This is a genomic window from Streptosporangium sp. NPDC002544 (assembly GCF_040295965.1).
In the GTDB taxonomy this organism is placed as follows: Bacteria; Actinomycetota; Actinomycetes; order Streptosporangiales; family Streptosporangiaceae; genus Streptosporangium.
On sequence record NZ_JBEOWJ010000007.1, the window covers coordinates 171,311 to 285,755 of the forward strand.

104 protein-coding genes and 4 pseudogenes (1 of these 108 only partly in view) are annotated in these 114,445 nt (G+C 67.2%); 60 read left to right on the forward strand and 48 right to left on the reverse strand.

Annotated elements, in window-relative coordinates; genetic code table 11:
* Nucleotides 1–262 precede the first annotated feature (262 nt).
* Both ABT061_RS12845 and ABT061_RS12850 read left to right on the forward strand, forming a co-directional pair.
* On the forward strand, nt 263–1,075 hold the full coding sequence (locus ABT061_RS12845) for an alpha/beta fold hydrolase (RefSeq protein WP_350915835.1): 813 nt from the start codon (nt 263–265) through the stop codon (nt 1,073–1,075).
* Complete coding sequence (locus ABT061_RS12850; RefSeq protein ID WP_350915837.1) at nt 1,060–1,509, forward strand: GbsR/MarR family transcriptional regulator; 450 nt, start codon at nt 1,060–1,062, stop codon at nt 1,507–1,509. The genes ABT061_RS12845 and ABT061_RS12850 overlap by 16 nt, the downstream gene beginning before the upstream one ends.
* A 456-nt stretch (nt 1,510–1,965) precedes the next feature.
* Here ABT061_RS12850 and ABT061_RS12855 read toward each other — a convergent pair whose 3' ends face one another.
* From ABT061_RS12855 to ABT061_RS12865, 3 genes are all read right to left on the reverse strand, one after another.
* Nucleotides 1,966–2,823 carry an ABC transporter permease gene (locus ABT061_RS12855; protein WP_350915839.1) on the reverse strand — a complete coding sequence of 286 codons (858 nt, stop codon included), beginning with the start codon at nt 2,821–2,823 and terminating at the stop codon, nt 1,966–1,968.
* Between the two features lie 10 nt (nt 2,824–2,833).
* Complete coding sequence (locus ABT061_RS12860) at nt 2,834–3,667, reverse strand: ABC transporter ATP-binding protein (protein ID WP_350915841.1); 834 nt, start codon at nt 3,665–3,667, stop codon at nt 2,834–2,836.
* An 85-nt stretch (nt 3,668–3,752) separates the two neighbouring features.
* A complete protein-coding gene (locus tag ABT061_RS12865; protein ID WP_350915843.1) occupies nt 3,753–4,814 on the reverse strand; it encodes an ABC transporter substrate-binding protein in 1,062 nt (353 codons plus the stop codon).
* A gap of 299 nt (nt 4,815–5,113) precedes the next feature.
* Between ABT061_RS12865 and ABT061_RS12870 the strand changes: the two genes are divergently transcribed.
* Entirely contained in the window at nt 5,114–6,442 is a 1,329-nt protein-coding gene (locus ABT061_RS12870; protein WP_350915845.1) for a UDP-glucose dehydrogenase family protein, read from the forward strand.
* A 243-nt stretch (nt 6,443–6,685) separates the two neighbouring features.
* Here the strand turns inward: ABT061_RS12870 and ABT061_RS12875 are convergent, their stop codons facing one another.
* Complete coding sequence (locus ABT061_RS12875; RefSeq protein WP_350915847.1) at nt 6,686–7,228, reverse strand: GNAT family N-acetyltransferase; 543 nt, start codon at nt 7,226–7,228, stop codon at nt 6,686–6,688.
* A gap of 89 nt (nt 7,229–7,317) precedes the next feature.
* Here ABT061_RS12875 and ABT061_RS12880 point away from each other — a divergent pair, with 89 nt between their 5' ends.
* The 4 genes from ABT061_RS12880 (at nt 7,318) to ABT061_RS12895 (ending at nt 10,335) form a co-directional block, all read left to right on the forward strand.
* Nucleotides 7,318–7,776, forward strand: a complete 459-nt coding sequence (locus tag ABT061_RS12880; RefSeq protein ID WP_350915849.1) for a MarR family transcriptional regulator — start codon at nt 7,318–7,320, stop codon at nt 7,774–7,776.
* 315 nt (nt 7,777–8,091) lie between these two features.
* On the forward strand, nt 8,092–8,847 hold the full coding sequence (locus ABT061_RS12885; protein ID WP_350915851.1) for an SDR family oxidoreductase: 756 nt from the start codon (nt 8,092–8,094) through the stop codon (nt 8,845–8,847).
* 203 nt (nt 8,848–9,050) lie between these two features.
* Nucleotides 9,051–9,986: an RNA polymerase sigma-70 factor gene (locus ABT061_RS12890; RefSeq protein WP_350915853.1), complete on the forward strand. Its 936-nt coding sequence runs from the start codon at nt 9,051–9,053 to the stop codon at nt 9,984–9,986.
* 7 nt (nt 9,987–9,993) lie between these two features.
* Nucleotides 9,994–10,335, forward strand: coding sequence for a sigma-70 family RNA polymerase sigma factor family protein (locus tag ABT061_RS12895; RefSeq protein WP_350915854.1), 342 nt, complete (start codon nt 9,994–9,996; stop codon nt 10,333–10,335).
* A gap of 445 nt (nt 10,336–10,780) precedes the next feature.
* On the opposite strand, the gene ABT061_RS12900 is transcribed toward ABT061_RS12895, so the two are convergent.
* The 3 genes from ABT061_RS12900 to ABT061_RS12910 form a co-directional block, all read right to left on the reverse strand.
* On the reverse strand, nt 10,781–11,923 hold the full coding sequence (locus ABT061_RS12900) for an FAD-dependent oxidoreductase (RefSeq protein WP_350915856.1): 1,143 nt from the start codon (nt 11,921–11,923) through the stop codon (nt 10,781–10,783).
* 49 nt (nt 11,924–11,972) lie between these two features.
* Nucleotides 11,973–12,665, reverse strand: coding sequence for a TetR/AcrR family transcriptional regulator (locus tag ABT061_RS12905; RefSeq protein WP_350915858.1), 693 nt, complete (start codon nt 12,663–12,665; stop codon nt 11,973–11,975).
* 553 nt (nt 12,666–13,218) lie between these two features.
* On the reverse strand, nt 13,219–13,638 hold the full coding sequence (locus ABT061_RS12910; protein WP_350915860.1) for a VOC family protein: 420 nt from the start codon (nt 13,636–13,638) through the stop codon (nt 13,219–13,221).
* 302 nt (nt 13,639–13,940) lie between these two features.
* Here ABT061_RS12910 and ABT061_RS12915 point away from each other — a divergent pair, with 302 nt between their 5' ends.
* The gene (locus tag ABT061_RS12915; protein WP_350915862.1) at nt 13,941–14,822 is read left to right on the forward strand and encodes a phosphotransferase; all 882 of its coding nucleotides are present in this window, start codon (nt 13,941–13,943) and stop codon (nt 14,820–14,822) included.
* 100 nt (nt 14,823–14,922) lie between these two features.
* Here ABT061_RS12915 and ABT061_RS12920 read toward each other — a convergent pair whose 3' ends face one another.
* Complete coding sequence (locus ABT061_RS12920; protein ID WP_350915863.1) at nt 14,923–15,210, reverse strand: hypothetical protein; 288 nt, start codon at nt 15,208–15,210, stop codon at nt 14,923–14,925.
* A 104-nt stretch (nt 15,211–15,314) separates the two neighbouring features.
* Between ABT061_RS12920 and ABT061_RS12925 the strand changes: the two genes are divergently transcribed.
* Nucleotides 15,315–15,575: a hypothetical protein gene (locus ABT061_RS12925; protein WP_350915865.1), complete on the forward strand. Its 261-nt coding sequence runs from the start codon at nt 15,315–15,317 to the stop codon at nt 15,573–15,575.
* 12 nt (nt 15,576–15,587) lie between these two features.
* On the opposite strand, the gene ABT061_RS12930 is transcribed toward ABT061_RS12925, so the two are convergent.
* Both ABT061_RS12930 and ABT061_RS48365 read right to left on the reverse strand, forming a co-directional pair.
* On the reverse strand, nt 15,588–15,992 hold the full coding sequence (locus ABT061_RS12930; RefSeq protein WP_350915866.1) for a DUF4189 domain-containing protein: 405 nt from the start codon (nt 15,990–15,992) through the stop codon (nt 15,588–15,590).
* Between the two features lie 44 nt (nt 15,993–16,036).
* Nucleotides 16,037–16,693 (reverse strand): DDE-type integrase/transposase/recombinase, encoded by a 657-nt coding sequence (locus ABT061_RS48365; protein ID WP_502991436.1) that lies wholly within the window; start codon nt 16,691–16,693, stop codon nt 16,037–16,039.
* A gap of 16 nt (nt 16,694–16,709) precedes the next feature.
* Here ABT061_RS48365 and ABT061_RS12940 point away from each other — a divergent pair, with 16 nt between their 5' ends.
* Nucleotides 16,710–17,780 carry a hypothetical protein gene (locus tag ABT061_RS12940; RefSeq protein WP_350915868.1) on the forward strand — a complete coding sequence of 357 codons (1,071 nt, stop codon included), beginning with the start codon at nt 16,710–16,712 and terminating at the stop codon, nt 17,778–17,780.
* A 22-nt stretch (nt 17,781–17,802) separates the two neighbouring features.
* Here ABT061_RS12940 and ABT061_RS12945 read toward each other — a convergent pair.
* Together ABT061_RS12945 and ABT061_RS48370 are read right to left on the reverse strand one after the other, a co-directional pair.
* Nucleotides 17,803–18,204: pseudogene (locus tag ABT061_RS12945) on the reverse strand (transposase); the annotation flags it as partial.
* 40 nt (nt 18,205–18,244) lie between these two features.
* Nucleotides 18,245–18,358, reverse strand: a pseudogene (locus ABT061_RS48370) (hypothetical protein); the annotation flags it as partial.
* Between the two features lie 235 nt (nt 18,359–18,593).
* Here ABT061_RS48370 and ABT061_RS12950 point away from each other — a divergent pair.
* From ABT061_RS12950 to ABT061_RS12980, 7 genes are all read left to right on the forward strand, one after another.
* The gene (locus tag ABT061_RS12950; protein WP_350915870.1) at nt 18,594–19,511 is read left to right on the forward strand and encodes a TIGR03619 family F420-dependent LLM class oxidoreductase; all 918 of its coding nucleotides are present in this window, start codon (nt 18,594–18,596) and stop codon (nt 19,509–19,511) included.
* A 757-nt stretch (nt 19,512–20,268) separates the two neighbouring features.
* The gene (locus tag ABT061_RS12955; protein ID WP_350915872.1) at nt 20,269–20,607 is read left to right on the forward strand and encodes an ArsR/SmtB family transcription factor; all 339 of its coding nucleotides are present in this window, start codon (nt 20,269–20,271) and stop codon (nt 20,605–20,607) included.
* The gene (locus ABT061_RS12960; RefSeq protein WP_350915874.1) at nt 20,604–21,080 is read left to right on the forward strand and encodes an SRPBCC domain-containing protein; all 477 of its coding nucleotides are present in this window, start codon (nt 20,604–20,606) and stop codon (nt 21,078–21,080) included. The genes ABT061_RS12955 and ABT061_RS12960 overlap by 4 nt, the downstream gene beginning before the upstream one ends.
* Entirely contained in the window at nt 21,077–21,703 is a 627-nt protein-coding gene (locus ABT061_RS12965) for a dihydrofolate reductase family protein (protein WP_350915876.1), read from the forward strand. The genes ABT061_RS12960 and ABT061_RS12965 overlap by 4 nt, the downstream gene beginning before the upstream one ends.
* A gap of 485 nt (nt 21,704–22,188) precedes the next feature.
* The gene (locus ABT061_RS12970) at nt 22,189–22,794 is read left to right on the forward strand and encodes a response regulator transcription factor (protein WP_350915878.1); all 606 of its coding nucleotides are present in this window, start codon (nt 22,189–22,191) and stop codon (nt 22,792–22,794) included.
* The gene (locus ABT061_RS12975) at nt 22,785–24,602 is read left to right on the forward strand and encodes a sensor histidine kinase (RefSeq protein ID WP_350915880.1); all 1,818 of its coding nucleotides are present in this window, start codon (nt 22,785–22,787) and stop codon (nt 24,600–24,602) included. The genes ABT061_RS12970 and ABT061_RS12975 overlap by 10 nt, the downstream gene beginning before the upstream one ends.
* 76 nt (nt 24,603–24,678) lie before the next feature.
* Complete coding sequence (locus ABT061_RS12980; RefSeq protein WP_350915881.1) at nt 24,679–26,118, forward strand: multicopper oxidase family protein; 1,440 nt, start codon at nt 24,679–24,681, stop codon at nt 26,116–26,118.
* Nucleotides 26,119–26,271: 153 nt separating this feature from the next.
* On the opposite strand, the gene ABT061_RS12985 is transcribed toward ABT061_RS12980, so the two are convergent.
* Nucleotides 26,272–26,583: a winged helix-turn-helix transcriptional regulator gene (locus tag ABT061_RS12985; protein WP_502991437.1), complete on the reverse strand. Its 312-nt coding sequence runs from the start codon at nt 26,581–26,583 to the stop codon at nt 26,272–26,274.
* Between the two features lie 88 nt (nt 26,584–26,671).
* Here ABT061_RS12985 and ABT061_RS12990 point away from each other — a divergent pair, with 88 nt between their 5' ends.
* Both ABT061_RS12990 and ABT061_RS12995 read left to right on the forward strand, forming a co-directional pair.
* Nucleotides 26,672–27,559, forward strand: coding sequence for an NAD(P)-dependent oxidoreductase (locus ABT061_RS12990; protein WP_350915885.1), 888 nt, complete (start codon nt 26,672–26,674; stop codon nt 27,557–27,559).
* A 225-nt stretch (nt 27,560–27,784) separates the two neighbouring features.
* Nucleotides 27,785–27,937 (forward strand): annotated as a pseudogene (locus ABT061_RS12995) (cytochrome P450); the annotation flags it as partial.
* Between the two features lie 88 nt (nt 27,938–28,025).
* On the opposite strand, the gene ABT061_RS13000 reads toward ABT061_RS12995, so the two are convergent.
* The gene (locus ABT061_RS13000; protein ID WP_350915887.1) at nt 28,026–29,495 is read right to left on the reverse strand and encodes an MFS transporter; all 1,470 of its coding nucleotides are present in this window, start codon (nt 29,493–29,495) and stop codon (nt 28,026–28,028) included.
* Nucleotides 29,496–29,961: 466 nt separating this feature from the next.
* On the opposite strand from ABT061_RS13000, the gene ABT061_RS13005 reads away from it, so the two are divergent.
* Nucleotides 29,962–30,768, forward strand: a complete 807-nt coding sequence (locus ABT061_RS13005) for an NmrA family NAD(P)-binding protein (RefSeq protein ID WP_350915889.1) — start codon at nt 29,962–29,964, stop codon at nt 30,766–30,768.
* 272 nt (nt 30,769–31,040) lie between these two features.
* On the opposite strand, the gene ABT061_RS48375 is transcribed toward ABT061_RS13005, so the two are convergent.
* Nucleotides 31,041–31,460 (reverse strand): ATP-binding protein, encoded by a 420-nt coding sequence (locus ABT061_RS48375; RefSeq protein WP_502991440.1) that lies wholly within the window; start codon nt 31,458–31,460, stop codon nt 31,041–31,043.
* 365 nt (nt 31,461–31,825) lie between these two features.
* A complete protein-coding gene (locus ABT061_RS13015; protein WP_350915892.1) occupies nt 31,826–32,710 on the reverse strand; it encodes an AraC family transcriptional regulator in 885 nt (294 codons plus the stop codon).
* Nucleotides 32,711–32,787: 77 nt separating this feature from the next.
* Between ABT061_RS13015 and ABT061_RS13020 the strand changes: the two genes are divergently transcribed.
* The 3 genes from ABT061_RS13020 to ABT061_RS13030 are packed head-to-tail and all read left to right on the forward strand — an operon-like array spanning nt 32,788 to nt 37,153.
* A complete protein-coding gene (locus tag ABT061_RS13020; RefSeq protein ID WP_350915894.1) occupies nt 32,788–33,624 on the forward strand; it encodes an alpha/beta fold hydrolase in 837 nt (278 codons plus the stop codon).
* Nucleotides 33,621–35,441 carry an ABC transporter ATP-binding protein gene (locus ABT061_RS13025; RefSeq protein WP_350915896.1) on the forward strand — a complete coding sequence of 607 codons (1,821 nt, stop codon included), beginning with the start codon at nt 33,621–33,623 and terminating at the stop codon, nt 35,439–35,441. Before ABT061_RS13020 ends, ABT061_RS13025 begins: the two co-directional genes overlap by 4 nt.
* On the forward strand, nt 35,438–37,153 hold the full coding sequence (locus ABT061_RS13030; protein WP_350915898.1) for an ABC transporter ATP-binding protein: 1,716 nt from the start codon (nt 35,438–35,440) through the stop codon (nt 37,151–37,153). The genes ABT061_RS13025 and ABT061_RS13030 overlap by 4 nt, the downstream gene beginning before the upstream one ends.
* 447 nt (nt 37,154–37,600) lie before the next feature.
* On the opposite strand, the gene ABT061_RS13035 is transcribed toward ABT061_RS13030, so the two are convergent.
* Together ABT061_RS13035 and ABT061_RS13040 are read right to left on the reverse strand one after the other, a co-directional pair.
* Nucleotides 37,601–38,155 carry an ATP-binding protein gene (locus tag ABT061_RS13035; protein ID WP_350915900.1) on the reverse strand — a complete coding sequence of 185 codons (555 nt, stop codon included), beginning with the start codon at nt 38,153–38,155 and terminating at the stop codon, nt 37,601–37,603.
* Nucleotides 38,112–38,492 carry a hypothetical protein gene (locus ABT061_RS13040; protein ID WP_350915902.1) on the reverse strand — a complete coding sequence of 127 codons (381 nt, stop codon included), beginning with the start codon at nt 38,490–38,492 and terminating at the stop codon, nt 38,112–38,114. The genes ABT061_RS13035 and ABT061_RS13040 overlap by 44 nt, the downstream gene beginning before the upstream one ends.
* A gap of 772 nt (nt 38,493–39,264) precedes the next feature.
* Here ABT061_RS13040 and ABT061_RS13045 point away from each other — a divergent pair.
* Both ABT061_RS13045 and ABT061_RS13050 read left to right on the forward strand, forming a co-directional pair.
* Nucleotides 39,265–40,542 carry an NsdA family TPR-like regulatory protein gene (locus ABT061_RS13045; RefSeq protein ID WP_350915904.1) on the forward strand — a complete coding sequence of 426 codons (1,278 nt, stop codon included), beginning with the start codon at nt 39,265–39,267 and terminating at the stop codon, nt 40,540–40,542.
* Complete coding sequence (locus ABT061_RS13050; RefSeq protein WP_350915906.1) at nt 40,539–42,314, forward strand: S9 family peptidase; 1,776 nt, start codon at nt 40,539–40,541, stop codon at nt 42,312–42,314. The genes ABT061_RS13045 and ABT061_RS13050 overlap by 4 nt, the downstream gene beginning before the upstream one ends.
* Nucleotides 42,315–42,495: 181 nt before the next feature.
* Here ABT061_RS13050 and ABT061_RS13055 read toward each other — a convergent pair.
* The 6 genes from ABT061_RS13055 to ABT061_RS13080 form a co-directional block, all read right to left on the reverse strand.
* Nucleotides 42,496–43,643, reverse strand: a protein-coding gene (locus tag ABT061_RS13055; RefSeq protein WP_350916157.1) for an IS3 family transposase whose coding sequence is annotated in 2 segments (ribosomal slippage) — nt 42,496–43,430 and nt 43,430–43,643 — 1,149 coding nt in all. Because the reading frame shifts where the segments join, the coding sequence is not laid out codon by codon here.
* Nucleotides 43,644–43,961: 318 nt separating this feature from the next.
* Complete coding sequence (locus tag ABT061_RS13060; protein WP_350915908.1) at nt 43,962–45,026, reverse strand: DNA cytosine methyltransferase; 1,065 nt, start codon at nt 45,024–45,026, stop codon at nt 43,962–43,964.
* 10 nt (nt 45,027–45,036) lie between these two features.
* Complete coding sequence (locus ABT061_RS13065; RefSeq protein ID WP_350915910.1) at nt 45,037–46,014, reverse strand: DNA cytosine methyltransferase; 978 nt, start codon at nt 46,012–46,014, stop codon at nt 45,037–45,039.
* 70 nt (nt 46,015–46,084) lie between these two features.
* Nucleotides 46,085–46,912: a DUF6339 family protein gene (locus ABT061_RS13070; RefSeq protein WP_350915912.1), complete on the reverse strand. Its 828-nt coding sequence runs from the start codon at nt 46,910–46,912 to the stop codon at nt 46,085–46,087.
* On the reverse strand, nt 46,909–47,841 hold the full coding sequence (locus tag ABT061_RS13075) for a hypothetical protein (protein ID WP_350915914.1): 933 nt from the start codon (nt 47,839–47,841) through the stop codon (nt 46,909–46,911). The genes ABT061_RS13070 and ABT061_RS13075 overlap by 4 nt, the downstream gene beginning before the upstream one ends.
* Complete coding sequence (locus ABT061_RS13080) at nt 47,838–49,919, reverse strand: helix-turn-helix domain-containing protein (RefSeq protein ID WP_350915916.1); 2,082 nt, start codon at nt 49,917–49,919, stop codon at nt 47,838–47,840. Before ABT061_RS13080 ends, ABT061_RS13075 begins: the two co-directional genes overlap by 4 nt.
* A 439-nt stretch (nt 49,920–50,358) precedes the next feature.
* On the opposite strand from ABT061_RS13080, the gene ABT061_RS13085 reads away from it, so the two are divergent.
* The 5 genes from ABT061_RS13085 to ABT061_RS13105 are packed head-to-tail and all read left to right on the forward strand — an operon-like array spanning nt 50,359 to nt 64,094.
* Nucleotides 50,359–55,050 (forward strand): DEAD/DEAH box helicase, encoded by a 4,692-nt coding sequence (locus ABT061_RS13085; RefSeq protein WP_350915918.1) that lies wholly within the window; start codon nt 50,359–50,361, stop codon nt 55,048–55,050.
* On the forward strand, nt 55,047–56,918 hold the full coding sequence (locus ABT061_RS13090) for a UvrD-helicase domain-containing protein (RefSeq protein WP_350915919.1): 1,872 nt from the start codon (nt 55,047–55,049) through the stop codon (nt 56,916–56,918). The genes ABT061_RS13085 and ABT061_RS13090 overlap by 4 nt, the downstream gene beginning before the upstream one ends.
* Nucleotides 56,902–60,102, forward strand: coding sequence for a helicase-related protein (locus ABT061_RS13095; RefSeq protein WP_350915921.1), 3,201 nt, complete (start codon nt 56,902–56,904; stop codon nt 60,100–60,102). The genes ABT061_RS13090 and ABT061_RS13095 overlap by 17 nt, the downstream gene beginning before the upstream one ends.
* Nucleotides 60,103–60,104: 2 nt before the next feature.
* Entirely contained in the window at nt 60,105–61,967 is a 1,863-nt protein-coding gene (drmB, locus tag ABT061_RS13100) for a DrmB family protein (RefSeq protein WP_350915923.1), read from the forward strand.
* Nucleotides 61,968–62,012: 45 nt separating this feature from the next.
* Nucleotides 62,013–64,094: a UvrD-helicase domain-containing protein gene (locus ABT061_RS13105; RefSeq protein ID WP_350915925.1), complete on the forward strand. Its 2,082-nt coding sequence runs from the start codon at nt 62,013–62,015 to the stop codon at nt 64,092–64,094.
* Here ABT061_RS13105 and ABT061_RS13110 read toward each other — a convergent pair.
* Complete coding sequence (locus tag ABT061_RS13110; RefSeq protein ID WP_350915927.1) at nt 64,075–66,030, reverse strand: DNA translocase FtsK; 1,956 nt, start codon at nt 66,028–66,030, stop codon at nt 64,075–64,077. The two genes, ABT061_RS13105 and ABT061_RS13110, sit on opposite strands and share 20 nt — an antisense overlap.
* A 349-nt stretch (nt 66,031–66,379) precedes the next feature.
* Here ABT061_RS13110 and ABT061_RS13115 point away from each other — a divergent pair, with 349 nt between their 5' ends.
* From ABT061_RS13115 to ABT061_RS13130, 4 genes are all read left to right on the forward strand, one after another.
* Nucleotides 66,380–66,811: a very short patch repair endonuclease gene (locus ABT061_RS13115; RefSeq protein WP_350915929.1), complete on the forward strand. Its 432-nt coding sequence runs from the start codon at nt 66,380–66,382 to the stop codon at nt 66,809–66,811.
* 433 nt (nt 66,812–67,244) lie between these two features.
* Nucleotides 67,245–67,709 carry a Scr1 family TA system antitoxin-like transcriptional regulator gene (locus tag ABT061_RS13120; protein ID WP_350915931.1) on the forward strand — a complete coding sequence of 155 codons (465 nt, stop codon included), beginning with the start codon at nt 67,245–67,247 and terminating at the stop codon, nt 67,707–67,709.
* Nucleotides 67,710–67,804: 95 nt separating this feature from the next.
* Nucleotides 67,805–68,263, forward strand: coding sequence for a glycine-rich domain-containing protein (locus ABT061_RS13125; protein ID WP_350915933.1), 459 nt, complete (start codon nt 67,805–67,807; stop codon nt 68,261–68,263).
* Nucleotides 68,264–68,265: 2 nt separating this feature from the next.
* Nucleotides 68,266–69,141, forward strand: a complete 876-nt coding sequence (locus tag ABT061_RS13130; RefSeq protein WP_350915935.1) for a phosphotransferase family protein — start codon at nt 68,266–68,268, stop codon at nt 69,139–69,141.
* A gap of 149 nt (nt 69,142–69,290) precedes the next feature.
* Here the strand turns inward: ABT061_RS13130 and ABT061_RS13135 are convergent, their stop codons facing one another.
* Genes ABT061_RS13135 through ABT061_RS13145 form a run of 3 tightly spaced genes read right to left on the reverse strand, consistent with a single transcriptional unit; the run spans nt 69,291 to nt 70,213 of the window.
* Nucleotides 69,291–69,527 (reverse strand): pyridoxine 5'-phosphate oxidase C-terminal domain-containing protein, encoded by a 237-nt coding sequence (locus ABT061_RS13135; RefSeq protein WP_350915937.1) that lies wholly within the window; start codon nt 69,525–69,527, stop codon nt 69,291–69,293.
* Nucleotides 69,497–69,655: an NAD-dependent epimerase/dehydratase family protein gene (locus ABT061_RS13140; RefSeq protein ID WP_350915939.1), complete on the reverse strand. Its 159-nt coding sequence runs from the start codon at nt 69,653–69,655 to the stop codon at nt 69,497–69,499. Before ABT061_RS13140 ends, ABT061_RS13135 begins: the two co-directional genes overlap by 31 nt.
* Nucleotides 69,656–69,685: 30 nt before the next feature.
* A complete protein-coding gene (locus ABT061_RS13145) occupies nt 69,686–70,213 on the reverse strand; it encodes a YetF domain-containing protein (RefSeq protein ID WP_350915941.1) in 528 nt (175 codons plus the stop codon).
* Nucleotides 70,214–70,847: 634 nt separating this feature from the next.
* Between ABT061_RS13145 and ABT061_RS13150 the strand changes: the two genes are divergently transcribed.
* Nucleotides 70,848–72,263 carry a dihydrolipoyl dehydrogenase family protein gene (locus ABT061_RS13150; RefSeq protein ID WP_350915943.1) on the forward strand — a complete coding sequence of 472 codons (1,416 nt, stop codon included), beginning with the start codon at nt 70,848–70,850 and terminating at the stop codon, nt 72,261–72,263.
* Nucleotides 72,264–72,313: 50 nt separating this feature from the next.
* On the opposite strand, the gene ABT061_RS13155 is transcribed toward ABT061_RS13150, so the two are convergent.
* Both ABT061_RS13155 and ABT061_RS13160 read right to left on the reverse strand, forming a co-directional pair.
* Nucleotides 72,314–72,496 carry a sigma factor-like helix-turn-helix DNA-binding protein gene (locus tag ABT061_RS13155; protein ID WP_350915945.1) on the reverse strand — a complete coding sequence of 61 codons (183 nt, stop codon included), beginning with the start codon at nt 72,494–72,496 and terminating at the stop codon, nt 72,314–72,316.
* A gap of 324 nt (nt 72,497–72,820) precedes the next feature.
* Nucleotides 72,821–74,308, reverse strand: coding sequence for a ketol-acid reductoisomerase (locus tag ABT061_RS13160; protein WP_350915947.1), 1,488 nt, complete (start codon nt 74,306–74,308; stop codon nt 72,821–72,823).
* An 89-nt stretch (nt 74,309–74,397) separates the two neighbouring features.
* On the opposite strand from ABT061_RS13160, the gene ilvY reads away from it, so the two are divergent.
* Complete coding sequence (gene ilvY / locus ABT061_RS13165; protein WP_350915949.1) at nt 74,398–75,270, forward strand: HTH-type transcriptional activator IlvY; 873 nt, start codon at nt 74,398–74,400, stop codon at nt 75,268–75,270.
* Between the two features lie 229 nt (nt 75,271–75,499).
* Here ilvY and ABT061_RS13170 read toward each other — a convergent pair whose 3' ends face one another.
* Both ABT061_RS13170 and ABT061_RS13175 read right to left on the reverse strand, forming a co-directional pair.
* On the reverse strand, nt 75,500–76,459 hold the full coding sequence (locus ABT061_RS13170; RefSeq protein WP_350915951.1) for a hypothetical protein: 960 nt from the start codon (nt 76,457–76,459) through the stop codon (nt 75,500–75,502).
* The gene (locus ABT061_RS13175; protein ID WP_350915953.1) at nt 76,456–77,016 is read right to left on the reverse strand and encodes an RNA polymerase sigma factor; all 561 of its coding nucleotides are present in this window, start codon (nt 77,014–77,016) and stop codon (nt 76,456–76,458) included. Before ABT061_RS13175 ends, ABT061_RS13170 begins: the two co-directional genes overlap by 4 nt.
* Nucleotides 77,017–77,207: 191 nt before the next feature.
* Here ABT061_RS13175 and ABT061_RS13180 point away from each other — a divergent pair, with 191 nt between their 5' ends.
* Nucleotides 77,208–77,552, forward strand: a complete 345-nt coding sequence (locus tag ABT061_RS13180) for a hypothetical protein (protein WP_350915955.1) — start codon at nt 77,208–77,210, stop codon at nt 77,550–77,552.
* Here ABT061_RS13180 and ABT061_RS13185 read toward each other — a convergent pair.
* Nucleotides 77,544–77,984, reverse strand: a complete 441-nt coding sequence (locus ABT061_RS13185; protein ID WP_350915957.1) for a hypothetical protein — start codon at nt 77,982–77,984, stop codon at nt 77,544–77,546. The genes ABT061_RS13180 and ABT061_RS13185 overlap by 9 nt on opposite strands.
* Before the next feature lie 299 nt (nt 77,985–78,283).
* On the opposite strand from ABT061_RS13185, the gene ABT061_RS13190 reads away from it, so the two are divergent.
* From ABT061_RS13190 to ABT061_RS13225, 8 genes are all read left to right on the forward strand, one after another.
* The gene (locus ABT061_RS13190) at nt 78,284–79,051 is read left to right on the forward strand and encodes a MerR family transcriptional regulator (protein ID WP_350915958.1); all 768 of its coding nucleotides are present in this window, start codon (nt 78,284–78,286) and stop codon (nt 79,049–79,051) included.
* A 506-nt stretch (nt 79,052–79,557) separates the two neighbouring features.
* Nucleotides 79,558–79,755, forward strand: a complete 198-nt coding sequence (locus ABT061_RS13195) for a hypothetical protein (protein ID WP_350915960.1) — start codon at nt 79,558–79,560, stop codon at nt 79,753–79,755.
* A gap of 5 nt (nt 79,756–79,760) precedes the next feature.
* Nucleotides 79,761–80,291 carry a DUF6879 family protein gene (locus ABT061_RS13200; RefSeq protein WP_350915962.1) on the forward strand — a complete coding sequence of 177 codons (531 nt, stop codon included), beginning with the start codon at nt 79,761–79,763 and terminating at the stop codon, nt 80,289–80,291.
* Nucleotides 80,281–81,132: a helix-turn-helix domain-containing protein gene (locus ABT061_RS13205; protein WP_350915964.1), complete on the forward strand. Its 852-nt coding sequence runs from the start codon at nt 80,281–80,283 to the stop codon at nt 81,130–81,132. Before ABT061_RS13200 ends, ABT061_RS13205 begins: the two co-directional genes overlap by 11 nt.
* A 174-nt stretch (nt 81,133–81,306) precedes the next feature.
* The gene (gene tgmA, locus ABT061_RS13210) at nt 81,307–81,579 is read left to right on the forward strand and encodes a putative ATP-grasp-modified RiPP (protein ID WP_350915966.1); all 273 of its coding nucleotides are present in this window, start codon (nt 81,307–81,309) and stop codon (nt 81,577–81,579) included.
* An 11-nt stretch (nt 81,580–81,590) separates the two neighbouring features.
* Nucleotides 81,591–82,526, forward strand: coding sequence for an ATP-grasp ribosomal peptide maturase (gene tgmB, locus ABT061_RS13215; RefSeq protein ID WP_350915968.1), 936 nt, complete (start codon nt 81,591–81,593; stop codon nt 82,524–82,526).
* Complete coding sequence (tgmC, locus tag ABT061_RS13220; RefSeq protein WP_350915970.1) at nt 82,523–83,683, forward strand: ATP-grasp peptide maturase system methyltransferase; 1,161 nt, start codon at nt 82,523–82,525, stop codon at nt 83,681–83,683. The genes tgmB and tgmC overlap by 4 nt, the downstream gene beginning before the upstream one ends.
* Before the next feature lie 27 nt (nt 83,684–83,710).
* Nucleotides 83,711–84,121, forward strand: a complete 411-nt coding sequence (locus tag ABT061_RS13225) for a phosphotransferase (RefSeq protein WP_350915972.1) — start codon at nt 83,711–83,713, stop codon at nt 84,119–84,121.
* A 175-nt stretch (nt 84,122–84,296) separates the two neighbouring features.
* Here the strand turns inward: ABT061_RS13225 and ABT061_RS13230 are convergent, their stop codons facing one another.
* Nucleotides 84,297–85,025 carry a hypothetical protein gene (locus ABT061_RS13230; RefSeq protein ID WP_350915974.1) on the reverse strand — a complete coding sequence of 243 codons (729 nt, stop codon included), beginning with the start codon at nt 85,023–85,025 and terminating at the stop codon, nt 84,297–84,299.
* A gap of 563 nt (nt 85,026–85,588) precedes the next feature.
* Here ABT061_RS13230 and ABT061_RS13235 point away from each other — a divergent pair.
* On the forward strand, nt 85,589–86,179 hold the full coding sequence (locus ABT061_RS13235; RefSeq protein ID WP_350915976.1) for a hypothetical protein: 591 nt from the start codon (nt 85,589–85,591) through the stop codon (nt 86,177–86,179).
* A gap of 359 nt (nt 86,180–86,538) precedes the next feature.
* Complete coding sequence (locus ABT061_RS13240; protein WP_350915978.1) at nt 86,539–86,862, forward strand: hypothetical protein; 324 nt, start codon at nt 86,539–86,541, stop codon at nt 86,860–86,862.
* Nucleotides 86,863–86,982: 120 nt separating this feature from the next.
* Here the strand turns inward: ABT061_RS13240 and ABT061_RS13245 are convergent, their stop codons facing one another.
* Nucleotides 86,983–87,642: a hypothetical protein gene (locus ABT061_RS13245; RefSeq protein ID WP_350915980.1), complete on the reverse strand. Its 660-nt coding sequence runs from the start codon at nt 87,640–87,642 to the stop codon at nt 86,983–86,985.
* A gap of 611 nt (nt 87,643–88,253) precedes the next feature.
* The gene (locus ABT061_RS13250; RefSeq protein WP_350915982.1) at nt 88,254–88,628 is read right to left on the reverse strand and encodes a nitroreductase family deazaflavin-dependent oxidoreductase; all 375 of its coding nucleotides are present in this window, start codon (nt 88,626–88,628) and stop codon (nt 88,254–88,256) included.
* A 217-nt stretch (nt 88,629–88,845) separates the two neighbouring features.
* On the opposite strand from ABT061_RS13250, the gene ABT061_RS13255 reads away from it, so the two are divergent.
* A complete protein-coding gene (locus ABT061_RS13255; RefSeq protein WP_350915984.1) occupies nt 88,846–89,460 on the forward strand; it encodes a TetR/AcrR family transcriptional regulator in 615 nt (204 codons plus the stop codon).
* Between the two features lie 308 nt (nt 89,461–89,768).
* Here ABT061_RS13255 and ABT061_RS13260 read toward each other — a convergent pair whose 3' ends face one another.
* On the reverse strand, nt 89,769–90,473 hold the full coding sequence (locus ABT061_RS13260) for a DUF4386 domain-containing protein (protein ID WP_350915986.1): 705 nt from the start codon (nt 90,471–90,473) through the stop codon (nt 89,769–89,771).
* A gap of 164 nt (nt 90,474–90,637) precedes the next feature.
* On the opposite strand from ABT061_RS13260, the gene ABT061_RS13265 reads away from it, so the two are divergent.
* Nucleotides 90,638–90,859, forward strand: coding sequence for a TetR/AcrR family transcriptional regulator (locus ABT061_RS13265; protein ID WP_350915987.1), 222 nt, complete (start codon nt 90,638–90,640; stop codon nt 90,857–90,859).
* Between the two features lie 281 nt (nt 90,860–91,140).
* On the opposite strand, the gene ABT061_RS13270 is transcribed toward ABT061_RS13265, so the two are convergent.
* Both ABT061_RS13270 and ABT061_RS13280 read right to left on the reverse strand, forming a co-directional pair.
* Nucleotides 91,141–91,824, reverse strand: a complete 684-nt coding sequence (locus ABT061_RS13270; protein WP_350915989.1) for a hypothetical protein — start codon at nt 91,822–91,824, stop codon at nt 91,141–91,143.
* 913 nt (nt 91,825–92,737) lie between these two features.
* Nucleotides 92,738–93,556 carry a sugar nucleotide-binding protein gene (locus ABT061_RS13280; RefSeq protein ID WP_350915991.1) on the reverse strand — a complete coding sequence of 273 codons (819 nt, stop codon included), beginning with the start codon at nt 93,554–93,556 and terminating at the stop codon, nt 92,738–92,740.
* Nucleotides 93,557–93,761: 205 nt separating this feature from the next.
* Between ABT061_RS13280 and ABT061_RS48380 the strand changes: the two are divergent.
* Together ABT061_RS48380 and ABT061_RS13285 are read left to right on the forward strand one after the other, a co-directional pair.
* A pseudogene (locus tag ABT061_RS48380) lies at nt 93,762–93,895 on the forward strand (IS30 family transposase); the annotation flags it as partial.
* 248 nt (nt 93,896–94,143) lie between these two features.
* Nucleotides 94,144–94,590 carry an ADP-ribosylglycohydrolase family protein gene (locus ABT061_RS13285; protein ID WP_350915993.1) on the forward strand — a complete coding sequence of 149 codons (447 nt, stop codon included), beginning with the start codon at nt 94,144–94,146 and terminating at the stop codon, nt 94,588–94,590.
* 124 nt (nt 94,591–94,714) lie between these two features.
* Here the strand turns inward: ABT061_RS13285 and ABT061_RS13290 are convergent, their stop codons facing one another.
* A complete protein-coding gene (locus tag ABT061_RS13290) occupies nt 94,715–95,374 on the reverse strand; it encodes a class I SAM-dependent methyltransferase (RefSeq protein WP_350915995.1) in 660 nt (219 codons plus the stop codon).
* 217 nt (nt 95,375–95,591) lie between these two features.
* On the opposite strand from ABT061_RS13290, the gene ABT061_RS13295 reads away from it, so the two are divergent.
* From ABT061_RS13295 to ABT061_RS13305, 3 genes are all read left to right on the forward strand, one after another.
* Nucleotides 95,592–95,762: a hypothetical protein gene (locus ABT061_RS13295; RefSeq protein WP_350915997.1), complete on the forward strand. Its 171-nt coding sequence runs from the start codon at nt 95,592–95,594 to the stop codon at nt 95,760–95,762.
* 74 nt (nt 95,763–95,836) lie between these two features.
* On the forward strand, nt 95,837–96,538 hold the full coding sequence (locus ABT061_RS13300) for a dihydrofolate reductase family protein (protein WP_350915998.1): 702 nt from the start codon (nt 95,837–95,839) through the stop codon (nt 96,536–96,538).
* A 302-nt stretch (nt 96,539–96,840) separates the two neighbouring features.
* Entirely contained in the window at nt 96,841–97,569 is a 729-nt protein-coding gene (locus ABT061_RS13305) for a DUF8817 family protein (RefSeq protein WP_350915999.1), read from the forward strand.
* 237 nt (nt 97,570–97,806) lie between these two features.
* Here the strand turns inward: ABT061_RS13305 and ABT061_RS13310 are convergent, their stop codons facing one another.
* A complete protein-coding gene (locus ABT061_RS13310) occupies nt 97,807–98,301 on the reverse strand; it encodes a cupin domain-containing protein (protein ID WP_350916000.1) in 495 nt (164 codons plus the stop codon).
* Nucleotides 98,302–98,611: 310 nt separating this feature from the next.
* On the opposite strand from ABT061_RS13310, the gene ABT061_RS13315 reads away from it, so the two are divergent.
* The gene (locus tag ABT061_RS13315; protein WP_350916002.1) at nt 98,612–99,484 is read left to right on the forward strand and encodes a TIGR03619 family F420-dependent LLM class oxidoreductase; all 873 of its coding nucleotides are present in this window, start codon (nt 98,612–98,614) and stop codon (nt 99,482–99,484) included.
* Between the two features lie 48 nt (nt 99,485–99,532).
* On the opposite strand, the gene ABT061_RS13320 is transcribed toward ABT061_RS13315, so the two are convergent.
* The gene (locus ABT061_RS13320) at nt 99,533–100,201 is read right to left on the reverse strand and encodes a hypothetical protein (protein ID WP_350916004.1); all 669 of its coding nucleotides are present in this window, start codon (nt 100,199–100,201) and stop codon (nt 99,533–99,535) included.
* A 33-nt stretch (nt 100,202–100,234) separates the two neighbouring features.
* Nucleotides 100,235–101,068 carry a hypothetical protein gene (locus ABT061_RS13325; protein WP_350916006.1) on the reverse strand — a complete coding sequence of 278 codons (834 nt, stop codon included), beginning with the start codon at nt 101,066–101,068 and terminating at the stop codon, nt 100,235–100,237.
* A 240-nt stretch (nt 101,069–101,308) separates the two neighbouring features.
* On the opposite strand from ABT061_RS13325, the gene ABT061_RS13330 reads away from it, so the two are divergent.
* The gene (locus tag ABT061_RS13330) at nt 101,309–101,683 is read left to right on the forward strand and encodes a hypothetical protein (protein WP_350916007.1); all 375 of its coding nucleotides are present in this window, start codon (nt 101,309–101,311) and stop codon (nt 101,681–101,683) included.
* Nucleotides 101,684–102,750: 1,067 nt separating this feature from the next.
* Here the strand turns inward: ABT061_RS13330 and ABT061_RS13335 are convergent.
* From ABT061_RS13335 to ABT061_RS13345, 3 genes are all read right to left on the reverse strand, one after another.
* Nucleotides 102,751–103,176 carry a hypothetical protein gene (locus tag ABT061_RS13335; RefSeq protein ID WP_350916009.1) on the reverse strand — a complete coding sequence of 142 codons (426 nt, stop codon included), beginning with the start codon at nt 103,174–103,176 and terminating at the stop codon, nt 102,751–102,753.
* 451 nt (nt 103,177–103,627) lie between these two features.
* Entirely contained in the window at nt 103,628–104,419 is a 792-nt protein-coding gene (locus ABT061_RS13340) for a neutral zinc metallopeptidase (RefSeq protein WP_350916011.1), read from the reverse strand.
* 149 nt (nt 104,420–104,568) lie between these two features.
* Complete coding sequence (locus ABT061_RS13345; RefSeq protein ID WP_350916013.1) at nt 104,569–105,339, reverse strand: CAP domain-containing protein; 771 nt, start codon at nt 105,337–105,339, stop codon at nt 104,569–104,571.
* Between the two features lie 296 nt (nt 105,340–105,635).
* Between ABT061_RS13345 and nadE the strand changes: the two genes are divergently transcribed.
* Together nadE and ABT061_RS13355 are read left to right on the forward strand one after the other, a co-directional pair.
* Complete coding sequence (gene nadE, locus ABT061_RS13350) at nt 105,636–106,478, forward strand: NAD(+) synthase (RefSeq protein ID WP_350916015.1); 843 nt, start codon at nt 105,636–105,638, stop codon at nt 106,476–106,478.
* On the forward strand, nt 106,475–107,386 hold the full coding sequence (locus ABT061_RS13355) for an endonuclease/exonuclease/phosphatase family protein (protein WP_350916017.1): 912 nt from the start codon (nt 106,475–106,477) through the stop codon (nt 107,384–107,386). Before nadE ends, ABT061_RS13355 begins: the two co-directional genes overlap by 4 nt.
* Before the next feature lie 86 nt (nt 107,387–107,472).
* On the opposite strand, the gene ABT061_RS13360 is transcribed toward ABT061_RS13355, so the two are convergent.
* Both ABT061_RS13360 and ABT061_RS13365 read right to left on the reverse strand, forming a co-directional pair.
* A complete protein-coding gene (locus ABT061_RS13360) occupies nt 107,473–107,880 on the reverse strand; it encodes a DUF3592 domain-containing protein (RefSeq protein WP_350916018.1) in 408 nt (135 codons plus the stop codon).
* A gap of 182 nt (nt 107,881–108,062) precedes the next feature.
* A complete protein-coding gene (locus ABT061_RS13365) occupies nt 108,063–109,025 on the reverse strand; it encodes a helix-turn-helix transcriptional regulator (protein ID WP_350916020.1) in 963 nt (320 codons plus the stop codon).
* Nucleotides 109,026–109,087: 62 nt separating this feature from the next.
* Between ABT061_RS13365 and ABT061_RS13370 the strand changes: the two genes are divergently transcribed.
* Nucleotides 109,088–110,236 carry an epoxide hydrolase family protein gene (locus tag ABT061_RS13370; protein ID WP_350916022.1) on the forward strand — a complete coding sequence of 383 codons (1,149 nt, stop codon included), beginning with the start codon at nt 109,088–109,090 and terminating at the stop codon, nt 110,234–110,236.
* Between the two features lie 126 nt (nt 110,237–110,362).
* Nucleotides 110,363–114,445 carry the 5' portion of an nSTAND1 domain-containing NTPase gene (locus tag ABT061_RS13375; RefSeq protein ID WP_350916024.1) on the forward strand. The gene runs 69 nt beyond the window's last position, so 4,083 of the gene's 4,152 nt are visible here — the first part of the coding sequence; it begins with the start codon at nt 110,363–110,365; its stop codon lies beyond the right edge, outside the window.

Below are 114,445 nucleotides of genomic sequence, written 5' to 3' on the forward strand. Positions count from 1 at the left end.
GTCGTCTCGCCGGACCCTGGGCATCGCCCGGTGCCGCTCCGGGACCGGCTGACCATAGGCGGTCTTGGGTTCCGGCGATCCCAAGACCGCATAACCTCCCATCGCCTCACATTCCCAGCGGTTGATCCCAAGTGGCCAACCCGCACCAGGTCCGGCCGCCTCCACGTTCGGACCCTCGTTGATCTCCTGGTTACTTGTGGGGCCGGTGACAGCGGCCCGAGCGGTGGCGGTGTTCACCAGATATATTCGCTATATTTAGTAAATGGTGAATATGTCGTCGACGCTCTCGCTGCGGGGATGTGCCCTGCACTACGCCGACAGCGGTGGCGACGGTGTGCCGCTGGTGTTCTCGCACGGAGCCGGGGCCGATCACGCGATGTTCGACGCCCAGAGCGAGCGGCTGCGCGCCCGGGGATACCGGGTCGTCACCTGGGACATGCGCGGCCACGGCCGCTCCCGCCCGACCGGCGTTCCGTTCACCGCCGAGCAGGCGATCGCGGATCTGTGCGCGCTCATCGAGCACCTCGCGCTCGACCGGCCGGTGCTCGTGGGACAGTCCCTCGGCGGCAATCTCGGCCAGGCGATCGTCCGGCGCTGTCCGGACCTCGCCCGGGCGCTGATCGTCATCGGCTCGACGTGGAACACCGGGCCGCTGTCCCGGACGGAGCGCCTGCTGCTGAAGCTGGCCGCGCCGAGCCTGGCGATGATTCCGGCCGGGCGCCTTCCCGGTGTGATGGCCGACGCCTCCGCGGTGACGGAAAGCGCGCGGGCGGATGTGCGGCGGGCGTTCTCCCTGCTGTCGAAGCGGGAGTTCGTCCAGGTGTGGCGGGCGGCCGTCGAGCTCCTCGACGCCGACCCCGGCTACCGTACGCCGGTACCGCTGTGCCTGATCCGCGGCGAGCGAGACCGCACCGGCAACATCGCCTCGGCCATGCCCAGGTGGGCCGCGGCGGAAGGCGTCCAGGAGGTGGTCATCCCCGGCGCGGGACACATCGCCAACCAGGACGACCCGCACGCGGTGAACGCGGCGATCGAGGCGTTCCTGGATACGATCTCGGAGTGGGCACAGCGGTGAGTGAGAGCAGGCGTAGCGCGTTCATCACCTCGGTGGGCGACCTGCTGGCCTCATGGAACCTCCCGCACGCGACCGGCCGGGTCTACGGGCTGCTGCTGATGACCGAGGAGCCGATCTCTCTCGACGCGATCGCCGCCGAACTCGACCTGAGCAAGGGCGCGGTGAGCACCGCGGTGCGGCAGCTGAACTCCTGGGGACTCGCCAAGGTGATCCCGCAGTCCGGCAGCCGCAGGCTCCTGGTGGAGGCCACCGGAGGGATCGAGTCACTGCTGGAGGCCAGCCACGCGCGGGCCAGAACCCTGATCGCAGCCCTGCGCGACGGCGAGGCCCTGCTGAGTCCGGGCCCCGCACAGGAGCGGCTCCAGGACGTGATCGGGCTGTTCGCCGGCTATGTCGACGTCGGCAGCCAGTTGCTCGACAGACACCGCCGCTAGGCCCTGTCCTGCGGATCTTTTGCCTACCGCGGTCGGTCAGGCGGCGCCTCGCCGCGTTGTCGTCGGTCACCGCAGCACGCTGCGGCTCCCTCCTCCGCCTTGCGAGACACCACCTGACCGATCCTCGCCACGGCAAGATCCGCAGGACAGGACCTAGCCGTCTTGCCTGCCTGGCCGGTGGGCCGCCTCGGGTGGTCAACGCCGCACCGGCGGAATCGGCGTGCCGAACGACCGGGTCAGGTTCGCCGACGTCAACGGCGAAGGCCGGGCCGGCCACCTGGTGGTCGCCGGGAACCCGGCGATGAACGCCTGACCGAACAGGGCCGGGGGTGATCTCGGGCGGGTGCGGGAGCCCGGTAGAGATTCATGGACACCGCACCGGGCACGCCCGGCCTCCGGTGCGAGCCGCTCCGCGGGCACGGGGCCCGCGGAGCGGCGGCACGTTCCACGTTCGCGTCAGCCGACGCGCTGGTCGAGCCCCCAGCGACGCCGCAGAGCGTTGTCGGCCGCGCCGAAACACATGTCCACGACGATGCCGATGATCAAAATCACGATCATCGTCGCGAGGAGGCCGGGTGCGTCGGAGAGCTCCCGGGCGTTGTCGAGCTGTTCGCCGATCGACGCCTGGTGGGCGATGATCACGAGAAGCTCGCCCGCCATCAGGGACCGCCACGCGAACGCCCAGCCCTGCTTGAGCCCCGACAGGAACGACGGCAGCGACGCGGGCAGGATGACGTGCCGGTAGAGCGCCAGGCGTCGCAGGCCGAGGATGTGCCCGGCACGGAGCAGGATCGGCGGGGTGTAGTCCACGCCGGCGATGAGCCCGTTGGCGATCGACGGCGCCGCCCCGAGGACGACCACGAACATGATCGCGCTCTCGCTGAGTTTGAAGAACAGGATCGCCAGCGGGAACCACGCGATGGAGGGCATGGTCTGCAGGCCCGTGATCAGGGAGCCGAGCGCCGCCCGCAGGGGCCGGACCCGTGACACGGCCGCGCCGACCACGAGCCCGACCAGCACCGCGATCGCGAACCCGGTGATCGCGCGGCGCATCGTCACGCCCAGGGCCTCGTAGAACTCGGCCTCACCGAGGCGGTTCCACAGATCCTCAAGGACGGTCACCGGGCCGGGAAGGACGTACTCCGGGCGCCACCCGCTGAGCACGACCAGCTCCCAGACGGCGAGGACGAGGACGATCGCCGAGATCATCGGCCAGCTTCTGGCCCAGACCCTTGAGGCCAGGCTCTGCCGTTCCCGGTTGGACAGCTCCAGCGCGTCCAGACCGGCGATGTGCTGGGAAAGATCAGTAGTCATTGGGCACCCGCTACTTCTCGATCCCGGCGCCGACGGGCGGCTGCGCCGCCGGCTTGGCGTGGCGCAGCACCTCCTGGCGCAGCCTGTCGGTGATGGTGGAGGCCAGTTCGGCCACTTCACCGGAGTCGGTACGGCGCGGCCGCGACAGCGTCACCGGGAAGTCCTCGATCACCTTGCCGGGCCTGCTGCTCAGCAGGACGACCCGGTCGCCGAGCCGTACGGCCTCGCGCACGTTGTGGGTGACGAACAGGACGGACAGCTCCCGCTCCCGCCAGATCCGCTCCAGCTCGTCGTGGAGCAGGTCACGGGTCATCGCGTCGAGGGCGCCGAAGGGCTCGTCCATGAGGAGCACGTCGGCGTCCTGGGCGAGGGCCCTGGCGAGCGCGACCCGCTGGCGCATGCCACCGGACAGCTCGTGCGGGCGCTTGTCGCCGAAGCCACCGAGATGGACGATCTCCAGGAACTCCATCGCCCGCGCGCGGCGCTCCTTCTTCGTGGTGTTCTTACCCGAGCTCGTCACCCGGAGCGCCAGCTCGATGTTCCCCGAGACGGTGAGCCAGGGGAACAGGGCCGGCTCCTGGAACATCATCGCGATGCGGGCGTCCCTGGTGTCGATCTCTCCGGCGGTGGGGCGGTCCAGGCCGGCGACGAGGTTGAGCAACGTGCTCTTGCCGCAGCCGGACGCGCCCAGCAGACAGACGAATTCGCCCCTGTCCACCGAGAGCGTGACCTGGTCCAGGGCCAGGAGCTCCCTGCCGTACACCTTGGAAACCGCGTCCAGCCGGACCGCGGGCTCGTGCCCGTCGGTCCGGCCGGGGCGCAGCTCCTGTATCGGAGCTGTCACTTCGCCTCCCTGACCAGCGGCTCGCCGGCCCGTGACCGGAGGCGCCGCTTCGACTCTGCTGTTCTGTGCCGCCTGCTCGGGTCGATCACTTGTCGCTCACCGCAGGCTGGCTCTTGGCCGCCAGGACCTCGTTGAGGATGGTGAGGTCGTAGATGCCGTTCAGGTCCACCGGGTCGAGCAGGCCGACCTTCTGGGCGTGGTCGGCGCTGCCGACGAGGGAGGACGCGATCGGGTCGTTGGTGAAGGTGATGTTGCCGAAGGCGCTGTCCAGGACCGCCGGCGCGACGGGCTTGCCGGTCAGCTCCTTCAGCTCCGCGTTGACCGCCTCCTTGGCGCCCGTCGGGTCCGACTGGATGAAGGCGTTGGACTCGACGTGCGCCTCGATCAGCTTCTTCACCAGGTCGGGGTGGTCCTTGAGGAACTGCTGCCGCACGATCAGGTGCGTGATCACGAACTGCTTGTTCGGCCAGAGGTCGGCCTCGGTGAGCAGGATCTTGCCCTTGCTCTCCTGGACCAGGCGGCTCGCGAAGGGCTCGGGCACCCAGGCGCCGTCGATGTCGCCGGTGGCGAAGGTCTGCAGGGTCTGGGCGTTCTCCTGGGGGAGGATCGACACCTCGCCGCCGCCCTTGGTGTCGGTCTCGATTCCCTTCTCCTTGAGCCAGTAGCGCAGCGCGACGTCCTGGGTGTTGCCGAGCTGAGGCGTGGCGATCTTCTTGCCCTTGAGGTCCTCGACGCCGTTGATCTCGGGCTTGACCACGAGGAACACGCCGCCGGACGCCGCACCTGCGACGATCTTGATGGCTTCGCCCTTGGACTTCGACCAGGCGTTGATGGCCGGGTTCGGCCCGATGTAGGTCGCGTCGATGGCGTCGGAGAAGATCGCCTCGGTCGCGGCCGGTCCGGCGTTGAAGGTGGAGACCTTCAGCGTCGCGTCGCTGCCGAGTGCCTTGGCGAAAAAGCCCTTCTGTACCCCGACCAGGGCCGTGGAGTGCGTGATGTTCGGGAAGAAACCGAGACGGACCTCGGTCGTCGTCTTCGCCGTGTCGCCGCCGGAGGACCCCCCGCCTCCTCCGCAGGCCGCCGCGAGGGCTGTCACCGTGACCGCGGCCAGTGCCACTGCCATCCCCCGGAGCCTGCGAACCCTCATTGACTACTCCTTAATTCCTACTTAATAAGTCGGTTAAGTGCATAAAATGGCAAATGGAGCCTCCTGTCAAGCGGCGGTGACCGCATGGGTGCGAGTCGTTACCAGTTCGTGTTTCTCGGTGCGACGCCGCCGACGGGACCGTACGGCCGGCCCGCACACATTCAGCGGCAAAGAGCCGTGTCGATCCCTGGACTTGAGGGGTGAATGCCGCCGAGCCGACACCTCGGCACCCCGACACGCGATAACTTCTTGGAACGCATCCCGCATGCGCCCGAGGAAGCCAACGGACAGGACCCAAGATGCGCGTTTCCGTGATCGGATGCGGTCACCTCGGTGCTCCGCACGCCGTCGCGATGGCCGAGATCGGCCATGAGGTGATCGGTGTCGAGTCGGATCCCGACAGGTGCCGAGCCCTGGGCAACGGCATCGCCCCCTTTTTCGAGGAGGGCTTCGAGGACCTCCTGGTCCGGCACACCTCCTCCGGCCGGCTCCGCTTCACCACCGACCTGGGGGAGGCCGCGGACTTCGCCGACCTGCACTTCATCACGGTCGGCACCCCGCTGCGCGAAGACGGCCATGGCTACGACATGACCCAGGTGATCGACGCGATGCGGTCGCTGGTCCCGCTGCTGAGCAGGCCGGCCACGATCGTCGGCAAGAGCACGGTGATGGTCGGCACCGTCGAACGGCTCCAGAAGATCATCGACGCTGACGCGCGGGTCTCCGGTGTGGAGCTGGTCTGGAATCCGGAGTTCCTGCGCGAGGGTCATGCCGTGCGGGACTCCCTGTTCCCCGACCGGGTCGTGGTCGGCCTGACCTCCCGGCAGGCCCGCGAGGCGGTCGAGGAGGTGTACGCGCCGATCCTCGACCACGGGGTGGGGTTGATCCTCACGGACCCGCCCACGGCAGAGGTGATCAAGTCGGCCGCGAACGCGTTCCTGACCACCAAGATCTCGTTCATCAACGCGATAGCCGAGGTGTGCGAGTTCGTCGGAGCGGACGTGAACACGGTCGCCCACGCGATCGGCGTCGACAAGCGGATCGGGCACGACGGGATGCGGCCGGGCATCGGCTACGGCGGCGGGTGCCTGCCCAAGGACGTGGCGGCCTTCACGCACCGCGTCGGCGAGCTGGGCGCGCGGAACGCGCATGGATTCCTGACGGCCGTCGAATCGATCAACGCCGACCGGGTCCCGGCGGCGGTCAGGCTGATCGAGAGGGCGCACGGCGGTTCGATCGACGGCCGTACCATCGCGTTCCTCGGCACGGCGTTCAAGGCCGGGACCAGCGATGTACGCGACTCGCCCGCCCTGCGCCTGGCCGGGAGGCTGGCCGAACGCGGCGCGACACCGGTCATCTACGACCCCGCGGCCATCGCCGCCACTCGCGAGCTGCACCCCGAATTCAGCTACGCCGACACCGCCGAGCAGGCCATCACGGACGCCGATCTCGTCGTGCTCGCCACCGAGTGGCCGGAGTTCACCGCCGACCCCAAGCTCCCCGCGGACACCGCCGACCTGGTACGTCACCGGGTGCTGGTGGACGTGCGCAACGCGGTCGAGCCGGGCCCGTGGCTCGCCGCCGGATGGGAGGTCTGGCAGCTCGGCCGCCGGCCCCAGCGTCCGTAGGCGCGGTGGCCGAGTGAAAGCGGACGTGGAAGGGCGGGAGGCGGCGGTGCCGGGCTGCCGGTGTCCCCGGATGGTGGTGGCCGACTCCCTTCGCCACCCTCGTCGCGCCGAAAGCCCCGTTCGACCCGGTACGGCTGCTGGGGGGACGACCTCACCGAGGAGACCCTGCTCAGGCTCGACCGACGTCCAGGAACGTGCGGCCGATGGCATGTCAGGCCGGTTCCGGGCCTCGTTCTGACGCGTTCAGCCGGCGACGCTCAGGTAGCGGACGCGTACGGCGTTGCGGATGGCCTTCCCGTCCTGCTCGTCGGTGTACTCGGCGACCTTGACGTAGCCGTGGTCGTCGTAGATGCGTCCCAGCTCGGGGCTGCCCGCCCAGTGGTCCAGAGCCAGTGCGGGAGCGCTGTGCGCCCTGGCGAGACGCGCGGCTTCCTCCAGCAGGGCCGAACCGACGCCGCGGCCGTCGGGGCCGCGGTCGGTCATCACGGTGTGGATGAACATCGATCCGTCGGGCACCACGGCGGCGGGGATCCGTGGCGGAATCATGGGCGCGGCGGCCAGCATTCCGACGCACCGGCCGTCCCGCTCGACCAGGGTGATGACGCCCTGGCGCGTCCAGTCGGAGACTCGGTCGGGAAAGCCCGGGATTCGGGAGAACGGTACCGTTCCCCATTGCTCCGGGCGGCCCTGGGTGATGAGCCATGCGTGGACGGAGTCCATCAGGGACAGCAGGGCTGGAACGTCATCGGTCGTCGCCGACCGCGGCTGGACGGAAGGACGTGGCATCGGGGTCTCCCGGAGGGTTAGACTTCACGCGACCCAATTAATTCAACTTTCTAAGGGTTAGATTGTCAAAGCAAAATAAGGTCCATGCCGTGACCAGGGCAGTTCAGGAGCTCCAGGACGCCACCGATCTCATTGACGAGCTGGCGGCCCGGCGCCTCGGCGTCAACCGCACCGACCTGAGGTGCCTGAGCCGGTTGACCGCCCGCGGCCCGCTCACCGCAAGCGAGCTGGCGGCCGCCGCCGGTCTCACCGGGGGTGCCGCCACCACCGCGATCGACCGGCTGGAGCGGGCCGGCCTGGCCACGCGGATCCGCGACGCGGCGGACCGGCGCCGGGTCCTGGTGAACCTGACCGAACAGGGGCAGAGAGCCGTGCGGGAGGTCTGGGGGCCGATCGTGACCGAGGCGCAGACCGAACTCCTCCGGTTCAGCACCGCCGAACTCGACACCATCGAGACGTTCCTGCGCCGGGCGCTGCACAACCAGGTCCGGCACGCCGACCGCCTGCGCCGGCCGGTCGAACCGCCGGACTGCGGGGTCATCGCGTGAGAATCGTCTTGCCGGTGATGGTGCGCTGTTTGCCGCCGCTGGATCGCTCGTAGGCGAACGGTGCTTCCAAACCCCGCCACATCACCACTGATGTGGCGGAAAGCGATCGCGTTCCTACTCGTCCAGTAGGTAGTCGGCTTGCTGACGGCAAGTCCGCCTTACCGAAAGACAGACAGCGTCTCGGTTTGTCACGCCTCGGCGCCGGGGATCCGCAACCCGAGGAATCTCGCCTGAGCTGTCACAGGCCGGAGGGCTGTCCTGTCTTAGCTGGCGATCGGATGGCGACGGACGCCCCGGCGGACAGGAAGGTTTGTCATGAAGATCGCGGTAATCGGCGGTACCGGTCTGATCGGGTCGAAGCTCGTGACGAAGCTCGGCGAGCACGGCCACGAGGCGGTGGCGGCAGCACCGAGCACCGGCGTCAACACCCTTACCGGCGAAGGGCTCGCCGAGGCCCTGACCGGCGCGCAGGTGGTGATCGACGTGTCGAACTCCCCGTCCTTCGAGGACACCGCGGTACTGAAGTTCTTCGAGACCTCCACCCGCAACCTGCTCGCCGCGGAGGCGGCGGCAGGCGTCGGCCACCACGTCGCGCTGTCGGTGGTGGGGACCGAGCGGCTGCCCGAGAGTGGCTACTTCCGGGCGAAGATCGCTCAGGAGAAGCTGATCGAGAACTCGTCGATCCCGTACTCGATCGTGCACGCGACGCAGTTCTTCGAGTTCGTCCGGAGCATCGCCGACGCGGCCACCGACGGCGGTACGGTCCGGATGGCACCCGTGCTCTTCCAGCCCATCGCGGGCGACGAGGTCGCCCAGGCGGTCGGCAGGATCTCGGTGGGGTCGCCGGTGAACGGGAGGGTCGAGGTCGCCGGGCCCGAGCGGTTCCGGATGGACGAGTTCTTCCGGGACGCCCTGGCGGCCTGGGACGATCCGCGTGAGGTGGTCACCGACTCGCACGCGCGCTACTTCGGAGCCGAGCTGGGCGAGGGGACCCTGGTGCCGGCCGGTGACGCGATTCTCGGCGAGACACGGTACGGCGACTGGCCGGGCCGGACCACGGCCGGGAGGTAGCGCCCCCCCCGCCGGGCATCGCGACGTCGTCGCGGTCGCCGAGGGCGCGGACCGTCAGCCGCCCCTGGCCGCTCCGCCGGATGAGATCTCCCGGGGTTGTCACAAACCACCCGCCTGTCCTGTCATAGCTGCTCGGCGAGCGGTTTGAAGGCGGCCAGAGTGCGGGACACGGGCGAGACAGGGGGATGACGGTGGCGGATACCGTGTCGGCGAACGAATCCGGTGGGCCGGAAGATCTTGAACAGGCCGCAGTGATCTTCGCGGGCCTGCGGCCGCGCCTGTTCGGGATCGCGTACCGGATGCTGGGCAGCGTCACCGAAGCCGAGGACCTGGTGCAGGACGTCTGGCTGCGCTGGCAGACCTGTGATCGCAGTACGGTGGCCAACCCGGCCGCGTTCCTGGCGACGGCGACCACGCGGCTGGCCATCAACGTCGCCCAGTCCGCGCGGGTCCGCCGCGAGACCTACATCGGCCCGTGGCTTCCCGAACCCGTCGACACCAGTGCGGATCCGCACCTCGGCGCCGAGCGGGGCGAGGCCCTGGGGTTCGCGGTCCTGCTTCTCCTGGAGAGGCTCTCGCCCAACGAACGCGCGGCATACGTGCTGCGGGAGGCGTTCGACTACCCGTACCGGGAGATCGCCGACATCATCCAGCTCAGCGAGGCGGCGGTCCGTCAGCTGGTCAGCAGGGCCCGCAAGCACGTGGTCGCCGAGCGTCGCGCGCCGGTGACCGGAGCCGAGCAACGGAGGCTGCTGACAGCCTTCGTCGCCGCCGCCCGCTCCGGTGACCTGGCCGCGCTGGAGGAACTCTTCGCGGCGGACGTGACCAGTCACTCCGACGGCGGTGGCGTCGTCCGGGCCTCTCGCATCCCCGTGGTGGGCGCGTTCCGGGTGGCGAAGTACGTCAGGGCGTTCGCGGACCGGTTCTGGGACGGGGTCGAGGTGGAGTGGGCGAGCGCGAACGGGCAGGCGTCCGCTCTACTGTGCCGCGACGGCGAAGTGTTCGCGGTGCTCACGGTCAACGCCTCTGCCCAGGGCATCGACCAGGTGCTGTGGATGATGAACCCGGCCAAGATCACCGCAGTGTCCGCGTCCCCCTCATCGGCACAGATCCGCCCGGGCCATGCTCGACAGGCATGATCATGTCGTGCGCCGGTTAGCGGCGGCGTGTGACACGGGAGACACCGCGGCGCTGGAGGCGGTCCTGGCCGCTGACGTGATGGTCGTGAGCGATGGCGGCGGCAAGGTGCGGGCCGCGTCGCGCCCGATCCACGGTGTGAACGAGGTCGCCCGGCTCGTCGCGGCCCTGTTGACCGGTCAACCCGGCACCATGCTGACCGCCGAGTCCGTCAACGGCCGTACCGGCCTGGTACTGCGCCTGGCCGGTCAGGCCATGGCGGTGGTCAGCGTGAGCGTCACCGGAACCGAGGTCACCGCTGTGTGGATCGTGCTGAACCCGGACAAGCTGCGGAGCTGGCACCGCCCATGACCAGCGCCCCCAACTGGACCGGACGGCCCAGGGCGACCATGTCGCTCTCGTCCACGCCCATACCGAGAGGCTGCTTTGACTCGCTCGGCGACAACGCTGCCACCGATGCGGGGCCGAATCCCTCCAGGTAGCGCTGGACCAATGTCTGCAGGTACTCGTCAGAGGTGTCTTTCCCCCAGACGTCGGCGGCGTCCTCGCTGCGACGTACGACGGCCGGGAACCGAGAACGACCACGGCCCGCCTATGGGGGCGTGCAGCAGCGGTGCGAACGACCGCAACGCCCACTGGCGGGTGGCATGGGTTCGTCGATCTGCGGCAGGTCGCCTGCGGCGAGGTCGGTCACGGAGGCGAGAGCGTCCGGCTGTTCGGTGTCATCCCAGGTGTGAAGGGATGGGATGCGGGATGGCCCTCCGCCTGTGATGAGGTCAGCGTCGGCGCTCGGGGTTCATCGCGCTGCGAAGGAGGTGAACATGTCGACGAGCGGCTGCGGTGCCCGGTCGTTGAAGACGGTCTCCAGACTCTGCGCGGACTCCCGGGCGGACTTCTCACTTCGCTCGAAGAGGGTTGCCTCATAGGCGGACAGCGCGGCCTCGGTGTTCCCCGGGTGGGCGGCGAGCGCCTGTCCCAGATCGGCACCGTCGATCAAGGCGAGGTTGGCGCCTTCACCGGCGAAGGGGGACATCAGGTGTGCGGCGTCGCCGAGCAGCGTGACGCCGGGGACGCGCTCCCAGCGGTGTCCGACGGGCAGCGCGTGGATGAGGCGGGGGATCAGCTCGCCGTCGGCGTCGGCGATCAGGTTGCGCAGGCCGGGGGCCCAGTCCGTGAAGTGGTCCGACAGCGCGGCCTTGGCGGCGTCGGTATCGGTGAAGTCGATCGTGGACAGCCAGTCCTCGGCAGCGCGCAGCGCGGCGTAGACGTGCAGGTTGCCGTCGGTCCCGCGGTGGGCGAGGAATCCCCTGTCGTCGCCGAGTGCGAAGAACATCCCGCCCCCGATCAGCTCGGCGTACTGCGGATGGCGGGTGTCGGCGTCGAGGAGGTTCAGCTCGACGAAGGAGATCCCGGTGTAGGCGGGGACGGCGTCGGAGAGCAGCGGCCGGATACGGGACCAGGCGCCGTCCGCGCCGACGAGCAGGTCGGTGGTGAAGGTGGTGCCGTCGGCGAGAGTCACCTCATGCCGTCCGGAGCCGAGCGGCCGGGCGCCGGTGACCTTGCTGTCCCAGCGGACGGTGCCCTCGGGAAGCGAATCGAGCAGGAGGTCGCGCAGGTCACCCCGGTCGATTTCGGGGCGGCCGCCCTCGCCGTCATCCGTCTCCTCCAGCAGGACATGGGCGTGCTTGTCGAGGACCCGCAGGGCTTCGCCGCCGGGGTGGACCCTGGCCCGGAACCGCTCGTGCAGTTCAGCGGCGTGCAGGGCCGCCTGGCCGGAGTCCTCGTGGATGTCGAGCATGCGGCCCTGGGCGCGCGCGTGCCGGTCGGCGTCCAGCTCGAAGACGGCGGACTCGATCCCATTCACGTGCAGGACACGGGCCAGGGGCAGGCCACTGAGTCCGGCGCCGATGACGGCTACGGGATGGTGCGTCGTGCTCATAACGGTGCCTTCGCTTTCTGAGTCGGTAGTGCACGGACACTGCGCCGGTTCAGTCCGTGGTCCGTGGGGTGGTGCGCGTGCCGTTGATGACGGCCCCGAAGATCCAGGCCAGGCGCTGCCGGGGGGTGCCGGAGACGAGGTCGGCGCCGAGTGCGGCGATGCGTGGATGCGTCTGGGCGGAGACCTCCCCCAGCGCGGCGATGAGCCCGTTGTGTTCATCCTCGGCATCGATGGCGCCGTCACGGGCGGACTGCTCGGCGGCGGTGGCGGTGGCCACCTGCAAGAGCACGTCCACCCCCCACGCGGCCTGCGCGTCGGGTACCTCGCCCTCGTGCAGCAGGGCGAGGATCGTCTCGACCAGCGTCAGGTAGTTCGGGCCGGAGGGGCGGGCGACCAGGGCGGAGTGGGCGAGGCTGGGGTGGTCGAACAGGACCCGTGTGTAGGAGAGGAGCACCTTCGCCAGCCGGTCGCGCCAATCGCCTTCGCTGCCTGCCGGGGTCAGGTCGACCGCACCGAGCAACTCTTCCAGGATCGCGGCGTGCAGTTCGGCCGTGTTGGCGACGTACACGTACAGCGAGGCGGGGCCGGTATCGAGTTCCTGGGCCAGTCGACGCATGGTGACGCGCTGCAGTCCCTCGGCTCTCATGAGGCGGACCGCGGTGGCGACGATGCCGTCGTAGGTGAGGGCGGGCTTGGCGGGCCGCTCCCGGCGGCTTCGGGGGGCAGGGGTCCGTGGGGTCATGACCGCATCGTAACGAACATGTTCGCTACGAACAAGTTCGTTCGCATCCGAGGGGCTCCCCGCCGGGCCGTGGGCGAACGGGGCGGGGCCTTCCGGGAGTCAAGAAGCCGTCCGTTCGTAACGAACGGGTTCGACAGGATGGCCGGGTGCCGTCGGCCGTGGTCGTGCAGGGTCTTGGCTCACTTCGCGGCAGATGCCGCGGGCTTGCCGCGCAGCGGTACCTCCTTGATGAACACGGCGGCGTCTGCTGCGTGCCGTGGGCGACCGCGTGCAGGTAGGCGTCCTTGGCCGATGCGGACATGCCCGAAAGGTTCACATCGGCGAGCGTGCCTTCGCCCGGACCGCCACCACCGGGTGCGTAGTGCTGGGTGGCCCATGCGAACAGGGAGCCGAAGACCGCCACACCCGGCATCGCAGCGGAAGCTCACCCTCGGTGAACAGCACGCGAACCGGCAAGGCGAGGTCTTCGTCTGGGATAAGAGCGGTCAGCGGGCCGCCGGGGTGGTGGCCGCATGTGCTCGGCCGGAGCCGTGGGGCGGTTGAGTGTGTCGTGTCAGGTTCGAGGTGATGTTTCAGGGGCGACGAGTTCGACCTCGAATCCGTCGGCGTCCTCCAGGTAGGCGGCGTAGTGCCGCTCGCCGCCGGCATGGGGATGGCGTTCCGGGAACAGCAGGGTCCAGCCGTGCCGCGGTGCCCGCTCGACCAGGGCGTCGACCATGGCCCGGCTCTCGACGTGGAAGGCGAGATGGTTCAGGCCGGGGCGGCGCCGGTCGTGTTCGTCCGCGCTGAGAGCGGGCGACTGCTCAAGGACCAGATAGGTGGAGCCGAGCCGCCAGCTACGCCCGTCGGCCCAGTTCTGGAAGAGGGTGTAGCCCAGCTCGCCCAGCAGCCACCCCCAGCCGGCGACGGCCCGTGGCAGGTCTGGCACCCAGAGCTCGACATGGTGCAGCGTTCCGGTGGTCGCCTTGCTCATCCCGCGATCCCCTTCCGTGCGTCCGACCAGGATGCCGCACTCGAACCGGGCTCCGGCCCGACTACCGTTCGGCACCGGGAAGCTACGATGAAAGGCGTGACCCGGCAGGAGATGGGACGGCGAGCTACCGGCGCCGAGCCGCGATAGAAGAGGCGACACCGCCTCACCGTGCTCGGCCTCGCCCGTCCACCGGTCACCCATCTCACGCCCAGGGCCTCTCCTTGTCACCAGACACCTCCCATGACCCGTTTCCGCCGGGACGTACAGCCGTACGTCCGTCCTGGGATCGGACCCCCACCCGGTTGCGCTCTTTCCTGGCCGCGCACCTCGGCGTGCCCGTTGTCGCCGCTCAGGTTCAGGGGGGCGGTTTCACCCCTGGCATCGCGGTGCGCCTCGACCTCGGCGGGGAGTGGGTGTTCGTCAAGGCCATCCCCGTCGGGCACCCGCTGGCCGCCAAGTACCGGACCGAGGCGGCGACCGCCGTGCGGCTTCCGCGACAGGTGCCGGCGCCGAGGCTGCGCTGGCACGGTGACCAGGCAGGCTGGGTAGTCCTGATCTTCGACGATGTCGCGGGGACCCACCCTGATCTTTCCCCTGGCTCGCCCGACATCGGCATCACGGTCGCCGCGCTGTCGGCGATGACCGAGATCCTCACTCCCACTCCTGCGGGTGATCTGCCATCGACCTCCGCCACCCGCGGGCGGTGGTTGCGCGGCTGGGCGGAGCTGTCCCAGTCGCTTCCCGATGACCTCGGAGACTGGGAGCGCCGTCATCTCCCCGTACTGGCCGACCTGGAGTCCCGATGGTTGGGCGGCGCGGACGGCAGCACACTGGTGCACGGCGACATCCGCCCTGACAACCTGCTCATCACCTCAGCGGGGACCGTGATGGTCGTCGATTGGGCACAACCCGGCAACGGAGCAGCCTGGCAGGACATCACCGACCTCATCCCCCATCTCATCATGGCGGGCCACACCCCCCAAGCCGCGGAGACGACCCTGACCGGTGTCCCGGCGTGGGAGGCCGTCCCGCCCGATGTGATCACCGGCTATGCGGCGGCCTACGCCGGGTACTGGACCCGCATGGCCCGCCGTCCCGATCCTCCGGGTGTGCCCCACCTGCGGGCCTACCAGCGACGGGCCAGCCAGGCCGCACTCGCCTGGACGAAGTACCGCACCAGCTGAGATCAGCCGACATATATCGAGGGACAGGCCGTGGCGAGGAGCAATTCCGGCTGGTGGCGTACGGGCAGAATGCCGAGGGCGTGGTGTTGGTCGTCCTGCGTCACTGAACCTTGAGGGTCAGGTCGCTTGCTGAGACTTGGCGCTTCATGGCCCGGCTGAGCGTCAGTGTTGGCCCGCAGGATAGCGAGGGGGGCTGACCTGCGGCGTTTTCGTCTGAAGCGGTACGACTGGCGCGTGACGGGTACTGCCACGTCAAGAAGATGTTGCAGAGGATGTCGAGAACCGAGCAGGCGATCCGCTCCAGCCGCCGACGCGTGCTCTCATCCACCGTCGCCTGCACCGCCTGTGCCCGTACTTTTCCGCCGTCGGCCCGCCATGTGAGGATCATGGCGGACCGAGACGTCAACGGGCACGATGGGGCCATGCCGAGGAACCCGCCCGAGTCGACGGCGCCAGCGCCTGAACGAGCACGCCCGCGCTCGCCGGCCGCGGTTGGACCGGGTCCAGGTGCGTTACCGGGGCGGGTTCGCCTACGTCGACGGGGTACTGCCCGGCGCTGAGGTGCTACCGCTGTGCCGCCTGAGCTTCGGCGGAGTCCTGCACACCTGGGGCTTCGCGATCTACCTCGCCGGCCGCGACGGCTGCCAGGACAACATCCTGCCTGTCGGCAGCCCCGAAGAAGCACTCGATTGTGCCTGCGGCCGCTACCTCAACGATCCCACCGCCTGGCTCAGCCCACCCTCAACGAATTGACGCGGTGCAGCACTAGTATCGTGTGGTGCATTGATAGGCGACCCAGCGGCCGCCGCCCGCATTGGCTATGGCGTTCCTTTTCGCCTTGGCGGCTGTACTCCCCCTGCCGCCCCAGTAGACGTTTCTCCTGGAATTGTAGGCGACAGCGCCACAACCGTTGACGAAGGTGGTAAGGACTTTGCAGCCGGAGCGGCCGCATGCCTTCAGTGCCCGCTTCCTGGCGGCAGACGCTGTTCTGTAATCCCAGGACCTGCCGATACTGCCGTCCCGCGCCACGGCAATGGCGCCGTAATAGTAACGTGCTGCACTTTCCCCCGCGGTAGCCGCAGTAGCCGCTGCGGGGGACGCCGTGGCCAGCACCCCGCTCACCATGAAGGCGCAAGCGGCGATGGCAGTGAGTTTCTTCCCTAACTGCATGATGTTTCCCCTTCGTGTGGATTTGCCCCGATTCAGTAGACACGTCAGGGCTTTCGGCTATGCGGCAGCATAACCGTCTTTTTGGATGGGTTTGAGGGCTTGGTGCCGCAGGTATTCGGCAGGGCTGAGTCGTCCGTTGGCGGAGTGACGACGGCGCGGGTTGTAGAACCCTTCGACGTAGGCGAATACCGTGCGCTCGGCTTCTGACCTGGTGTGGAAGGTTCGCCGGTCGACCAGCTCGCACTCCGGTGCGGCGAAAAGGCTCTCGGTGATGGCATTGTCGAAGCACGTGCCGGGCCGGTCGAGGGGCGCACGCCGACCTGCTCACAACGTCGACCGAACGCGATCGAGGTGTACTGCCTGGGGTTGTGATGGATCATCCCGGAGCCGGGGCGGCGCTGATGGATCGTCATCGCCAAGGCGTCGGTGACCAGCTCGGTGCGCATGTGCTCGGCCATCGCCCAGCCGACGATCCGCCGGGAGAACACATCGAGCACGACCGCCAGGTAGAGGAGGAGTCCTCGGCCGGCGCGCCGACGTACCAACCAGCCCGGCATCGACATCCACGGCATGGCCGTACCTGTCGAACAGGAGTCAAGTTCATCTGTCAATTTGGGCCTTCTCAGCCGCCCGGTTGGCGGGTTATCAAGAGCCTGAGCCCCGCTCACGACCACCACTCCGATGTGGACGAAGGATGACATGCGCCGGCTATGGGCAGTGATCGTACGAACGCTCTGCATCGCGGCCCTGGCCGCGACCGGGCTCGCCGCGGCCGCCACGGACGCCGCGGCGGCCGAGCCTCCCCGCTGGGGGTTCGCCGTCGTCAGGAGCGGCGCCGTCGTGGACTCCATGCGCCAGGCGGGCTCGTGGCCGGACGGGCTCAAGGTCGAGGCCACCCCGGGCGGCCCCGGCCAGGTGTTCGTGAAGTTCCCGCAGATCGGCATGGCCGCCGGGGGAGTCGCCCATGTCACGGCGATCTCCCAGTCCGCCGACTGGTGCCAGGTCCAGGGCTGGTGGCAGTCGGGCGCCGACGAGATCGTGGCGGTGCAGTGCCACCGGTACGGTGTGGGCCCGATCGCCTCGTGGTTCTCCGTCACCTTCGGGTACAGCGCCCAGTACCTGCCCGCGCCCCAGGCGTTCGGGTACGTGCACTGGGACGGCTCCGCCGTGGCCGCGCGGTTCAACTCCTCGGCGCCGACCGCGGTGAACACCGCCGAACCGTTGACGGCCCCGGGAACGTGGCGGGTCACCCTGCCGGGGCTCGGCTCGGCGGGCCACGCCGGGAACATCCAGGTCACCGCGGTCGACCCGGCCGTACCGGCACGCTGCAAGCTGGGCGGATGGAGCGCGACGACGGCCGCGCAGAGCATCGTGGTGCGCTGCTACGACGCCACCGGCACGTTGCTGAACACCGGATGGAGCCTGACCTACCACCGCGAGCGGGCCATCACCTGGACACCCCAGTCGTACCGCTTCGCCTACACCTTCGACAACGCCCCCGACACCCCGGGCGTCTACCTGCCGACGCCGTACCCGGTCAGCTACAACTCGCAGTCCGGGGGCGTGCAGCTCAGCAGGTCCGCGGTCGCCAGGAAGCAGGTGATCTTCGGCAACACCGGATACCGGGACAACGTCCAGGTCACCGCATTCGGCTACGGCTCGGAGTTCTGCAACCTGTTCGCCCCCTGGGAGTCGTACCCGGCGTACGTGAGCATCCGGTACGTCACCTGCTACAACGGCGCCACCCAGGTCGACCACCCGGCGATGATCACGTACGTGGCCCGCTAGGAGCTGTTCGGAGTTCGGATCTTTAGGTGGGTCGGAGGCTCCGGATCCACAGGACGGCACCGCGCAGATGGAGTCCTGCTAGATAGCTCTCCGGTGTCTTGCCGAAGCGGAAAGCCGGCCCGCGCCACTCCTTGATCCGGTTGATGCAGCGCTCCGCCGTATTGCGCTCCTTGTATAGAGCGGCGTCATGACGGATGGGGCGGCCTCCGCGTGAGCCCCGTTTCGTGCGGTTGGCCGCCTGGTCCGCCTTCTCCGGGATGACCGCCCGGATGCCGCGTCTGCGCAGGTAGATGCGGTTGGCGCGGGAGGAGTAGGCTTTGTCGGCGGCGACCGCGCCGGGGCGGGTGCGGGGACGGCCGACCGGGACGCGGACCTTGATGCGGGCCAGCACAGCGGTGAAGCGGGGACTGTCTGTGGCCTGGCCTGGTGGGCAGGTCCCGCCACGGGCCGCCGGTGCGAAACCGCCACATCACCGCGTTGAACTGCCGCCGCAGATCCGGGATCGGACCCCGCTCGCCCAGCGGCAGATGGGGATCGACCAAGGCCCACTCATCGTCGGTGAGGTCACCACGCGCCATGCCTTGTGCTCTGTCAGGGCCTGAGGGTGCCGCGCAGGTTAATCCACAACATCATGATTTCAACTCCAAACAGGCCCCTAGTCGCATCGAGGCCACGACCCAACCTGACACAAGTCCTATCCAAGGGGTGCTGCCTAACATCTCCCTGGACGCTAGACCGGGAGCGCGAGATGCGTACGCAATATGCACCTCAGTTCTCCCCGGCTTTTCACGGCGAAGTACCAAGGAATTTCTCATGCAGATCGGATACGCAGTCCCGCAGTACGGTGCCTTCGCGGACCCGGATTTCATCCGGCAGGCCAGCGCGGATCTGGAGGCCATGGGCTATAGCAGCCTGTGGGCGGGTGATCGAATTATGCTGCCGCTCGCACCCAGCGATCCCTACCCGGGAGGAGACGGCGAGATCCCCCCGGCCTTCGCGACGTTCTTCGACCCGCTGACCGCATTGACGCTGGCCGCCGTCAGCACTCGGGAGGTCCGGCTGGGAACCAGCACGCTCAACGCGCTGTGGCAACCGCCGGTCCTGCTCGCCCGCATGCTGACCTCGCTCGACCTGCTCAGCCACGGACGGCTGGACGTCGGCATCGGTCTCGGATGGCTGCGTGACGAATACACCGCGACCGGGGTGCCCTGGCAGGGGAGGGGAGACCGGCTCGAAGAGACGCTCGACCTGATGGAGGCCGTCTGGAGCAGTGAGGTGGTCGAGCACAAGGGCACGCTCTGGACCGTGCCGCCGTCGCACATCGACCTCAAGCCCTTTCAGCGGCCGCGCCCCCCGATCCTGCTCGCCGGTTACACGCCCTCGGCTCTGGAGAGGATCGGCAGGCGAGCCGACGGCTGGCTGAGCGCGGCGATACCCATGCCCTATCTGACCTCCCTGTGGGATGTGGCGCTGCAGACCGCGGCACGCGTCGACCGGGACCCGTCGGCCCTGCGAATGGTGGTGCGCGTCAATCCGAAGATCACCGATTCTCCCGCGCCCGACGACCAGGTGCCGCACGCCGGAACCGTGCAGCAGATCGGTGACTATCTGCTGACCCTCGCCCAGGCCGGTGCCCACGAGGCGTTCGTCGACCTGCAGACGACGACGTCCTCGCGCGATCAGTTCCTGGACGTCGCGCATGAGCTCATCACCAGGCTGCACGCCGGCTGAGCTCGCGCGCCCAGCCCCCGCTCGGCACCGTGGCACCGCCGGCGCATCCACCCGCCGGCGCCGTCCCTCCCTCGTCAGGCCGTTACGCATGCGGTGCGCGGTGTCGCGTGGCGCGTCCTCCTCAGGCCCGTGGGGGTGAGCCGTTGCGCATCTGCCAGGTGGAGGCTCGGCTTGATGGAAGGCCGGGATGGTGCGTGGAGATCTGACCGACGAGGGGTGGGAGCCGGTCAGGCCCTAGTGTCCTGCGCCTGAGATTCGTTGGCAGAAGCGGGCGAGGGAGTCGAGAATCTCTTCGGCCGTCTTGGTCCAGATGAACCGCCCCAGCACCGCGCGCTCCTCATTGGAGAGCACCAACGGCTACAACTTCGGACCCCGACGACGCACCGGCTCACCGGATCTAACGATGGATTACCGGCGCAGGACACTAGTGCGGTGTCCGTTGGCGTGCACCGTGTTTCCGGTGGGTGTTTGAGTACTCGCCGGTGTGGGCGAGGACTTCCCGCACCTGCTCATCGACCAGGGGTGCGGTGATTCCGGCAAGTGTCGCTTTGTCGTGGAGGATTCGGACGGGCGGCCGATCTGCCGCAGCCGCGGGTTGTGCCGCCGTTCCGCATCAAGATCCGGGACGCTGCGGGGATCACCGACCTGGAGGGGCCCGATTCAAGGCCTTGGCCTGCCGGCGCCATGGCCGGGCACCTGGGACGACCTGAATACTTTGCCTTTGCGCTAAGTGTTTCGGCGAGCAATACTTAGCCGCATGGCACAGTATTCGGCGGAGCTCGACGGCGTGTTCGTCGCCCTCGCCGACCCGACGCGGCGCGGCGTCATCCGACGCCTCGGCCGCGGTCCGACGAGCGTGGGCGATCTCGCCCGCGAGTTCCCGATGACCCTTCCCTCCTTTATGAAGCACGTGCGGACGCTCGAGGAGAACGGCCTGATCCGCACGGTCAAGCTCGGCCGGGTGCGCACCTGCGTGCTCAACCGCGACCGTCTCGCTCTCGTCGACGGCTGGCTCGCGGAGCAGCGCCAGATCTGGGAGGAGCGCACCGACCGGCTCGAACGCCTAGTCACCGATCCGAAGGAGAAACAACCATGAACCCCGATCTTGACCTGACCCTGCAGCGGGTCATCCGCGCCCCCCGCGCCGCCGTGTGGAGCGCGTGGACTGATCCGTCCCGCTTTGAGAAGTGGTGGGTCCCGGCGCCGACCGTGTGCCGCGTCGACCGCCTCGACGTCCGGCCCGGCGGCGCGCTCGTGACGCGACTGAGCGACGACGGGGTGGACTTCGTCCCGCACATCAACGCGAGCTTCCTCGTCGTCGACGAGTTCGAGCGGATCGTGTTCACGAACGCGATCGACAGCGCCTGGCGCCCCGCGAATCCCGCGCCGGTGCCCATGACAGCCGAGATCACGCTGAGCGATCATCCGGACGGCACGGACTACCGGATCATCGTCCGGCACGGCGATCCGGCCGCCCGCGCCCGCCACGAGGAACTCGGCTTCTTCGAAGGCTATGGCTCGGTCACCAAGCAACTCGCCGTGGTCGCGGAGAGCCAGGCCGCGCGGTGAAGATCGCTCTCACCGGGTTCGTCACCCTCGACGGGGTCAGCCAGGGCCCCGGCTCGCCGACCGAGGACACGAGCGACGGCTTCACCCGGGGCGGCTGGCTCGTGCCCCACCTGGACGAACTCTTCGTCCGGCGTACCTCCGACTGGCTGGACCTCGCCGACGGTCTGCTGCTCGGGCGGCGAACCTACGAAGCGTTCGCCCGGGACTGGCCGCAGATCACCGACCCGGACGACCCGTACACCGAGCGGATGAACTCACTACCGAAGTACGTGGTGACCAACACCCTCGCCGAAGGGAGCTGGCATCCGACGACCGTGCTCCGCGGTGACCCGATCCAGACCGTCGGGGAACTCAAGGCACAGCCAGGACGGGAACTCCAGATCCACGGGAGTGCGCGACTCGGCAACGCCCTGTTGGCGGCGGGCCTCGTCGACACGCTCCGGCTCGTCGTCGCCCCGGTCGTGACCGGTTCCGGGCGGCGGCTGCTCGACCACCCGAGCGGACCCGCCGGCCTTCGACTCGTCCGCCACGAGGTGACGGCGAACGGCCTGCTGCTGCTCCAGTACGAGACCGTCGGTGCTGCCCCGGTAGCGGAATACGAGGGCGTCACGGCCTTTGTCTAGTGCGGTGACCAGGACCGGATACGTTCACCGGGTTTGATCACGCCGCATCCTCGCACCTACAACGCCCCGTAACTCGACCTGGTGCCAGGGCCTGTTCTTTTAGAGACCTGGTGCCAGGGCCTGTTCTTTTAGAGGTCGTCTCATTTGGTGAGGCGGCGGTAGCGGACGAAGAGCGGTCGCGTTGTGGTGTCGGGTGAGGTCTGCGTCAGTTGAGCCTTCTGCCGAGCTTGGTCGAACGGCTCGGCGATCCCGTGATAGCCGGCCTCGACCAGCTCGGCGTACTTGACGTACCCCCGCCGGGGTGTCGGACTCGAAGCGGAACAGGGTACGTGGCCCGCCGGGCGGATCGCAGCCGGGCGAGTGCTCGTCGATCCTGAACTCTGGCCCGAGTCGCTCAGGGCGTGAATTCTTCATGATCCAAAATGAAGATCACACGAGATGGTAGGAATAGGGCGAAAGTGGGGCTTGAGGGTAGGGGGCGATAGGTGATCCGGGTTCTGCTCGCCGAGGACATGCACATGGTCCGAGGGGCGCTGGTCGCACTGCTCGAACTCGAACCCGACATCAAGCTGGTCGCGGAGGCGGCGACCGGCGACGAGATCGTGCCCTTGGCGCTGAAGTCCAAGCCGGACGTGGCGGTGATCGACGTCGAGTTGCCCGGCGTCGACGGGCTCACCGCCGCAGCCGAGCTGCGCAGGCGGGTGCCGCAGTGCCGGGTGCTGATCGTGACGAGCTACGGCCGCCCGGGGAGCGTCCGCAAGGCCTTCGCCGCCCAGGCGTCCGGGTTCGTGGTCAAGGACGCTCCGCCGGACCGGCTTGCCGATGCGATCAGGAGGGTCGCGGCGGGTGAGCGGGTGATCGATCCCAAGCTCGCCGTGGCGGCGCTGGAGGTGGTCGAGAGCCCGCTCAAGCCGCGCGAGCTGGAGGTACTGCGGAGGTTCTCCTGCGGCGAGGACGTGGAGCAGATCGCCGAGGCGCTGTTCCTGTCCGCAGGCACCGTACGCAACTACCTCACCGGGATCGTCGCCACGCTGCACGCCCGCAACCGGCTGCACGCTGTCCGGATAGCCCAGGACGCCGGTTGGCTCTGAGCCCGGCCCGCCTGCTCGCCGCCTTCATCTGCGTGGTGTGCGTCCTACGGGTGAGCTTCTACCTCGGCGAGGCCTCGGCCGGGCCGTTGACCGTGGCGAGCATCATGGGGGTCGCCGCACTCCAACTGCCGATCTCGCTCCCGGGCAGGCGGCGCCTGTCGGCCGTGCTCTTCCCGGTGCAGGCCGTATTGAACTACCTTCCCCTGCTGGCCGAGGCCGACAGTTGGCGGGCGGGCGGCTCGGCGTTCGTGGCCGCCTCGGCCCTTCTCGTGGTGAGCGGTCCCGCCGCGTGGCTGCTCTTGGGGTTGATCGCGGTCGTCGAGGGCGCCGTGGCGTCCGCGCTGGACCGCGCGCCCATGGAGATCTATTACGCGGTCGTCGCCCCCCTCAATGTCGGTCTGATGCTGTACGGCCTCAGCCGCCTCGCCGACCTGCTGGACCGGGTTGGCCGGGAGCGATCCGAGCTGGCGGCCAGGGCCGAGGAGGTCGAGCGGCTACGGCTGTGGCGGCACGTACAGCACCTCGTGGTGAGCAGCGTGTCCGCCGTCGAGCGGCTGGCGCGGCGGGCACGGTGCCAGGGCGAGGCGGAGGTGGTGCGGAAACAGGTCTCCCAAGCCGTCGCCATCGCACGGAAGGCGCTGGACCGCGTACGATCCCTGCCGCCCGCCGACGGCCCGATCCCGGTCCCGCCTCGCGATCGCGACGGGCGGATCGTACGGCAGGCCACGCCGATTCTCGTCGTCACGCACGTGTTGTTCATCGGGCAGTCGCTGTTCAACTTCGCCGCCGACGAGGCACTCGATTCCGGCTCCGGAGACGCCGGCTATCTGGCCCTGCTGCCCCTGACCTTCGCTCTGCAGTTCTGGCACCTGGCCGCCCTGCGCGCGGGCAGGCGGCCCAAGGGCCTGGTCTGGACACTGGTGGCTCAGGGCATGACCATCTACGCGCCTCTGCTGGACGGGGAGACATCCGGGCTCGTGGTGTCGGGGTTCTTCGCCGGCGTCCTCCTGCTCTACGCGCAGGCGCGGGTGTCATGGCCGCTGTGCATGGCGATTTGCGGCATCTCGGCGATGGAGGGCTGGTTCACCGGGGGCACGCTCCTTGCCGGTTACCAGTTCTGCAGTGCCCTGGCCACCGCGCTGGCGGTCTACGGCCTGACCCGGCTGGTCACTCTCGTCACCGAGCTCCGCCGTACCCGGGCCGAGCTCGTCGAGGTGGCGGCCCTGCGCGAGCGGCTGAGGGTAGGCAGAGACGTGCACGACCTGCTCGGCCGCGGTCTCACCGCGGTCGTCCTGCACGGAGAGCTCACGCTGCGGCTGCTGGAGACGGATCCGGGCCGGGCGATGGAGCACCTCGAGCGGATGACGGACGCGGCGCGGGCCGCGCTCGCGGACGTCGCCGGGTTGAGCGCACCGGATCGGCGCCTGTCGCTGGCCGCCGAGGTCGACTCCGCCAGGGCCGTGCTGGAGTCGGCGGGAGCAGCCGTACGGGTCGACGCCGCGTCCGTGCGGGGGCCGGCCGAGCCCGTGCTCGCGGTGGTGCTGCGCGAGGCGGTCACCAACGTGCTCAGGCACAGCACGTCGGAGGAGTGCGTGGTCGAGATCGCCGTCGAGGATGGTCGCGTACGTCTGCTTGTGGCCAACGACGGGGCCGCCCCCGCTTCCGACGAGCCCGGCACGGGGCTGCGGAGCATGCGCGCCCGCCTGGCCGCCATCGGCGGCGAACTCACCACCACCCGGACCGGCGATCGCTTCGAGCTCCTCGCCCGTATCCCGGTTGATCATGAGGATCTCACGCCCACGAGGTGAACCCGGCGACTGTGCCGGTGAGCGCCCGGTGCCGCACAGTTGAACCTTCACATCGATACGAAGATCAACGGGGACCATGAATCGTCGACAGTTCCTCGCGCTCGCCGCGCTTTCGGGCCTCGCCTCGGCCTGCGGCTCCAGCGCCGAGAGCGATCCGGCCGCCTTCCGCACCAGGCTGCAGGTGCCACCACTGCTCGAACCCAAGGTGGACAAGGACGGGACACGGAGGTTCGCGCTGACGATGCAGCGGGGCCGAAGCGAGATCCTGGCCGGCAAGCCGGTCGAGACCTGGGGGTTCAACGGCCCGTACCTCGGGCCGACGATCCGGGCGGCACGCGGCGACAGGGTCCGGATGACGGTTACCAACCGGCTGGACGAGGCGAGCACCGTGCACTGGCACGGCATGCGGCTCCCCGCGAAGATGGACGGCGGGCCCCACCAGACGATCGAACCGGGCGCAACGTGGAATCCGCACTGGACCATCGACCAGCCCGCCGCCACATCCTGGTACCACCCGCACCCGCACGGCCAGACCGCCAAGCACGTCTACCGCGGCCTCGCGGGCATGTTCATCATCGACGACGGGACCACGGCGGAGCTCCCCGCGAGGTACGGGATCGACGATATCCCCCTCATCCTGCAGGACAAGAAGCTCACCGAGGACGGCTTACCGATCGGCGACCCCTTGAAGGGCACCTTCGGCATCCTGGGCGACCACATGCTGGTCAACGGCACGCACGCCCCGTTCCTGAACGTGCGCACCGAGCGGGTGCGCTTCCGGATCCTCAACGGATCCAACGCCCGCATGTACCACCTCACGTTCGCCGACCGCCGCACGTTCCATGTCGTCGGCAACGACGCCGGCCTGCTGCCCGCCCCGGTCCAGGTGGACCAGGTCTCTCTCACGCCGGGCGAGCGCGTGGAGGTCGTCGTGACCTTCACGGCCGGCGAGCAGGTCCTGCTGCGCACGATCTCGGGATCCGATGACATCGACGAGGGCGACTTCGACCTCCTGAAGATCGTCGCCGAGCCGCGGCTCGCCGCCTCCCCCCGCCTGCCGTCCCGCCTGGCCGACCCCGCTCCGATCGTGATCCCACCGAACGCCAAGGTCCGCCGGTTCCGGCTCAACGGCCACGACGCCATCAACGGCAAGGAAATGGATATGGCACGCATCGACGAGGTGGTTCCCGCCGGTGCCACCGAGATCTGGGAGATCGAGAACACCGTCTACGCGCACAACTTCCACATCCATGAGGTGGCCTTCCAGGTGCTCGACGTGGACGGGGAGAAACCACCCGCGTACGCGAGCGGCCACAAGGACACCGTCTACGTGCCGCCGAAGAGCACGGTGCGGCTCGCCGTCCGGTTCGGCCACTTCACCGACCCGGCCACGCCGTACATGTACCACTGCCACATCCTCCGGCACGAGGACTCCGGCATGATGGGGCAATTCGTGATCGTGCCGCCTGGCACCGAGAACCAGGTGCCCCGCATGATCACCGCCCACCACATGTAGCGCCGACCGCATCGCGGGGGCCGTCGGCCGCACTGGCACCCGGTAGCCACTTTTTTGTGGGTACTTGTCGGCCGGGCCGGGGCGGCCTGAAGCTTGGTCGTGGGCGGTCGGAGGGCCGTCGGATCCAGGTGCGACGGGGAGGTTGGCGGTGCATCAGGAGACCGGTTGGGCCTCGGCCAGCTTCTCCAAGCGACGGTGGCCCCAGTCGGAAAGAGGCGTCAACGCTTCGGAGAGTTCGCGGCCGAACGTGGTCAGGGAGTACACGGTCTTCAGTGGCCGAACATCGTGCACCTCCCGGTGGACCAGTCCGTCGGTCTCCATCTCCCGGAGCGTCTGAGTCAGCACCTTCTCGGTGAGGCCCGGCAGCCGTCGGCGCAGCTCGCCAGGGCGGCGGGGGCCGGACTCCAGGAGCCAGAGCAAGATCGTCTTCCACTTGCCGTCGATCACGGCGATCGCGGCAGTCACTCCGCACACATTCGGGTCCTGGGCGCGACTGCGCGTCATCTTCGTCCTATTCATTGCTGCTTGTTGTTATTTCTAAGGGAGTTGAGGCATGACCTCGCACACCGAACAGTCTGCCGTCACCGTGCTCGGCCTGGGGCCGATGGGCAGGGCTCTGGCCAGCGCCTTCTTGGATGCCGGCCTGCGGACCACGGTCTGGAACCGGACGCCGGGCAGGGACCGGGAGTTGGTCGAGCGGGGCGCGGTCGGCGCCCGATCGGCCGAGGAGGCGGTCGCCGCAAGCAGGTTGACCGTGGTCTGCGTGGTGAACTACGACGCGGTGGACGGCATTGTGCGGCGCGGTGCGGTCACCGACGCGCTCAAGGGGCACACGGTCGTGAACCTGACCGCCGACACCCCCGACCGGGCCCGGAACACCGCGGCCTGGGCGGCCGAGCACGGCATCGGGTACCTGGACGGTGCGATCATGACTCCGACCACGACCATTGGCACGCCGGCCGCGGTGTTCCTGCACAGTGGCCCCAAGGAGATCTACCGGGAGCACCGGCCGGTGCTGGACGCTCTGGGGGGCACCCACACCCACCTCGGTGAGGAAATCGGCCGGGCGGCCGCATACGACATCGCATTGCTCGACATCTTCTGGACCGCGATGGCGGGCTATGCGCACGCCCTGGCCGTGGCGAGGGCAGAAGGCGTCACCGCACGGGAGCTGGCACCGTTCGCCAAGGGCATCGGCGCGATCCTCCCGCCGATCTTCGAGGAGGCCGCGGAGGAAGTGGACAGCGGCAGGTTCTCCGGCGAAGACAACCCGATCACCTCGGCGGTATCGTCCATGGCCCATATCGTCCACACCTCCGAGGCCCATGGCATCGACGCGGGTGTGATGCGTGCGGCCGAAGGCATGGCGCGCCGCGCCATCGGACGGGGCCACGGCACAGACGGGTTCATCCGGATCACCGAGATCCTGAACCCCCGCTGAGGAGGCCGCTATGGGGTGCGGCCCGTTCCCGGCGCCCCCCCCGTGGAGGGTCTGCCCCGGTCATCGCGTCGGCTGAGTCAGCCGCAATCGGCCTATAGGTGGCCGTCGTCATGCGGGTTTCGGCCGCTTCGTGGGCCAGGGCGAGGATGTCGGGCAATTCGGCGACAAGCCCGAAGTCGCGGTGACTGCCATTGATCGTCGTGCGTGCTCTGTTGCCCGCCCATCACGGCCCGCGTCGAGATGCGGGTCGCGTTCCCCGCCCTGCTCAACCGCTTCCCCACGCTGCGCCTCGCCGTACCGGCCGAGGAGGTCGGTCTGCGCCCGGCGACCGCGGACATCTACGGGGTGAAGAGCCTCCCGGTCACCTGGGACGCGTGACCGGGAGGCGGTGACGGGTCCGAACCGGACCGGTCGCTGAGAGGTGAGGTAGGGCGGCGGCGACCGGACACCGGAGCCGCGGACGCTGTCAGCCGGTGGGGCGCAGGTCGGCGGCGTCCGGGTCGGGGACGGGCTGGGACGCGGCCGCGGCGACCCGGACACGCGGACCGGGGAGCCTGAGGGCGGCCAGGACGGCCGTCAGCATGACGGCGCCCAGGACGTAGACGGCGGCGCGCATTCCCTCGGCGGAGGCGGCGCGCAGGGCCTGCCCGGACAGCCCTTCAATGTCGTGGTTGGCGACAGCCACAAGAACCGCCAGACCCGCGGCGGTTCCCACTTGCAGCGCGGTGGAGGCCACCCCGGAGGCCAGGCCCTGTTCGTCCGCCGAGACGCCGGTGCCGGCGGCGATCCACATGGCCTCGTAGGTGATGCCCATGCCCAGACCGATGACGACGACCCCGGCCAGGACGGTGAGGACGGATCCGTCCGCGTGCATGCCGGGGGCGAGGAACGCAGCGCCCACGGCGTTGACGACGATGCCGATGATCAGCGCGCTCCGGGTGCCGAAGCGGTGGATCAGCCTCTCGCTGAGGAAGTTTCCTGCCGTGATCGACAGGGTCGGGCCAAGGAACGCCAGCCCGGTCTCCAGGGCGCTGAAGCCAAGGACGTCCTGGAAGTACAGGGTCAGGAAGTACGGCACGGCCTGCATCGTCAGCCCGAAGACGAGAATGACCACGACCGCTCCGCTGAGCGCGCGGTTGTGGAACAGTCGCAGCGGCATCAGCGGTGTCCGACCTCGGGCCTGGACGCGCAGGAACGTGGCCAGCAGGACCGCCGCGAGAACGGCTGCGGCGATCACCTCGGCCCGTGCCCAGCCGACCTCGGAGCCGTGCGCGACCGCGAAGATCAACAGCGTGATGCCCGCGGTACCGGTCAGGGTTCCGAGCACGTCGACGCTTCCTCTGGTGACGCGGCCGTCGGGGGGCAGCAGGGCGAAGGCGGCGACGGCACCCGCGACGGCCAGCGGGACGTTGACGTAGAACACGGCCTGCCAGCCCAGGGCCTGGGTGAGCACCCCGCCGGCCAGTGCGCCCGCGGTGAGCCCGCCGGCGCCCGCCATGGCCCAGACCGTCAGCGCACGGTTACGTTCCCTGCCCTCGGCGAAGGCGGTGTTGACCAGGGCCAGCACCGCGGGGAACAGCACCGCGCCGGCGAGGCCCTGCAAGGCGCGCGCGGCGAGCAGCACCGTCGGCGCCGTGGCCAGGCCGCCCAGCACGGAGGCCACGCCGTACAGCGCCATGCCGAGCACGAACATCCGCCGACGTCCCATCAGGTCGGACAGCCGACCGCCGAACAGCAGGAAGCCTCCGTAGAGGACGACGTACGCGGTGACCACCCATTGCAGGGTGTGCGGTGTGAAGCCGACATCGGCGGCGATGTCGGGCAGGGCGACATAGATGATGGTGAAGTCGAGGCTGATGATCAGATGCCCGAGCGCGAGCAGCGCGAGGCTCCATCCCGGCCGTCGGCTGCGGGCCGGGGACTGAGTTGTGGACATGGGTGTGCCTTTCGTCCGTGTGTGGTTCGGTGGCCTGTCATGGCTGCACCGGGACCGGCGGACATTTGTTGGCACACCCCTTGAGGGCACTGGGGTGGGCGGCGCCCGGGCTCGGTCCGTCCGGTCCGGTCATCACCCCTCCCCTCCCTGCGTGCTCTGCGCTGTCTTCGGTACGAATATGCCGCTCGCCGCGGGCCACGACATCGGACGCCCGGTCAGCATGGCCCGGGACCTTGGACCTAGGACCAGCGGAGGTCTCCGCGGCAAGAACGCGAGGCCGTTGGCCTGTTGGCCTGTTGGCCTTCGAGGAGGCTGAGTGCGGCAATCGGGGTGTCGCTTCGCGTGTACCTGGTGACACGCCCCATAACGACAGGCACGGTCGGGCGGACTTTTTGACCTCAAGTGCGGTTGAGTTCCTAGATTCGTCAGCGACTCATCCAGACAAGACGACCAAAGGAGCTCGACTGTGACGACCTTGGTGACAGGCGCCACCGGGAACACCGGCCGGCACGTTGTGGCAGAGCTGGTCCGCCGAGGAGAGCGGGTTCGGGCCCTGACGCGAGACCCGGCGGCGAACGCGGGAAGATTTCCGGCCGAGGTGGAGCTGGTGGCCGGCACGCACAACACACCAGAGAAGTTGGACGCCGCACTCCACGGCGTCAGCCGGCTGCATATCACGGTGACCGCTGGACTCGCCGAGGTCGGGCCCGAGCTGGTCCAGCGGGCGGTCGCCGCGGGCGTTCAGCGCTTCACCGTGCTGTGGGGCGGCTGGGTGGGCCCGGTCGAGCAGGCGGTGGCGGACTCAGGCGTGGAATGGACACGTCTGGAAGCACAAGAGTTCATGTCCAACACGTTGAGCTGGGCCGAATCGATCCGAGCCGAAGGAGTGGTCCGAGAACCGTACGACTTTCCCAGCGCGCTGGTGCACGAGGCCGACATCGCGGCCGTGGCAGCCGTCGCACTGCTCGATGATGGCCACGCGGGGCAGTCCTACAACCTCACCGGACCCGAACCGCTGACCCCGAGTGAGCGGGTCGCGATCCTGTCGCGGACGCTCCGTCGCGACATCGCCTTCGAGCCGATAACGCACGAACAGGCGATCGACAGGCTGATGGCCACCGGAGTGTCCCGGGCGGACGCCGAGTATGTCGTTGGCTGGTACGCCGCGTCCAATGATTCCTCCAAGACCGTGGACGACACGGTCGCAAGGGTGACCGGCCGTCCGGCACGTACGTTCATGCAGTGGGTGGACGAGCACGCAGACCGTTTTTAGGCTGGGGATGATCTCTATCGGCTGAACGCGCCCACGCTGGCCGATCTCCCTGGTTCGGGGCTATGGGTTTCCGCGTTCCCACCGCCGACCGTTGGGTGCCGGAGATCAGCTCACCGAACGCCGGGGCTGGAGCCGTCTCCGTCGTGTGCCTCCAGAACGAACGGGATCATCCGTACAGGAAATCGTATGACCGTCTCGTTCCCGGGGACGACGCCGTTGGTTGGGAGCGTGGCGGCGCTGCCCTTTCGAGCTCGCGTCGCCGCGCCGGTTGGTTAGGTGAGTTCGAACCAGATGACGGTTCCGGTGGGGTCGCGGTGGAAGCCCCAGCGGGTGGCGAGATCATTGACGAGGAGAAGTCCCCGGCCGCCGGTGGCGTCCAGGCTGGAGTTCCTGACGCAGAGGATCTGTGCGGAGCCGGGGTCCCGGACGGTGACGATGACGCCGTGCGGGGTGAAGGCCACCATGACGACGAACTCCCGTGGCCGGTCGCCCGGTGTGGTGTCCGCGGTTCTGGCTCTTGAGGTTTCGGTGTCGGTGGGTTCGGCGTCTGCCGGTTTGGCGTCGGTTCGACCGGCTGAGTGTTCGATGGTGTTGGTGGCCAGTTCGGCGGGGGTGCCGGCCTCGATGAGGCCGATGCGCTGCCGGTAGCGGGTGGGGGAGAGGGCCCACCAGTTCGCGGCCGGGATCGCCAGGTCAGCGGTGGCCGACCTGGCGAGCTGGAGCCGAGCCGCCCCGAAGTTCCAGGCCCATCACGCGGAGCTGTTAACGACGCGCGAACGGTGACCCCCTGACGACGCCTGGGTTCTAGTGCTTGTCGCAACACATCTGATCATTAGGGGCGTGTTGATGGCGAGGCGAGGACCCAGGCGCAGGTTGGATGTCGAGTCGGAGTACTGGGCGACGGTCTGCCCGGAACCCTTGTAGCACCCCAACCACGGCCGAATAGGCGACAGTTGATTACGCGAGGTCGCCAGAGTGGCACCCCATCATGTGCCGCCGCCGATCCACCCCGCCGCTGTAGATCCGCGGCCGACGTCCGTCCCCTCGCGCAGGGCGGTCACGTCACGTGCGCTCGACCGGCAGGGCCGGGCTGGTCGGGTGTTCCGTGGCTGGGCCAGGCGACGTCGTCAACCGCCAGAAATGGCTCGTGGGCCACGGCCGCGGGGGTCACCCCGGCGAACTCCATGATGTCCCGATGCAGGTGGGACTGGTCGGCGTAGCCGCCGTCCGCCGCGACCCCGGCAGCGTCGTGCCCCGCGGCCAGGCGGTGGGCGGCATGGTCGAAGCGGACCAGCTTCGCGGCGCGCTTAGGCGGCAGGCCGATCTGCGCGTGGAATCGCGACCACAGGCGCTTGCGGCTCCATCCGAGCTCGGCCGCCAGCCGCTCCACCCGAACCAGGCCGCGGCTGACCACGATCCGGTGCCAGGCCCAGGCCACCTCCGGCTCGACCGGCGACCCCGCCTCACGCCGACGGGCGAGCAACGCCTCGATCAACGCGAAGCGATCCTGCCAGGAGGAGACCTCGCCCAGTTGCTTGCTGATCCGTGACGCCTGCCTGCCCCACAGGTCGTCCAGCGTCACCACGTAGCCGTTCAGCTCGGCCGGGTCGACGCCCAGAATCGCGCGGGCGACCACAGGGGACAGGCGCATCTGAACACACGCGATGTTCTGGCCTCGCACCCACACCGCGCCGCCGAGCCCGAGCCCGGCGACAAGACTTCCCCGGTGCTGCCGCCCGGCGACGTCCTCAACGACGGGCGAGCCGGCCCCCAAGTCCAGAACCAGCGTCACGGCCGGGTGCGGAATCATCCGGTGACCCTCCGGATCCATGCCCCGGTCACGGAAGCCGGCCATGGTGACACCAGCCACCCGGCTGCGCCGCACTGAGGATGCGACGTCCCACATAACGGCGTCGTCACGTTCGCGCACAGTGGACCGCATGCTCCCATGCTAGGGGAGCCGAGCGAGGGGAACATTTGTCCAATACACCGGCGCGCACCGGCGGCGACAGTGGGCTCATGACCATTCCTGACGGCACCACGGAGAGTTCGACCCTGGCCCTGGACGACGGCGACGTCTACGTGTGCCAGGACGGCCCCCACGATGCCCCCGCACTCGTCCTCATCCACGGGTCCGCCTCCTCGGCACGCTCGTGGGACGCGCTGGTTCCGATGCTGACCGGATCCCATCGCGTCATCCGGATCGACCTGCTCGGGCACGGCCGATCGGCCAAACCGGACGGCCACAGCTACGCGACCCCGGACCAGGCACGCCGGGTCGGACAGGCACTGGACCGGCTCAGCGTCGAGCACGCCATATTCGTCGGCCATTCCAGCGGCGGCGTGGTCGCCACCGCCCTCGCCGAGCAACGACCCGATCTGGTGACCGCGCTCGTGCTCATCAACACCGGACCCAGCCTGGACGCCTTCATCGCGGCGGGGTCCGCCGCCATCGACCCCACGCAGTGGCCGCCGACCGACGAGCAGATCCGCCAGTTCGCGAGCACCGGTTTCAGCCGCACCGGCTACCAGATCCCGCAACAGCTCCTGGACGAGGTGCGCGCCATGACCTACCACACGCTCACCATGACGATGCAGGCCACAAGCGGCTACCTGAAGCAGCAGGCGCTCCCGGAGCGGCTGGCGGTCCTCGGCAAGCCGCTGCTGGTGATCTTCGGCGAGGACGACCGGAGGTGGCGCTCCTCGTCCGCCGCCGATTACCGCGCCGTTCCCGGCGCGAGGGTCGAGCTGCTGCCCGGTCTCGGACACTCACCCATCCTGGAGGATCCGCAGCGGACCGCCACACCCCTGCTGGCCTTCGCCGAGATCCACACCGCCTCTTCGACAGAACGATGACCACCACCACCGACCTCGCTCAGACGATCGAGCAACCGGATGCCGGTTCCGCGGCGGGACAGAGCATGACACCGCTGCTCCGCCCTCATCTGCGGAGTTTCGCGGCCGTGGTGATCCTGCAGGTCATCGGCGCGCTCGCGGGTCTGGCCCCGCTGCTGGCGGTCGTCGAACTGGGCCGTACCCTGCTGTCGCCCGGCCCGATCGACCACGCTCACGTCTGGACCGTGGTGATCGCGGGTGCGGCCGGCCTGCTCGTCCGGCTGCTGTTCACCGCCGCGTCGTCGGGAATCGGGCATGTTCTCGACAGCCGGGTGCAACTGACGTTCCGCCGGCAGCTGGCCGCGTCGCTGGGACGCGTCCCGATCGGCTGGTTCTCCCGGCGCCGGACCGGCGAGCTGGCCAAGGTGGTGGGCGAGGACGTGAGCGCCGTGCACCCGTTCATCGCCCACGCCCCCGGCGAGCTCGTCGCCGCGTTCGTGGTGCCGCTGGTGTCGCTGATCTACTTGTTCACCGTCGACTGGCGGCTCACGCTGATCACGCTGATCCCGGTGGTGCTGGCGATAGCGCTGGTCCCGCTGCTGATGCTGCCCGCCAGGACGCGCGAGCAGGAGGCCTACGACGCGGCCATGGGACGGATCGCCAGTTCCGTCGTCGAGTTCGTGCAAGGCATCTCGGTGGTCAAGGCGTTCGGCGGAGGCGAGCGCGCCCACCGCACGTTCCTGACGGCCGCCGACGACTTCGTCAGCATCTTCTCCCGCTGGGTGCGCGGCATGTCCGTGATCGCCGCCGGGATGCAGCTGGCGCTGTCGCCGCCGTTCGTGCTGCTCATCGTGCTGGTCGGTGGCGCGGTGCTGATCACGTCTGGTGGCCTGGCCCCGGCGGATCTGCTGCCGTTCCTGCTGCTCGGGCTGGGACTGACCGCTCCGGTGGCGGCGCTCGGCCACGGCTTCGACGATCTGCAGAGCGCCGGCCGTGCGGTCGGCCGGATCAAAGACGTGCTCGCGGTCCGGCCACTGCCCGAGCCCGCCCACCCGCGTCCGCCGCAGGGGCACCGGGTGGAACTGCGTGACGTCCGCTTCGCCTACGACGCCGACCACGAGGTGCTGCGCGGCATCGACCTGGTGCTGGAGCCGGGGACGGTCACCGCGGTCGTCGGGCCGTCGGGAAGCGGCAAGTCCACGCTGGTCCAGCTGCTGCCGCGGTTCTTCGACCCCACCCACGGCTCGGTCCTTCTTGGCGGCGTCGATCTGCGCGAGATCGGCAGCCGGGAGCTGTATCGGCAGGTGTCCTTCGTCTTTCAGGACGTCCATCTGCTGCGCGTCTCGGTCGCCGACAACATAGCGCTGGCGGTGCCGCGGGCCGGCCGCGACGACGTGGTCCGCGCCGCCCAGCTGGCCGGCATCCACGACCGCATCCTCCAGCTGCCGCGCGGATACGACACGGTGCTCGGTGAAGAGGCCAAGCTGTCCGGAGGCGAGGCGCAGCGGATCTCGATCGCCCGCGCGCTGCTGGCCGACGCGCCCGTTCTGGTGCTGGACGAGGCGACCTCCTTCGCCGATCCGCAGACCGAACAGGCGGTCCGCCGGGCCCTGGCGACGCTGAGCGGTGACCGCACGATCGTCGTCATCGCCCACCGGCTGGAGACGGTCGCCGACGCCGACACCGTCGTGGTGCTGGAGAACGGAGCGATCGTCGAACGCGGCAGGCCCGCCGACCTGCTGACACGAGGCGGAAGGTTCGCCGCGTTCTGGCGATCCCACCGATCCGCCGAGATCGAAACCCCCGGTGGCGTACCGCGAGGAGACGAGCCCCGATGATCCGAATGCTGCTGCGCGTGCTCGGAGACGAGTACGCCCGGGCGATGCGCCGCACCGTGATCCTGATGACGATCACCGCGGTGGTCGAAGGTTTGTCCTACGCGCTGCTGGTCCCGGTGCTGCGGGCGCTGCTCGGCAGTACGCCTGCGGACGCCGTGCCCTGGCTGGTCGCGTTCGGGGTCGCGGTCGCCCTCTACGCCGTGCTGCGCTACATCAGCGACTTGTCCGGCATGCGGGTCGGGACCACCATGTTGCGCGGCATGTATCACCGGCTCGGCGAGCACCTGGCCCGCCTCCCCCTCGGCTGGTACAACGCCGGTCGCATCGGCGAGGTGTCCGTCCTGGCCGGCCGCGGCCTCCTGCAAGCCATGGGCGTGGCCGCGCATCTGCTGGCACCGTTCATCTCCGCCCTGGTCACGCCCCTGACCATCGTGGTCGTGATGACCGCCTTCAACTGGCGGATGGGGCTGGCCGCGTTGCTCGCCGCACCCGTCGTGGCGGCGATCCAGGCCTGGACGGCACGCGCGACGGCCGCCGCCGACGCCGAGCGTCACGAACGCGACCAGGAGGCCGGCGGGCGCGTCATCGAATTCCTCCAGGCCCAGCCGGTGCTGCGGGCCGGCGGCCGGACCGGCGAACGCTTCCAGCTGCTCGACGACTCGCTGCTGGATGTCCAGCGCGCCTCCCGCCGTACCGTGCTGGCGACGCTGCCCAGCGCCGTGGGGCTGACGCTCACCGTGCAGGCGACCTTCACCGGGCTACTGGTCCTGGGTGCCCACCTCGCGCTCGGCGGGAACATCGGCGCGGCGGAGATCCTGGCGATCCTGGTGCTGGCCGCCCGCTGCGCCGACCCGCTGCTGTCGCTGTCGGACATCGGCGGCAAACTCCGCGGCGCGCATTCGGAGCTGGCCAGACTCGAGACGGTGCTGCGCACCGAGCCGCTGCGGGAACCTCGCGAGCCGATCCAGCCTGCGCACCACGGTCTGGAGTTCGACGCCGTCACCTTCCGGCACGGCGAGCGCACGGTGTTCGACGAGGTGTCGCTCACCGTCCCCGAGGGACAGCGGCTTGCGGTCGTCGGGCCGTCGGGAGCGGGTAAGAGCACGCTGCTGCAGCTGCTGGCGCGCTTCTACGACGTGGACGCCGGCGCGGTGCGCGTGGGAGGCGTGGACGTGCGCGCGATCAGCACCGAGGCGTTGATGGCGCGGATCGCCATCGTCTTCCAGGACGTCTACCTCTTCGACGGCACCATCGAGGAGAACGTGCGCCTGGGCTGTCCCGACGCAGGCGTTGCCGAGGTACGGGCCGCGGCGGCCGCGGCACAGCTGGACGAGGTGATCGAGCGCCTGCCCGGCGGATGGGCGACGAACGTCGGCGAGGGCGGCACGCTGCTGTCCGGTGGTGAGCGCCAGCGGGTCTCGATCGCGCGGGCGCTGCTGAAGAACGCCCCCATCGTGCTGCTCGACGAGGTGACCTCGGCGCTGGACCCGGTCAATGAGGCGGCCGTCCACGAGGGCATCGAACGCCTGATGGCCGGCCGGACGGTGGTGATGGTGGCCCATCGCATGCGCACCGTCCAACGCGCCGACCGCGTCATCTTCCTGGACGGCGGCCGGATCGCGGAGGAAGGCAGCCACGACGAACTGCTCGACCACGGCGGCCGCTACGCCGACTTCTGGAACATCTCCTTGGCTCCCGCTGCGCGGGAATGAGCCGGAGCGTCGGGCGATCCGCCAGGGGCGCTCATCCATACCGCCGCCCGTCTGGTGTTCGACAACGGCACCACCCCGACGGCTGCCCGGGAGGCCGTATCTCCCGCATCGGCGACGGCTAATGTCAGCGCGGTGAACGCGGACACCGCAGACTCCGTCGCCCTCCGCAACACCCTGGCAGCCGCCGCCTCACCGCCCGGCTCGTCGAACTCCTTCACGACTGGAACCACACCCGGCCCGCCCGGCCGATCATCACCGTCTACCGGGCAGGAACCCCCGACGACCAGCTCGGCCCCGGTGTCCGCCTCACGATCACCTGGTGACCTCACCGGAGGAGACGCCGAGTACGCCGACCGCCGAGAGGGAACCGTCCTGGCCACGCGTGGCTTTGTTGGTTGAGGACGTGGCGGCGCTGCTTCTTCAGGCTCGCGCCGCCACGTCGGGTTGTCAGGTGAGTTCGAACCAGATGACGGTTCCGGTGGGGGCGCGGTGGAAGCCCCAGCGGGTGGCGAGTTCGTTGACGAGGAGGAGTCCTCGGCCGCCGGTGGCGTTGGGGCGAGGGTTCCTGGTGCAGGGGATCTGTGCGGAGCCGGGGTCTTGGACGGTGACGATGACGCCGTGCGGGAGGAAGGCCACCGTGACGACGAACTCCTGTGGCCGGTCGCCCGGTGCGGTGTCCGCGGTTCCGGTGTCAGTCGGCCTGGTCGAGTGTTCGACGGCGTTGGTGGCCAGCTCGCTGGTGAGCAGCATGGCGTCGTCGCGGAGCGGGTGGTCGTCGCCGAGGATCTCGGCGACGAAGTTCCGCGCGGGCCTGACCTGGTCGGGGACGGCCGTGAACCGCTGGGAGATGACGGGAGTGTGATTCGGCGTCGTCGACCAGCCGGGTATCCGGCCCAGGTACGGCGACCACATCGCGGCAGCCGGTCCGGTGGCGTCGCCGGTTGTCATCCGGAATCGGTCAGCGAGCACGCCGACGAGTACGGACAGCAGTCGCGCGGTCATCCCGGTCACCTCCCTTGCTCGTCTGGCTGTCTCCGGCGACCCTGATGTCCCTGACGGCCGTTCGGTGGTCGGTGCTGATCGGCTGGTCGTGCTGTTCGGGGTGGGGGTGGGAGTCCTCGATGTGTTGCATCCGTGCGGCCAGTTCGGCGGGGGTGTCGGCCTCGATCAGGCCGATACGCTGCCGACACCGGGCGGGGGAGAGAGCCCACCACTGTTCGGTGGCCTTGCCGTACCAGAGGCACCAGGCGGGAAAGCGGAGCGTCAGCGTGCGCAGCGCCTGGGGGATGCTGCCTTCCTCGCCGGGCTCGTACGGTGCTCCGGGAGATGGCGGGTTCATGCCATCACCCCCTTCCGGTACGACTCGCGCCTGCCGGGCCGTATACCAGGCGGCGACTCCCGCCCGTACGGCGGCGCGGCCGACCGCGAGTGGCGTCCCCGGCTGATGGGAGAACCCACGAGGGGATGGCTCGGCGGGCGCGGGGCCACGGTGGCCGATACGGGAGGCGCGGGCAGCCGGCCGCAGAGCCCGAGACGGCGCCGGGCCGTCATGCGGGTACGGACCTGGGCCGGGGTGGGTTGTTCCCACAGGTGCCCGGGCCGATGCGGCAGGCTGGCGGCATCGTGCGCGTACGGGGGATGGCCGCACCAGCGACAACCGAGAGGGGTCGGTGGTTGATTGGCATGCCAGCGGACCCGGATGGTCTTTGGGGTTCTACTACTGTTGAACACAGATCGCGCACCTCCAGAGTGCGGTCGAGGCTCTGCCCGGCGACGCCATTCGCCGGGCAGGGCCGTTTTTTGATGTTCTTGAGCTCGCTGGTCGCGAATGCTCGCCGTTCCCTGTCAGATCGGGGCGCTGTTCGCCCTCGTCGCCGGTTCGGGCAGTGGATCTGCTTGGCGGAGTTCGCCATAACCGAGCGTGATTCGCCGGACAGGGCGGCATCGCCTGCGTTCTCGGGGGCGCGTTTCTCTAGCCGATCGAGGGCATGTATCGAGGTGATGCTCATGGGCGCCCATCTCTCACGATCCGGCTTGCTCAAGGTGCTGACAGCAGACCGCACGACCTGATTTGCTCGCAACGAACAGCAAAAACAGCAGGGAGTGTTCGAATGGCTACCGAAAGGAAAGGGGGTCGCGGGCGGCCAGCCAAGGCCCTCGACCCGGGCTCGTCACTGCTCGCCGCGCTGGGGTCCAGGATGCGCGAACTCCGCAAGGCGCGCTCGCTCACGCTGATGGAACTCGGCGAGCTGACCGGATACTCCTGGCAACACCTCGGCGCCGTGGAGCGGGCCTCGGTCGCCCCTTCGGAGTCCGTGGTCATCGCGTGCGACACCGCGCTCGGCGCGGGTGGAACGCTCAACGGCATGCTCCCAGGTGTCATCCGCGAGCAGGCGCATCTCCGCCACCGCAGCGAGGCCGCGCGGAGACCCAGCCCGGAGACACCAGATTCCGGTGTCGACTGGGGACGGCTCAGCACATGCGGCAAGCGCGCTTCGACAATCACCTCCGCTGTGGTGGAGGACATTGAAATGATCACCGTGCACCAGCGCCGCCTCTACCACGAACTGACGTCGGCCGAGATGCTCGTCCCGGTTGACGGTCACCTCGCCCTCCTGCTCTCTCTCCTGGAGGCTCCCGCCCCTGACAAGCTGCGGCGGCGGATCGCTTACGCGGCGGGGGAGGCAGCAGGGTTCGCGGCGTGGATCTGGTTCGATCTCGGTGACCACTTCGCGATGGGGCGCCGGTATGCCACGGCTCTGAACGCCCTGGGGGAAGCAGGTGACAGGGGACTCCGGTCCTATATCAGCGCTTACCGGACCATCACTGCGGACGCGGCCGGGCGGCCGGAGGAAGCCGTCCAACACGCCGCAGCTGCCCTGGACATAGCCGGTCGCTCCGTCACCCACGTGACGAAGTCCTGGCTGCATGCCATCAGCGCCACCGCACGTGTCCACGCGGGCGATGGCAGAGCGGCACTGGCCGAACTCAACAAGGCGAACAGAGCCCTGGAACGGGCCGGTGACGAGCGGGACGAATGGATGTATGACTTCGACCGCGAACGGTTGCTCGGCTACGAAGGGAACTGCCTCCTTGAACTCGGCCGCTACGCCCAGGCCGCCCGCTCCTTCGAGCACGCCATCGGTGGCGTTCCTGCCACATGCGTACGCCGCAAGGCAGAGCTCACCGTGGACCTGGCGCAGGCACGCATCGGAGAAGGCGAACCCGCCGAGGCCGTACGGCTGGCCCAGGAGGCGATCACTGTGTTCGCTCGGCGAGGATCGGTCGCCGGAATGTCCCGGGTCCACCGCTTCCGCGATCGTGTGGCACCCCGGCAGCCCGAGGTCGCTCGCGAGCTGGATGACTTCGTCCGATCATTGCAAGAGTGAGCCCTATCCCCGCTGAGGTCGTCGCTTGCGCCATCATCTCGTACGACGCGGTCCAGGCGGTCGGCGAGACCGTCTACTGGATCGAGGGGCGGCCAAGCGGAGACGTGCTGGTGCGCTGGACCGATGCCGACGGCCGCCAGGACGTATTGCCGGAGGGGTTCCACGTCGCCTCCTACGTGCATGAGTACGGCGGGGGCGCCTACCTGGCCACCGAGCGGGACCTGTGGTTCTGCAACGCGGATGACCAGCGGGTCTATCACGTACGCGACGGCGGACACCCCGTGCCGGTGACCCCCGCGTCGTCAGGAACTTGGCGCTACGCCGACCTGCGTCTTCTTCCTGGCACCGGCAAGCTGGCCTGTGTGCGGGAACGTCATGAAGAGACCGGCGTCCACAACGAGTTGGTCGTCCTGTCGGCCGAGCTGTCGATCATCGCCTCCGGCGAGGACTTCTACATGTCCCCGGAGCCCAGCCCTGATGGAAAGCAACTTGCCTGGGTCTCGTGGAACGCGCCGCTCATGCCGTGGGACGGTTCCCGGCTCTGGCTGGCCGACATCGGACCCGACGGTGCGCTTACCGGTACGAGGCTGGTCGCGGGCGGGGACGAGGAGTCGGTATGCCAGCCGCGGTGGAGCGACGACGGGGTGTTGCACTTCGTTTCTGACCGGTCGGGCTGGTGGAATCTGTACGCCTGGCGCGACGGTTATGCCGAGCCGGTCATCACGGGGAAGTTCGAGGTCGCGGCGGCTCCCTGGGAGTTCGGGTACCGCACTTATGTTTTTCAGGGTGACCAGGTCATGGCCATCATCCAGCAGGGGGCGCTGCACTCTTTGGTGGTAAAACGCTCTGGCGGCGATCTGGAAAAGCTGGCACTGCCGTACACCTCCATCAAGCCCTACCTGGCTGTGGCAGGCAGACGCATCGCCCTCATCGGCTCAAGTCCCACCCGACTGCCTACGGTGACGCTGGCCGAAACTGATGGTGCCGTTCACGAGCTCACGCTGGTCGACATCACCCTTGACCTGGCATCACTTGTCCGGCCCGAGCCCTTTACCTTCGGCACCCGCGACGGAGGTGAAGCGTACGGCCTCTACTACCCGCCTCTGGAGGCGGGTGATCAGTTACCGCCGTTGCTCGTACGGGCACATCCCGGGCCGACGGCGAACTGGCCCCTGCGGTTGGACCTCCACGCGCAGTACTTCACGAGCCGGGGCTTCGCCGTCGCTGATGTCAACTACCGAGGGAGTACCGGGTACGGCCGCGCGTACCGGCTGGGGCTCCGTCGCCGGTGGGGGTTGGTCGATGCCACCGACTGCGCTGATGCGGCTCGTCACCTGGTTTCCGCCGGTCGGGCGGATCCTGGGCGGATGGTGATCTGGGGTGCCAGCGCCGGCGGATATACCGTTCTGCGCGCCTTGGTGATCACCGATGTGTTCGCGGCCGGGATCGCCAGGTCAGCGGTGATCGACGTGGAGAGCTGGAGCCGAGCTGCGCCGAAGTTCCAGGCTCATCACGCGGAGCTGCTTCGCGGTGAGCTTTCCGGCGAACCCGGAACTGGGATTCAGCGTCCGCTGCTTCTGATCCACGGGGACGAGGATCAGGTAACCCCACTGGACCAGGTTCAAACTCTTGATCGACGCCTGGATTCCGGCTCACGTTTGATCGTTGTCGCCAGGGCGGGGCACATCCTGCGGAGACCTACTGACGTTCGTCACGTTCTCCGAGTGGAGCTGGAGCACGTTCGATCGATGGAAAGCGCATATGAAGAATGATCAGCTTGATCCCAACCGGTCGCGGCCGGTTGGTTGAGGACATGGTGTGTTGCCTTTGGCACTCATGACCTAACCATGTAGGGGCCGATGCGGCAGGACCATCAACCGGGGCCGTCCTTGAAGGTGGGGACGATGGCCCGCTGGAGTTGCCCCGGTTCGGTAGACACGTCAGGGCTTTCGGCTACGCGGCAGCATAGCCACCTTCGTGAACGTTCTTGAGTGCGTGTCGGCGCTCGTGCTCGGCCGGGCTGAGCTGGCCGTTGGCTGAGTGGCGGCGGCGCGGGTTGTAGAACCCCTCGATATAAGCGAACACCGCGCGTTCGGCCTCGGACCTGCTGCGGAAGGTGCGCCGGTCGAGCAGTTCGCACTCCAGCGAGGCAAAGAAACTCTCGGTGATGGCGTTGTCGAAGCACGTCCCGGTGTGGCCCGTCGACGGCCGGACCCCGGCCTGGGCACAGCGTCGACCAAAGGCGATCGAGGTATATTGCCCGCCCTTGTCGCTGTGGTGGATCACTCCAGGACTGGGGCGACGCTGGTGGATCGCCATCGCCAGGGCGTCGGTGACGAACTCGGTGCGCATGTGCTCGGCCATCGCCCAGCCGACGATGCGCCGGGAGAACACGTCCAACACCACCGCGAGGTAGACAAAGCCCTGCCAGGTCAGCACGTACGTGATGTCGGCGGTCCAGATCCGGTTCGGCTCTTCTGCTTTGAATTTTCGTTTGACCAGATCGGACGCGGCGACGGCATGCTGATCGGCGATCGTGGTGCGGCAGCCCCTGCGCCGGCTCACCCCGGCCAGCCCGGCCGCGCGCATCAGCCGGGCCACGCGCTTGCGTCCGATGCAGATCCCGTCGAGCTCGCGCAGATCGGCGTGGATGCGCGGCGCTCCGTAGATCTCATCTGAAGCGGCGTGGTGAGCACGGATCTTCTCGATCAGCCCGCCGTCGGCGCGTGTCGACGGGCCGCGCCGACGGCGGGCGGCCCAGGCGTAGTAGCCCTGGCGCGACACACCCAGCACCCGGGCCGGCAGGGAGACGTCGTGGTGGTCTTGCTCCGCATCGATCAGCCGGAACTTCATCTCGGCCGATCCGTCTCCCGCGCGAAGAAAACCGCGGCCTTACGCAAGATCTCCTTCTCCTCGCGGAGAAGCTTGACCTCGCGACGCAGCCGGGCCAGCTCGTCTTTTTCGACGCTGGTCAGGCCATCGGCACGGCGACCGTCATCAAGGTCGGCCTGGCGCACCCAGGTACGGATCGACTGGGCGGAGGGCTCGAACTCGCGAGCCAGTTCCTCCGACGACCGTCCCGCGCGCACCAGTTCCACCATCTGCCGGCGGAATTCCGGCGGATAGTTGTTCGGCACAGTGGACTCCTTCCGGGAACCAGGGTTCCCCAGAGATCAGGTGTCCACCAAACCGGGTCAACTCCAGCAGAGTCCCTGCGGGGGAAGCTCAAAGGGGGTCGGGTCATGGGTGAGACCAGACGGAGTTTCGGGCGGGTGCGGTGCGCATCGTGCGCGAGACCGGGAAATCGATCGCTGCGGTCGCCAGAGCGAGGCGTCAGCAGCTGATCGCCGCATAGAAAATCCTCCTCGCTTCGAGGGGATCACCACGTGACCAAGGGCGGAGGCCGAACACACGGGCTTCTACCGGTGATCGGCTGCGCCATGAGGCAATGTCGTATCCGACCATTGGGGCAGCTTGGACGCTTCCCACGTGTCGAGGTCAGTACCCAACTGGAGTGCCGCCTCCAGGACATGGAGCGCCAGCAGCGGGGGTACGGCGTTGCCGATTTGCTGGGAGATGTCGCCAGCACTCCACGGGTAGTCGGCGGGAAAGGTCTGGAGTTGTCCCGCCTCGGACGGGTCAAAGCGTGATCCGTCTTCCTGGATGCGATTGCGGGAGACTTTTCCGGTGACGGTGGCGGAAGGGTCGGTGTGGGTGCGCTTCCCCCGTTCCTTGGGGTCGCCGCCGGTCCCGTAATTGGAGACGACGGTGAATTTCTGCCCGCGACGGACCACTTCCCCCATGGGTATCCATGACCTGAGCATCGGGTCGCCCTGATTACGTGGGACTCCCTTTCGGTAGACGCGGTGGGTGGGCTGGGGAAGAGCGACTTCGGTGGTGTTCCTGCGTGCGATCAGTACGGCACGCTTGCGCGTCTGCGGCACGCCGAACTGTTCGGTGCGAAGGACTCCGATGGCCACGCCGTACCCTCTGGGTCTGAGGATCTTGGCCACGGCATCCCAGATGGGCAGGACCGCGGGCACCTGCTCCAGCACGATCACTTCGTAGGGACGATCCAGATCGATTGCCTCCAGCGCCCACCGAAGAGGCTCCAACACCAGGCCGGTGCGCTTATCGGGCATCTTGTCGAGCTCGGCACGGACGTCCTCACCCGCGTCCATCCGTCGGGCGAAGTCGAGCACCTCATCGAGTGCCTGACGTCCGGCCCCGCGTCCGGCCACGGTGTAGGTCTGGCACGGTGGCCCGCCGGTCAGGACGTTTGCGTCGGGGAAGTCCTTGGGACCGAAGTCGCGGACATCGCCCTGTGTTGTGAGTAGGCTTGCCGCTTTGCGCGTGGCGCAGGCATTGTCGTCGATCTCGATCCCGGTGACGGGGAGCCCCAGCCAGGTCGCCGCCACATCCAGACCGCCGGGACCGGCGAAGAGGTCGATGATGTGGTAGGGACACGTGGTGCCGGAGGTCATGGGCGTCACCTTATCGAGGTCCACGGGCGAGTGCGGTAGCGATACGCCTGCCTACGGCTTCGGCCAGCGGAGGCGGGACTGCCTGGGCGACCTGCTTGTAGCGCGCGGTTTTGCCGCCGGTGACGACCCAGTCGGGGGACAAGCCCTGTAGCAGCATGATCTGTTCGACGGTTAGTTTGGGCACCCCGTGCCGGCCGAGCGAAGGATCAAACTCGAAGTCGGGTGCGGGGACGTCATCTCCGAGACTGTGGCCGTTGACCGCCAGTTCCAGCCACTGCTGTTTGGTGCGGGTCGGACCGAGGTCCGCACCCCCGTGGTTCTTGGAACCGCCCACGATCGTCGGCGCGACCCGATTTGCACGCGAGGCCCAGGCGTCTGCGAAGGGCCAACCCCGGCTCGCCATCGAGTCCCTTAACACTTCGCCGACGCTCGCCCCGGCTTCCGACACGGGTGAGGGCCACTCGAAGAAGACGAAATCATCCAACCTCATTGCCACGAGCAGGCAGCTCTTCCGGGTCTGGGGAACACCGAAGTTCTGGGCATCCAACACCATCCACGACCAGGTGTAGCCGAGGAGTTTCAGCTCTTCTTCGACGTTTGTCCGGACACCTACGAACTTGGGCATGAGTAGCGAGGGCGTGGTCTCCAGCAGGACGGCGCGTGGCTGCAGCTCGGTGGCGAGCCGGATCGAGGCCCGAAGTAGGTCGCGGTCGTCCTTCGTTCCTTGCTGCTTCCCAGCGACAGAGTAGGGCTGTGACGGCAGCCCGCCAGAGATCAGGTCAACGGTTTCGATCCCATGTTCGGCGCCGACGAACTCGTTGAAGTCCAGCTCCAGGACATTCCATCCGGGTTGGTTCAAGCGGAGGGTGCGGCAGGCGTGCGGGTCGTTGTCGATCACCAGAACCGGGTCGAAGCTAGCTCGTGCTAGGCCGAGTGCTTGTCCGCCGACACCTGCGCCGATCTCCAGGCTGGTGAACCGCGTGTCCATGCGTCGTCTTTCCCTGTGTTTCGATCTGTCGAGCATAGGTGATCTTCCCGGTGAAGCAATCGCCTCAGAGCTAAATCGGCACTTCTCCTGTGGCCGGGCTCTCAGTGAAGATCTGCTTGAAGAGTGTGGCCAGCACGTCCAACGACGAGTCCCGTGCCCGGCCGTCCAAAGGACCGATCGGCAATGAGTCGTAGGGCACCAGAACGCTGTCCACCTCCTCGATCCAGTCCCGATAGGCATCCGGCTCCCGAGGGTTGTCCGGGGCCAGCGCCTCGTAGGAAAGTGTGCTGCCTGCTGTATTCACGGCCTGGGCGAGCGCGTTGACCTGGCGGCCAGTGCGGATGACCCCCGTGCGAAGCAATCGGATGATTGCTTGAGCTGTAGGCCGATGGAGAATCACCTCCAACCGGAGGACGGTGTTCAGCACATCCTGATTGCCGCAGGCCACGACGGCCGGCTCATAATTCGATCCATCGCGGAAAAGTTCGGCCGCCCACCACAGTCGGGCGAACGCCTGCGAATGGAACGGGCCGGAGAACCTGACTCGCGACACCGTCGGTGGATTTCCGCGGCTAAGGTGTCGCCAATAGACATAATCGGGTGCCAGCCGTATGGCAAGGTAGTTCCAAATTCGGGAATCCGCTGCCTCACGACGGGTCAGCCGGAGGGTCGCGTGGAGAATCGGAGCAAGCCAGGCGTCGGCAGCAGTTCGTTCGGCCGGTGTGAAGCGTTTCACGGCTTCGTCCACAAGCTGCCGGATCGGCTCCGCATCCCATGATGAAGGCTCCGCGGCCTGGTCGATCGCGAAAAATGGTAATGGTTCGCCGTTCTCCAGCACACCGATGGTCAGGAATCGTGCCGCGGACTCATCCGGCAGCAATCCCAGCTTCTTGCTCACTCTTCCTCCGGCCCGGTCTTGTGCAGCGATCGAATCAATCCACCCAGGGTGCGCGGCAACTTCGCCTGTTTGGCCGCGGCATGTAGTACCTGGGGCTGAATACCGCCCACGCCTCGATTGACGATTTCCCGGAGCGCGCCCTCGGGGGAGTGGCCGGGAAACAGGTCGGGAAGCATGCGGCGAAGCACGAGACCGCGCCACCCATCCGGCCACTGGGCGTCATCGATGTGCTGAGCGGCTTCGTTGAACAGAGCTGTCCACATGCCTGCCGCTATCTGAGCCGCCAATGCGTCACGCACAGGGCGATCCGCCGTCTTGCCGCTTTCCAATACGGCACGCAAACCGTCGAATCCGCTGTTCAGATGAAGAGTCGCTGATTGGTCCGTGATGGTGACCGTCCAGGGGGCGTTTCGACACCACGCCAGCTCAGGATCGTCGGCGAAGTTCGTCCATCGGGTTTCGATAGACTCCTTTCGAGCCGCAGAATGGGCACGAAGGTCGATAATCCACGGTCGTTCGACTGTCGCGATCACCCGTCCGGGCTCGTCGTCCACGGTCGCCACGAGCTGGCCGGAGAGCTGCACCCGGCCGATGTGGTCGTCGCGGTGAAGGTTGATCTCGCCGGTCCATTCGCCCGGTTGACCCATCATGAGCTTGACTGCCGTGTGAGTGTTGGTGGCGCGCTCCGAGACGGTCGCGAGAAACGCCACGCTGTACCAGGGATTTGCCTCCAGTTCGTGTCTCGGCACGTTGACCCGTAGCGCGAGCCGTACGACAGACCAGTCTGCGTCGCCGTGCACATGGAGGCCAATGGAGCGGTCCTGCTCAGAGATCACGCTGTACGGCAAAGCCACGTCGTTGAGTCGCACCTCGCGAATGCTCATGGTGACCTCCCCGGCGAGCACCGAGTAGGGCATGATCCGCTTCATCGGCTACCATCCTTGGCCTGAATCAGGTTCACCTCGGCGACCAGCATGCGCCCGGCCGCGGGATGGCTGGTTACTTCGCTTACCCCGGTGAAGACCGCGATGCGCTCTCTCGGTGAGCAGAGCAGGATGTCGCCACTGACCTCGCAGTTCGACTCGGCCGACAGTGACGCCCAGCGGGCTTCGGGTTTGGGGCCGGAGCGGGTGGCGAAGCGCAAGAGCGGACGAAGCACCCACGGATCTTCCCGCTCCGGCAGCTTGACCTCGACTCTGATCCGCCAGGCGCCGTCCTTGTCGACCCCGCCGATGGCACTCCTGACCGTGGGATAGCCCTTGGTTCGGGGAGCTTGGGCGGGACCGAGGTCGGTCAGATCCCGCAGCACCGGCGGAGCCTCGCTCTCCCCGACCGGTTCGGCGGGCTTGACGGCTGTGCGGATCGTGGCGAGGACCGCTCTGCGGAACTCCTTCAACCTCGTGGTCGCGCCACGCGCATAGGTGGAGGTCAGATCCTCGGTCGGCTTCCAGTCGTTATGCTCCGGCGGCTCGGCGGCCCGAAGGAACGCCTCGGCCGCGCTCGCCCCGGAGTCGGCGGCCGTACCCGCGAGGAGTACCGCTTGGAACTCCGGGGAGCCGAGCGGGACCCCGGTCACGGGACGGTCCAAGATCGTCATTCTGGTGCCGCGCATGGCTATCAGCCGGTTCGGCTTCTCGCTGCTCTTGGCCGCGAGCGTCACCAAGAGCACCGCGCGATGCTCAACGGGCCGGTCGCCGGCGTCGGTCTTGAGCGGAGGCACAGTCAGAGGGACGGACAGCTCGACCACGTCATCGGTCTTGGCGAGCCGGGACACGGTGGTTCGATCAAGGAATGCCCGTACAGCTCGCGCCCGCGCCGGCTCGCAAACGTGGGGATCGACTCGCTCTTCGGCGATCACCTCCTTGTCGTCACGCAGCGCTCGAACGGAGACCTCAAGCATGGGTGATCGTCCGCTTCCGCCGACCATTGAAGCCCAGAAGTCGTTGGCGAGCCCGCGGACCAGCAGCTGGTGCATCTCCTCCAGGGTTGTCGCCTCGCCCGCCGGGTCGTGGGCGCCGACGACGAGGAAGCTCGTGCCCGCGTCGGAGCTATGTCGGGTGAGGTGAAGCTCCTCGATGGTGCGTTCGCCCGCCCACCACGATCGGGCTGCCGCTTCCCGCAGCGGATCTCGGTTTCCCAGCCAGGCGGGTCCGGCGTACTGGACGCCGTTGAGCTCATGCCAGGGTAGGTCGATTCGGCCGATCATGCGGCGTTCCCGCAGGCCCTCGTAAGGTTCGGAGAGGGTGCTGTTGACGATGACCAGGCCGAACAGGCTGGCCCCCCAGATGGTCGCCTTGCCCAGGCCGAAGGAACCACCGGCCGCGGCATCGGACTTGCGGCTTTCGAGTTGCCGGCGGACGACTGCGGCGAATCGACCGTCGTCGTACTCGGGGCCGGTCAACCCGTTGGCGTTGTAGTCGTCGATGCGGAGCAGTAGAAGCTTTCCGGTCTCGCGGAGTTCGTTGAGGCCATCGGAGAGGGTTCGGCCCACCTTGTGTTTGGTGTCACTGGCTGCTTCGATGTGGGGTGCCAGCTCATCCCAACGGATGGCTTCCTGGAGTCGCCGGAGCCGCTCGCCGGAGATTTCGTTCAGGGTGAAGCGGACGCGGACCGGTCGGGTGCGGTCCCACCATTCGTCCAGGCTGTTCTGGGTCGCTTCCCGGGCGGTGACGGCCAGGGACGCGTCGAAGGCGAAGGCCGCGGCGTTGCCGAGCTCCCGGCCACCGTCGGAGTGGGCGAGGCGATGGTGCCAGGAGACGTAACCGCTGGACTCGGGCGTCTCGTCCCGGGTGGCCGAGGCGCCGGCGGCGAGATCGAGAGCCTCCTCGATTTGGTGAATCTTCTCGATCCTGGGCATGGCACGCCCCGTGATCCACGCCGAGACGGCGGCCCGGGTCACGTCGAGGGCGCCAGCCAAGTCGGACTGGCTCATGCCCTTGCGCTTTAGCTGCCTGCCCAGCCAGGCGCCAAAGGCCTCGGCGTCCCGTGGGGTGCCGTCCTGCGTCATCGTGGAGTTCCTCCAGGTGGGCGGTGGTGCGCTTTGACACTCCACGTTACCGTTTAACGGCGGTTGACATCACCTTGGAGGGTCATTCCCTATGGGGGTGGGGTGCGTCAGCCGCGCAGGGTGTCTGAAGGGCCAGGGAATGGCGGTGTTGCGGCTGAAAGTTGAGAATTTTTACCTCTTGCGTGTCAGAGGGTGACTATGGAAATGTACTCTCTACTCCGACGGCGAGTCGATGCAAAGGCTCTTCTAGGGGTGATTTGTGCCCAAAACGGTCCAATCGCCCTGAGTTTGCTCTATCGGCATAAAGCCGTATTTAAGCATGTCCAGACAAAGGTGGCGGCAATGTGGTCACCCGAGTTCTGTTTTGCGTGCGCGAATTTCCTTCATGTCCGAGCTTCAATCCCCTTCAAGGTCATTTCCATCTTCGGGAGCCGACTGCATGAGCAGCGAAGAGCCCAGTGTCCTCCAAGTCGTCCTCGAACAAACCACCCGTGTGCTGGAGACCTACAAAATCGACCCCGGTCTCATTCAGGAGCATGCCAACGGAGAACGCCGCATCTCCGAGGGTGGGTACGGTGATCGCCAGATCTACGAGCTCGTCCAGAACGGCGCCGACGAGCTGAGGAACGACCCCGAAGGCGAGATCGCCGTGGTTCTCACCGAGAGCCACCTTTACTGTGCCAATCGAGGAAGCGCCATGACTCCCGAGGGTGCGGACACCATTCTTCGCATGGGCGTTTCGCGTAAACGCGGTGGTCAGATCGGCCGCTTCGGCGTCGGCGTGAAGTCCGTTCTGAGCGTCACCGACGTTCCGGAGTTCTTTAGCCGGGAGGGCGACAGGAGCTTCGGCTTCGACCGGGAATGGGCGGAGCAGGAGATCAGGCGAGTGCAGCCGGAAGCGCGGGAGATGGATACCCCGGTTCTCCGGATGGCACGCCCGCTCGATCGGGATCGTGCCGTTGCCGCCGACCCGGTGCTCAAGGAGCTGCTGAGCTGGGCCACGACCGTGGTTCGACTTCCGCTCAAGTCGGGTGCCGTTAAACGACTTGCCAAGGACATCGATGGGTTTCCCGCCGAATTCTCGCTCTTCTCGCCCCATGTGGGCACGGTGACCCTGGAGAAGCGTCTCAATGGTCAGGTTGCCAAGCGGCAGATCTTTCAGCAGGCCAATGGCGACCGCCGAAAGCTCCGGAAGGTCTTGACGGTAGGTTCGCGTGAGATCGACGAGAAGAAGGAGGAGTGGCGGGTCTTCACCGCGGTCTACGAGCCCTCATCCAAGGCGCTGGCCGAGGCGGGTGAACTTCATGACCGTCCCAAGATCGACCTCGCCTGGGCCGTGTCGGACTCGGTGGGGCGCCCATCGGATCGGGGACAGTTCTGGGCCTACTTTCCGACCAACTACGCGACCACTCTCAGGGGAATCGTCAACGCGCCCTGGAAGACCAGCGAGGACAGGCAGAACCTTTACGCGGGCAACCGGTTCAACGAAGAGCTGATCTCTGAGATGGCTAGGCTCGTTGTCTCATCCTTCCCGGCCCTTGCCCGTCCCAACGATCCCAGCGTCTATCTGGACTTCGCACCGGCACGTGGTAGGGAAGAGCCGCAGTGGGCGGCGACCGAACTGGTTGCCAAGATCTGGTCAACGGCGGCGACATTTCCGGTCTTTCCAGATCAGGCGGACGGCTTTGGTGCTCCTGGGGAGGTGCATGTGCACCCGGCTGAGCTGCGATCTGAATGGCTGCTGTGGTGGCGGGAGCACCCCGGCCGACCCACGAACTGGATCCACCACTCCGTGGAGAAGGCCGACTACCGTCGCGACGGGGTGAATCAAATCCTGAGGCACGCCGGTGTGGATGCCGCCACGGTCAAGGACTGGCTGGAGGCTCTCGTCGCCGATGGATCCCCCGAGGCCTCTGCCCGCGCGATCTTGATCCTCGCGGATATGAAGCGGCATGGCCACAAGCAGATCGAAGATGCCATGCGTGCGCGAATCGTCCTCACGGAGAACCTTGGGATGGTCGCGCCGTCGAACTCGGTGTTTCGGCGGTCCACCGCCGATGGGTTGGCAGACAACACCATCTACATGGACGAGAACGTCTACGCTGGCCAGAACGTGATCATGCGTGCACTGGATTCACTTGGCATCCACGAGGCCCATCATGTGGGGCGTTTCGCATCGGTTGTCGAGCGTGGCTTCGTGGGTTACACAGATCGCGACTGGTTGGCCTTCTGGGAGCTGGCGCGATTGGCAGGACCGTCGGGTGTACTGCAGGCATTCCGAGGCCGTGACATCAACACCGCCAAGGAGCTCAAAGTCAAGACCCTGATGGGCACGTTTCGGCGAATCCGTGACTGTCTGCTGCCCGGACGTGTGGTCCCTTCGGACGGATCACGTGACGGGCAGATCGCCGTCGATATGAGCTTCCACGGTCCCGATCGTGGGGTCCTGCCCGAGCTCGGCCTTCTCGACGGCCCCGTGGTCAACGTCGACCCCGATGGAGATGAGTGGTTCGCCGACTACAAAGAGGCGTACTGGAAGGCATATGTCGCCAAGCTGCCAGCCAGCGAGGCTCGTCCGACCCTGGCCAGGATGCACTTCGATGGAACCAGTCCGGCCGGCCCACTCCACCTCTTTACGACGCTCTCCAAGGAGGGACGCGCGGCGTTCCTCAAGGCTATTCCGGGTGGTGGCGTGGTCACGAACTGGACCATGCAGTCGGGAAACAAGGTCGCCAGTCGCCGTCCGATTCCTTCCCCGATTCGGTGGCTCTGCCGCCGTTACGGCTACCTGCAGACCTCCCGGGAATTGCGGGCGGTCCGGGAGTGCGTCGGGCCGGAGCTGAGTGCCCACAAGGCTATTCTGCCCGTGGCAGACGTCTCCCCGAGCGTCGCAGCCATGCTGGGACTTCCCCACGAGCTGAGCGGTCTGTCCGACGCCACCTGGACCGACCTTGTGGAAGAAGCCTCCAACTCCGCGGAGGACGCGTTTCCCGGGCAGGTGTATGCCCTCATGTTCGAGGTGGGCGCCAACTTCCCCGAGGGAGCGACCACGCGGTGTCGTGTAGGCGACGAATGGCGTAGCGACGTCGAAGACAGCAAGATTGCCGTCACGGCGGCCCGCAGCGAGTACGACGCGCTCGTCCGTGAACGCATCCCGGCGCTGCTCGTGCCCACGGACTCGCTTGCAGAGACGATGCGGGAATCCTGGGGAATGCTCGCGCCCTCGGACGTGATCCAAAGGGAGATCCGCCACGTTTCGCAGTCGGAGTCCCTCCCACTGCTGCAGGAGTTCCCCTACCTTAAGCAGCTGCGCGGCTCGCAGGTCGAGGGCTGGTCCACACTCAGGTGCGACGAGTTGGAGGAGATCATTCGGACTCCCAACGGCATGCGTACCCAGTCGATCGCCGCCGTCCCTTTCACTCAGGAGCACAAGGTCCTGGTGCGTCTGCCGGTCGATGACCTTCAAGTACTCATTCACGTGGATCGCATTCTCAAGCTGGGGCTGGGGCACGTCGCTTGTAAGGGCATCCTCGACAGGCGTGAGCAGGAGCGCAAGAACCAGCGGGTGCAGGAGATCCGCCGCACCGAGAGCCTGCCCGAAAAGCTCCTTCTCCTGGTGGGGGCCGAGGTGCTGAAGAACGGGCTCCCGGAGGGGCTTCTGGAGAGCGACGAGGCCGGCAAGGGTGTCGGCGCCGACGAGCGCCGCATCGCCGAGCTTGCGCACAATGCCTACGGCACCGAAGTCCTGCGGATCTACCGCAAGGACATCGAAGCCTCCTTCCCTCAGCTCTCGGCCGGTTTCCGGGGGGACGCGACTTCCACACGTGTCGTCAATGATCTCGGATTTCCCGGCGAATACGCGGGGACGAAGGCGGAGACGCTCCCGCCCGTGGAGAAGGTCCTGGGGCCGAGGAACTTCCCCCGACTACACGAGTATCAGGAGCGGCTGGCGCAGAAGGCCGTCGATTTGCTGAACAAGTACGACGCGCCACGGGCGATGCTCTGCTTGCCGACTGGTGCTGGCAAGACGCGAGTGGCCTCCGAAGCCATCATCAGGGTGATTAAGGAGAAAGGGCTCGGCGGCCGGCCCGTCCTCTGGATCGCGCAGAGTGAGGAGCTGTGTGAGCAGGCGGTCCAGAGCTGGCAATTCGTCTGGTCGCACACCGGGCCCAGCGAGCTGCTCACCATCAACCGCCTCTGGTCGGGTAGGGAAGCGGCTCCGGTCAAGGACGGTGCCCAGTTGGTGGTGGCTACTGACGCGAAGCTGGATGTGTGCCTGGACACCGCGGAGTACGCATGGCTGCGCAACCCGGCGATCGTCGTCATCGATGAGGCGCACGCATCGATCACTCCCCGGTACACCCGCCTCCTGACATCCATGGGCCTCACGTTCCGCGAAACGTCGCGCCCTCTGATCGGCCTAACCGCTACGCCGTACCGTGGCTTCAACGAGACCGAGACCAATCGTCTGGTGGAACGCTACGGCGGGAACCGTCTCGACGAGGGCATCTTCACGACCGGTGACCCGTACGCGGAGCTGCAGGATCTGGGGGTGTTGGCGAAGGTCGACCATCGACAGCTCAAGGGCATGACCCTTGAACTCTCGGCGGAAGACCTGAGGCTGGCAACCGCGTTCGAGGGCGCCAGGCTGCCCTCCACCGTGGAGGAAAAGCTGGGCCGGGACACCGAGCGTAACCAGGTGTTGATTCGGGAGATCCAAGTGCTTCCGGAGGACAGCCCAGTCCTGCTGTTTGCCGCATCGGTCAACCACGCCAAGCTCATGGCGGCGCAACTCAACGGTCTCGGCATCAGGTCCGCGGCTATCGACTCCGGCACCCCGGACGCCGATCGGCGCACGTTGATCGAAAAGTTTCGGAATCGGCAGATTCGGGTCCTGACCAACTACGGCGTGCTCGCCCAGGGCTTCGACGCCCCCGCCACCGAGGTGGTCATCGTTGCTCGTCCTACCTACAGCCCGAACGTTTATCAGCAGATGATCGGCCGTGGTCTGCGTGGCCGGAAGAACGGCGGCAAGGAGACCTGCCTGATCCTCGACGTCGCCGACAACATCGTCAACTACGACCGTCAACTGGCCTTCACTCAGTTTGAATACCTCTGGAGCAACAAGTGAGCGACGCCTACGAAGGCTTCCCCCCGCTCACCGCCGAGCAGCGGGCTATGGTCGAGCAGCCCGCTTCGGCACGGATCCTGGTCACGGCCCAGGCGGGCTCGGGCAAGACCCACACCCTGGTCCGTCGGCTGGACTGGCTGGTGTCGGAGGAGGACCTGAGCGCCGGGGAGATCCTGGTGCTTACCTTCTCCCGCGCAGCCGTACGCGAACTCAAGAACAGGCTTTCCAAGTACGGCGAAGCAGCCAGGTTCGTCCGGGTGCAGACCTTCGACTCCTGGGCGCTCAACCTGCTCACCCAGGTCGACGCCATGGGCGAGTGGGCAGATAAGTCATTTGACGAGCGGATCATAGGGGCGACGAACGCGGTTGATCGCGGGAGGTCCGACGAACTATATGAGCACGGTCTTTGTCATGTGGTCATCGACGAAGTCCAGGATCTGGTCGGTGAGCGTCGAGACCTGGTGGAGGCGCTGCTCGACCGCTATGACTGCGGGTTCACCGTGGTCGGCGACCCTGCCCAATCCATCTACGGCTTCACAGTCCGGGACCCGAGGGCGCGTAGCCAGGAAACGAACCGGTTCTTCGAATGGCTTCGCCGCACCTTTCGTGAGGACCTGATTGAGCTGACCCTGACCGAGAACTTCCGGGCGAGGACGGACGAGGCCAAGGCCGCCCTGAAATTCGGGCCGCGCCTGCGGGAACTGTCCGAGTCGGCCAATGTGGAGGGGGAAAAGCTCTATGACGACTTGCGGGTCACGCTTAACGGCGTCATGGACTTCGGCGACCTCGACGAGCTGGCTGCGGACGCGCTGAGAAGTTACGGCGGATTCACAGCGATCTTGTGTCGGACGAACGGCCAGGCACTGCTGATCTCCGAGAGGCTCCGTACCCTCGGGGTTCCGCACCGCCTGCAGCGCTCGGCCCGTGATCGGGCCGTCCCGGCCTGGCTAGGGGAGCTCATGGCCAAGTGGGACTCCTCCACGATCAGTCGGGAGAAGTTCGACGAGCTGGTGGCACGATCCGATGCCAATCGGCTCTGGCGGCTGCTCCGGCGCACCGGCTCTGACAGAGGCTCGGATCGGCTGCTCGATTTGTCCAAGGTGCGTACGGCTGTAGCCGCCGGTCGCCTGCCCGACGAGTTGACCGCGCAGCCGCCGGCCAAGCTCGTGATCTCCTCCTTTCACCGGGCCAAGGGCCTGGAGTTCGACCGGGTCCTCGTGCTGGACCCGGGGTCTATGCGTGAAGGGCGCAATGGGGACGAGCGGGACGCGGCCGAGGAGGCGCGGCTGCTCTACGTGGCGATGACCAGGCCCCGTGAGGAGCTCTATCGGTTGGGCACCGCTCTTCGGTACGTCAAGGTGGACAAGCGCACCTTTCGCTGGTTCCGGCCCGGTCACAAGGGTTGGATGCGGATGGGGCTGGAGCTGCAGAGCGGGGATGTGCTTACCGAATATCCGGCGGGCACGGTCGATTTCGACGAGGATGCGACCGTGTTGCAGGACTACCTGGCGACAGCCGTAAGGCCAGGAGATGTGGTGGAGTTGGAAAGGTGCTATTCGGAGCCGATCGGGACTCTGGAGAGCCCTCCCTACCTCCTTCTGCACAACGGCAGGCCCATCGGGACGACGTCGGAGAAATTCCGCAAGGACCTTTACAAGCACCTGAAGAACGGCAACAACTACATCCCACGAAACTTTCCGGCGCATATCTCTGGTGTCCATATTGACGTGGTGGAGACCGTCGCCGGGAATGTGGCAGCGGGAATTCGTGCCGGCCTCGACGAGCACGGTGTTTGGTTGGCGCCGCGCCTCGTCGGCCTGTCCACCTTCACCTGGGACAAGAAGGAAGTCGATGTCGAAGCGCAGTGAGCACTACGCCTTTCGGGCCGAGTTGGTTGAACGTCTCAGGCTCGACACGGTCGGCCCGGTGGGTGGCGAGGACGAGATCCTCAAGGACTCGCCAGCGACGACCTACGCCTCAGGGGTGCTTTACCCGCAGCGTCGGGACCGGGAGGTGGTGACCGAAGAGGCTATGGAACGCGACATCGACCTCGGTTCGGAGAACAAGGTCAAGGACGATGCCCCCGACACCGGAGTTTCCCTGGCCAACAATCAGGCTCCATCCTCGATGGGTCTGACTTTCGGCGTCGATCCCGACGTTTCGCTGGCGATCACGGTTAAGGTCACGGCCGCCGTTTACGAACCGGAGGACGAGTCTGGGCGTCCGGTGAAGGCCCAGAGAGCCGAGCGCCGTGCCATCGATGAGCAACCCCTTCGCTGGCGCCGCAGACAGCTCGACCTGGTGCCGGTCACCGTGAATGTGCTCGAACCCAGCCCGAAGCCCATTCCCCTGGCCCCCGGGTTGGAGCTTCGCGTGCGAGTGCGTAAGCCTAAGAACGGTGCGGTCGCCATCACAGCGGCACTTGTCAACACCCACGAGATGAAGCCAGGCGGCATCTGGGATGCCTACGCCTTCTTCCAGCCGAAGATTCACGTCTCCGGGGTCGAGGGCACCGAGCCATTCGTGGAGCGGCCGGTACCCGTGGGGGCGGATGAAGAAGAGATCAAGACCAACCGCCTGCTCTATCGCTACGCGCCCACGTTCGCCGTCGGGCACGGCTGTGCTGGCGACTGGGACTGGACGCCGCCCGCGCCGCGGGATGAGGCGCTGCTCAAGAGTACGCTGCCGGGGGTCGCGGCAGTCTGGAGCGAGTTCGTTCCGACTCGCGAGGTGTTGCTCACCGACTCCAACCCGGAGATCGATGACGAGGCGCTGCGCATGATTGATCTAGCGGACAAGCCCGACAATGAGATCCTGGCCGGACTGCGTGGACTGGTTGAGGGGTACCGGGCCTGGATCGCGGAGCGGGCCGAGGAGTCCCGGTTGCTGGGTGACACCGAGTTCGCCCAGGCGGCGCGGGATCAAATCAGGCTGTGCGAGATCGCCTGCGACCGGATGGTCTCCGGTATCGAAACCCTGCAGCAGGAGCCGCAGGTGATGGCCGCCTTCCGCTACGCCAATGAGGCCATGGCGGTCCAGCGAGCTCGGACCAGTTGGATCAAGAACGGACGAAAGGGAGAGCCGGAGGTCGCCAAGGGCTTCTGGCGTCCGTTCCAGATCGCTTTCCTCCTGCTTTGCCTGGACGGCATCGTCGACCCGGACCACCCGGACCGTGACAGGGCGGACCTGCTGTGGTTCCCGACCGGTGGCGGCAAGACCGAGGCCTACCTGGGCATCATCGCCTTCACGGTCTTCCTCCGTCGGCTGCGCAAGGGTAAGGCGGGGGGCGGTGTTACCGCGATCATGCGGTACACGCTTCGCCTGCTGACCCTGCAGCAGTTCGAGCGAGCCGCTGCGCTGATCTGCGCGATGGAGACCATCCGTGACGCGAGGCCGAAGGAGCTCGGCGACGAGACCATCTCCATCGGCATGTGGGTGGGCGCCGCTGCCACCCCGAACAAGCTCAAGGATGCCGCCGCCAACCTCAAGAAGCTCCGTGACGGAAAGGAGCTGCACAAGGAAAACCCGGTCCAGCTACGGTTCTGCCCGTGGTGCGGCACCCCCATGGGACCGGACGAGTATGAGGTGGATGTCGAGAGTTCCCGGATGCGCATCTACTGTGCTGACTCCGACTGTGAGTTCCACAACGAGCTTCCCGTCCATGTGGTGGACGAAAAAATCTACGTGGTCCGGCCGACGCTGATCATCGCGACCGTCGACAAGTTCGCCCAGATCACCTGGCGTCCCGAAGTGGCAGCGCTCTTCAACTGCGACCGGAAGGAGATTCCGCCGCCGGAACTGATCGTGCAAGACGAGCTCCATCTGATCTCGGGCCCGCTGGGCAGCCTCACCGGCCTTTACGAGACCGCGATCGACGCGGTCGCAGAAAGGCCCAAAATCATCGCCTCGACCGCGACCATCCGACGCGCGAAGGATCAGGTCAGGCGGCTCTTTGACCGGGAGGTCGCCCAGTTCCCGCCGGCCGGGCTCGATGCCCGCGACTCCTGGTTCGCGGTGGAAACCCCGGCCGAGGGCAAGGCCTCACGGTACTACCTGGGATTACTCGCCCCGAACCTCAGTCAGGCGACACTCCTGATCCGGGCCTACGCGGCGCTGCTGCACCATGCCAAGGTCGTCGAGGGCTCCGACGACGTCAGGGACCCTTACTGGACGCTGGTTGGGTATTTCAGCAGCCTCCGCATCCTGGCCGCGGCCGAGCTGCAGGTGGCCGCCGACGTCCAGGAGCGATTGAAGATGCTGGCCGAGCGGCATGAGCAAGTACAGCGGGCGGCGGACCAGAACACAGAGCTCACCAGCCGGGTCAAGTCCAGCGATATCCCGACACGGTTGAAGGAGCTGGAGATCAAGCACCCGGACGAGCGGGCCTTCGACACCGTGCTCGCCACCAACATGATTTCGGTTGGGGTGGATGTGGACCGACTTGGCCTTATGGCCATCATGGGACAGCCCCAGACCACCGCCGAGTACATCCAGTCGAGCAGTCGGGTGGGTCGTCAGCACCCGGGTCTGGTCGTCATGCTCTACAACGCGAACCGATCGCGTGACCGCTCGCACTACGAGAGCTTCGTGCCCTACCACTCGGCCCTCTACCGGCAGGTCGAGTCGACCAGCGTCACGCCTTTCTCGCCACGTGCCCGGGACCGGGCGCTTCACGCCGTACTAGTGGGCATGGCCAGGCTCTTCTATCCGGAGTTTCGACTCAACCGCGGGGCGGCAGCCGTGAGCGATCATATGAGTCGGATCGAGGAGTTGAAAGACGTGATCTTGGCCCGGGTCGGTGCAGTGGACAAAGACGAAGTGGCCAGCACGGAGAAGGACCTCAACGACATCATCGCCAAGTGGGTCCAACTGGCTGATGACAACGACAAGCTGGTCTACGAGGCCCAGCCTCGCTTCAAGCGGAGCGAGCGTCGCAATCCCGACACGGCGCTGCTCTGTACACACACCGACACCGACCTCACCAGGGCGATTCCCACCTTGTGGAGCCTTCGTGACGTCGACGCCGAATCTGACCTGTACTTGGAGCGATAAAAATGGGACTTCGTGGCACGCGGACTCGGCAGACCCGAGCGAACGGTGAGGCCGAGGTTACCAAGAAGCCGCTGGGCGCGGTCCGGCGGGCACAGACCATTACCACCTATGGTGTGGGCTCGATGATCGCCGTCGAGGATCAATCGTACATCGTCAGCGGGATCGACAGCTGGCGCGTATGGCCTTCAGACGTCATCTATGAGCCCCGGCTTGAGGGCTGGCTCAGCGTCGATAGGTTCCAGCTGCCTCCCGCCGACGAGCCCTCCTCTGGAAATGGGATCAAGGTACGGCTGTTTCCCGAGACGTACTCGTGCGCCTCCTGCAAAAAGCTTCAGTACTTCAAGAGCTTCGGTTCGCCCGAAGGGCAGAGCCAGTGCGGAGACTGCAATAAGCCGCTGACTCCCTCCCGATTCGTAATCGCCTGCGAGAACGGGCACCTGGACGATTTCCCCTACTTCGAGTGGCTTCACAAGAAGAGCGAACAGAAGGGGGAAGATAAGCACGAGCTCACGCTGGAGAGCACGGGGCAGACTGCCTCGCTTCGCTCTGTCTTGATCAAGTGCTCCTGCGGCGTACGGCCGGCGTCCCTGGAAGGCGCGTTCGGACGTAACGCCATGAAGGAACTGGGCATCAAATGTCGGGGACGGCGACCCTGGCTGGGACGGGACGCGAACGAACCCGGCTGCTCTGCCATACCGCGCACTCTGCAGCGAGGTGCCTCGGCCGCGTGGTTCGGAATCTCGAGGTCCGCGCTGTCGATTCCGCCGTGGTCAGAGACACTTCAGCAGCGGATCAACTCTCGTTATAGCGAGTGGAGCCAGGCGCTCGACGATGAGGTCCCCGAGAAGGCCCTTCTCAACATGATCGCGCGGAGCGATGTTGTGGAGGACGGCGGGTTTACTCCCGAAGAGGTACTCGCAGCGGTTCTGCGTCGGCGCGAGTTGAAGAGCAGCGCGCTTTCCGATTCCAAAGAGCAGCCCATGCTGGAATCGGCCAACAAATTACGGAACCAGGAGTACGCGCACCTCTATGACGGCACCGGATCCGTCGGACGTGAGGAGCACTTCGAGTGCGTCCAGGCGTTGGCGGACGGGACGAGCCTGCCGTACGGACTCAAACGCTCCATGCTCGTGAAAAGGCTCCGAGAGGTCCGGGCGTTGGAATCGTTCACCCGCGTGGAGCTGCCCGACCCGGCCGGTGGAGACAAGCGTAGATCGGCGATGGCCAAGAAGACCATGGATTGGCTGCCCGCTATCGAGGTCAGCGGTGAAGGTGTCTTCCTCGCCATCGATGATGACCTCCTGCGGACGTGGGAGCAGCGAAGCGGCCCGCGGCAGCGTGCTCATACGATCTGGACCAATCACACGGCGCTCCTGCGCGAGCGTGCTAAGAGGGCCGGCGGCATGAGGCCGCCATCCGACATCACGTCTCCGGTGACCGCGCGCTATGTCCTGCTCCACACGCTCGCCCACGTGCTCATCAACGAGTGGAGCCTGGACTGCGGGTACCCGGCCGCGTCCCTGCGCGAGCGGCTCTACGTCGACGACGAGATGGCCGGCATCCTGATCTACACCGCCACCAGCGACTCGGCGGGATCTCTCGGCGGCGTCGTCGCCCAGGGCGAGCACCGCAAGCTCCACGAAACTCTGGAAGGGGCTCTGGCACGGACCGAGTGGTGTTCCCAAGACCCGCCTTGCATGGAGTCGGAGGCCAGCGGTCTCGACAGTCTCAACCTGGCCGCATGCTATGCCTGCGTGCTGCTGCCGGAGACCAGCTGTGAGACCAACAACGTTTTCCTGGACCGGGCGATGTTGATCGGAACCCCGGAAGATCCGTCGACCGGTTTCTTCCACGAAGGTAATTGACTAACGTGATCTCCGAGACGGGGAGCTGGATGTAAGGGGGGTGCTGTGCCGCGACTGGGTATCCACCAGGACTTCCTGCAGGATCTCATTCGCCTGGAGCGCACCATCCAACGGAAGGTGCTCGACACGATCAAGAAGTTCGAACAGACCGCGCACACTGGGGCGCATCTGGAGAAGCTGCACGACATCCGGGACCCGCGGTTCAAGAGCATCCGGATCGACTTGAAGTACCGCGGTATTGTGCTTGTCCCTGAGCAGGGTGATCACTTCACCCTGCTCAGGGTGGACACGCACGACGAGGCATATGGCTGGGTACGACACCGCCGTGCCACGGTCAACATGGCCACGGGCCATATGGAGATCCGTGACGACGCGATCATCGATACGGCCATCGAGACGATGAGTCACACCCCGGTGGAGGCCGCTCGTCCGTTGTTTGAGCACGTGTCCGACGCCGATCTCATCCGGCTCGGCATCGACGACCAGATGCTCAAGTTCGCCAGGATGCTCACGGACGTGGCCATGCTGGAGGCGCTGGACGGCAAGCTGCCACAAGTCCAGTTCGATGTGCTCTTCGGGCTGGCCGCGGGGATGTCGCCGGAGGCGGTCTGGAATGACGTGGTCGGCGTAGCCGTGCCGGAAAAGATCGAACCGGACGACCTCGTGACAGCCACCAGGCGAATGCCGCACAAAGTGGCGCTCGTCGAGGGGCCCAAGGAGCTTATGGAGCTGTTCGACAAGCCGCTCGCTCGGTGGCGGGTCTACCTCCATCCGTTGCAGTCAGCGGCGGCGTTCCAGTCGTACTCCGGCTCGGCGCAGGTCACCGGTGGTCCTGGCACCGGCAAGACGGTGGTGGCGTTACATCGGGCTAGACACCTGGCGCAGCAGGGTGGCCGGGTGCTGCTCACCACTTTCACCGCGACGCTCACCCGCTCGCTGGCCGAGTCGTTGCGGTTGTTGGAGGCCGACAATGAGGTGCTCTCCCGCATCGACGTGCTCACCGTGGATCAGTTCGCCAGGCGCCACGTGGGCAAGTTCATTCTGCTTCGGGACGAGGAGGAGAAGGAGATCTGGCGCCGGGTGATCCGCCGGCGAAATCTCGATTTCACCGAGCGATTCCTGGCCGAGGAGTGGCGTCAGGTTGTCCTCGCTCAGGGGATCACCTCATCCGATGGCTACCTCTACACCAAGCGGGTCGGGCGCGGGCGGCGACTTGGGTCGTTGCAGCGGGCACAGGTCTGGCGCGCGATCGCCGAGTTTGAGCAGGAGCTGGCGGACAACAACTACCGCACCTTCGAGACGGTCTGCGTGGAGGCGACGCGCGCCCTCGGGGAAGTGGAGGCGTGGCCGTACGACTATGTCATCGTGGATGAGGCGCAGGATCTGCACCCAGTTCGGTGGCGGGTACTGCGCGCGGCGGTGGCGAAGGGGCCGAACGACCTGTTCATCGCCAGTGACACCCATCAGCGAATCTACGACAACCGCGTCTCGTTAAGTTCCGTCGGTATACAGATCGCGGGCAGATCTACCCGACTAAAGATCAATTACCGGACCACGGAGGAGATCCTCGCGTGGAGCTGCGCCATGCTCGCCGGTGAGAAGATCGACGACCTCGACGGAATTCAGGCCAGCCTCACCGGGTGCCGCTCTGAGGTACACGGTGCCAAGCCAGAGCTGTACGGCGCCACCACCAGGAACGCCGAGCTCGCACGGTTGATCGAAACCGTGCGTGTCTGGCTTGACGCGGGTGTCCTTCCCGAGGAGATCGGCATCGCGGCGCGATCGGAAACGACAGGTCAAGCGGCGGTCGAATACCTTCAGCGGGCCGGCATCGAGGTCGGCTATCTCTCCCGCGACAAGGACGGAGCCGATGGTCAGGTGCGGGTCACCACCATGCACCGGATGAAGGGCCTGGAGTTCCGGTGTGTCGCAGTGATCGGCGTGGGCGCCAACCAACTGCCCGCCCCGAACGCGGTCACCCCACTCGACGAGGACGCGACCACGTACGCCAACGACCTCCAGCGGGAACGCTGCCTGCTCTTCGTGGCCTGCACCCGTGCTAGGGAACGCCTCCATGTCTCCTGGCACGGAGAGCCTTCGCCCTTCCTCAGCCTCGCCAGTGGTTGACGATCTCGCGAATCTCTCCGTCGGTGATCGTGGCGAGTCTTATTTCGTACGGCTCGCGCCCTCGACCCGGCACCAGCAGTCCCTCTCCGGGACTCAGCGACTCGGCGCCGGGACGGTCTAGGACGCAGGTGCTTTCCCCTGCTGTCGTCACCGATAGCGCGAGTCGACTCGGCAGATAGCCCTTGAGTCGCCTATTGAGCACGTACGGTTTCGCCGTACGGACAACCAGATGGAAGCCAGCCGCGCGTCCCTCCCTGGCCAGCTCGATGACCTGCCCAAGGTCCTCGACCGCGGCCAGTTCGTCGATGAACACGACCACGTCGGGATGGGCTAGGTCGGCATCGCCCAACGCCCCGATGGGGGCAGGGCTCCCGGACTCCCGCACCTCCTTGTTGAACTGCTCGATCGTCCGGCACTGCCGCTTGCGCAGGTCCGCGTATCGACAGTCAACCTCAGCGATCGCCCAGGTGAGCGGCTCGCCCGCGGCCTGCGGCACCAAGTGGGGGAGGTCGGCGAACGGGTTATCGCGGGTGGACATCACCAGGCGGAACTGCTTCGGCGAGTGGCGCATGGCCAGCGAGGCGACGATGCCCCGGATCGGATTGACCGCGCCGCGGTTTCCGGCGACCAGGAGATGAGGTGACTCGTGGAGATTGAGAAAAGCGGGTGCGCCATCCCGATCTCGCCCGAGCCCGATCAACGACAAGTCGCCCTCGGGGGCTTCCCGGAGCACGTCGCCCAGGCTTAGTAAGTCAGGAGAGGTGTGCGACACCTCCAGGGTGACTGCCAGCACACCCGGCAGGGGAGAACTCGACCGCTCCATCGGCACCAGCCGTGCCACGCGGTGCTTTACGACTTGCCCGATCCGCCCCGCTAAGGCAAAGACCGCGGACTCGTGTGTCGTTGGACCAAGCCGGATCTCGAAGCGGGTCACAGTGGGCGTGCGCGTGTATCCGGTAACACGTGCATCGACTCGTGCCTCCCGCAGGACACGGTCGATTTCTTTTACCAGACTGTCGTCGGCGTCCGTATGATTACGCTCTGAGGCGTCGGACTTCAACAGGTGATGCGGCGGAAGCTGTTCGACCTTCTTGCTGGCGGGCTTCGGCGTACGTGGGCGCATGGCCCGGAGCTGGTCGGCCACCTCGATGGCGGACTGAGGGCGGTCGGTCGGGCTCTTGGCGAGAAGCTGGAGAATCAAGTCATCGAGCGGTTGATAAATCTCGGGACGAATCTCCCTCGGGGGTTGGGGCTCTGTCATCGCGTGCTGAAATAGCAATCGCCATGCGGTGCCGTGAAACGGCCGTTCCCCGGTGGCCATCTCGTAGAGCACGCAGCCCAGCGAATATAGATCGCTCCGCTCGTCCGGCGAACCGTCCGACTGTTCGGGGGCAGCATATGCGGGCGTTCCGGCCTGGGCGGTGGCCCTACCCTTCTCGACCACTCTGGCGATGCCGAAATCGCAGATTTTCGGTCGGTCGCCGGGGAGCAGCATGATGTTGGCGGGTTTGATGTCCCGGTGGATGACCTTCTTGTCGTGTGCGGCCCCGAGTGCCTCAGCCAGCCGGGCACCGATGGTGATTACCCGTCCGATGGACAGGCCGCCTCGATGCTCCTTCATGACCTTCGCCAGGTCCTTACCGTGGAGGAGCTCCATGACGTAGAAAAGTTGTCCACTGTCCTCGTCGGCGTCGTGGACGACGACAATGCCGGGATGCTGGAGTTGACCGCAGAGCTTGGCCTCGGCGCGGAAGCGCTCGACCTTCCTCGGTTCAGGATCGAGGTGGCTTGGGAAGATCTTGACGGCCACCTCGCGGGCGAGGCGTAAGTCGACGGCGTTCCAGACCTCGCCCATGGCACCCGCGCCAAGCATGGAATCCAGCCGGTATCGACCGGCCAACGTGACCCCGGCTAGCACGGCGGCCTCCAGATCCATTCGGGTGGGCATATGAGACTTGATATGGATGGTAGCTGTTCGATTGATCCGTGTTAGCTTGTACCGCTCGCCAGCCGCTGGAGATCGACAGAACATCAACGGGTAGCCTGTCTAACCTCGACTGTTGTGACGGTCGTGACTTGGAAGGTCGTTCACCTCTCCTCTGGGGGAGGGGCGGGCTACGGGTTCCACGGCTTGGCGATTGCCCGGTCCGCGTTCTCGCTTACTGGTCGTCATAGCTCCGCGCGCTGGCTGGCCAACTGTGAACGTTGCCGTATGTCGTACGCTAGAAGCCGTGGCGCGAACGGATGTGGAGTCGTGGGCGTCGAGTGTGGCGACCCGGGCCAGTATGAGATCGAACAAGGGGCGGGACACCAAACCGGAGTTGGCCCTTCGTCGAGCCGTTCATGCACTTGGTCTGCGTTATAGGGTTTGCTATCGCCCGCTGAAGAGTGTTCGCCGGACTGCGGATCTGGTCTTCACTAAAGTGAAGATCGCTGTCTTCCTGGACGGGTGCTTCTGGCACGGGTGCCCTGAGCATCACACCGTCGCGGTGACCAATGCTACGTTCTGGGCGGAGAAGGTTCGGCGAACCCGAGAGCGTGATGCCGAAACGGACCGTCTCCTTGCAAAGGCCGGATGGCTGACGATCAGAGTATGGGAACACGAGCAGCCCGTTGTTGCGGCGGTGCATATCGCGGATGTAATTGCTTCCCGGCGTGCGGCTTTGCAGGAGAGGACTGCGGTGGAAGCTCAAGGCGCCGCAGGCGAACGTCCCTGAGAGTTTTGCTTGGCGTGTGCGTCGCAGGCAGCGTGTCGGGTTGGCCCGGCAGTTCCTGAGCCGTACATCCTGTTCCTAACGTCAGGAGGACAGTCGCCAGAATCGCACCCGACCGTCTTAATTCGCGTAGAGGCAGCACAAGCCATCAGACTATTAGTCACGAGAAGCGGTTCCATGAACAACAGTGAATCTGGCTGGACCGATGGCCCTCACGATGGGCGAAAATCGTCAGCGGCCGTGACCACTCACTGCGAGATCGTGTTGGCTTGCGTGGTTCGTGCGCTCCCGCAGTGAGTGGGGCAGCGGAGCCGGACAGTGAGCCCTTTCCCTCCTGATGGCGCTAATCAGGCCCTCTCTGCCAGACTGGTGTGACACGTAAGGACAAACGGACCTTAAGTGGAACGAGTAGGGCGAGAACAGGACCTTCTTCACCGTGACGTTGAGCATGACCGACCTGACCGGTACGGCAGGGCATGATGAGCCGGTGGGCACCTCGGTCGGTGCCAGACTCGGCCGGCAGGCGATTCTGCGGATGGGGGATCGGCGTTTCCACATCATCATGGCGGAGCAGGCCCTCGACACGTGGGTGGGCGGTCCGGAGGTGATGCGCGGTCAACTCGCGCACATCCGCGCCGAGATGGAGGCGCTTCCGCTGCGCCTGCACGTCGGCGTCATTCCCCGGCACGCCGACATCGAGCTCGGCCCGCACGCCGGATACTGGATCTTCGACTCGCGGATCGTCATGACGGAGACCGTCACGGCCGGGCTGAACGTGACCCAGCCTCGGGAGATCGCGCTGTACGAGCGGCACTTCGGCGGTTTGGACCGTCTCGCCGTGTATGGGGAGCGCGCGCACGAGCTGATTGACCGTGCCCTGCACGAGATTGAAGAAATCTGAAGACATTCCGTTGAGCCGTACGGCATGCCGTCCCTAGCGTCGAAGCAGGCTCACTCCGGATCGACAGCATCCGGATACCCCGCATGGAGGCTGCAATGGCTTCTGCCACAACGGTTCGACTCATCGACGATGAGCTGGCACATCCTCGTACCCTCATCCCCGAGAAGCTGTTCGGATCCCTGACCGACCGCATCGCCCGCGAGGAGGACATCCCTACCGAGGACGCCGCATGCGTCATGGAGCAGGCCCTGGCGTTCCTGGTCGCCTGCGCGCTCAACCCGGACGCGCGTCTGTCCCCTTCCAAGCAGGTGGACATCGGCTGGCATGCCTTCCTGGCGTACACCCGCGAGTACCAGGACTTCTGTACGAGGGTCGCCAGCCGGTTCATCCACCACGCGCCCGCTGACACGACCTCCCACCCCGTGACCACGATCGGGACTACCGTCGAAGCCATGCGGGCCGCCAGCCTGCCGGTCGTCCCCGAGCTGTGGATCCCCGCCAGCGAATGCAGCCAGTGCTACGCGGGCTGTGCCGACGACCCGAGGGAGAGCTGACCGTGAAACCACAGTGGGACGACCTCCCCAGCAACGTACGCGGCACCGTCGAGCAGCAGATTGGCCAGGTCCTCAAGGCCGAACCGGTGACCAAGGGACTCATGCCCGGCCTCGCCGCCCGGCTGCACACCGAGAACAGCGGGACCGTCTTCCTCAAGGCCGTCTCCACCGCCAGCCCGGCCGCGTCCCTGTACGAGCGGGAACGGGCAGCCGGCGCCGTACTGCCGCCCGGCCTGCCCATACCCCGCCTGCGGTGGAGCGGCGAGGTGGAGGGGTGGATCGTGCTGCTGCACGAGTACGTCGACGGCCGGGACGCCGATCTATCGCCCGGTTCGCCGGATGTGCCGCTGGTGCTGGACACCCTGGTCGTCCTGAACGAGGCGCTCACCCCGTGCCCCGGCCAGCTTCCAGACGTCGAGGTGAACATCGCGGGACTCCAGGCCAAGGCCGCGAGCCTGCTCGCCGAAGAGCTGCCGTACCGGGCCATGTACGAGACGGCACTCGCCAAGTTCAGTCCCGACGCGCTGGAGGGGGACACCCTTCTCCACTACGACCTGCACCCCGGCAACTTCCGGATCGATGACGGTCGGCCGTACGTGATCGACTGGGCGTTCGCGGTGCGCGGTGCCGCGTGGGTGGACGCGGTCATGCTCGCTCCCCGCCTCATCGAGGCGGGTCACACCCCGGAGCAGACCGAGGCGCTGCTGGCTCGTGTACCGGCCTGGCGGTTCGCACCCGCGGACGCCGTCACCGCCGTGGCCGTGCTGTGGACGCTGTTCCGCCTGTACAAGGCGCGGTTCGGCCCGGTGGAAGGACGCGATTTCCGAGCGCGGGCCGCCGAGGCCGGGCGAGCCTGGGTGCACTATCGCTCACTCTGACGGGACAGGTCGAGGGCTCCGAAGACCAGCGTCACGCTTCCCCCTCGTACAGCTGATGCCCGGGTTTGTCCCGAAGGTTCCTCGCGGTGGAGAGAAGATCAGGTCCTAGGTACGTGGGAGTGGTCGCGTGCCAGTCTGGCCGTAGGTTGTCATGGCCAGAGGTGTTGGCGAGTCCAGGAGTCACCGTCGCGGGTGTACGACAGACGGATGTGACGGCGGTCCTGGTCGGCCTGCCGGAACTCGATCTCGTCGGCGGTCACCGTGTACAAGGTCCAGCCAGAGGCGACCAACCGCGGATCGGCGGTGAGCCGTTCCCCGGCGGTCTGGAGGGCGGCTTCCAACTCCGCCGGGTCGTTCAGCACCTGCGACACGTCGAGACCGACCACTCGTGCCCAGCCGCCTCCAGCGCCTGCGCCACATGACTCCCGATGAACCCGGCCGCGCCGGTGAGCAGTGTCTTCGCCCTGCTGAGAGTGGGCTGTGACCCCGACGGCCAGGGCCGTACGGCACGCACCCGTTCGCAGACGGTAAGAATCCACCGGTGCTACCGTCCGCCCCCGGGCGGAGAGGCCAGGTCCGGTGGTGCGGCCGGGGGGTGTGGCAGGACGGAGACGGCGCCTTTGGACTCGAAGATCGCGAGGTGGATGCCGTCCGGGCTGTGGTGTCCGTGCTGGCGGAGCACGGCGGCGAGGTCGGCTTCGGTGAGTCCGCAACGGCGCAGGTTGCGCCGGTTGACGTGCCCGTCGTGGATCAGGACTCGCAGTGGCGGGTCGACCAGGCGGCTGATGCCCGGCAGAAACCGAAGCCTGGTGATGGCCGAGTGGGCGGCGAGCAGGGCCAGCAGCGCCGCGGCGCCGGTCAGCCATGAGGCGTCGGTCGCGGTGGCGGTACGTCCCACGATAGCGCCGACCGCGACGGCGGCGACCCAGTCGAACGGGGCGAATTCCGCCATGGTGCGGCGTTCGGTGATCCGGAATGCCACCGCGGCGGTCAGGAACAACGCCAGCGCCTTGAGCGCGGCATGGGCCGCACGGTGCCAGTCGCCGATCAGGGCGTCGCCGAAGCCGTCCACAACGGGCCGCCCTCAGCCGACGCCGTCGGGAGCGAGCAGGACCCGGCGGTGCCCCGGGCCGGCGATGCCGACGTTTTGGCCGGTCGCGGCCCGAGGCGGTGCGGATTCCGGTGGCTGTCTCATACGACCAGGCTAAACCTGTCTCGCCTCGCCCCCATGTCGAAGCATCCTGCAGGCAGCGTCGGGCATAACGAGGGCGTGTCGCGAAGGTGGCGTGAGCAGAGGCTCACCGGCGGGAGGAGGGTCTGCCCAGGCCGGGCGACCGGTGGCGGGCGGTCGCGCATTCCTCGGAAGCAGCCTCCGGCGAGGATCGTAATCGCAGTCGTTTCGGCCACACGTCACCACCGGATCCGTGTCAGAGCCGTTTGATTGACCGACCCCCACGCCTGGAAAACCGAACCTCAGGAGACCGTCCGCAAGCAGAGGAACTCGTGCGAGTTCATCCAAGAGCTGCGGAAACGGGGCGTGTCTCCTCAACAAGCCGGAGTCGTCGGGTGATGCTTGACCGGTGTCGAAAACCGCATCGGTGGGTGACGTCCAGTGAGCGAGGACCGAGCCACCGGGAGCTTCGACCACCCCTTGCACGCGCCCGGCTCCGGCTGTGAGCTCACTCCTACATATTGAAGCTGGAGCTATGGACACCACGAACGACACTCTTCGCGCCGATCTTCTCGTCATCGGTTTCGGCAAGGGCGGCACGGCCGTCGCGAAGACGATGGGTCGCCTCGGCAAGCGCGTGGTGCTCGTCGAGCAGTCGGAGCGGATGTACGGAGGCACGTGCCCCAATGTCGGCTGTGTGCCGACGAAGGCGCTGGTCCACCACGCAGGCAAGCGCCGGAGGAGCGACTCGGCGCAGGAATGGTACGAGCGCTCCGTCGAAGAGGTGCAGGCACTGACCGCGCTGTTCCGCGGCGGCAACTACGAGGCGATGAACGGCGCCGAGACCGTGACGGTCGTCACCGGCCGAGCCGTGTTCATCGACCCGCACACCGTCGGCGTCGAAGCGGGTGGCGAACGTCTCACGATCTCCGCCGAGACCATCTTGATCAACACAGGTGCCGAAGCAATCATCCCCGACACCCCCGGCCTGCGGGAGAGCAAACACACCCTCACCAGCACCGGTTTGATCGAGACGACGGTCCTGCCCGAACGGCTCGCGATCGTGGGCGGCGGATACATCGGCATCGAGTTCGCCTCGATCTACCGTCAGTTCGGTTCGCAGGTCACCGTGTTCGAGTCCGCTTCGAGGATCCTGGGCCGTGAGGACGACGATGCCGTCGCCGTCGCCGAGGGCATCCTCGCGGGCGACGGCATCGAGATCATCAAGGGCGCACACGTCACGGAGGTTCGCGACGGTGAGACCGGCGCGACCGTCGTCTACGAGAGGGACGGGCGGCAGCACGCCCTCGAAGTCGACACCATCCTCGCCGCCACCGGTCGCGCGCCGGCGACCCGCGACCTCGGGCTGGATGCCGCCGGCATCCGCACCACCGAGCATGGGGCGGTCGAGGTCGACGAGCATCTGCGCACGAGTCAGCCGCACATCTACGCTCTCGGCGACGTCCGTGGCGGGCCGCAGCACACCTACCTCTCCCTCGATGACAGCCGCGTCGTCATCGACCAGCTCATCGGCGAGGGCCGGCGCTCGGTGTCGGACCGCGTCGCGGTTCCCCGCACCCTGTTCATGACCCCGCCGCTCGCGACCGTCGGGCTCACTGAGAAGGAGGCCCGCGCGGCGGGATACCGGGTGAAGATCGCGAGTGAACCCGTCGCCGAGATCGTGGCGATGCCTCGCGCGTACATCGTCGAGGAGACCCGTGGATTCATGAAGTTCGTGATCGACGCCGAGACGGACGAGATCCTTGGAGCCGTCCTGCTGAGCGTCGACGCGCAGGAACTCATCAACACGGTCGCGCTCGCCATGCGACACGGGATCAAGGCGGCCGAACTCCGCGATGCCGTCTACAACCATCCCACCTCGACCGAGGCGTTCAACGAGGTGCTCGCCACCATCGTGCGCGCCGACGAGCCGCGGACTGCCGACGTGTAGCCCATTCGGGTGCGCTCCCGACGCCCACCTGACCTGTGATCATGACCGGTTCAGCGTCTCTCTGACGTGAAGCGGACACCTGCCTCGGCGAGCGCGCGGTGAAAGCGCCTGCGGGCGCGGTGCGGCCTGATGCGTATGGCATTGCGCGACACCCCGAGTGCCGTCGCGATCTCCTCGCGGTCCAGGCCCTCCCAGGCGACCAGCGACAGCACCTCACGGTCATCGTCGGACAAGGTACGGAAGACCTGGCCGATCGCTTCGATCTTTGTGACCTGGTGGCCTGGGCAGACCGGGCAGGAAGTCCCAGAGTTCGGCGCCGCCCCCTGGGCGGTTGTGCGGTCCGGTGTGGACCCGATCGTTGTCAACCTCCCTGAGCTCGACAAATACATCGAGGCACCGGCGGTCGAGTACATCGTCCCGGAATAGACCACCGAGGGCGGCTCGAAGACCGAAGGCTCCACCGCGCGTTCGCGCGCACTGCGATGTGCGAGGCGGCGAGCAGAGCGCCCTGGTCATTCATGAAGTCCCGGCACGCTTTCATCGTCGACGCTGGATCATCAGGCCACGGAGATGTCCACGGACGGGCGGAGCCGCGCGGCCACGGCCAGCGCTTCGTGGACGGGGTGCTGCGCGAAGGAGTCGATGAGCTTCGGATCGGCCGGCCGCCCCTCCCCTTCTGCCGCCGGAAAAGCGATCTGTTCGTACGCCGCCTGGAAGCGCGGGCCCCAGCGGCGGGCTCCGAGGCGGGCCGTACGGGAGCAGTTGTCCACCATGTAGGCGACATCGCGGGCGTGCATGTACGGGAGCAGCGAGTCCACCGCTTCGATGATCGACTCGTTGACGATCTCGGACCACGGGTGGCCGCGCTCGGCGAATTCGTCGACCTGCGCCATCATCGTGGCGATGAACGCTCCGGCGGTGAACGGCTCGACGGGTAGTGCCCCCTCGCCGCGCCGGGCGCGTACCGTATCGCCCGCCGCCCACATCGCAGAGCCGCCGATCTCGGTCATCGGCTGGATGCTGAGCCGCCGTTCGGCGAGGATCACGCTGCGCAGTTCCGTGCCGTCGGCGACCTCGTCGTAGATCTCGGCGATCAGGTCGCGCGCCGGGCGGTAGGCCGCGGTATAGGTCCGGTCGAAGGCGTCCTGCCCGGCCGAGTCCAGTTGCTCGCGCACCGCGCGCAGACCATGGCGCGAGATGGTACGGGCGATCGGCCCGGTGATGTTCTCGCAGGACCGTTCGTAGGCGGTGACCGGATCGTCGCCGGTGAGCCGGTAGTGGCGGTGGAGGGATTCGACAAGGCCGTGAACGGCACCGAGCAGGATCGCGCGTTCGCCGACGATGTCCGACAGATACTCGCTGTCGAGCGTGGTGCGGAAGGTGTACGGGGAGCCGAGCGCCACGGACCAGGCGAGCGCACGGTCGACGGCCCGGCCGTCGGGGTCGGCGTGGACGGCGAAACTGCTGTTGATCCCGGCACCGTTGACCTGCGCGCCCTGTTCGTACAGGCGGCGCACCGAGTCACCCATGCCCTTGGGGCAGACCGCGATGACGCCGTGCCCGGCTGGGAAGGCGCCGCCGGTGGCGCGGAGGTGGCCGAGCAGGAAGCCGTGCGAGAGGCCGATGGTGGCGCCGGGGCGCAGTACGGCGAAGAGTTCCCGGTGGTGGACGGCGAGTGCGGCGTCCGCGATGAGGAGGATGACGAGGTCGCTGTCGGCGGTGACGGTGAGCCAGTCGCCGAGGGTGCCGTTCTGCTCGGTAAAGCCGTGGGCACGCGCGTCGGCGGCGGAGGCCGAATCCGGCCGCAGTCCGACGGCGACTCGGATGTCCGTGCCGATCAGCGAGTCGCGGAGGTTACGGGCCTGGGCGCGGCCCTGCGGACCCCAGCCGATCACGCCGATCCGCCGGACGCCGGCGAGCGCCTCGGGTAGCAGCGGGAACAGGTGACGGCCGCCGCGCAGGATCGTCTCGGTGCCGCCGGGGACGTCCATCGTCTCCAGGGGGAACACCGCTGAGCTGAAGGAATTTGTGTTTGTGGAGGTCATGGAAGGAGTTGTAGGCTCCGCTCCGGCATTACGGCAAGCGCAACATGTGCAGCGGTCCGTTGCGCCAAGCGAAAGAGCGAGGTGGGTGCGTGATCGACGACCATCGCGAGTTGCGGATCTTCCTGCATCTGGCGCAGACGCTGAACTTCGGCCGGACGAGTCTCGACTGCCATGTCAGCCCCGCGACGCTCACCAGGACGGTGCAGCGCTGGGAGTCGCACCTCGGCCACCGGCTGTTCGACCGTGGCCCGCGCGGGGTGGCGCTGACGGCCGAGGGCCACCGCTTCCGGGAGTACGCCGTACGGGCCCTGGAACTCTGGAACGGCTATCGCGAGGCGGCTCCGGACCCGGCCGAACTCACCGGCCGGCTGAGCGTGTTCGCGACCGTGACAGCCTGCCAGGCGCTGTTGCCGGAGCTTCTGGCGCCGTTTCACGCGGCCCATCCGCAGGTCCGTGTCGAGCTGCGCACCGGGGACGCGGCGGCCGCGCTGGCCCGGCTCGACGAGGGCGAGGCGGACGTGGCCGTCGCGGGGATTCCGGCGCGCCTTCCGGAGTCCCTGGTCAGCCGGACGGTGGCGACGACCGAACTGGTCTTCGTGACGGCGCGCGACCGTACGGACGACGGGCTCGACGGTCCGTTCGTGCTGCCGCACCGCGGTCTGGTCCGCGAAGCCGCCGAGCGCTGGTTCCGCAGCCGCGCACCCGGCCACCGCCGCGCGCCGGACGTGGCGTCGGAACCGGAGGGGCACGAGGCGCTGCTGACTCTGGTCGCGCTGGGCTACGGCACGGGGATCGTGCCGCGGCTGGTGCTCGACAACAGTGTGGTACGAGACCGGCTGACGATCATCCCGGCCGATCCGCAGCCCGCGGTTTTCACCATCGGCCTGTGCGTACGCCGCGTCGACCTGCGCCGACCGCTGGTGGCCGCGCTGTGGAGTCTCACCGAACGCGGCACCTCGTAACCGCGCGACCGCGGTAGCCGACCGCCACGGCGAGGCGACGAGGTCACCGGCCTGGTCATCGGCTCCACGGTGACTGCACCAGGTGCCGATGCCGGCCTCGGACGGTGTCTGTCGGCTGTGCTCGACCCCCGCCGCGCGTACTTTCACCGTATCGGGCTCTTCGCGCCATTCCACTCTGTGGGGGGAACTCAAGACATCGGCGGGATGCTCGGTGTTCGCGGGGGCATGGCTACTCGGTGATGACGGCGTCTCGCGGGTCTCCGTAGACGGGGTTCCTGTCGTAGCGTTTCTCGGTGACGAGCAGGCGGATCACCCCCTTGGCGTTCTCCTCCGCCTCCCAGACGATCCAGTCGTCGCCGACGGGCTCCTCCTGCGTGCGCTCCTCGCCGTAACCTCCGGGGTTCCCCGGCGGGATGGCCATGATCAGGAAGATGACCTTCCTGCCCCGCTTCTTGAGCTCCGGCAGGACCTCGCCGACGGTCTTCTCGTCCACGCGAAACCCCTCCAGCGAGCGGCCCTTGAGCGTCGCACTCCGGAATTCCGATCTGATCTCCGTTGGGTCGGGGGCAGGCACGGGCACGCAGGACGCCACCGGCCCCTCCATGAGATAAGTGCTGGTGCTGCCGCCTGCCCCGCTCTCAGGGGCGCTGATGGTCCAGACGAAGGTCTGGCCCGGTCTGAACAGCTTGGTGTCGATCCGCATCTGCCAGCCGTGCTTTTCGCCGGGGATGTTCTCCGGCAGGCTGTACAGACCTTGGGGGATGTCCATCACGTGCTTGCCACGCGGTTGGCGGCATCGCTGTCCCCAGGGAACGTAGTTGACGATGGCGGGAACATCGAGGTCCTTCAGCCGCTTCTCCAAGCCTGCGGCATCACGGAAGTCACGGACCTGAATGGTCACCATCCCGTTGGCGGCCTTGGTGACGGCCCAGGAGCTTGACACTCCGGAACCGTTCTCCAGCAGGCTCGGGCCCAGCACCGCACCCGTGGCGAGCACGACCGCGGCCGCCAGTCCCAGGGCAAGCCGTCGGGGAGCGTACCTGCGGGTCCTCGTCACCGTGCCCGGCTCTTCCGAGGTGATCGCGGCCAGCAACGCCTGCGCCTCCGCGTCGGCCGGGCTACCTCCCTGCCTGCCAGGCTCAACCCTGGCCAGCGACTTCACCGCCTCGATCTCGTCGATGTTCTTCATAGCGGCCTTTCCGTCGGTACCAACCGGCTCTCTGCGGTGAAGTGGACACCGGCCTCTGCGAGGGCTCGGGAAAAGCGCCTGCGGGCACGGTGAAGCCTGATGCGTATGGCATTGCGCGACACCCCGAGTGCTGTCGCGATCTCCTCGCGATCCAGGCCCTCCCAGGCGACCAGCGACAGCAGTTCGCGGTCATCGTCGGACAGGGTCCGGAAGACCTGTCCGATCGCTTCGAGCTCGACCTTGCTGTCCGGGGAGTCTCCATACAGGTCGGCCATCTTGGCATCGAGCCCGGTACGGCGTGCCCGTCGGCGGTTGTCACCTCGGTAGTGATTGGCCAGTACCTTGCGCGCCACACCGTACAGCCAGAGCGTGGCCTCCTCTCCCTCCGGCAGTTCGTCCACCCGCCGCCAGGCAGTGGTGAAGGTCTCCGCCACAACGTCCGCCGCGTCCTGCGGTGAATCACAGCGGCGCGCGGCATAGGCCGTGATCTGGCCGTAGGCCTGGTTGTAGACAGCCTCGAATCTGACCAGCCGCTCGTTATCCACGGGCGGTCCCATGGCAACTCTCCTCATCAACTCACTTAACGGACAACCTTGCCTATGTGCGCGGATGAAGCATCATTTCCAGTCACCACGAAAAAGTTGCCCCGTCTCACCTGGCCTTGCTCGACGCGAGGACGTGAGCAGGTCAGATGCAATCTGACCGGGAAAGGCGAGAGGGCAGTCCTGGTCGGTGTTGTCGTTGAGATGTGAAGCGAGGGCCCTGCCTCACCCGGTGTTGGCAGCCAGTCGCGTTTCGGAGATCCTGCCTGACCGGCGATCACGCCGTACACAGTTCGCGGTGCCGCCTGGGTGGACGCCGTCATGCTCGCCCCCGTCTCATCGAGGCGGGCCACACCCCGGAGCAGAGCGAGGCGCTGCTGGCCCGGGTACCGGCCTGGCGGTCCGCACCCGCGGACGCGGTCACCGCCCTGGCCGCGCTGTGGACGCTGTTCCGCCTGTACAAGGCGCGGTTCGGCCCGGTGGAAGGACGCGATTTCCGGGCGCGAGCCGCCGAGGCCGGGCGAGCGTGGGTGCTCTACCGCTCACTCTGACGGGACGGCCGCACGGAACAGGTCGAGGAGGACCTCGACGTGCTCGGGATGGAACGAGAGCCGATACTCCCCGCCCTTGGTGGTGGTCACCAGGACCCTCGCCCAAAAGTCCTTCTTGTCGTCGTGATCGAGCACGTCGATCTCCGCTCCCGCCAGGGGAATCACGACCTGGGCGAACTTCGCCTCCTTGTCGATGGAGAGCACGACCTTCGTCGTCGACACCGTCACGAAGCCGAAGAACTCCTTGCCAGGGGCGGGGGTCTTCGGAAGCTGAACGATCCCCCCTTCGACGGTCACCGATCCGTCCGGGTGGCGGATAGGCCGCCGGATCCAGCGCTCCACCGGAGAAAACCCCACACCGCCTAGCAGCACCGCCAGGACGGCCATAACGGCACCCGCGATGAACCAGAGGACTTTGAAGACTCGTGTCATGCTCTCAGCACCCCCGCACGACTAACGTCCGGGTTCGTCCCAGTGGTTCCTCGCGGTGGAACACGGTGCTGCTTGCCGCGTTCGCTGGCACCTCATCGTCGAGCGGTTCCCGCGCCTCGTTCAGCGACTGTGCCCTGATGCGGAGCAAGTCGGACTGCGGCTGATCACCGGACCGGTCCCCGTCCGCGCGCTTCCTGGCCGTTCGATCTCAGCTTGACTTTGCCGTTGCGTAAACATCTACCGTCATGGACGAGCCGGAAGAACCGGCTCGGTGATGGTGGGGAACAGGTGGGCAGGCCATGGCATGGTCGATCGCACAGGTGGCGCGGATGTCCGGAGTGACGTCAAGGACCCTGCGCCATTATGACGAGATCGGGCTGCTGACACCTGCCTGGGTCGGCGGGAACGGCTATCGCCACTACGAGGAGGATCAGCTGCTGCGACTGCAGCAGATCCTGGTACTGCGGGAGCTCGACCTCGGTCTCGCCGAGATCAAGGAAGTCATCGACCGGCACACCGATCCGGTGGCGGCATTGCGCGAGCACCACCGGCGGCTGCTGGGGGAGCGCGACCGGCTGGACGCGGTGGCCCGCATGGTGGCTCGTACCATCACCGACCTCCAGGAGAACGAAAGGAAGGGCGGCATGTCCAAAATCAGTAGGCCGGAGAATCTGTTCGAGGGGTTCGACGGGGCGCGGTACGGCGCGGAGGCCCGCGAGCGGTGGTCGGGGCAGTGGGAGCGGTCCGGGCAGCAGGAGCTCCTGGACACCCTGACTCCGCAGGAGATCGACCGCATGCAACAGGAGGCAACGGCGGGAATGATCCGGATGGCCGAGTTCATGGCCGCCGGCACACCTGCTGATGACCCCGTGGTTTTCGTCGAGCTCGACGCTCACTACCGGCAGATGACCCGATTCTGGACGCCTACCGCGGTGGAGTACGCGCATCTGGGCCAAATGCAGGTCGATGATGAGCGGTTCAGGGCGAACTACGAGCGGATCGCCGAGGGCCTGGCCGTGTACATGCGCGACGCCATGGCCGCATACGCACACGCCCGGTTGAGCTGAACCTCGCTGGATGAGGGTTGAAGGAGCTGCAGATCCTTCAAACCATCGCCTCGGCCTAGACCGGTACCGCCGCGAACACACAAGACGCAAGCGAGAAGGCGGTCCGAAGTCTCTTCGCAGCGGACCCAGAACGCCCTGAAAAATTCAGCGCGCACTCAACCGATCAGCCGTAAAGCCCCGTGGAGTTCCACGGTCACCTCCAACACGGCATTCGAGGTCTCGATCGCTGTCTCATAGGCGGTCATGTCCACTGGGCGAGCACCGCCGCGTCGGTGATGAGCGGGCCCTGAAACACGTACGTCGCGCCGCGATCGAGCACCAAGGGAGATCCCGATGAGGACGGTCGCGCTTTCCCACAGGAACGTGGAACACGCCCTTGCTGATCTTGCGCGCTTTCCCGGGAGAAACAGAAGCCTTGCCCGCGAGGAGCCTTGACGCTGTCCGCCACAACCTCCAAAGTCGACGTTGCTAGCCATCTGTAGCAATCGCCAGGAAGGATCATGCACATGCGTCTGCGGTTCCTTGGCACGTCCTCCGAGAACGGTGACTGTCCCGCTGCCTACGAGACCTCCAGTGGCACCGTGGCCATCCAGGGCAAGCTCATCCTCGACCCCCAGGCGCTCGGCGACGCCGTCAACCTCGGGCTGGGAGAGGCTATCGTCGAGATCCCCCGCGAGATGCTCACGTTCATCCCGAAGGAGTAGCAAGGGTGACGGAACTCGTCAGAGGCGACCGCTTCCAGGAACTGTTCGCCTCGTTCCGATCCACCGCACAGCGTCTGGAGACGCGCGACCGCTACAACTCGCCGGTCGAGCGGGAGCCACTGCGTCGGTTCCTGGAGGGGAATCCCGATCCGGAGTGGGCGAACAGGCCATGGCTGCACTCGGTCCGTCGGGCGGCATCGGAAGGGCGACACTTCCAGAGGGTCCGGGTCGTCTCCCTCCCGCTGTCGGACTATGCCCGCTTCGGGCTGCATGGAGCCATGGCCAACAACGCAGCGGGGGAGGACATCCGATACCTGGACCGCGACAGCGCGCTCGGAGCAGGTATACCTCAGCTCGACGTGTGGTGTTTCGATCGCTCCCTGTCGGCCGTCCTGCACTTCGATGACGAGGACGGATCGATGCTGGGGGCCGAGCTGATCGACGATCCCGACGTCGTGGCCGAGCACCGCGGATGGTTCGATCTCGCCCGGAAACTGTCGGTGTCCCGCGAGGAATTCGTGAAGCGTGTCAAGTGACATCCGCCAGGCGCGCGAATCACTGGGCTTCAAGCTGCGAGAGGTCCGGCTGGACGCGGGTCTGAGCGGCAGGGAACTCGCCGGTCAGGCCGGGTGGCAGGCGTCCAAGGTCAGCAAGATCGAGCTGGGCAGGCAGCCCCCCACTGATCACGACATCCGGGTCTGGCTGGAGATCGCGAATGCCAGGGAGAGTGAGCCCGACCTCGTCGCAGAGCTTCGTTCCCTGGAGTCGAAGTACGTGGAATGGCGCCGCCGGATCCGCGACGGGGTGAAGGCGCGTCAGCAGGAGATCGGCCGGCTCGAATCCGGGGCCGGGCGGATCCGGTCGTTCCAGTGTTCCGTCATCCCCGGTCTGCTCCAGATTCCTCCGTACATGCGAGAGCGCTTCAGGCGATCGGTGGACATCTGGGGGGCACGTGACGATATCGAAGAGGGGATCAAGGCGCGGATCAAGCGCCAGGACGTCCTGTACGAAGCGGACGTTCACATCGTGATGACCGAGGCGGCGCTGCGGTATGGGACGGCACCCCGCGAGATCCTGATGGAGCAACTGGACCGCCTGGCCGTCGCGACATCGCTGCCCAGACTGAGACTCGGCGTCATCCCGCTGCGGGAATCGTACGCGGCCACGCCCCTGCACGGATTCCACATCCTGGAAGATCGAACCGTGCTCGTCGAGACCTTCGCCGCGGAGCTCACCCTCACCCAGCCCGGCGAGATCGAGATCTACGTGAAGATCTTCGATTCCCTGGCGGGCGTCGCCCGCTACGGCCGCGAGGCTCGCGAGGTCATCGCTCGGGTGCTCGATGACCTGCACGCCGAAGCCGAGCCCCGCGACTGACGGCTACCGGTCCCGGGTGCGGACAGGTTTTCGAGCAATCTGGAGCAATCTCGTTGACCCGCTGTGAGCGGGTTCCTACCGTCGGAACATGCCCTCACGGACGGTCGGGTCTGGGGCTCGGCGCTGATCTCCAGGGCATCACCTCCCACACCACGTTGAGGAAAGGGTGCAGCCATGGACAACCCGTTCGGACAGCCGTGGGGTCTCACGCGATCGGTTTCGTTCGCGTCGCCGGAAACCGCGCTCGCCGCCCCGTACCGGGTCGAGCTCGACCCGGTCACCCAGACCGGTGTCCACCGCGACGTGACGACCGGCCGGCTCATTGAAGCGGGCAAGCACGGCACCAACAAGCAGACCAGCAGATCGCAGAAGACGGGGGGAGGGGGCGACGGTTCGGCTCCCCAGCCCTCGGACCAGACCACGGTCACCGACTACGACACCGACTGAGGGCCGTCCGCGTGATCCTGGTGCTCACCTGTCTGGACGATCCGACGGCGGACATGGTCATCGATCGTTTGAACGAGCGTGGCGCTCGTGTCGCCCGGTTCGATCCGGGAGTGGAATTCCCCGCCGACGCCGAACTGTCGGCGTGGTTCGGGGGGTTCCCACCGCGCGGCGCCCTGACCACTCGATCCCGGGAGGTCGTCCTGGAGCGGGTACGGTCCGTCTACCACCGAAGGCCCACACCGTACCTGCCGGAAAGCCCGTCTCAGGTCGAGCGGTTCACCGGTGCGCAGGCCCGCTTCGGGGTCGGTGGGGTACTCGCCTCCCTGCCGTGTCAGTACGTCAGCCACCCATGGGCGATCATCGCGGCCGAACACAAGCCCCTCCAGTTCGCCACCGCGCGACGGGTCGGATTCGACGTGCCCGCCACCCTGGTCACCAATCGGGTGGACGACGTTCGCGCGTTCGCGGCCGAACACGGCCCGATCGTCTACAAGACGCTACGGGCGACCCCGTACACCGGTCCCGGCGGTGAGCCCGCCACCATATGGACGACCCAGGTCGAACCGGATGACCTGGACGACACCATCGGCCGCGCCGCGCACCTGTTCCAGACACGTGTCGACAAGGTGGCCGACCTGCGGGTGACCGTCGTCGGCAGGCGTGTGTTCTGCGTCCGAATCGACTCCGACCTGCTCGACTGGCGGCAGGACTACGACCGCCTCTCATACGCGGTGGTCGAGCCTCCGCCAGGTCTCGCCGAGGGCTGTCTCGCGTACGTCGAACACCTCGGTCTGCGTTTCGGTGCGTTCGACTTCGCGCTCACCGCCGACGGTGCTCCGGTGTTCCTTGAGTGCAACCCCAACGGGCAGTGGGGCTGGCTGGAAGACGCCACCGGCCTGCCGATCGCCGCAGCCCTCGCCGATCTGCTCCTGGAGGAACGACCGTGACCGCTCATGGCACGCCCGTCCTGGCCGCGCGGCTCCGCCGTGACCTTGCCGATCGGCTCGCCCGGGCCGGATGTCTACGCGACCCGGCGTGGCGGAACGCGGTCGAGTCCGTGGCGCGCGAGCCGTTTCTCGGTTCGGCGATCGCCAGGGCCACCGAGTACGGCGATCGGTGGGAGGTGGTGCGCCGCGAGGAGATGACCGGGGACGAATGGCTGAAGCTGGTCTACCGCGTCGAGACGTGGGTGACGCAGGTCGACGGCGTGATGGTCGAGGAGGCGCGTGGTCTCGCCTGCGGGGCGCCCACGTCGTCGTCGACGATGCCCGGCCTGGTCGTGCGAATGCTGGAGGCCGCGAGGATTTCCGGCGGTGAGAAGGTGCTGGAGATCGGTACCGGAACCGGCTACTCCACAGCGCTGATGTGTCATCGGCTCGGCGACAAGGCTGTGACCTCGATCGAGTACGACCAGGTCGTGGCCGGGCGGACTCGCGACGCGCTCGCCACTGCCGGGTACGCGCCCACGCTCGTGGTCGGCGACGGCCTCGCGGGTTACCCGGGGAACGCCGAGTACGACCGGCTGATCGCCACCTGCTCGGTGCGCCACATCCCGATTCCCTGGATGTGGCAGGTCCGCGACGGCGGCACGATCACCGCCCCTCTTTCCGGGTGGATGGGCGGGGTCGCGTTCGCGCACCTCACCCTTGCCGACGACGGCACCGCCAGTGGGCGGTTCCTGGAGGACGACGTCTACTTCATGACCGCCCGCCCTCATGGCCCGCCTCCGATGTCCTCTCCTCTTCTCGGGATCGGCGACGGCAGGAGCAGCCTGGTGGACCCGCGTGTCCTGGACGATCCGGCCGGGCTGTTCGTGGGGCAGCTGGCCGCGCCGTCGGCGGTGAGACTGGGTGGCGGTGAGGAGGTCGCCCTGCTGGACGTGGCCACCGGTTCGCAGGCCACCACCCGGCCCGACCCGGCGGGTGGGTGGACGGTTCGCCAGCACGGTCCGTTGCGGCTGTGGGACGCGGTCGAGGGCGCCGTCCTGCTCTGGCAGGGCGCGGGATCTCCGCACCAGTCGGCGTACGGGCTCACCGTGAGCGGGGAGCGTCAGTGTGTCTGGCTGGGCGACCCCGGCGGGCCGAGCTGGGACCTGCCCGCCTGAGTTTCCCGGCCGCCGGTGCGGCCCCTCGTGTCGGACCGGCTGCTGGACTCCTTGGCCGCGTGCCTGCTCGCCGAAGAGCTGCCCTACCGGAGCATGTACGAGACGGCGCTCGGCAGGTTCAGCCCCGACGCGCTGGAGGGGGACACCCTTCTCCACTACGACCTGCACCCCGGCAACTTTCGGATCGATGACGGGCGAACGTACGTCATCGACTGGGCGTTCGCGGTGCGCGGTGCCGCGTGGGTGAATGCCGTCATGCTCGCCCCCCGTTTCATCGAGGCGGGCCACACCTCGGAGCAGACCGAGGCGCTTTTGGCCCGGGTACCGGCCTGGCGGTCCGCCTCCCACCGCTCTCCCTCCAACCGAACGTTCGCCGAGGCGCCCGCGTTCGACCGCCGCGCGCGTGTTGGGCGATGGAACGGAAGCGCACGCCAGTAGACCTATGACCGAGAGCCTTCGCCACTACGGCTGAGCTGCGGGAACGGGCTTAGCGTGCGTTTTCGTTCCATCACACTCTGACCCCCGCGGCGGCGCCGGTCAGCCCAGGGGTCAAACCCGCAGGCGTGGTGCGTGTACCTGCATGGAGGAAAAGGACTGAAAGGACGGACAGTGCTCAGAACAGCCAGTCGAGCAGGCCGCCACCGCGCTTCGGGTCCTCGGCCGGAGCCTGGTTCTCGACCGGAGCCGGGTTCTCAGCCGGAGCGGAGTCCTGACTCGGAGCCTGGGCCGTCTGCGAGGGAACGGGCTCGGCGGAGACCTGCGGCCGAGACTGCACGTTCTTGGCGCCGTCGTCCCTGCGCTCCCCGGCGGGCTCCGGAGCCGGTTTCACCGGCGGAGTGCTGAGAGTCGGCGTCGGCCGGGGGACCGGACTGCGAGACGCCTGAGTGTAGGAGGTCGTCGGTTCGGGAGTGACGCTCTGCTCGACAGCGGGCTCCGTCGCCTCCTCGGTCTCCTCGGCCGGGAGGTCCGCCGGATACGGCTGCGGTCGCTCGCCCGTCGCGCAGTTGACACCGGGCGGACATGCGGCGTCCGGCGTTGAGCCCACGGTGGAGGACAGCATCCAGCCGCCCGCGAGTCCCGCCACCACGACACCCACGACGACCGCCAGGAGCACCTTGCCCCGGGGCTTCTCGTCGTCCGGCTCCCCCGTCCAGCCCGATCCCAGGAAGCCGCGCGTCTGCTCCGGGTCCTGGCCGACCTCGCGCCAGGAGCGCTCGTCTTCCTCGTCGAAAGCCGCGGTCTCCTGAAGTTCGTCGCCGTGAACGGACACCGAGGTGTCGCCGTGGACGGACCCCTGCGCGTCACTCCGGGCGGACGCCTGCGTGTCACTCTGGGCGGACACGGGGACATCGCTCTGGACATACACCTGGATGTCGCCGTGGACAGGTACCTGAGCTGTTCCCGAACCCCATCCATCCGACAACACGTCGCCCCCCGTGCGGCCAGGCTCACGCTGCGACACGGGTCCCACCGGGCCGGTCTGCTCGCGGAGATCCTCTCCGTACGACCGTTGGTTGTCGTCGCTCCCCACAATGCCCCTCTCTGGAACGGATCTTTGCCGGGCATCTTCCTAGCAGATCCGACATCGTTTTGTCCGAAAAATTCACTACACAGCGGGAATCGAATGGATTCCCGCTCGGGCGCGTCAGGCGGCGCCTGGCCGACCGGCTCGGCACTACCCCCGGCCTCGGCCGCCGTACCGATCCGCCACGGACGCCGCCGGCCCCTGAAGGGATGAGGGACGCCGTCAGGTCCCGGCGGCACGCGCCGGGGAAACAACCCGCGGGGCGGCCATCGCCCCGGGAAACGGGACCGTATCCAGAGATCAATCCTCGTTCTACACTCGGTACGGCCAGTCCCCCGGCCTCATTTCATCTGGCAGGACACGAAAAAGCGGAAGGGAACATGAAAGAAAAAGAGGAGCGCGCCGCGCGGGTTTACGAAAGAACCAGCACCCTCGCGACGGGAAACGTGTTGGCGCAGGGTGCGAGCGGGTTCTTCGGCGGCGGAGCGAACCTGGTCGTCGACGTGATCGCGATTCCGTTCTACATCGACCTGTGGAACGACGTACGGAGCATCTACGGCAGGGGCCACATCACCGCGGAGGCCGCCAAGGAATACCTGAAGCCGAATATTCCCTTCCTCGCCCAGGACCTGCTCTGGGACAAGCTCGTCGGCTCCATTCCCATCGTGGGGATTCCGTTCAACATCGCCTTCGCCAAGGCCCTGACGTGGCGCCTCGGCGCATGGTTCGGCATGCTCTCGGCAATCGGCGGGGACAGTACTCCCAACGAGAAGATCACCGCGTCCACGATGGAGCTCACGCGCAGAATCTTCCCCTCGCTGGGAGACACCTTCAGCTTCAAGGCCCCCGACAGGGACGTCTTCGTCTCCTTCGTCGCCTCCGTGGACGGCTTGACGCATCAGGAGGCCCAGAATCGGGCCGAGGAGGCACTCCGGGTGCTCCGCGGCGAAAAAGACACCCCGTCGTACTGAACAAGAAAGCCGGAGGTTACCCCGGGCCGCCCGAACTCGATCTCCCACCGCCACCCAGCACGTACCAAAACTTATGATCGGCTCAGTACCGGACCCGCTGTAGCTTCCACCTCCACCACTGTCGCCGCTCCGAACTGCTACTCCTCGCCCTCGACTTTCAGTAATCCTCTCCTGGAGGGGACGACCTCGCAGTGTCGTAACACTGTCTACGGCTACGTCCACAAGGCTCGTGCCACATGTCAGGTCAGTGGCCAGGCCAACCACTACACCGTCGACGGTCCATCGACGGCACCGCCGGTGGGCGGTTCCTGGAGGAGGGTGTCTACTTCATGACCGCCCGCCCTCATGGCCCGCCTCCGATGTCTTCTCCCCTTCTCGGGATCGACGACGGCTGGCCGTACGTCGTCGACTGGGCGTTCGCGGTGCGCGGTGCCGCGTGGGTGGACACCGTGACGCTCGCTCCCCGTTTCATCGAGGCGGGTCACACCCCGGAGCAGACCGAGGCGCTGCTGGCCCGGGTGCCGGCGTGGCGGTCCGCGCCCGTGGATGCGGTCACCGGCCTGGCCGCGCTGTGGACGCTGTTTCGCCTGTACAAGGCGCGGTTCGGCCCGGTGGAAGGACGCGATTTCCGGGCGCGAGCCGCCGAGGCCGGGCGAGCCTGGGTGCGGCATCGCTCCTGCTGACCTGCTTCTGGAGGACAGGCTGTACGGCTCACCTGCGGCCCGGCCTGGCGGGAGGCGGTTGGGATCAGGCCGCGTTTGCCCAGGTCAGAGATAACGCGCGATATCCGGCGAGGGAGGCGGTCACGGGGTGCGCGGAACCTGGATGGCGGGTCGCAGGCGGGACATCAGCTCGGCCAGCTCGCTCACGGTCATGTCCGGCCCCTCCAGTTTCGCCCCGGACCACCGGTCGAAGAAAAGACATACCGCCCCTGGCTCGTAGATGTGGGTCTTCGCGTCGCTGAACTGGGACGGGTAGCAGGCCGCCGCGCCACCGGGCGGACTGGTCGGCATCGCCACGATTCCCTCGGCGCAGACATCGGCGGTCCTGGTGCCGGACCTACCCCTGGCCGTCGTGAAGGCGGACTGCTGCAGTTCCTCGTCGAGCGAGGCGTCCGGGTCTGTGTGTTCCGGGTAGCGCCGCCATACCTGGACCTTTTTCTCGCCGGGCGTCTGGTAGACCGCGACAATGACGGACTCCTCGTCCGGGCCGGGGGAGGTACGGGGCATGTCCGCCGCGGTGAGCGGGAAATCGATGCGGGTCTCGGTACGGGTGGCGGTCGGCGGCCAGGTGCCCTCGGGTGGTGACACGCACGGCTGGGACGCCTTCACCACGACCACGATCAAGTTCGCCACCAGGAAGAGCGGAATCACGACGCCGACCAGCGCGGCCAGCGGGATACGCCACCATGCCCCTTCGGCCGGCCACCACGTCTCTTTGCCGGGCTTGGCTTCGTCGGTCATGCTTCAGAGCCCGAGTGTGTTGTACATGCCCTCAGGATGGGCGCACTCTCTTGGAGACCACTTGTGCCAGGACGCACTCCCTGATCAGCAGGCGAGCACGGGACTGACCGCCGTGGAGGCAGCCGACCTAGTGCTCCGTTCCTCAACGAAGGTTGCGAACGCGCTGCGGGGAAGCCGAGATTGTCGGGTCTGCCTTCCTGATGCCAGGACCGGGGTGGATCTGTACTTCCGGTAGGGAACGTCGCACTGGATTCAGGCGCGGCGCCGTGGTGGTGGCGTTGATCCGGCGGGCTCGCGCGGAGATCCGCGACCACACCTTGGAAACGGCTTCCCGGGTTCCATGTCGATGCCGGTACGCCGTTGGCCTGCGATGGTTGGCTGTCTCTCGCAGGGGTGAGCAAGCGCGGCGAGCTCGATGCCGCGGCCGAATCGCTTGCGCTCGTGCACCGCGAGGGTGACCTCGACCCCGGAGGCTCGCAGCCCGCCTGTCCGATCGCAGTGACCGCGCTCGCATCCTGGAGGCGTCAGCAGCGACACGGTGCCGGGTGTCGATGCCGTCCTTAGCGAGTAGTTGGTAACGGTGGTCGAGGCTCCGCGCTGGACGTCGATCGTCAGCCTGCGACCAGGTCCATACGGAGGAACTCGGTGATACGGAGCAGCCTCGGTGGGCGTGCCACCTCATCGGAGAGGGCCTGGAACGCCTCGTCTTCCCCGACGAGGCGTGGGGCGGCGAGTTCCACCTCCCTCCCGTCGACCCGGAGCCGCGCACCATCGGCTGCCAGGACGTTCTGCACCCAGTCCGAGCGCGATCCATACACCAGAACGAACAGGTAGCCGCCGTCGACAGGGTGCGCATCGAGCGGCGTGCGGTACGTCGTGCCAGAGATGCGACCGACGTGAGTCAGCACCGGCCACGTCCCGCTCGCGATCGCGCGAGGGTTGAACACCCGCTTGTTCACGTGCCCCCACCACTTCGGCATCGGCATCGGCATCTCCTTCCCTCGCTCCGGCGGGGCGCGTCGTGGATCAGACGCTCGCCGGGCTCTCAGCTGATTCCCACCCGGGAGGACTTACATTAGTAAGGCAACTTACGATCGTAAGGCTGGCTTACAATTGTAAGGTTGTCAATCCCACCCGCACTCTGGAGCCGTCGTGTCCCCACCACCACCGCTACCGCCACGGCAACCGCTCAGCAGAGGTCTGGTGTTGGAAGCCGCGATCCGGGTCGCGGATCGCGGCGGCGTGGAGGCGATCACGATGCGACGGGTGGCGCAGGAACTGGGCGTGGAGGCGATGTCGCTCTACCACCACGTACCGAACAAGGATGCGATCCTCGACGGCGTGACCGACATGGTGTTCGCGGCGATCAAGCTACCCAGCGCCGAGTGCGACGATTGGCGCGACGCGATCCGTGCGCGCGCCTCCTCCGCGCGTGCGGTCCTGTCGCAGCACAGCTGGGCTCTCGGCCTCATGGACTCCCGTCGCAACCCGGGGCCGGCGACGCTACGCCACCACGACGCCGTCCTCGGTGTCCTCCGCGAGGCGGGGTTCACGCTGCCGATGGCCGCGCACGCTGTCTCGCTCATCGACAGCTACATCAGCGGGTTCGTCCTCCAGGAGGCGAACCTGCCGATGACGACGCCGGACGATGTCGAGGAAGTGGCCGGCAGCATCCTCGAGCACCTGCCGGCGGACGAGTTGCCGTACCTCACAGAGATGATCGTCGACCACGCCCTGCAACCGGGCTACGACCACACGAGCGAGTTCGGCTACGGCCTGGACCTGATTCTGGATGCGCTCGAAGCTCGCCGGAGGTAGAGCCCCCGACACCGCTACGTGAGACTCACCTTGCCCCTCCCCGGAAACGCTCGCAGCGGGGACTGGCGGCGTGTTCAGCGATATCCAGCGAGGAACCCCGGGCGTTCGCGCAGCCACATCAAAGACTGAAAAGCAGAAGGTCAGGTTGCCGCGAGGCTCGACCGCACTCCCTCGCCCTCCGCAGCGGCCGCTCGACCGCTGAGACGAGATCGACTCGGCGGCCTCATAGACGAGTATCTGCAGGTCGCATGACACGACCGAGTTCTCGGCGCGCACAGCCGTCGCAACAAGTTGGGACGACGTGCACGTCAGCCGCGCCGGCCGTCGTGCTGGTGGCCCGTAGTCAATGTCTTTGTATCGAAGCCTCTTGTGATCAAAAACATGGCCAAGACCAAGCTTTGCAGGGCCAGTGGCGCATTTATGGCCAGGTAGAGTGGCGTGACGACATCAGCCAGACGAAACAGCACCAAGAAGCTCGCCAACATAGCTAATCCGGCCCCGATAAGTCCCCATGCGGACAACCAGCGAGGGACAAATCTCGACCGATATAGAATACAGAAAAACAGGAGATCTCCGAGGGTCAGCGAGATGATCAAAGCGACATGATTAACCAAGTCGCGCGCCGTCCGCAGCAACTCACCCAAGGTCTCCAGGTGGGATGTGCCTGAAGCGCCGGCTTGGGCGAACTCCTGACCCAGCACAAGAAACAAAGGCAAGAAAATCACGCCTATGAAATGGAACATCGCTGCGATCAGTCTAAATCCAAGGAAACCTAGACTGAGCGCTTCATTCTCCATCCTCAATGCCGGATACAGGAGCAGCGCAAACCCAACATAGGCGGGGATCATGATGAACTGAGAAACTGCGCCGACGATGACCTGGCTCTCATGTGCAGAAATGAGATCGAGATAGTTTGGCTCCTCGAGAGCGGGAACAACACTTAGCACGCCGGCGATCATGCCCACGATGACTAGTGCGCCCGCAATTGCGGTTGCCTGCCTGCTTGTATTCATAACACTTTTCCCATATGTCGGCGCGGGCTAGCCGCTCTTTCTTACACCTGTAAGGATGCTGCCGACCCTACCCTTACACATGTAAGGCCACAAGGGTTCTGCTGCAGAAAGAGGTCCGGGTGCCCGGAACGTCGACACCCCGCCCACCGCTCAGCCGGCAGCGCGTGATCGAGGCAGCGGTGACCGTCGCCGACGAGCGGGGCGTCACGGCGGTCAGCATGCGCGATGTCGCAGAGCGGCTTGGCGTCGAGGCCATGTCGCCGTGCCACCACGTCGCGAACAAGCACACGATCCTCGACGGGATCGCCGACGCCGTCTTCGGCGAGATCGAGCTCCCAGAGCCAGACCTCTCGTCGGACCGGAGCCGTGGTCCCGGCCGGCCCTAGGAGCTGTTCGAGGTTCGGATCATGTGGTTGAGGTGAGGGGTTTCAGCCACATGATCGAGCCTCGGAGGTAGAGTCCGGCCGCGTAGCGGGTGGCCAGACCGCGCCAGGTCTTGATCTTCTGGAAACAGCGTTCGACGGTGTTGCGCTGCCGGTAGCGCTCCGGATCGAAGACGACGGGCCGCCGGTACCCACGGATCCGACAGCGACCTGCACATGGCGCAGTCTGGCCTGTTCGGCGGCGAGCCGGCCTTGGGCCGGACCGCGCCGGTCCGACCAGCGGTTCACCGGCCCAGTGTGAATCCTCCGATCACGGCCGCAGCCATGACCGCCACCAGCACGCCCGCTCCGATCTTCATCGATCTCTTTATCGCCCTGGATTCTGCCAGGAGGCCGAAGGAGAACAGCAGTATGGCCGGTATGAGCAGGACGACGCTCATCACCGGCACGACCCTCCATACGCCTCGGGTGCCGGTGGGGATGACTTGGTCTCCCAGCGTGCTGATCGCGGCCGGGAATGTCTCTCCCACCTCCGTGTCAGCCACGGTCTGCAGGACAACCGGTGCTCTGGCCGGGTCCTCGAACACGAACCGGGCCTTGCAGTCGTTGCGGGTGCCGTTGCGTCCGATCCGGTACTCCCTGCAGGACAGGACAGTCGCGGTCCCGGGTGCGCCTTTCATGCCGAGCGCCGTCCGCACGTCGGGCACGGTGGAGTCGATGATGAGGACCGGAAATCCCACCAGCGCGAAGAGCAGCATGAGCATCCCCAGCGCAGCGAACAGGTTCGCGCCGATCTCGCCGGTCCTTCGAGCCGTCGAGGAAGAGCCGTTCGTGTTGAGGTGCTGCTCCTGCGCCTTCGCGTGTGCTCGGGCAGCCTCCCGCCGTCGCCGCCCCTGCGCCCCCTCGTGCGCTCGGGCCGCTTCCCATCGCTGCCGTCTGTTACGGCGCTCCCGCGTCGTCTTCCCCATGATCAGATCGTGGACGGCGGTGCTTAAGGACTGGTTGCAACCGAATGGGACGGATGAAAGGAAAAACTATGCAGGGTGCGGCGCCGGTACCCTCGCGTATCGGTCCGGGTTCCAGCCCGACCTGCCCGCGCGAGGCGGCCTCGGCGATCAGCGCTTCCATCAGAGCCTGGAACACCCCGGCCTTGGCCCGTACCGTTCCGGCACGTCACGCCGGCCCGACCCGGTGCGAAACCGCCACAGGATCCCGTCGAACTGATCACGCACCCGCCGAGGCGCCACCAGCGGACACGGCTCGATCAACGCCCGCTCGGCATCCGTCACATCAAAGCGCGCCACGTCCGAGTTCTACCGGCCACGGCCGGCCCGCCACCGGGCCTCACCTAGATCCGAACCCCGAACAGCGCCTAGTCCATCGGTGGACGCGCATGCAGCAGTTTCGGCATGACAATCCCCCTGAGACCATCATCACCCCAGGTCAGCAGGGATCTTTGACTCCATTCAGGAACACAGCACTAAGCGACGATTGGGGTGCGTGCGCTGGAGGTGGATGTCGGCTCCGGCGCGGTTGCCCTCCCCGGTGAAGCGGTTGAAGCAGCTGATCTCCGTCCAGTGACCAAAAGTCGTTGCCGGGCAGTGCGCTCCCGGACGCCTTGTGCCCGCGTACGTCTTCCCGGGAGATCTCGCGTCCGCCGGGACGAGTTCCGGCGCGGCGGAGAAGCTCGAGAACGTCCATACGCAGCTTGTCGATCCTGATCGGTGCTGAACGTCGACCGGCTTACCATCGGCGGCAACATCATCGAATCCGGCACCGAGTCCTACTGATTGGCCCAAACCCGGGCCCGACCGGAACAACAGTAGGCAACCTGCGCGCTGGCCATCTTCATCATGAGAAGGTCACGATCACCGGTGAACGTCACCCTAGAAACCGCCGCGCGCCACGTAGCCTGGTCCGAAGCCGTCGCTGAGTCATGTCGCACTCCAAGCGCACATCCAGCGGGCCGGGCACGCCGGTGTCCACTCGCCGGCCTGAAGGCAGTTGGTCCGCGTCGAGTCCATCGCGTCGGGCGATGAGCAGCCCCAGCTCGTATCGGCTCACCGCATCGGCTCCAGCGACATGGTGGATCCCGTGATACTCGGATGCGGCAAGTTCGAGGAGCGCCGCGGCGAGATCGACGACATGCACGGGACAGCGCACGTCGTCGGTGAACAGCACTCCACTCGCCCTGCCGGTGGCCAGTGAATGCACCAGCGCCTCGTGCGGGGAATCACCGTCGCCAATGATCAGGGACGTCCGGGCTATCACCGAGGTTGGCGCGATCGCGTTCACCGCTGTCTCGGCAGCGGCCTTGGCCGCACCATACGGGGTGATCGGGTCGGGGACGCACGTCTCGTCATAGCGAATCGCGGCACCGGAGAAGACCGTGTCGCTGGACACCTGGACCAGGCGCCCACCTGCCGCGGCGACAGCGAGAGCCACGTTCACGGCTCCCGCCGCCGTGGTCGCCCAATCTGTCTGCCGGTACGCGGCGTTGATGACCACCTCTGGCTGAAACGCGTCGATCAGCGCATGGACGTCCTCTCGTCGGCGCACATCGAGCGGCAACCAGTCGACACCCGCGGTCTCTCCTGATCGGGTCAGGTAGGTCGCAGCCACCTCATGCTCGGCCACCGAACACTGCCGGACGAGTTCGCTGCCGAGAAAACCACTGCCACCGACGATGAGGAACCTCATGGCCGGTCACCATAATTGATCAGTCGCTCTGAAGTAGCCGCCGCACCCACGCCCCGAGACATGGTGCTCATACTCATCGGCACTCCGTGAGTCCTGAGCGGTGCGGCATAGTCGGTGTTGGAAAGGTCCCGGCTGTGCCGGCGACGCGCGAACGGTGACCCCTGACGACGCCTGAGTTCTAGTGCTTGTCGCAACACACCTGATCATTAGGGGCGTGTTGATGGCGAGGCGAGGACCCAGCGCAGGTTGGATGCCGAGTTGGAGTACTGACGGCTGGTGTTGTCAGGCGTGGGGACGGTCGATGCATGCCGTGCTGTAGGCATCGGACGCAAGACCGGTACCGGCCTGGCGGTCCGCGCCCGCGAGACCGGTACCGGCCTGGCGGTCCGCGCCCGCGGACGCGGTCACCGGCCTGGCCGCGCTGTGGACGCTGTTCCGGCTGTACAAGGCGCGGTTCGGCCCGGTGGAAGGACGCGATTTCCGGGCGCGAGCCGCCGAGGCCGGGGGAGCATGGGTGCGCCATCGCTCCCGCTGAACCAGCGGATTCGAGTCTCGGCGTCGGAAATACCTCCCGGTAGGCTGCCGCGATGAACCGTACTCGGCGTGCCGTCGGCGCCGTCGTGGGCTCGGCGGTAGGCGATGCGCTGGGCGCTCCCTTCGAGTTCGGCCTCGCCGGGGTGTTCTCCGCTCGGTTTCCCGTTCCCGGCAAGGAGAACGAGATGTGCGGTGGTGGCGGCTGGCAGCCCGACGACGCCACCGAGTTCAACGGTGCCGTCTGGCCCTGCCTCGGCTCGGCGCTCTGGGCACTGCGTACCACTTCCAGCTATGCGGAGGCGGTGCGCGTCGCGATCGACCTGGGCGGCGACACCGACACCGTTGCCGCGGTCACCGGCGGTCTCGCCGGTGCGGTCTACGGAGCCGACGCCATCCCCGTACGCTGGACCGAACCCCTGCACGTCCCTCTGCCAGGGGCCGGCGAGCGGGTGCTGCGCCTGCCGGAGTTGGTCGATCTCGCACAGCGTCTGGCGAGGTGAACGTACGGCGGCAACCCATGCACCGTCCAGCGTTCACGGCGGAAGGGGGATCGTCGCGTGCCGAGGAAGGCGATCAAAGCTCTACGTCTCATACGTGTCGACCGGGTACCTGAGAAGCGGATCGCTACGCGAAGGCAACAACGGCATATCGCTCGTCTTGGATGGGCCGCCCCCACAAAATCGGATCGAGGAGCGACTCGACGCGCAACGTCTTCACCAGCGGTCGCAGTGCCTGCACAAGCTGCTCGGCCTCGACCCCGCCCATCCACGGCATCGACTCGGATCCGACCTCATAGGACTGGTCCTCACCCGGTTCGGCAGTCGCCCAGCGCCCCTCGATGAGCACCAAACGCCCGCCAGGGCGCAGCAGGCCGATCCATCGGCGCAACGCCTCCTGTGGATCAGGCAGGGTCCACAGCAGGTGACGGGAGAGGATCACATCAAAGGACGTCCCCGCCTGCGCGGGCGGGTTACTCGCGTCACCCACCATCATCAGCGCATCGAAGCCGGCCGCAGTGAGCTTGCGCCGGGCCTGCTCGACCATCAGTGGCGCCAGATCCACCCCGACCGGCCGGTGGCCCTGCTCGGCAAGCACCAAGGACAACGAGCCGGTGCCGCACCCCAGATCCAAGACATCGGCAGGCGAAGGAGGAATCCACGAGCGCAAGCGCTCTCCCCACGCGGCCTTGACTTCTGGATCGCGAAGACCATGGTCGGCCTCCTCGTCGAAGGAAGCGGCGAAGGCATCCCAGAAGGACGCGATTGAAGCACTGGTTTCCGGCATCGGCCGATCATGTCACCCGTCACTGACAAGGGTCACGTCCAGCGAAGTGGTGTACGAGTTGTTCTCCGCATGATCCTGTTTCTGCAAGTTAAGCGGTAAGCGTCTGCGGAATGGGTTTCTGCTGCCGGCCCGGTTGCGACCCTGTACACGCGGGAACCACGAGCCGGCGCCGTACTGCCGCCCGGCCTGCGCTGGAGCGGCGAGGTGGAGGTGGATCGTGCTGTTGCACGAGTACGTCGACGGCAGGGATGCCGGTCTGTCGCCCGGGTCGCCCACCTCGTCCGGTCGGCTGTACGGCGAGGGCGGGGTCATCCTGTGGGACGTGGCCACCGGGCTCGATCCGGCGGCGGGGTTCGAACGGCGTCAAGATGTCGGCGCGGGCAGGTAGAAATCCGGCCCGCGGCTCCGACTCTCTACCGAGCGGGTCCCATCCAGGGGCCGCCGGAACAGGAGCGAAGCGACATGACAAAGGTGACGGCACAGATGTCGGTGTCACTCGACGGCCACTACGCCGGCCCGCGGCACAGCGGCGAGGCGAGGGACTGGATGGAGTCGGCGGAGGCCGCGGGCTTCTTCCGGGTCACCCGGTGGGTGATCGGCGCCATGGCCTGGCGCGAGCGGCAGGGCTTCGCGGGCGGCGAGCGGGACGTCAACTCCGACATCATCGCCGAGTCGTTCGAGGCCGCCGGGGCCTACGTCATGGGGCGGAACATGGCGGACGGAGGTGAGGTTCCCTGGGGTGACGAGCCGCCGTTTCGCGCGCCGGTGTTCGTCGTGACCCACCGCCCACGCGAGACCCTGGTGCGTCAGGGCGGGACGAGCTTCACCTACGTGACCGACGGCGTCGCCAGCGCCGTGGAGCAGGCACGCGCCGCCGCGGGGGGCAAGAACGTGGCGGTCGCCGGAGGAGGGAGCCTGCTGCGCCAGGTGCTCCAGGCCGGGCTGCTGGACGAGCTGGAACTGCATATCGTCCCGGCCGTACTCGGCACGGGGATGCGCCTGCTCGACGCCGGCCTCGACCTCGCCGAGAAGGAGGCGATCGAGCTCACGCCCACCAGAGTGATCCACACCCCCGAGGTCACGCATATCCGCTACACCGTCAACGGACGGGCCGCCCTCGTCCTCGACGACCGCGGTAGCGGCAGCGGAGTGAACGTCTCGTAGCCCTCCGAATCGGCCGGCACGTCTTTCTGGCGTGCACCCGCGAGTAGCGGGATTTCTGTACGAGAGTCACCCGACCTCCACCACGGGGGCGGAGGTCGGGTCGACCGGCAGGCCCGTTCCCAGGCTGGGGATTCCCACCGGTGACCCGGCCCGGCGCTCCACCGGTCCGGGCCGCGCGATGAGCCCCGAAGGTGATGTCTCAGGCGGGCTTCAGGACTGGCGCACACCGGCCGGGAACGATCCATGTGCGAGTTTCGCTGAAGGGTGCAAGCCTCGTCGGGCGACCTGGAAGGCGGAATGACGTGAGTGAGACTGCGATTCGGCCGAACGAGACGACGGTGCCGTTGATGCCGTGCGTGTCGGTGGAGAATACCTTGGCGTTCTATGAGGCGCTGGGGTTCGAAGCCACCTACAAACAGAGCAAGCCCTATGTCTATCTGGCGCTGCGGTTGAGCGGATTCCAACTGCACTTCGGCCCGGCGCCCAAGGGGCTGGATCCGGCCCGGGAGGAGTCCGGAGGCTGCCTGGTCATGGTCGACGCCGTGGCGCCGTACCACGCGGCGTTCGTCGGGGCGATGCGCCGGGTCTACGGAAAGGTGCTGAGTTCCGGCCTTCCGCGGATCACCCGCTACCGGCCGGGCGCGTCCCGGTTCACGCTGATGGATCCGTCCGGGAACTCGATCATATTCATCCAGCGCGACGAGCCGGTCGAAGTGGAGTACGGCGGCTCGAAGGAGCTGACGAGCCTGGCCAGGGCGCTCGACAACGTCCGGATCCTGCGCGAGTTCAAGAACGATGATCTGCAGGCTTTCCGTGCGCTCAAGTCCGCGGTGCGCAGACACGGCGCGGCCGCTCCGGTGGTCGAGCGGGGCATCGCCCTGTGCCACCTCATCGACCTGGCCGTGATCCTCGGCGAGCCCACCGATCCGTGGGCCGCCGACTTGCGTGGTCTGGAGCTCAGCGCCGACGACCGGCGGCGCATCGAGTCGGAACTCGGGCATCTCCCCGGACTGCGGGAGTGGCTTCCCTGAGGAACACCGGACTACCCACAGGCCGCCACGATGACGGAGGGCGCACGCGCGACGGGCTTCTCCCAACCTGCGGAGAAGGAGTTCGTCCAGGTGTGGCGGGCGGCCGTCGAGCTCCTCGACCCGGAGCCCCGCCCTGCGCGACGGCGAGACCCTGGTGAACAGCGTCAGCCCTGCTTCGAGACCTCCCGGGAAAGGCGGATCCTCCCGTTCGGCGGCCAGATGGTCACATGCGGCCCGTCACAGCGCGTCGTACTGGTCGTGGCGGGCATACAGCTCGGTCCATTCCTGCTGCGTGAGCTGTCGGCCGGAGGCGACGATCTCGGCGAGTTCCTCGAAATACGCCTCCCGGGGCGCTCCCGGTGTGAACAGCACCAGCATCGACGCGGGTGCGCCCGAGTTGTTGCTGAAGGCGTGCACCCCGCCCGGTGGCACATACAGGAAGTCGCCTGGTGTGGTGTCCAGCCACCGTTCCCCGTTGTACAGCGAGACGGTGCCCTCCAGGATGAAAAACGACTCGGAGATGGTCCGGTGGAAATGGGCGCCGGGGCCGTTCGGGATCGCCGCCATGTCCCAGCGGTACAGACCGAACCGGCCCGCGGTCGTCGCTCCGGTCGCGAGATAGCCGACCTGGGACTTGACCCCGATCGTGAGGTCCGGCCGGGTGTCGGCAGGCCGGTAGACCGCGCTGGCGGCACCATGATCGGCGAAGTACTGCGGTGGCGGATAGGACATCGGTGTGCTCACCCCGAGCGATAGATCATTTGCGGCTGACCGCATGATCCTACGAAGTCGCAGCGGCCCATCAAAGATCTAATTCTTGCCTGTTCCATTGGGCCAATCCTGGCGCGAGCGGAGGTCACGACCACCACAGCCCCGGCTGCTCCTGGGCGGTGTCGTCCGCTTTCCGCAGTCACGGCCGGGCGCGGGTTGCCTTGACGCCAGTGACAGGGTTCTAGCTTGGCTGCGACAACCGGATGGCGGAGGTCGCCAGCCGGCATGGCAGGCGACCGGCCGTTCATCGCGTCGGCCGGCCGGAGGAGTGATGATGAAGTTCGGAATCAGCTACAGCACGCCCTACCACGGCATCGACCCCGACAAGATCGTGGCCTACGCCCAGCATGCCGAGGACTGCGGCTTCGAGTCGCTGTATGTTCCCGAGCACATCGCGCTGTACCCCGGTGCGATGGTCGGCCGCTTCGAGCTCCCGCCATCGCTGCCTTACTTCGATCCGCTCGACTGCTTGAGCTTCGTCGCCGCGGCTACCCACCGGATCCTGCTCGGGACGGGGGTGCTGCTGCTGCCGTACCACCATCCGGTGGTCCTCGCCAAGCGTCTGGCGACCATCGACGTGCTGTCCAAGGGGCGGATGCGGTTGCTGACCGCGGGGCTCGGTGCCCTGCCCGGTGAGGCTCGGGCGGTGGGGGTCGACTTCAGCACCCGCGGCCGTCGTGCCGACGAGGCGATCGACGTGATGCGGCTGCTCTGGGCCGGCGGCGAAGACGGTGTCAGCTTCGACGGGGAGTTCTTCACCTTCGATGACCTGTGCCAGTTCCCAAAGCCCTACGGGGTCACCCACCTGCCGATCCACATCGGCGGATCGAGCCGGGCGGCCGCACGCCGCGCCGGACGACGCGGCGACGGCTACTTCCCTGGCGGCGCGCTCGATCCGAACGAGCGCGCCATCCAGATGGACCTCGCCCGATCGACCGCCATCGAAGCCGGCCGCAACCCGGAAACGCTGGAGTACACGCGATCGGGGCCGATCGACATGACCGTCGATCAGGTGGAGGAATTCGCCGCTCAAGGCGTGACTCGCATCGTCGTGAGTGCCACGGCCACCGAATCCGACCAGCAGCGCGAGGAGATGTCCGCATTCGCCCAGCGGTTCGCTCTCCTCGAACACCTCCCAAGCTAGGGCCTGTTCTTCGACCGGAGTCGTCATCGGGTGCCCCAAGGGACAGGCTCATCGCAGGAACTTCGTGCCAACCGCCCCGTCCAGGCGAGCCAGTATCCGGGGCAGCAGCAAATTCAATGCCGCACCGGATGCCTCGTCGGTGACGGCGGTCAGGCCCCAGCCGTTTGAGATCGTGTACACCACCTGCCCCTCACTGCTTCTGTACTCCGGCGAGTCCGGTTTATGGTTGTATTTGTATGCGAGTGAGGTGTCGCCCAAAGGTGAGATAGCATGCCGGGTGAACGTCCAAAGACCGTCGGATCCGTACTCTCCGTATCTTGAACCCTTTTCGGAGCAGAGCTCTTTCGGCTCATGGAGCGAGTCCTGAGCCTTTTTGACGTCGGCTGGTGCGATACGACCGAATGCAATGGACACCAGACCTCTGTTCTCCATTGTGAATTCTGCCTCGATGTACGGCGGAGCGATGTCGACGGTACCTTCGTTCAGGTTCGGAAGGCAGTCGTAGAGGTTTACGTGACCAAAACCATCCATCCACCTTTCGTCCGACGCTCCGGACAGTCCGGCGATGTCTCCCAGTCCGGGGAGCAGTTGGAGCAGTTCGGCTTTCGAGTGTATGTTGACGCCCGTGCCGTCCTCCATGATTTCCGGCGCCGCTTCGCGCAGCACGTACTGCGACAGAGCGAAGGAGATCAGTCCTGAAACCGCAAGTATGGCCATGCGAAGGCCGGTGCTTACCCGCACATCCCTGCCTCACTTACTTTTGATACGATCCCAGCGGTTGGGCCCCAGCGTGAAGTCGTACTGGTGAGCGTACTTCCCGGACAGTCCTGAAACGCGAAAAGGTTTGTCCGGGCGATATATCGACCACGTTCTTCCTTGCGCTGCCAGGTCTATCTGGATATCCCACTCATACGTATGCGGTCCTGCGATGGTGGTTATCTCGAACACCTTGGATTCGCCCTTCTTGAGCAGTTCGCTCTGCGAGGCGAAGTAATATGCGCCGAGTTTGACGGTTGGCGAGAGTGAATCCAGCACTTCCCGTGCGATAGGATTCGGCGACTTCAGGTCGAAGCCCACCTTCAAGCTCTTTTCTTCTCCCTGGGGGCCGTATCGGAATAATGTTCCTGATATGACGGGGGTAACCTTCAGGACCCTGGCCCGTATGCCTACAATTCTGACGGCTTCCGTTCGAGACCCTTCGATGATCAGCTTCGCCCCCTGAAGGTTGGCCTTGACCAGACGCGCTTTGACGGCGGAGTCGTTGAAGAGTTCGCCGCCATCGGACAGCTGTCGTGCCGTCTTGAAGTCAATGGCGTCCGCGGTCACCTGAGACCAGTCGTTGATACCGGTCTCGTCCTCTTTGGCCACCGCATGGATATCAGGGAGAAGTCGCTCCGAGGATATCTCTACTATCTTGGGAATGGCCGCGCCGATCGCCACGGTCAGTGCGGTGGCAAGAATGAAACGAGGGCCGGAAAGTAGTTTCTCACCCAGACTTTTCGGTGGCGGGTCGTCGGGCGGGGTGTCCTGGCGGATTTGTTGCACATTCGGGCGAGCAGCACTCTTCCTCTTTGATTTCGACATGCGCTGCTCTCGTCAGAGGGGCCTGTGGATGGAGTCTCTCGTGTGTCCCTGCCACGACATCGCTGAAAGTGCCGCCCGCATTACATCCGGTGAGCTGTGGCTCTGTCTAGACGTCTGCTACCTCCAGCGCCTACTCACCGCCGTCGGAGCCGGACACGCTCTCAACCTCTACGCCCGGATTTAACAAACCGCCGGTACGGCGACAACATCCTGCTTCGCGCCCGCTGCCAGAGCCGGGGCTTGAACTACGTCCTTGCCGTCTCCTGCGACCACCCGCTGGTCCTGGCGGGCGTCAAAACCCGCGCCGACGAGGCCTTCGCCGCCCTCGGAGCCGAAGGGTGGCAGCGGTACTCCTGCGGTGAGGGCGCCAAGGGCCGCCGATTCTATGACTGGGCGTGGATCCCGCTGAACGGCACCGAGTGGATGCTGGCCCGCCGCTCGATCTCCGACCCCTCCGAACTGGCTTTCTACCGCTGCTGGGCCACCCGCCCGGTTGGCTTGCCCGAGCTGGTGCGGGTGGCCGGATCGCGGTGGAGCATCGAAGAGGTGTTCCAGGCGACCAAGAACGAGGTCGGCTTGGACCACTACCAGGTCCGCAAGTACATCGCCTGGTAGCGGCACGTCACCCTGGCGATGGTCGCCCACGCTCACCTCGCCTTTCTCGCCGCCGGCCCGCCCACCAGGCCCGCGTGCGTGCAGGGCGAGGACCAGCAGGGCCTCGCCACACAGGGGCCCGACCCGCAGGGACGATCACACTGTGACAGCGCGAAAAGCGACAAACCCGGCGAGCTGATTCCACTCACCGTCAACGAGATCCGCCGCCTGCACGCCCATCTTCACCAACCCCAGCACTCCATCGAACACCGGATCCGCTGGTCACGATGGCGGCGACGCCACCAAGCCCGTGCCCGCCGCTGCCACTACCAACGCCAGCGACGCCTCATAGATCACTAAATGCGGCTGGAGTATTAGGACAGGAACGGTTCTTGATGCTCGAAGTCGATGATGGCCCGATCGGCATAACGGCCACCTACGACGTCCGCTGCCTCAGCGGGACCCTCTGGACCGATGACAAGTTCTCGATAGGTCCACTGCTTTCGGGCCCCGGCACCTTGCCGACGCATTGACATACTAAGCCAAACCCCAGCAGAGTCTTCCGAAAATTCAGGCTTGAGACCGATCCAAGGATCCCGGGCAATCGCTTCATACAACCGCGGCCAAGTTGCCGAATGTAGCTCTCTAATGTATTCAAGGTATCGACCGCGGAGGCTATCAGGGTCGAGAGACCTAAGGTGCGGCCCACCTGGCCACGCCTCGACCGAGCCCGGAGGAGACGAAAGCGTGGCCGAGTCCAGCGGGACGGAATCAGACGGAGGCCAAGGACTGACCGCGAGCACTTCAGCGAGGAGGGTGGTGAAAATAGTTGCTTCGATTTCACCATGCCCTGGGATTCCATTGCTGGCGAATTCCGTGCGTCGGAGAACCAGTCGATGGAACTCCCAGGGCTCGTTATGGCCCGCCAGGGAGACGGTGGCCGTAGCCCAGAGCCCGACGCTGTCCACCGATGTGGAGAGGTCTAGAAGAGATCCATATCTGAAACTCTCCAGGTCGTCCTCCAGCTGCCGTCGCGCGACACGGCAGAATTCATCGATGTACTGATCGAACGGGCTCATCCTTCTACCTTAGGGGTAGAAGGCAGTGATGATGCCCTTCGGGCGTCCGTCGGGCATGCCATTCGCACTCTCGGTGTAGACAACCCTCATGCTGCTATAGCCGCCGTGGAGACCGCCGCTCACGTTGCAGGTAATCTTCCCGTTGTTGGGCTTCCCGCATGTCCCGTCATGGAAGGTGTGTTCTATATCGAGGATCATGTTATCCCACCCAACCCGGGTGACTTGCGCCTTGTGGCCAGCCTCGATGTGAGCCTTTCCGTATTGGGTGGCAGTGCCGTACCGGAGGGGCACGTCGCCCAGGTCGTAGAAGGTGGCGTAGATGTCTGTCGGGCTGTTGGCGGCTGCGACGGCGGGCGCGGCGATGAAGCCCACAGCTCCTACCGCGGTTGCTGCCGCTACCTGAGCTACAAGTCTCACGTACTTCTTTAGGTTCATGTCCATCCGTTCGAGAGGCTTTGACGGGTCCTGACTGTGACGCGCCCGGCATTCGTTTTCTAATGACTAGGAGAGCCCTAGGTCGATTTGTATAGAAACTGGTGCTGGGTGGGCCGCTAAATCACTAGCTCTCAGGATTTCAGGCGGCGTGCGTGAACAGGTAGACGTCAGCGATATCTCCGGGATGGGTCCAGCTGAATGTCTCCCGCTCCCCTTCGGGGCAGGCGTTGCGGCTGTACTCCCAGATTCCACCAGGGAAGTGGGCCTTAACCTGGGCGCACTGGGTGTCTGCGTCGGTGTCCTCGACCCAGCCGGTGACAGTAATGCTTCCCCTGCTGCAGCTCAGCCTCCAGAAGGCCTTTCCTCGTGCGGCAGGCGGCAGGCCGCCGTGTACGGCTGGGCGTGCCGGTGCCTCCCTGCGGGGACCAGCGTGAGGAAGCAGCCGTACAGGTCAGGCCACCCTTGCGGCCGGGGCCGTGAAGGTGTTGCAGGCGCCGGGAGACCGGGTTTCGAAACCACGTCTCTGCCAGTAGAGCCGGTTCTTGGTCGTGCCGTTGCCCGCGATGCTGCTTTCGATGCGGTGCCGGTCGATGATGAAGTCGTATCCGTGCACCTTGGTGTGGCCCAGGGAGTCCCAGACGCTCCCGATGAAGGCGCCGGCGAGGCAGATGTTCTGCAACGAGATCTTGGCGCTCAGGGCGAGGGCTCCGGCCTTGGACAGCTTCTTGGCGGCGCGGCTCTCCTGAGCGAGGACGCCGACCAGTCGCTGGACGTGATAGCCGTATCCGATGGCGAGGCTTTCGAGCATCCGCGGGTCGTCGATTTCGCCCAGCACGCCGTAGTCGGTGACCATCAGATAAATGGTGCTGTTCTTCTGGCAGTAGAGGCTGAACGTGTCGCCCGGACGGTATGTGCCACAGGCGGTCTTGATGCGAGAGCCGTACCCGACCTTGACCTTCGGCTTGCCGTACGCGATACCGGCCTTTTTCAGCTGCGCCTCCCATGCCCTGTCCAGGCATGCGGACATGGTGTCGGCATAGATCTCGACGGAGTCGAGATCACCGCCCCTGACGGTCGGTTCCTCGCAGATCCGGGTCTTCAGTTTTCCGGTCTTGTAGATCGGATTTTTGGCGAAGGCGGCGGTGCCGGCCGGGACGGGGCCGTTCGATTCCGCGCTCGCCGTACCGGTGAGCGGCATGCTCGCGAGTACGCCGGCCATCAGCAGGGTGAAAAAGGTACGCATGGCCGCGAACCCTACCGAGACCTCCTAACAAAATGATCTCCACGTACGGCGATGACCTCTTTCCGGGCCGTACGTCGTCGGCTGGCCGCACCGTGGCTGCGGACTCTCAAAGCTCGTCGCCGGGTGGCTCGGCATGCAGGACGGCGGCGTCAGCCGCAGCGACCGAACATCTGCACGTAGGTCGCGGCCGGGGTGATGGACCCGGCGGCCGGATCCGCGCTTCCCCAGACCGCTTTGGTGTACAGCTCGGTGTAAGCCGGGTTGAGGATGGTGTCGCGGTGTGGCTTGCTGTTCATCCACCAGGTGACAGCCGCCCGCGGCGTGACAGAAGAGGCTCCCCACCCCGCGTAGGTGTTCTCGCCGACGGAGAACGAGGCGCAGCGGCGACCGTAGCCCACCGCCTGGGCACGGCTCAGCGGGGTCGAGCCGGTCTGCGGGTTGATGTGCGGGTCGCACTGGCCGGGGTTGCCCTGCACAGGGCGGCAGCTCTTACCCGGCTCCACCTTTCCCCACCAGCGCAGTCTGACGGCGTCCGCGGCGTGCCTGGCCGCGGCGGCGCCGAGTGTGGGGGCACCGTTCTTGCCCAGCGAGAGGTATCTCTGCAGCGGCTTCAGGCCGGTCCGTTCGGCGTTGACGAGGCACAGAACCGCTGTCTCGATGGTGGTCGCCTGCGCCCTGAAGTCGTAACGTCCCCGGCTGGTGTCGGGGAAAGCGGACTGGGGCCGGTAGACGACGTCGATGTTCGCGCAGGCTCCGGCGCCTTTCAACGGGGCGGACGCGGCGGCTGCCGGCTGTGCCAGTGAAACGGCGCCGGTCAGGCTCAGCAGGAGGGTGCCGGTCACGGCGACGGCGGCCTGCCGGCGGTGTGACACGTTATCGGGTCGCGGCTGCTTGCGGGAGAGGTGTAGGAGGCTGCTCATGGGGGACTCCTCGGCGTCGGTGTCCCTCAGTGATAAGCCGGGAAACTTACAAATGCCTTGCGATGCCCTTAAAGACCCTTCGGCCCGTTTTCGTGGTGTTTCGGGGCCGCACTCCTCCTGCTGTGGGGCGAAGCGGCCGGGGCGGGTCCGTTCGAGCCCGCCCTCTCCGTACCGGTGAGCGACACACTCGCGAGTACGCCGGCCATCAGCAGGGCGAAAGGGTACGCATGACGGCGAACCCTACAGCCGACACCGAACATCGCCGTCGGGACGATTCCGGCCAGTACAGTACGTGGGTGGCGAACCTACGGGAGCAGATTCTCACCGAACTCGGCGTCAAGGCGACCATTGTCCCCAAAGTCGAAGTCCGGCAACGGGTCGACTTCCTCAAGAACTACCTGCGGTCGACCCCGGCCAAGGGCTACGTGCTCGGGATCAGTGGCGGCCAGGACAGCACGCTGACCGGCAGGTTGTGTCAGCTCGCCAGCGAGGAGCTGCGTGCCGAAGGGCATGAGGCCACCTTCGTCGCGGTTCGGCTGCCCTACGGCGTGCAGGCCGACGAGCACGACGCGCAGATCGCGCTGGAGTTCATCCAGCCCGACCGGTCGATCACGGTGAACGTCAAGCCGAGCGCGGACGCCGTCGCCGCCGAGGCGGCGCTCGGATTGTTTGAGCTGCTGGGCGATGAGCCCAAGCTGCGGGACTTCGTGCGCGGCAACATCAAGGCCCGCGAACGCATGGTGATCCAGTACTCGATCGCCGGGCAGCTGGGCCTGCTCGTCGTGGGCACCGACCACGCGGCCGAGGCGGTGACCGGCTTCTTCACCAAGTACGGCGACGGCGGTGTCGACATCACCCCGCTGACCGGACTGACCAAGCGCCAAGGCGCCGCCCTGCTGCAGGAGTTGGGCGCACCACCGAGTGTCTGGGAGAAGGTGCCGACCGCCGACCTCGAGGACGACCGGCCCGCGCTGCCCGACGAGGTGGCACTCGGCCTGAAGTACACCCAGATCGACGACTATCTGGAAGGTGCCGACGTCACGCCGGACCTGGCGGCGAAGGTGGAGTCGGTATACCTCGCGACCCGGCACAAGCGGGCCGTTCCAGTCACCCCACTCGACGACTGGTGGCGGCGTTGATCCCACGGGAGCTGATGGCGGCCGCCCTGGCGGTCGTGACGGTTCCTCTCCTCGGCGGACAGGCCCAGGCCCGGACGTCGTCCTCCGCCATCTCGGTGATGAGCTGGAACGTCTGCGCGGGCACCAACGCCGGCTGCTTCTTCTACGGCAGGAGCATGCGGGAGGTGGCCGAGAAGGTCGGCTGGTACGCGACCACCCAGCCGATCAAGCCGGATGTGATCTTCCTGCAGGAGTTCTGCTCGGGTGGGACGGCCACGCTGGAGAGCCTGCTGGAGCGGCAGACCGGGCGTGCCTGGACGGTGCGCTCGTCGATCCTCACCTGGAAGGACGGCTCGCCGAAGGTCTGCGCCCCTGACCGGCAGGGACACCCGCGGGGCGATATCGCCGTCACCGTCGCGGTCGCCGACCACGCGGCCACCTTCCAGGATCACGGGCTGACCTCCCCGCCGTGGTACGTCAAGCGCATGGCGCTCTGCGCCGCGATCCCGGCCAGGAGGGTCAACGTCTGCGGCACCCACCTCAGCGCCGGCCTGTCCTACGACGACAGGGAGCCCGACGCGCCCTTCCGGAAGAGGCAGGTCGAGGAGTTGCTGGCGGCGGCGGCCAAGCCCGGCTACCGTGCCGTCTTCGGCGGGGACCTCAACCTGGCCCCGCCGGACAGCGGGCAGAGCACCGCCGTGAAGAGACGCATCCTGGCGCCCGTCTACGCGGCCTACGCCGAGTGCGACCAGAACGGCGACCGCGACGGACGGTGGACCGAGAAGCACGTCCGCGAGGACGGCGGCGTCTCGAAGCGCAAACTCGACTACCTCTTCGCCCCCAGGGGAAGCGTGACCCGGTGTCATGTGGCGCAGGGTGCCGCCTCCTCCGACCACAAGCCCATCTACGTCAGGGCCAAGCTCGGCTGACCCCTGCGTACGGCGAAGGCCCGGCCGGGCCTTCGCCGTACGAACGGGGACGGGACCTGGCGGCCGCGCGAGTCCGCCCTCCGTCCTCACAACCAGGAGCTGACCGCGGCGACCAGGGAGACCACCAGGATGACCACCCCGACGGTCAGGAACAGCACGCTGTGGAGCACGCCCTTGCCGCCCACCCCGTCCAGACGGGCGCGCTGGGGCCGCTCGGGGTCGTAGAGCACCATGACCTGCTGACCCGGACGGACCGGCGACGGGTTGGAACCCAGATCCGACTCGGTCTCCACCACGGAGCCCTGCACCGTCTGGAACTGCAGCGTGGGGTAGTACACGCCGTTGTCGCCGCTGCTGGACCAGCGCAGTCCCACGACGACGCCCGGCACCCGTACCCCGTGCCGCCGCAGCCGCTGCCCGACAGTCATCACCCGGATGCCGACCCCGGCGAACACCGCTCCGAACGCGATTCCAAACAATGGCACGGTGCTCATGTCCACCGCCTCCTTCTCATCTCGTCCGAGGGCCCGCACCGCGCCGAGCCGTTCCGGCTCGGGAGGACCGCGGATGAGGCTAGAGGCCGGCACTGGAGAACGACTTGTAGATCATTGGGATGCCCCGGCCGCGAGTGACCGCTGTCGACGAGAACCGCCGGCCGCGCACCCGAACGGTCCGTTCAGCGGTCGTCCGCGCGGCGGTGTGGTGGTGTCACGGCCGCGTTGGCGAGGCGGGTGGACAGTTTGCGGAGGTGCCGGGCGAGTTCCGGGGGTGACTCGACCTCGAAGTCGACGTCGAGCATGCCCACCGTGAACACGACGAGGTCGAACGAGTCCGAGGCGATTTCCAGCAGGCAGGTGTGGTCGTCGAGGGGGGTCACGATTCCGCTGACGCGTCCGGCGATGTCCGGTGCGGGGGCGTGCACCCGCAACCGGGCGCGGAGCGGCCACATCTCGAAGCCCATCGTTCTGCACAGGTAGGCCGCCACGTCACCGTCGGGTGGTTCACGGTGGGCGAACCGGGGACCGTTGGGCGTTCGCAGGGACATCCGGTCGACCCGGAAGGTGCGCCAGTCCTTCCGTTCGACGTCCCAGCCGACCAGGTACCACTTCCGCCCCCAGCAGACGAGGCGATGTGGCTCGACGTCGCGGCGGGACTCGGCCCCGTGGTGGCTGACGTAGTCGAAACGCAGCACCTCGGCGGCCCGGATCGCGGCCGAGATCGCGGTGAGCACCGCCGCCTGCACGGTGGTCCCGCCCTTGGACGGCATCGCGACCACCGCGCTTCTCAGCGCGGCGACCCGGTGCCGCAACCGGGACGGCAGCATCTGCTCGACCTTGGTCAGGGCGCGCAGCGAAGCCTCCTCGATTCCCGCCACACTGTGCAGCCCGACCGTGACCGCCACCGCCTCCTCGTCGTCCAGCAACAGCGGGGGCAGCGAGGCGCCGGCTCCAAGCCGGTAACCGCCGACCGGTCCCATCGAGGCGTGGATCGAATACCCCAGCTCACGGAGCCTGTCGACATCGCGCCGTACCGTCCTGGTGGTGACTCCCAGCCGCTCGGCGAGTTCCGTGCCGGACCAGTCGCGATGCGTCTGCAGCAGCGACAGCAGCCGCAGCAGTCGGGCGGGTGTTTCCAACATTCGTCCACTATCGCTCCTGTGTAGGAACGGAGCTGTCCTATACAGGGCGGAGGGTGGGCGGCATGAGCACAGAAACGCCCTTCCGCATCGATATCCCGCAGGCAGAACTCGACGACCTGCGGGACCGGCTGGCCCGTACCCGCTGGCCGGACGAACTGCCCGGCGTCGGCTGGTCCTACGGGGTGAACAGGGACCACCTCATCGAGCTGGTCGAGCACTGGCGCACCGGCTACGACTGGCGGGAGCACGAGGCCCGCCTCAACAAGGTCCCGCAGTTCACCACGGAGATCGACGGGCAGAACATCCATTTCCTGCACGTACGCTCGCCCGAGCCGGACGCCACCCCGCTGATCATCACTCACGGGTGGCCGAGCACGGTGTACGACTTCCTGGACATCCTCGGGCCGCTGACCGACCCGCGGTCACACGGCGGGGACCCGGCGGACGCCTTCCACGTCGTGGTCCCGTCACTGCCGGGTTTCGCGTTCTCCGGGCCGACGCGGGAGACCGGCTGGGGGATCAACCGCACCGCGCGGGCCTGGGCCGAGCTGATGCGACGGCTGGGATACCACCGCTACGGCACTCAGGGCGGCGACTACGGCAGCATCATCTCCCCGGCGATCGGCCGGGCGGATCGGGAGCACGTCATCGGCGTCCATGTCAACGCGCTGGCCAACGCCGCGACAGCGGTCGATCCCAGCGAACTGGACGCGCTCTCCGCGGCGGACCGGGAGCAGGCCGGGCAGAACCAGAGGTGGTGGTACGGCCGTTCCGGCTACGCCACCCAGATGGCCAACCGGCCGCAGACCCTGGCGTACGCGCTCAACGACTCCCCGGCCGGTCAGCTCGCGTGGAACCTGGAATGGTTCGTGGACTGGGACCCCGCCCGGACCGAGCAGACCCCCGTCGACCGCGACGTCATCCTGACCAACGTCACGATCTTCTGGCTGACCGCGACCGCGGGATCGGCCGCTCGGCTCTACCGCGAGGCCGGACCGGAGTCGTGGGGCCCACGTCCCGAGCCCGCACCGGTCCCGACGGGTGTGGCGAACTTCCCCGGAGACCGGGCGATCCGCGGGCTGGCGGAGTTGTCGAACACGATCACCCACTGGTCGCGGCACTCCCGCGGCGGCCACTTCGCCTCACTCCAGGCCCCGGACCTGCTGGTCTCGGACATCCGGCAGTTCTTCCGGACAGTACGACCGCGGTAGCCGGAGGCGTGGCGATGGCCCAACCTCCAGGCCGGAAATATCGGGTCTTCGGGGTGGACGTCACGGATCGATCGCGATCGATGGAGATGTGGGCTTTCCTGGCGGTCCCCGGGTGACATTGAGGAAGTGGAGGATTCCTCGGGACTGATGCGGGACGGGGTACGGGCCCGGATCGCCGCGCTGGCCCGGGCCGCGGGCGGCGGAGCCCACCGCTGGTCGTCGCCTGTCCTGCTGGGCGTGCTGGCGGCGGGTGCGTTCGGGCCGCTGATCACCGCGGGCATGGGTGGGGCGGCCCTGGTCAGCGCGGCGGTCGGCGCGGTGACGGCGGTCGGCGGGAACGTGCTGACCGACATCGTGAAGGCCGGAGTCCAACGGCTCGGTGACAGGCCCTCGCCGCAGGACCTCGCCACCGAACTGGAGCGGGGCGTCCAGCAGGTGCTGGAGGAGGGTGGCCACCGGGCGGAGACACTGCGCACGGAGATCGCGGGCGTCCTTCGCGAGATCGACGCGGTCGGCGTCGCGGTCGAGGAGGCGGTGCGGTCGGGCGACCGCGACCTCCAGGCGGCCCTGGCGGCAGGCCTCGCCGCGCTCGGCACCGAGTTCGCCGAGTTCGGGTTCGTGCCGGCCGAACTGGACGAGCGGCTGCGGCTGATCCGCGAGTCGGTGGACCGGCAGAGTGCCGATCTCCAAATGGCGGTCGGTCTTCAGTACCGGCAGGCCACCGACACCCGCCTGCTGCTGGAACAGGTCTCCGTGATCGAGCGCCGGACCCGCTCGGACCGCGTGGACGGCTACCCGGTGCGCTGGACGCACGGCTCGCCCTACCGGGGGCTGCTGCCGTTCGGAGAGTCCGAATCGGAGGTGTTCCACGGCCGCGAGGAGATCACCGCCGAGCTGGTCAGCACCCTGTCGCAGCGGCTGACCGGCCCGGGGCTGGTCGTGGTGACCGGAGCCTCGGGCGCGGGCAAGTCGTCGCTGCTGCGCGCGGGCCTGGTCCCGGCGATCGGCCGTGGTGAGCTGTCCGAGGAGACGCGTGACTGGCCGCTGTACGTCATCGACCAGCCGACGCGATCCCCGCTCTCCCGGCTGGCCACGCTGCTGGCCGGACTGGCCGGGCTCGACGCCCCGTCGGTCCTGCGGAGCCTGACCGACGATCCGCGGCACGCCCACCTGCTGGTGCGGCAGGCGCTGGAGGTGAACGCCCGGCGCGAGGACCGGCCGGTCCCCGCCCGGCTGGTACTGATCCTCGACCAGTTCGAGGAGATCTTCTCTCTCGGCGGTGACATCGCGGAGCGGTCGGCCTTCCTCACCGCGCTGGACGCGATCACCGAACCCGCCGCCGCCCTGGTGATCCTCGCGGTGCGCGGCGACTTCGTCGACCGTTGCGCGGCCCATCCGCTGCTGGCCGCCGCGCTCCGGCGCGGTCCGTTCATCGTGGGCCCGATGAGCGGCACCGAACTGCGGCGCGCCATCACCGGACCCGCGGACGCCGCCGGGCTCACCATCGAACCCGGCCTGGTCGACGTCATTCTCGCCGAGCTGGGCTCTCCCTCGGACGGGTACGACATCGGGGTCCTTCCGCTGCTCTCCCAGGCCATGCTGACGATCTGGGAGCACCGGGAGGGCGACCGGCTCACCAGCCGGGGCTACGCCAAGACCGGGGGAGTGCGCCGCGCGGTCGCCACCAGCGCCGAGGAAGCCTACGCCGGCCTCTCGCCCGCACAACGTGAGCTGGCCCGTGACCTGCTGCGGAGTCTCACCCTCGTCGGCCGTGACGGTGTGCTCGCCCGCCGCCCGATCCCGCGTACCGCATCGCAGGACGTCGCCGGTGTCCTGGAGGTCTTCTCCCGGCGCCGTCTGGTCGTCCTCGACGCCGACAGCGCGCAGCTCGCCCATGACGTGCTCCTGCACGCCTGGCCCCGGCTGCGTGACTGGCTGGAGGGCGACCTGTCGAGCTTCGCCCTCTACGGCAGGTTCACCGCCGACGCCGAGGAATGGGCGTCCAGCGACCGCGACCCGTCCTTCCTCTACCGGGGCACCCAGCTGGCCGCCGTCCACGCCGCCAGGCCGAGCTGGACGTCCGAGGCCCATGCGCTGGGCGAGGTCGCCACCGAGTTCCTCGCCGCCGCCGACGCCACCAGGCGCCGGACCGTGCTGGTACGCCGAGCCCTGGCGGTCACCGCCGCCGTGCTGGTGGCGGTGATCGCCCTGACCACCCTGGTCGCCGTCCGGGCTGCCGAGGTGGCCGAGCACGAGCAGACCCTCGCCACCGCCCGTCTGCTCGCCTCCCAGAGTGAGCTCCTCGGCGCCGCCGATCCCGCCCTCTCCGCCCGCCTCGCCGCGGCCGCCTACCGGACCGCCCCGATCCCGGAGACGGAACTCGGCCTTCTCAACGTCTACCGCCGCCCCTACCGGGGGAAGCTGCCCGAGCAGAAGGACAGGATCACCGCCTTCGCCTACGCTCCCGACGGGAAGGTCCTGGTCATCGCCGTCAACGACGGCACGGTCCGCTTCTGGGACACCGCGACCCGGCGTCCCTCGGGCACCGGACTGTCCGGACCGGTCGTCGATGAGCTGGCGATCAGCCCCGATGGCGGGACGCTCGCGCTGGCGATCGGGAACGGGATCTGGCTGTTCGACATGGCGACCCATGAATCGCTCGGGGATGTGGGAATCCCCATCGGTTCGGCCATTGATCTGGCCTTCAGCCGTGACGGCAGGACACTGGCGGTGGCGACACCCTCTCAGCTCGTGTTCTGGGATCTTGAGCGAAAGAGCGTCGACACTCGTTTCGACGCCGTCGCCGGTGTCTTCGCCAAAGAGGTCATCTTCAGCGGGGACGGTGTCCACCTGGCCGTCGTGGGCGCTCCCTCGGGATCGGTCACCATCTGGAGGATGAAGGACCTGCGCAGGGTCGCGGTGATCGCCGGCAGCGAGGCCGCTTTCAGTCCCGACGGCGAACACCTGGCGGTGGGCAGGTTGGAGGGACCGGTCCGCGTTCATGAGGCGAGGACGGGCCGAGCGGTCGGCTCCGCGCTCAACGGATTCACCGGAAACCTCGAAGCGGTCAAGTTCAGTCCCGATGGCACCGCGCTTGTCACGACCAGCTGGGACGAGCCCAACGAACCGGACAAGGTCCAGCTCTGGGATGCGGCGAGCGGCAGGCGGAGGGGAAGCCTGCTCACCGCCCCGGCCGGAGACATCAAGTCCGTGACCTTCAGCCCCGATGGCGGCACCCTCGCGGGGGCGATGGGGGCCGACCTCCTGTTCTGGGACGCGCGGCACAGCCACACCGACATCATCGAGACCGGGGAGGAGACCAACAGCGCCGTCTTCAGCTCCGACGGAAGAACGCTGGCCACCGCCGGTGTCTCGGCAAGGCTCTGGGACGTCGCGAGCCGCAGGCCGCTCGGACCGGCTTTCCCGGGAAAGCTGGGCGCCGCATTGCCGAGCGTCGCCCTCAGCCCTGACGGAAGGACGCTGGCCGCCTCCGGGAGTGACGGCGCGGTGCTGCTGTGGAGCACGGCCGAGCACAGGCCGCTCGGTGCTCCGCTACGCGGGCACACCGGTGACGTCCGGGCGATCGCCTTCAGTCCCGACGGCCGGACCCTGGTCACCGGCGACGACACCAAAATCCTGCTCTGGGATATGGCGACCAGGACCTTGCGGGCCTCACTGCCGACCCGGCAGAAGGACCTCGTGTTCGCCGCCGCCTTCAGTCCCGACGGCCGGATGCTGGCCACCGTGAACGCGACCGATGTCCAGTTCTGGGACGTCTCGACGCACCGGCTCCGGGCGACTCTCGTCTCCACCCATCTGAGCACGATCCGAGCGCTGGCCTTCAGCCCGGACGGGCGGCTGCTGGCCACGGCGAGCCATGACGGCACGGTGCGGCTGTGGGACGTGGCGACGCGGCGTCCGGCGGGCGGCGCCCTGGTCGGGCACAACGATGAGATCTTCGCGCTGGCCTTCAGCCCGGACGGCCGGACCCTCGCCAGCGGCGGCGGGGATCGCTCCGTCCTGCTCTGGGACGTGGCGACCCGCCGGGCCCAGGGTGTCCCGTTGACCGGGCACGGCGACTTCATCTTCTCGATCGCCTTCAGCCCGGACGGCAGGAGGCTGGTGACCGCCGGGCGGGAGGCGAGCGTACGGCTCTGGAACGTGGAAAGGCCGGCCGATCCGCTCGGGTTCGCGTGCTCGGTGGCGGGC

Coding starts and splice junctions, on each gene's coding strand:
- ABT061_RS13280 (WP_350915991.1), bottom strand. CDS start 93,556: ATGAGGTTCCTCATCGTCGGTGGCAGTGGTTTTCTCGGCAGCGAACTC.
- ABT061_RS12960 (WP_350915874.1), top strand. CDS start 20,604: ATGAACCCCGATCTTGACCTGACCCTGCAGCGGGTCATCCGCGCCCCC.
- ABT061_RS12900 (WP_350915856.1), bottom strand. CDS start 11,923: ATGAGCACGACGCACCATCCCGTAGCCGTCATCGGCGCCGGACTCAGT.
- ABT061_RS13175 (WP_350915953.1), bottom strand. CDS start 77,016: ATGGGACCGCCCGTGGATAACGAGCGGCTGGTCAGATTCGAGGCTGTC.
- ABT061_RS13360 (WP_350916018.1), bottom strand. CDS start 107,880: ATGAGCACCGTGCCATTGTTTGGAATCGCGTTCGGAGCGGTGTTCGCC.
- ABT061_RS13125 (WP_350915933.1), top strand. CDS start 67,805: ATGGCTTCTGCCACAACGGTTCGACTCATCGACGATGAGCTGGCACAT.
- ABT061_RS12910 (WP_350915860.1), bottom strand. CDS start 13,638: ATGAGCAAGGCGACCACCGGAACGCTGCACCATGTCGAGCTCTGGGTG.
- drmB (WP_350915923.1), top strand. CDS start 60,105: ATGGGACTTCGTGGCACGCGGACTCGGCAGACCCGAGCGAACGGTGAG.
- ABT061_RS12865 (WP_350915843.1), bottom strand. CDS start 4,814: ATGAGGGTTCGCAGGCTCCGGGGGATGGCAGTGGCACTGGCCGCGGTC.
- ABT061_RS13015 (WP_350915892.1), bottom strand. CDS start 32,710: ATGCGGTCCACTGTGCGCGAACGTGACGACGCCGTTATGTGGGACGTC.
- ABT061_RS13365 (WP_350916020.1), bottom strand. CDS start 109,025: ATGTTGGAAACACCCGCCCGACTGCTGCGGCTGCTGTCGCTGCTGCAG.
- ABT061_RS12875 (WP_350915847.1), bottom strand. CDS start 7,228: ATGCCACGTCCTTCCGTCCAGCCGCGGTCGGCGACGACCGATGACGTT.
- ABT061_RS13300 (WP_350915998.1), top strand. CDS start 95,837: ATGACAAAGGTGACGGCACAGATGTCGGTGTCACTCGACGGCCACTAC.
- ABT061_RS13020 (WP_350915894.1), top strand. CDS start 32,788: ATGACCATTCCTGACGGCACCACGGAGAGTTCGACCCTGGCCCTGGAC.
- ABT061_RS12905 (WP_350915858.1), bottom strand. CDS start 12,665: ATGACCCCACGGACCCCTGCCCCCCGAAGCCGCCGGGAGCGGCCCGCC.
- ABT061_RS13285 (WP_350915993.1), top strand. CDS start 94,144: ATGAACCGTACTCGGCGTGCCGTCGGCGCCGTCGTGGGCTCGGCGGTA.
- ABT061_RS12845 (WP_350915835.1), top strand. CDS start 263: ATGGTGAATATGTCGTCGACGCTCTCGCTGCGGGGATGTGCCCTGCAC.
- ABT061_RS13185 (WP_350915957.1), bottom strand. CDS start 77,984: ATGACACGAGTCTTCAAAGTCCTCTGGTTCATCGCGGGTGCCGTTATG.
- ABT061_RS13085 (WP_350915918.1), top strand. CDS start 50,359: ATGAGCAGCGAAGAGCCCAGTGTCCTCCAAGTCGTCCTCGAACAAACC.
- ABT061_RS13040 (WP_350915902.1), bottom strand. CDS start 38,492: ATGAACCCGCCATCTCCCGGAGCACCGTACGAGCCCGGCGAGGAAGGC.
- ABT061_RS13075 (WP_350915914.1), bottom strand. CDS start 47,841: ATGAAGCGGATCATGCCCTACTCGGTGCTCGCCGGGGAGGTCACCATG.
- ABT061_RS13240 (WP_350915978.1), top strand. CDS start 86,539: ATGTCTTCTCCCCTTCTCGGGATCGACGACGGCTGGCCGTACGTCGTC.
- ABT061_RS13195 (WP_350915960.1), top strand. CDS start 79,558: ATGCGTCTGCGGTTCCTTGGCACGTCCTCCGAGAACGGTGACTGTCCC.
- ABT061_RS12855 (WP_350915839.1), bottom strand. CDS start 2,823: ATGACTACTGATCTTTCCCAGCACATCGCCGGTCTGGACGCGCTGGAG.
- ABT061_RS12870 (WP_350915845.1), top strand. CDS start 5,114: ATGCGCGTTTCCGTGATCGGATGCGGTCACCTCGGTGCTCCGCACGCC.
- ABT061_RS12990 (WP_350915885.1), top strand. CDS start 26,672: ATGACCTCGCACACCGAACAGTCTGCCGTCACCGTGCTCGGCCTGGGG.
- tgmA (WP_350915966.1), top strand. CDS start 81,307: ATGGACAACCCGTTCGGACAGCCGTGGGGTCTCACGCGATCGGTTTCG.
- ABT061_RS13310 (WP_350916000.1), bottom strand. CDS start 98,301: ATGTCCTATCCGCCACCGCAGTACTTCGCCGATCATGGTGCCGCCAGC.
- ABT061_RS13340 (WP_350916011.1), bottom strand. CDS start 104,419: ATGCGTACCTTTTTCACCCTGCTGATGGCCGGCGTACTCGCGAGCATG.
- ABT061_RS13110 (WP_350915927.1), bottom strand. CDS start 66,030: ATGGATCTGGAGGCCGCCGTGCTAGCCGGGGTCACGTTGGCCGGTCGA.
- ABT061_RS48365 (WP_502991436.1), bottom strand. CDS start 16,693: ATGTCATCCTTCGTCCACATCGGAGTGGTGGTCGTGAGCGGGGCTCAG.
- ABT061_RS13025 (WP_350915896.1), top strand. CDS start 33,621: ATGACCACCACCACCGACCTCGCTCAGACGATCGAGCAACCGGATGCC.
- ABT061_RS13290 (WP_350915995.1), bottom strand. CDS start 95,374: ATGCCGGAAACCAGTGCTTCAATCGCGTCCTTCTGGGATGCCTTCGCC.
- ABT061_RS13115 (WP_350915929.1), top strand. CDS start 66,380: ATGAGATCGAACAAGGGGCGGGACACCAAACCGGAGTTGGCCCTTCGT.
- ABT061_RS12980 (WP_350915881.1), top strand. CDS start 24,679: ATGAATCGTCGACAGTTCCTCGCGCTCGCCGCGCTTTCGGGCCTCGCC.
- ABT061_RS13035 (WP_350915900.1), bottom strand. CDS start 38,155: ATGACCGCGCGACTGCTGTCCGTACTCGTCGGCGTGCTCGCTGACCGA.
- ABT061_RS13345 (WP_350916013.1), bottom strand. CDS start 105,339: ATGAGCAGCCTCCTACACCTCTCCCGCAAGCAGCCGCGACCCGATAAC.
- ABT061_RS13080 (WP_350915916.1), bottom strand. CDS start 49,919: ATGACGCAGGACGGCACCCCACGGGACGCCGAGGCCTTTGGCGCCTGG.
- ABT061_RS13260 (WP_350915986.1), bottom strand. CDS start 90,473: ATGAATACAAGCAGGCAGGCAACCGCAATTGCGGGCGCACTAGTCATC.
- ABT061_RS13095 (WP_350915921.1), top strand. CDS start 56,902: ATGTCGAAGCGCAGTGAGCACTACGCCTTTCGGGCCGAGTTGGTTGAA.
- ABT061_RS13045 (WP_350915904.1), top strand. CDS start 39,265: ATGGCTACCGAAAGGAAAGGGGGTCGCGGGCGGCCAGCCAAGGCCCTC.
- ABT061_RS13065 (WP_350915910.1), bottom strand. CDS start 46,014: ATGGACACGCGGTTCACCAGCCTGGAGATCGGCGCAGGTGTCGGCGGA.
- ABT061_RS12950 (WP_350915870.1), top strand. CDS start 18,594: ATGCAGATCGGATACGCAGTCCCGCAGTACGGTGCCTTCGCGGACCCG.
- ABT061_RS13325 (WP_350916006.1), bottom strand. CDS start 101,068: ATGTCGAAATCAAAGAGGAAGAGTGCTGCTCGCCCGAATGTGCAACAA.
- ABT061_RS13190 (WP_350915958.1), top strand. CDS start 78,284: ATGGCATGGTCGATCGCACAGGTGGCGCGGATGTCCGGAGTGACGTCA.
- ABT061_RS13000 (WP_350915887.1), bottom strand. CDS start 29,495: ATGTCCACAACTCAGTCCCCGGCCCGCAGCCGACGGCCGGGATGGAGC.
- ABT061_RS13245 (WP_350915980.1), bottom strand. CDS start 87,642: ATGACCGACGAAGCCAAGCCCGGCAAAGAGACGTGGTGGCCGGCCGAA.
- ABT061_RS13335 (WP_350916009.1), bottom strand. CDS start 103,176: ATGAACCTAAAGAAGTACGTGAGACTTGTAGCTCAGGTAGCGGCAGCA.
- ABT061_RS13235 (WP_350915976.1), top strand. CDS start 85,589: ATGAAAGAAAAAGAGGAGCGCGCCGCGCGGGTTTACGAAAGAACCAGC.
- ABT061_RS13170 (WP_350915951.1), bottom strand. CDS start 76,459: ATGAAGAACATCGACGAGATCGAGGCGGTGAAGTCGCTGGCCAGGGTT.
- ABT061_RS13315 (WP_350916002.1), top strand. CDS start 98,612: ATGATGAAGTTCGGAATCAGCTACAGCACGCCCTACCACGGCATCGAC.
- ABT061_RS13270 (WP_350915989.1), bottom strand. CDS start 91,824: ATGGGGAAGACGACGCGGGAGCGCCGTAACAGACGGCAGCGATGGGAA.
- ABT061_RS13060 (WP_350915908.1), bottom strand. CDS start 45,026: ATGACCTCCGGCACCACGTGTCCCTACCACATCATCGACCTCTTCGCC.
- ABT061_RS12955 (WP_350915872.1), top strand. CDS start 20,269: ATGGCACAGTATTCGGCGGAGCTCGACGGCGTGTTCGTCGCCCTCGCC.
- ABT061_RS12885 (WP_350915851.1), top strand. CDS start 8,092: ATGAAGATCGCGGTAATCGGCGGTACCGGTCTGATCGGGTCGAAGCTC.
- ABT061_RS13030 (WP_350915898.1), top strand. CDS start 35,438: ATGATCCGAATGCTGCTGCGCGTGCTCGGAGACGAGTACGCCCGGGCG.
- ABT061_RS13160 (WP_350915947.1), bottom strand. CDS start 74,308: ATGACCTCCACAAACACAAATTCCTTCAGCTCAGCGGTGTTCCCCCTG.
- ABT061_RS13150 (WP_350915943.1), top strand. CDS start 70,848: ATGGACACCACGAACGACACTCTTCGCGCCGATCTTCTCGTCATCGGT.
- ABT061_RS13370 (WP_350916022.1), top strand. CDS start 109,088: ATGAGCACAGAAACGCCCTTCCGCATCGATATCCCGCAGGCAGAACTC.
- ABT061_RS12920 (WP_350915863.1), bottom strand. CDS start 15,210: ATGATCCTCACATGGCGGGCCGACGGCGGAAAAGTACGGGCACAGGCG.
- ABT061_RS13320 (WP_350916004.1), bottom strand. CDS start 100,201: ATGGCCATACTTGCGGTTTCAGGACTGATCTCCTTCGCTCTGTCGCAG.
- ABT061_RS13250 (WP_350915982.1), bottom strand. CDS start 88,628: ATGCCGATGCCGAAGTGGTGGGGGCACGTGAACAAGCGGGTGTTCAAC.
- ABT061_RS12930 (WP_350915866.1), bottom strand. CDS start 15,992: ATGCAGTTAGGGAAGAAACTCACTGCCATCGCCGCTTGCGCCTTCATG.